Annotated in this window: 88 protein-coding genes and 3 pseudogenes; 43 read left to right on the top strand and 48 right to left on the bottom strand. The window is 75.3% G+C overall.

Features of this window, described 5'->3' with window-relative positions:
* Positions 1–310: 310 nt before the first annotated feature.
* The 3 genes from ACFV3R_RS22705 (at position 311) to ACFV3R_RS22695 (ending at position 3,775) form a co-directional block, all read left to right on the top strand.
* On the top strand, positions 311–1,096 hold the full coding sequence (locus tag ACFV3R_RS22705; protein WP_385585944.1) for an electron transfer flavoprotein subunit beta/FixA family protein: 786 nt from the start codon (positions 311–313) through the stop codon (positions 1,094–1,096).
* 185 nt (positions 1,097–1,281) lie between these two features.
* Positions 1,282–2,244 carry an electron transfer flavoprotein subunit alpha/FixB family protein gene (locus ACFV3R_RS22700; RefSeq protein WP_385585941.1) on the top strand — a complete coding sequence of 321 codons (963 nt, stop codon included), beginning with the start codon at positions 1,282–1,284 and terminating at the stop codon, positions 2,242–2,244.
* Positions 2,245–2,497: 253 nt separating this feature from the next.
* On the top strand, positions 2,498–3,775 hold the full coding sequence (locus ACFV3R_RS22695; protein ID WP_385585938.1) for a DUF6986 family protein: 1,278 nt from the start codon (positions 2,498–2,500) through the stop codon (positions 3,773–3,775).
* A gap of 91 nt (positions 3,776–3,866) precedes the next feature.
* Here the strand turns inward: ACFV3R_RS22695 and ACFV3R_RS22690 are convergent, their stop codons facing one another.
* Positions 3,867–4,229, bottom strand: coding sequence for a hypothetical protein (locus tag ACFV3R_RS22690; protein WP_385585933.1), 363 nt, complete (start codon positions 4,227–4,229; stop codon positions 3,867–3,869).
* Positions 4,230–4,455: 226 nt separating this feature from the next.
* Positions 4,456–5,496: a LacI family DNA-binding transcriptional regulator gene (locus tag ACFV3R_RS22685; RefSeq protein ID WP_385585931.1), complete on the bottom strand. Its 1,041-nt coding sequence runs from the start codon at positions 5,494–5,496 to the stop codon at positions 4,456–4,458.
* Between the two features lie 148 nt (positions 5,497–5,644).
* Between ACFV3R_RS22685 and ACFV3R_RS22680 the strand changes: the two genes are divergently transcribed.
* Positions 5,645–6,601: an ROK family protein gene (locus ACFV3R_RS22680; protein WP_385585928.1), complete on the top strand. Its 957-nt coding sequence runs from the start codon at positions 5,645–5,647 to the stop codon at positions 6,599–6,601.
* Positions 6,602–6,652: 51 nt separating this feature from the next.
* Here ACFV3R_RS22680 and ACFV3R_RS22675 read toward each other — a convergent pair.
* Positions 6,653–7,858, bottom strand: a pseudogene (locus tag ACFV3R_RS22675) (glycoside hydrolase family 27 protein); the annotation flags it as partial.
* Positions 7,859–8,685: 827 nt separating this feature from the next.
* Here ACFV3R_RS22675 and ACFV3R_RS22670 point away from each other — a divergent pair.
* A complete protein-coding gene (locus ACFV3R_RS22670) occupies positions 8,686–9,768 on the top strand; it encodes an NUDIX domain-containing protein (protein WP_385585925.1) in 1,083 nt (360 codons plus the stop codon).
* Positions 9,769–9,843: 75 nt separating this feature from the next.
* On the opposite strand, the gene ACFV3R_RS22665 is transcribed toward ACFV3R_RS22670, so the two are convergent.
* On the bottom strand, positions 9,844–11,199 hold the full coding sequence (locus ACFV3R_RS22665) for a dipeptidase (RefSeq protein WP_385585922.1): 1,356 nt from the start codon (positions 11,197–11,199) through the stop codon (positions 9,844–9,846).
* A gap of 256 nt (positions 11,200–11,455) precedes the next feature.
* On the opposite strand from ACFV3R_RS22665, the gene ACFV3R_RS22660 reads away from it, so the two are divergent.
* Positions 11,456–12,808: a geranylgeranyl reductase family protein gene (locus tag ACFV3R_RS22660; RefSeq protein ID WP_385585919.1), complete on the top strand. Its 1,353-nt coding sequence runs from the start codon at positions 11,456–11,458 to the stop codon at positions 12,806–12,808.
* Between the two features lie 173 nt (positions 12,809–12,981).
* Here ACFV3R_RS22660 and ACFV3R_RS22655 read toward each other — a convergent pair whose 3' ends face one another.
* Entirely contained in the window at positions 12,982–13,443 is a 462-nt protein-coding gene (locus tag ACFV3R_RS22655; RefSeq protein WP_385585916.1) for a nitroreductase family deazaflavin-dependent oxidoreductase, read from the bottom strand.
* Between the two features lie 145 nt (positions 13,444–13,588).
* On the opposite strand from ACFV3R_RS22655, the gene ACFV3R_RS22650 reads away from it, so the two are divergent.
* The 6 genes and pseudogenes from ACFV3R_RS22650 to ACFV3R_RS22625 all read left to right on the top strand — a co-directional run.
* Complete coding sequence (locus ACFV3R_RS22650; protein WP_385585913.1) at positions 13,589–14,302, top strand: TetR/AcrR family transcriptional regulator; 714 nt, start codon at positions 13,589–13,591, stop codon at positions 14,300–14,302.
* 115 nt (positions 14,303–14,417) lie between these two features.
* Entirely contained in the window at positions 14,418–15,788 is a 1,371-nt protein-coding gene (locus ACFV3R_RS22645) for a sensor histidine kinase (RefSeq protein WP_385585910.1), read from the top strand.
* The gene (locus tag ACFV3R_RS22640; protein ID WP_385585907.1) at positions 15,785–16,459 is read left to right on the top strand and encodes a response regulator; all 675 of its coding nucleotides are present in this window, start codon (positions 15,785–15,787) and stop codon (positions 16,457–16,459) included. The genes ACFV3R_RS22645 and ACFV3R_RS22640 overlap by 4 nt, the downstream gene beginning before the upstream one ends.
* A 279-nt stretch (positions 16,460–16,738) precedes the next feature.
* Complete coding sequence (locus ACFV3R_RS22635) at positions 16,739–17,512, top strand: IclR family transcriptional regulator (RefSeq protein ID WP_385585904.1); 774 nt, start codon at positions 16,739–16,741, stop codon at positions 17,510–17,512.
* A gap of 5 nt (positions 17,513–17,517) precedes the next feature.
* Positions 17,518–18,390 (top strand): SMP-30/gluconolactonase/LRE family protein, encoded by an 873-nt coding sequence (locus ACFV3R_RS22630; protein WP_385585986.1) that lies wholly within the window; start codon positions 17,518–17,520, stop codon positions 18,388–18,390.
* 156 nt (positions 18,391–18,546) lie between these two features.
* Positions 18,547–18,759: pseudogene (locus ACFV3R_RS22625) on the top strand (carboxymuconolactone decarboxylase family protein); the annotation flags it as partial.
* Positions 18,760–18,855: 96 nt separating this feature from the next.
* Here the strand turns inward: ACFV3R_RS22625 and mmsB are convergent.
* The 7 genes from mmsB to ACFV3R_RS22590 form a co-directional block, all read right to left on the bottom strand.
* Positions 18,856–20,094, bottom strand: coding sequence for a multiple monosaccharide ABC transporter permease (mmsB, locus tag ACFV3R_RS22620; RefSeq protein ID WP_385585902.1), 1,239 nt, complete (start codon positions 20,092–20,094; stop codon positions 18,856–18,858).
* A gap of 8 nt (positions 20,095–20,102) precedes the next feature.
* Positions 20,103–21,740, bottom strand: a complete 1,638-nt coding sequence (mmsA, locus tag ACFV3R_RS22615) for a multiple monosaccharide ABC transporter ATP-binding protein (RefSeq protein ID WP_385585983.1) — start codon at positions 21,738–21,740, stop codon at positions 20,103–20,105.
* A gap of 65 nt (positions 21,741–21,805) precedes the next feature.
* Positions 21,806–22,975 carry a multiple monosaccharide ABC transporter substrate-binding protein gene (gene chvE, locus ACFV3R_RS22610; protein ID WP_385585899.1) on the bottom strand — a complete coding sequence of 390 codons (1,170 nt, stop codon included), beginning with the start codon at positions 22,973–22,975 and terminating at the stop codon, positions 21,806–21,808.
* The gene (locus ACFV3R_RS22605) at positions 22,941–24,017 is read right to left on the bottom strand and encodes a hypothetical protein (RefSeq protein WP_385585896.1); all 1,077 of its coding nucleotides are present in this window, start codon (positions 24,015–24,017) and stop codon (positions 22,941–22,943) included. The genes chvE and ACFV3R_RS22605 overlap by 35 nt, the downstream gene beginning before the upstream one ends.
* 56 nt (positions 24,018–24,073) lie before the next feature.
* Complete coding sequence (locus tag ACFV3R_RS22600) at positions 24,074–25,129, bottom strand: zinc-binding dehydrogenase (protein WP_385585893.1); 1,056 nt, start codon at positions 25,127–25,129, stop codon at positions 24,074–24,076.
* Entirely contained in the window at positions 25,126–26,283 is a 1,158-nt protein-coding gene (locus ACFV3R_RS22595; RefSeq protein ID WP_385585890.1) for a mandelate racemase/muconate lactonizing enzyme family protein, read from the bottom strand. Before ACFV3R_RS22595 ends, ACFV3R_RS22600 begins: the two co-directional genes overlap by 4 nt.
* 229 nt (positions 26,284–26,512) lie before the next feature.
* Positions 26,513–27,757 carry an MFS transporter gene (locus ACFV3R_RS22590; protein WP_385585887.1) on the bottom strand — a complete coding sequence of 415 codons (1,245 nt, stop codon included), beginning with the start codon at positions 27,755–27,757 and terminating at the stop codon, positions 26,513–26,515.
* Positions 27,758–27,774: 17 nt separating this feature from the next.
* Here ACFV3R_RS22590 and ACFV3R_RS22585 point away from each other — a divergent pair, with 17 nt between their 5' ends.
* Positions 27,775–28,992 carry an ROK family protein gene (locus ACFV3R_RS22585; RefSeq protein ID WP_385585884.1) on the top strand — a complete coding sequence of 406 codons (1,218 nt, stop codon included), beginning with the start codon at positions 27,775–27,777 and terminating at the stop codon, positions 28,990–28,992.
* A gap of 119 nt (positions 28,993–29,111) precedes the next feature.
* On the opposite strand, the gene ACFV3R_RS22580 is transcribed toward ACFV3R_RS22585, so the two are convergent.
* The gene (locus ACFV3R_RS22580; RefSeq protein ID WP_385585980.1) at positions 29,112–29,711 is read right to left on the bottom strand and encodes a DUF4865 family protein; all 600 of its coding nucleotides are present in this window, start codon (positions 29,709–29,711) and stop codon (positions 29,112–29,114) included.
* Between the two features lie 316 nt (positions 29,712–30,027).
* Here ACFV3R_RS22580 and ACFV3R_RS22575 point away from each other — a divergent pair, with 316 nt between their 5' ends.
* Complete coding sequence (locus ACFV3R_RS22575) at positions 30,028–30,312, top strand: SHOCT domain-containing protein (protein ID WP_385585977.1); 285 nt, start codon at positions 30,028–30,030, stop codon at positions 30,310–30,312.
* Between the two features lie 17 nt (positions 30,313–30,329).
* Here ACFV3R_RS22575 and ACFV3R_RS22570 read toward each other — a convergent pair whose 3' ends face one another.
* Together ACFV3R_RS22570 and ACFV3R_RS22565 are read right to left on the bottom strand one after the other, a co-directional pair.
* Complete coding sequence (locus ACFV3R_RS22570; protein ID WP_385585880.1) at positions 30,330–30,842, bottom strand: ATP-binding protein; 513 nt, start codon at positions 30,840–30,842, stop codon at positions 30,330–30,332.
* 314 nt (positions 30,843–31,156) lie between these two features.
* Entirely contained in the window at positions 31,157–31,456 is a 300-nt protein-coding gene (locus ACFV3R_RS22565; protein WP_385585877.1) for a hypothetical protein, read from the bottom strand.
* A gap of 428 nt (positions 31,457–31,884) precedes the next feature.
* On the opposite strand from ACFV3R_RS22565, the gene ACFV3R_RS22560 reads away from it, so the two are divergent.
* On the top strand, positions 31,885–33,024 hold the full coding sequence (locus tag ACFV3R_RS22560; protein ID WP_385585974.1) for a PLP-dependent cysteine synthase family protein: 1,140 nt from the start codon (positions 31,885–31,887) through the stop codon (positions 33,022–33,024).
* Positions 33,025–33,094: 70 nt separating this feature from the next.
* On the opposite strand, the gene ACFV3R_RS22555 is transcribed toward ACFV3R_RS22560, so the two are convergent.
* Both ACFV3R_RS22555 and ACFV3R_RS22550 read right to left on the bottom strand, forming a co-directional pair.
* Entirely contained in the window at positions 33,095–33,595 is a 501-nt protein-coding gene (locus ACFV3R_RS22555) for an SRPBCC family protein (RefSeq protein WP_385585874.1), read from the bottom strand.
* Between the two features lie 97 nt (positions 33,596–33,692).
* The gene (locus ACFV3R_RS22550) at positions 33,693–34,577 is read right to left on the bottom strand and encodes a DeoR/GlpR family DNA-binding transcription regulator (RefSeq protein WP_385585871.1); all 885 of its coding nucleotides are present in this window, start codon (positions 34,575–34,577) and stop codon (positions 33,693–33,695) included.
* 553 nt (positions 34,578–35,130) lie between these two features.
* Between ACFV3R_RS22550 and ACFV3R_RS22545 the strand changes: the two genes are divergently transcribed.
* A complete protein-coding gene (locus ACFV3R_RS22545) occupies positions 35,131–37,497 on the top strand; it encodes a hypothetical protein (protein WP_385585971.1) in 2,367 nt (788 codons plus the stop codon).
* Here the strand turns inward: ACFV3R_RS22545 and ACFV3R_RS22540 are convergent.
* The 5 genes from ACFV3R_RS22540 to ACFV3R_RS22520 all read right to left on the bottom strand — a co-directional run bounded on the left by ACFV3R_RS22540 (position 37,467) and on the right by ACFV3R_RS22520 (position 43,803).
* On the bottom strand, positions 37,467–39,878 hold the full coding sequence (locus tag ACFV3R_RS22540) for a right-handed parallel beta-helix repeat-containing protein (protein ID WP_385585868.1): 2,412 nt from the start codon (positions 39,876–39,878) through the stop codon (positions 37,467–37,469). The two genes, ACFV3R_RS22545 and ACFV3R_RS22540, sit on opposite strands and share 31 nt — an antisense overlap.
* 295 nt (positions 39,879–40,173) lie before the next feature.
* A complete protein-coding gene (locus ACFV3R_RS22535) occupies positions 40,174–40,773 on the bottom strand; it encodes a hypothetical protein (RefSeq protein ID WP_385585865.1) in 600 nt (199 codons plus the stop codon).
* Between the two features lie 188 nt (positions 40,774–40,961).
* Positions 40,962–41,786, bottom strand: coding sequence for an MOSC domain-containing protein (locus tag ACFV3R_RS22530; RefSeq protein WP_385585862.1), 825 nt, complete (start codon positions 41,784–41,786; stop codon positions 40,962–40,964).
* A 51-nt stretch (positions 41,787–41,837) separates the two neighbouring features.
* Entirely contained in the window at positions 41,838–42,344 is a 507-nt protein-coding gene (locus ACFV3R_RS22525; RefSeq protein WP_385585859.1) for a DUF6643 family protein, read from the bottom strand.
* A 304-nt stretch (positions 42,345–42,648) separates the two neighbouring features.
* Entirely contained in the window at positions 42,649–43,803 is a 1,155-nt protein-coding gene (locus tag ACFV3R_RS22520; RefSeq protein ID WP_385585967.1) for a glycosyltransferase, read from the bottom strand.
* Between the two features lie 97 nt (positions 43,804–43,900).
* Between ACFV3R_RS22520 and ACFV3R_RS22515 the strand changes: the two genes are divergently transcribed.
* A complete protein-coding gene (locus tag ACFV3R_RS22515; protein ID WP_385585856.1) occupies positions 43,901–44,719 on the top strand; it encodes a glutamate racemase in 819 nt (272 codons plus the stop codon).
* Between the two features lie 124 nt (positions 44,720–44,843).
* Positions 44,844–45,437 (top strand): hypothetical protein, encoded by a 594-nt coding sequence (locus ACFV3R_RS22510; RefSeq protein WP_385585853.1) that lies wholly within the window; start codon positions 44,844–44,846, stop codon positions 45,435–45,437.
* A 151-nt stretch (positions 45,438–45,588) separates the two neighbouring features.
* Here the strand turns inward: ACFV3R_RS22510 and ACFV3R_RS22505 are convergent, their stop codons facing one another.
* Positions 45,589–46,074 carry an NUDIX domain-containing protein gene (locus ACFV3R_RS22505; RefSeq protein ID WP_385585850.1) on the bottom strand — a complete coding sequence of 162 codons (486 nt, stop codon included), beginning with the start codon at positions 46,072–46,074 and terminating at the stop codon, positions 45,589–45,591.
* A 79-nt stretch (positions 46,075–46,153) separates the two neighbouring features.
* Complete coding sequence (locus tag ACFV3R_RS22500) at positions 46,154–46,744, bottom strand: hypothetical protein (RefSeq protein ID WP_385585846.1); 591 nt, start codon at positions 46,742–46,744, stop codon at positions 46,154–46,156.
* Between the two features lie 985 nt (positions 46,745–47,729).
* Here ACFV3R_RS22500 and ACFV3R_RS22495 point away from each other — a divergent pair.
* Positions 47,730–48,209, top strand: a complete 480-nt coding sequence (locus ACFV3R_RS22495) for a DUF6314 family protein (RefSeq protein ID WP_385585843.1) — start codon at positions 47,730–47,732, stop codon at positions 48,207–48,209.
* A 117-nt stretch (positions 48,210–48,326) separates the two neighbouring features.
* On the opposite strand, the gene ACFV3R_RS22490 is transcribed toward ACFV3R_RS22495, so the two are convergent.
* The 5 genes from ACFV3R_RS22490 to ACFV3R_RS22470 form a co-directional block, all read right to left on the bottom strand.
* A complete protein-coding gene (locus ACFV3R_RS22490; RefSeq protein WP_385585840.1) occupies positions 48,327–50,261 on the bottom strand; it encodes a cellulase family glycosylhydrolase in 1,935 nt (644 codons plus the stop codon).
* Between the two features lie 59 nt (positions 50,262–50,320).
* Positions 50,321–51,325, bottom strand: coding sequence for a LacI family DNA-binding transcriptional regulator (locus ACFV3R_RS22485; protein WP_385585962.1), 1,005 nt, complete (start codon positions 51,323–51,325; stop codon positions 50,321–50,323).
* 89 nt (positions 51,326–51,414) lie between these two features.
* Positions 51,415–52,242: a carbohydrate ABC transporter permease gene (locus ACFV3R_RS22480; RefSeq protein ID WP_385585837.1), complete on the bottom strand. Its 828-nt coding sequence runs from the start codon at positions 52,240–52,242 to the stop codon at positions 51,415–51,417.
* Between the two features lie 58 nt (positions 52,243–52,300).
* Entirely contained in the window at positions 52,301–53,239 is a 939-nt protein-coding gene (locus ACFV3R_RS22475) for a carbohydrate ABC transporter permease (RefSeq protein WP_385585834.1), read from the bottom strand.
* Between the two features lie 31 nt (positions 53,240–53,270).
* Positions 53,271–54,563 (bottom strand): ABC transporter substrate-binding protein, encoded by a 1,293-nt coding sequence (locus ACFV3R_RS22470; protein WP_385585831.1) that lies wholly within the window; start codon positions 54,561–54,563, stop codon positions 53,271–53,273.
* A gap of 391 nt (positions 54,564–54,954) precedes the next feature.
* Between ACFV3R_RS22470 and ACFV3R_RS22465 the strand changes: the two genes are divergently transcribed.
* Complete coding sequence (locus tag ACFV3R_RS22465) at positions 54,955–55,353, top strand: DUF3662 domain-containing protein (protein WP_385585829.1); 399 nt, start codon at positions 54,955–54,957, stop codon at positions 55,351–55,353.
* A 246-nt stretch (positions 55,354–55,599) separates the two neighbouring features.
* Here the strand turns inward: ACFV3R_RS22465 and ACFV3R_RS22460 are convergent, their stop codons facing one another.
* Entirely contained in the window at positions 55,600–56,550 is a 951-nt protein-coding gene (locus ACFV3R_RS22460; RefSeq protein WP_385585826.1) for a 2-hydroxyacid dehydrogenase, read from the bottom strand.
* A 164-nt stretch (positions 56,551–56,714) separates the two neighbouring features.
* Here ACFV3R_RS22460 and ACFV3R_RS22455 point away from each other — a divergent pair, with 164 nt between their 5' ends.
* From ACFV3R_RS22455 to ACFV3R_RS22445, 3 genes and pseudogenes are all read left to right on the top strand, one after another.
* The gene (locus ACFV3R_RS22455; RefSeq protein WP_385585823.1) at positions 56,715–58,085 is read left to right on the top strand and encodes an MFS transporter; all 1,371 of its coding nucleotides are present in this window, start codon (positions 56,715–56,717) and stop codon (positions 58,083–58,085) included.
* Positions 58,086–58,140: 55 nt separating this feature from the next.
* Positions 58,141–58,824 (top strand): annotated as a pseudogene (locus ACFV3R_RS22450) (IclR family transcriptional regulator); the annotation flags it as partial.
* On the top strand, positions 58,772–59,689 hold the full coding sequence (locus tag ACFV3R_RS22445; RefSeq protein ID WP_385585820.1) for an alpha/beta hydrolase family protein: 918 nt from the start codon (positions 58,772–58,774) through the stop codon (positions 59,687–59,689). The pseudogene ACFV3R_RS22450 and the gene ACFV3R_RS22445, both read left to right, overlap by 53 nt.
* 49 nt (positions 59,690–59,738) lie before the next feature.
* Here the strand turns inward: ACFV3R_RS22445 and ACFV3R_RS22440 are convergent, their stop codons facing one another.
* The 6 genes from ACFV3R_RS22440 to dhaK all read right to left on the bottom strand — a co-directional run bounded on the left by ACFV3R_RS22440 (position 59,739) and on the right by dhaK (position 64,520).
* Positions 59,739–59,963: a ferredoxin gene (locus tag ACFV3R_RS22440; protein ID WP_385585816.1), complete on the bottom strand. Its 225-nt coding sequence runs from the start codon at positions 59,961–59,963 to the stop codon at positions 59,739–59,741.
* Positions 59,960–61,159, bottom strand: a complete 1,200-nt coding sequence (locus ACFV3R_RS22435) for a cytochrome P450 (RefSeq protein WP_385585812.1) — start codon at positions 61,157–61,159, stop codon at positions 59,960–59,962. Before ACFV3R_RS22435 ends, ACFV3R_RS22440 begins: the two co-directional genes overlap by 4 nt.
* Before the next feature lie 211 nt (positions 61,160–61,370).
* On the bottom strand, positions 61,371–62,348 hold the full coding sequence (locus ACFV3R_RS22430; RefSeq protein WP_385585809.1) for an acetylxylan esterase: 978 nt from the start codon (positions 62,346–62,348) through the stop codon (positions 61,371–61,373).
* Between the two features lie 78 nt (positions 62,349–62,426).
* Entirely contained in the window at positions 62,427–62,837 is a 411-nt protein-coding gene (locus tag ACFV3R_RS22425) for a PTS-dependent dihydroxyacetone kinase phosphotransferase subunit DhaM (protein WP_385585806.1), read from the bottom strand.
* On the bottom strand, positions 62,834–63,400 hold the full coding sequence (dhaL, locus tag ACFV3R_RS22420; protein WP_385585959.1) for a dihydroxyacetone kinase subunit DhaL: 567 nt from the start codon (positions 63,398–63,400) through the stop codon (positions 62,834–62,836). Before dhaL ends, ACFV3R_RS22425 begins: the two co-directional genes overlap by 4 nt.
* A 127-nt stretch (positions 63,401–63,527) precedes the next feature.
* A complete protein-coding gene (dhaK, locus tag ACFV3R_RS22415; protein ID WP_385585803.1) occupies positions 63,528–64,520 on the bottom strand; it encodes a dihydroxyacetone kinase subunit DhaK in 993 nt (330 codons plus the stop codon).
* A 295-nt stretch (positions 64,521–64,815) separates the two neighbouring features.
* On the opposite strand from dhaK, the gene ACFV3R_RS22410 reads away from it, so the two are divergent.
* The 6 genes from ACFV3R_RS22410 to ACFV3R_RS22385 all read left to right on the top strand — a co-directional run bounded on the left by ACFV3R_RS22410 (position 64,816) and on the right by ACFV3R_RS22385 (position 70,898).
* On the top strand, positions 64,816–65,688 hold the full coding sequence (locus ACFV3R_RS22410) for an oxygenase MpaB family protein (RefSeq protein ID WP_385585956.1): 873 nt from the start codon (positions 64,816–64,818) through the stop codon (positions 65,686–65,688).
* A gap of 84 nt (positions 65,689–65,772) precedes the next feature.
* A complete protein-coding gene (locus ACFV3R_RS22405) occupies positions 65,773–67,347 on the top strand; it encodes a phytoene desaturase family protein (RefSeq protein ID WP_385585800.1) in 1,575 nt (524 codons plus the stop codon).
* Between the two features lie 365 nt (positions 67,348–67,712).
* Positions 67,713–68,501 carry a VOC family protein gene (locus tag ACFV3R_RS22400; protein ID WP_385585953.1) on the top strand — a complete coding sequence of 263 codons (789 nt, stop codon included), beginning with the start codon at positions 67,713–67,715 and terminating at the stop codon, positions 68,499–68,501.
* A gap of 78 nt (positions 68,502–68,579) precedes the next feature.
* A complete protein-coding gene (locus tag ACFV3R_RS22395; protein WP_385585798.1) occupies positions 68,580–69,272 on the top strand; it encodes an alpha/beta fold hydrolase in 693 nt (230 codons plus the stop codon).
* Positions 69,273–69,328: 56 nt separating this feature from the next.
* Entirely contained in the window at positions 69,329–70,204 is an 876-nt protein-coding gene (aroQ, locus tag ACFV3R_RS22390) for a gamma subclass chorismate mutase AroQ (protein WP_385585795.1), read from the top strand.
* Between the two features lie 196 nt (positions 70,205–70,400).
* Complete coding sequence (locus tag ACFV3R_RS22385) at positions 70,401–70,898, top strand: hypothetical protein (RefSeq protein WP_385585792.1); 498 nt, start codon at positions 70,401–70,403, stop codon at positions 70,896–70,898.
* 246 nt (positions 70,899–71,144) lie between these two features.
* Here ACFV3R_RS22385 and ACFV3R_RS22380 read toward each other — a convergent pair whose 3' ends face one another.
* Together ACFV3R_RS22380 and ACFV3R_RS22375 are read right to left on the bottom strand one after the other, a co-directional pair.
* Positions 71,145–73,235: an N-acetylmuramoyl-L-alanine amidase gene (locus tag ACFV3R_RS22380; protein WP_385585789.1), complete on the bottom strand. Its 2,091-nt coding sequence runs from the start codon at positions 73,233–73,235 to the stop codon at positions 71,145–71,147.
* Between the two features lie 260 nt (positions 73,236–73,495).
* Positions 73,496–74,650, bottom strand: a complete 1,155-nt coding sequence (locus ACFV3R_RS22375; protein WP_385585786.1) for an aminoglycoside phosphotransferase family protein — start codon at positions 74,648–74,650, stop codon at positions 73,496–73,498.
* A gap of 409 nt (positions 74,651–75,059) precedes the next feature.
* Here ACFV3R_RS22375 and ACFV3R_RS22370 point away from each other — a divergent pair, with 409 nt between their 5' ends.
* Positions 75,060–76,538: a hypothetical protein gene (locus ACFV3R_RS22370; RefSeq protein WP_385585784.1), complete on the top strand. Its 1,479-nt coding sequence runs from the start codon at positions 75,060–75,062 to the stop codon at positions 76,536–76,538.
* 109 nt (positions 76,539–76,647) lie between these two features.
* On the opposite strand, the gene ACFV3R_RS22365 is transcribed toward ACFV3R_RS22370, so the two are convergent.
* On the bottom strand, positions 76,648–78,084 hold the full coding sequence (locus ACFV3R_RS22365) for a PP2C family protein-serine/threonine phosphatase (protein ID WP_385585781.1): 1,437 nt from the start codon (positions 78,082–78,084) through the stop codon (positions 76,648–76,650).
* Between the two features lie 355 nt (positions 78,085–78,439).
* Between ACFV3R_RS22365 and ACFV3R_RS22360 the strand changes: the two genes are divergently transcribed.
* A complete protein-coding gene (locus tag ACFV3R_RS22360) occupies positions 78,440–79,861 on the top strand; it encodes a HEAT repeat domain-containing protein (protein ID WP_385585778.1) in 1,422 nt (473 codons plus the stop codon).
* 52 nt (positions 79,862–79,913) lie between these two features.
* Here the strand turns inward: ACFV3R_RS22360 and ACFV3R_RS22355 are convergent, their stop codons facing one another.
* Genes ACFV3R_RS22355 through ACFV3R_RS22345 form a run of 3 tightly spaced genes read right to left on the bottom strand, consistent with a single transcriptional unit; the run spans position 79,914 to position 82,191 of the window.
* On the bottom strand, positions 79,914–80,798 hold the full coding sequence (locus ACFV3R_RS22355) for a biotin-dependent carboxyltransferase family protein (RefSeq protein ID WP_385585775.1): 885 nt from the start codon (positions 80,796–80,798) through the stop codon (positions 79,914–79,916).
* Positions 80,795–81,436: a 5-oxoprolinase subunit PxpB gene (gene pxpB / locus ACFV3R_RS22350; protein ID WP_385585950.1), complete on the bottom strand. Its 642-nt coding sequence runs from the start codon at positions 81,434–81,436 to the stop codon at positions 80,795–80,797. Before pxpB ends, ACFV3R_RS22355 begins: the two co-directional genes overlap by 4 nt.
* Before the next feature lie 2 nt (positions 81,437–81,438).
* A complete protein-coding gene (locus ACFV3R_RS22345; protein ID WP_385585947.1) occupies positions 81,439–82,191 on the bottom strand; it encodes a LamB/YcsF family protein in 753 nt (250 codons plus the stop codon).
* A gap of 354 nt (positions 82,192–82,545) precedes the next feature.
* Here ACFV3R_RS22345 and ACFV3R_RS22340 point away from each other — a divergent pair, with 354 nt between their 5' ends.
* From ACFV3R_RS22340 to ACFV3R_RS22310, 7 genes are all read left to right on the top strand, one after another.
* Positions 82,546–83,316, top strand: coding sequence for a GntR family transcriptional regulator (locus ACFV3R_RS22340; RefSeq protein ID WP_385585772.1), 771 nt, complete (start codon positions 82,546–82,548; stop codon positions 83,314–83,316).
* Between the two features lie 174 nt (positions 83,317–83,490).
* Positions 83,491–84,228 (top strand): DUF969 domain-containing protein, encoded by a 738-nt coding sequence (locus ACFV3R_RS22335; RefSeq protein ID WP_385585769.1) that lies wholly within the window; start codon positions 83,491–83,493, stop codon positions 84,226–84,228.
* Entirely contained in the window at positions 84,225–85,193 is a 969-nt protein-coding gene (locus ACFV3R_RS22330) for a DUF979 domain-containing protein (protein WP_385585766.1), read from the top strand. Before ACFV3R_RS22335 ends, ACFV3R_RS22330 begins: the two co-directional genes overlap by 4 nt.
* Before the next feature lie 82 nt (positions 85,194–85,275).
* Complete coding sequence (gene pcp, locus ACFV3R_RS22325) at positions 85,276–85,923, top strand: pyroglutamyl-peptidase I (protein ID WP_385585764.1); 648 nt, start codon at positions 85,276–85,278, stop codon at positions 85,921–85,923.
* Positions 85,924–86,043: 120 nt separating this feature from the next.
* A complete protein-coding gene (locus tag ACFV3R_RS22320) occupies positions 86,044–87,573 on the top strand; it encodes a hypothetical protein (protein ID WP_385585761.1) in 1,530 nt (509 codons plus the stop codon).
* A gap of 44 nt (positions 87,574–87,617) precedes the next feature.
* Positions 87,618–88,565, top strand: coding sequence for a hypothetical protein (locus ACFV3R_RS22315; RefSeq protein ID WP_385585758.1), 948 nt, complete (start codon positions 87,618–87,620; stop codon positions 88,563–88,565).
* Positions 88,566–88,614: 49 nt separating this feature from the next.
* Positions 88,615–93,402, top strand: a complete 4,788-nt coding sequence (locus ACFV3R_RS22310; protein ID WP_385585755.1) for a hypothetical protein — start codon at positions 88,615–88,617, stop codon at positions 93,400–93,402.
* 166 nt (positions 93,403–93,568) lie between these two features.
* Here ACFV3R_RS22310 and ACFV3R_RS22305 read toward each other — a convergent pair whose 3' ends face one another.
* On the bottom strand, positions 93,569–93,973 hold the full coding sequence (locus ACFV3R_RS22305; protein WP_385585753.1) for a hypothetical protein: 405 nt from the start codon (positions 93,971–93,973) through the stop codon (positions 93,569–93,571).
* A gap of 436 nt (positions 93,974–94,409) precedes the next feature.
* Between ACFV3R_RS22305 and ACFV3R_RS22300 the strand changes: the two genes are divergently transcribed.
* From ACFV3R_RS22300 to ACFV3R_RS22290, 3 genes are all read left to right on the top strand, one after another.
* A complete protein-coding gene (locus tag ACFV3R_RS22300; protein ID WP_385585750.1) occupies positions 94,410–96,833 on the top strand; it encodes a nitrate- and nitrite sensing domain-containing protein in 2,424 nt (807 codons plus the stop codon).
* Positions 96,830–97,252, top strand: a complete 423-nt coding sequence (locus ACFV3R_RS22295; protein ID WP_385585747.1) for a roadblock/LC7 domain-containing protein — start codon at positions 96,830–96,832, stop codon at positions 97,250–97,252. The genes ACFV3R_RS22300 and ACFV3R_RS22295 overlap by 4 nt, the downstream gene beginning before the upstream one ends.
* 161 nt (positions 97,253–97,413) lie before the next feature.
* Complete coding sequence (locus tag ACFV3R_RS22290; RefSeq protein WP_385585744.1) at positions 97,414–97,803, top strand: DUF742 domain-containing protein; 390 nt, start codon at positions 97,414–97,416, stop codon at positions 97,801–97,803.
* A 98-nt stretch (positions 97,804–97,901) separates the two neighbouring features.
* Here ACFV3R_RS22290 and ACFV3R_RS22285 read toward each other — a convergent pair whose 3' ends face one another.
* Genes ACFV3R_RS22285 through ACFV3R_RS22275 form a run of 3 tightly spaced genes read right to left on the bottom strand, consistent with a single transcriptional unit; the run spans position 97,902 to position 99,986 of the window.
* Positions 97,902–98,303: an Mpo1-like protein gene (locus tag ACFV3R_RS22285; protein WP_385585741.1), complete on the bottom strand. Its 402-nt coding sequence runs from the start codon at positions 98,301–98,303 to the stop codon at positions 97,902–97,904.
* Between the two features lie 31 nt (positions 98,304–98,334).
* Positions 98,335–99,219 (bottom strand): M15 family metallopeptidase, encoded by an 885-nt coding sequence (locus tag ACFV3R_RS22280; RefSeq protein WP_385585738.1) that lies wholly within the window; start codon positions 99,217–99,219, stop codon positions 98,335–98,337.
* 8 nt (positions 99,220–99,227) lie between these two features.
* Positions 99,228–99,986 (bottom strand): hypothetical protein, encoded by a 759-nt coding sequence (locus ACFV3R_RS22275; RefSeq protein WP_385585735.1) that lies wholly within the window; start codon positions 99,984–99,986, stop codon positions 99,228–99,230.
* A 478-nt stretch (positions 99,987–100,464) separates the two neighbouring features.
* On the opposite strand from ACFV3R_RS22275, the gene ACFV3R_RS22270 reads away from it, so the two are divergent.
* A complete protein-coding gene (locus tag ACFV3R_RS22270; RefSeq protein ID WP_385585732.1) occupies positions 100,465–102,474 on the top strand; it encodes an acetoacetate--CoA ligase in 2,010 nt (669 codons plus the stop codon).
* A gap of 109 nt (positions 102,475–102,583) precedes the next feature.
* Entirely contained in the window at positions 102,584–103,552 is a 969-nt protein-coding gene (locus tag ACFV3R_RS22265) for a hypothetical protein (RefSeq protein WP_385585729.1), read from the top strand.
* A 124-nt stretch (positions 103,553–103,676) separates the two neighbouring features.
* On the opposite strand, the gene ptsP is transcribed toward ACFV3R_RS22265, so the two are convergent.
* Positions 103,677–105,347, bottom strand: a complete 1,671-nt coding sequence (gene ptsP / locus ACFV3R_RS22260) for a phosphoenolpyruvate--protein phosphotransferase (RefSeq protein ID WP_385585727.1) — start codon at positions 105,345–105,347, stop codon at positions 103,677–103,679.
* 63 nt (positions 105,348–105,410) lie between these two features.
* Positions 105,411–105,860 carry a PTS glucose transporter subunit IIA gene (locus tag ACFV3R_RS22255; RefSeq protein ID WP_385585724.1) on the bottom strand — a complete coding sequence of 150 codons (450 nt, stop codon included), beginning with the start codon at positions 105,858–105,860 and terminating at the stop codon, positions 105,411–105,413.
* Between the last annotated feature and the right edge of the window lie 513 nt (positions 105,861–106,373).

The raw sequence follows: 106,373 nt of genomic DNA, 5'->3' as shown, positions 1-106,373 counted from the left end.
CGACGGGGCCCGCCCGCCGCGGCCGGACCCGGCCGCCCGCCGCCCGCCGCCCGCCGTCCGGCCGGGCGGCCCCGGCGGCCTCGCCCGGCCCCTGCGGACGGCGCGCTGAAGAGTGGTGCGGAAGTGCCCGCCGCCCGTTGGCAACGTCACAGTTCGTGGGGGTTGATTCCGGCGTGCAGCGTCGTTGTACTGACGAGTAATATCTCGCACGGCGCGGGGAAGGCGTCCTCCACCGAGGGGCGCCGCGCCCGGCGCCTATGCTGCCAGCACAAGGCAGTTCTGATCGGACGATGCAGGTAGGAGAGCCGGCGTGAGCTTGAGGATCGTTGTCTGTGTGAAGTACGTGCCCGACGCCACCGGCGACCGGCACTTCGCCGATGACCTGACCGTCGACCGCGACGACGTGGACGGCCTGCTCTCCGAGCTGGACGAGTACGCCGTCGAGCAGGCGCTGCAGATCAAGGAGGCCGAGGAGGACGCCGAGGTCACCGTGGTGACCGTGGGTGGCGAGGACGCCTCCGACGCGCTGCGCAAGGCGCTGTCGATGGGCGCCGACAAGGCGGTGCACGTCGAGGACGACGACCTGCACGGCACCGACGTCATGGGCACCTCGCTGGTCCTGGCCAAGGCGATCGAGAAGACCGGCTACGACCTCGTCGTCTGCGGCATGGCCTCCACCGACGGCACCATGGGCGTGCTGCCCGCGCTGCTGGCCGAGCGGCTGAACGTCCCGCAGGTGACCCTGCTGTCCGAGGTCTCCGTGGCCAACGGCACCGTCAACGGCCGCCGCGACGGCGACGCCGCGACCGAGCGCCTGGAGGCCGCCCTCCCGGCCGTCGTCTCCGTCACCGACCAGTCGGGCGAGGCGCGTTACCCCTCCTTCAAGGGCATCATGGCCGCCAAGAAGAAGCCGGTGGAGTCCTGGGACCTGGAGGACCTGGAGATCGAGGCGGAGGAGGTCGGCCTGGAGGGCGCCTGGACCGCCGTCGACGAGGCCACCGAGCGCCCGGCCCGCACCGCCGGCACGATCGTCAACGACGAGGGCGAGGGCGGCAAGCAGCTCGCGGCGTTCCTCGCCGAGCGCAAGTTCGTCTGACGGCCGCCGCGTTCCCCGCCGACCGGCCCCGGCCGTGCGGGTGAGCGCCCCGGTCCCTCCGTGCCCCGGCAGGGGAGCGGCCGCGCCTCACCCGCGCGCCGATCCGCCCCCACGTCCCGGCGGCTCACCCACCACCGCCTCCCGCGGCCCCTGGCGCCGCGGATTCCCGCAGGAGACTCCTCACCATGGCTGAAGTCCTCGTCTACGTCGACCACGTCGACGGTGCCGTCCGCAAGCCCACCCTCGAACTCCTCACCCTGGCCCGCCGCATCGGCGAGCCCGTCGCCGTCCACCTCGGCCCCGGTGCGGACACCGCCGCGCCGGTGCTGGCCGAGCACGGCGCCGTGAAGGTACTCGCCGCGGACGCCACCGAGTTCGCCGACTACCTCGTCGTGCCCAAGGTCGACGCGCTCCAGGCCGCCTGCGAGGTCGTCTCGCCGGCCGCCGTGCTGCTGCCCTCCTCCGCCGAGGCCAAGGAGATCGGCGCCCGCCTCGCCCTGCGCCTGGGCTCCGGCATCATCACCGACGCCGTGGACCTGGAGGCCGGTGACGAGGGCCCCGTCGCCACCCAGTCGGTCTTCGCCGCCTCCTACTCCACCAAGTCCCGTGTGTCCAAGGGCACTCCGGTCATCACGGTCAAGCCGAACTCGGCCGCCGTGGAGGCCGCCCCCGCCGCCGGCACGGTCGAGCAGCTCTCCGTGTCCGTCGGGGACGCCTCCAAGGGCACCAAGGTCGTCTCCCGCACCCCGCGTGAGAACACCGGCCGCCCGGAGCTGACCGAGGCCGCGATCGTGGTCTCCGGCGGCCGGGGCGTCGGCGGCGCCGACAACTTCCCCGTGATCGAGGCGCTGGCCGACTCCCTCGGTGCGGCCGTGGGCGCCTCGCGCGCCGCGGTGGACGCCGGCTGGTACCCGCACTCCCACCAGGTGGGCCAGACCGGCAAGTCGGTCTCGCCGCAGCTCTACATCGCCGCCGGCATCTCCGGTGCGATCCAGCACCGGGCGGGCATGCAGACCTCCAAGACCATCGTGGCCGTGAACAAGGACGCCGAGGCGCCGATCTTCGACCTCGTGGACTACGGCGTGGTCGGCGACCTCTTCGACGTCGTGCCCGCGCTGACCGAGGAGGTCAAGGCCCGCAAGGGCTGAGCCGAGGCCCCGCACCCCGCCGGCCGTCCCCGACTGCCGGGCGACGGCGGGGGAGCGGCCGGCCGTGGGGCCCGCCCCGGCGAGCGGACACCGGTGTACGCCGGCCGCTCCCGGGGCGGGCCCCTTCGCACGTCAGGCGGCCGACGCCCAGCCGGTAGGTGTTGACCATCGGGGAAAGCGCCGACTAACTTCGCTCTACGGATTGTTGATTCCACTGGGCGGAAGCTTGGTGGCGGTGAGCGGGAGGAAACGGATGGCGCAGGAGACGGTGACCACGAGCCTGTCGAGCGCGGTGCGCGAGGAGATCGGCGCCTCGCTCGCCGAGGTGGACGCCGACCTCGCCCGGAGGTTCCCCGGCGACCCCGGCACCCGCCAGCCCGTCCACACCGTCTACGTACCCGGCGACGTCTTCGCGGCCGACACCGTGCGCAGCTGGGGCGACCAGGCCCTCGCCGCCCTCGACGCGCACGCCCCCGACGCCGCCTCACTCGCCCGCGTCCTCGGCACGGACCCGGCGCTGGCCGAGGACGTGTACGGCCGGGTCCGCGCCAAGCTCACCGCGGAACCCGTCGAGGACCTGCGCATCGACTTCGAGGACGGCTACGGCCCGCGCCCCGACGCCGAGGAGGACGAGCACGCCGCCCGCGCCGCGACGATCGTGGCCGCCGCCCACCGGGACGGCACCGCACCCCCCTACACCGGCATCCGCATGAAGTGCATGGAGGCCGCCGTCCGCGACCGCGGCATCCGCACCCTGGACGTCTTCCTCACCACCCTGGTCAAGGCCGGACCGCTCCCGCAGGGACTGGTCCTCACCCTCCCCAAGGTCACCTACGCCGAGCAGGTCACGGCCATGGTGCGGCTCCTGGAGGCGTTCGAGAAGACGCACGGCCTGCCCGCCGGGCGGCTCGGCTTCGAGATCCAGATCGAGACCACGCAGTCCATCCTCGGACCCGACGGCCGGGCCACCGTCGCCCGCATGATCGACGCCGCCGAGGGCCGCGCCACCTCCCTGCACTACGGCACCTTCGACTACAGCGCCTCCTGCGGGGTGTCCGCCGCCCACCAGTCGCTGGACCACCCGGCCGCCGACCACGCCAAGGCCGTCATGCAGGTCGCCGCCGCCGGCACCGGGGTGCGCCTGTCCGACGGCTCCACCAACGTCCTGCCCGTCGGCCCGACCGAGCAGGTCCACGCCGCCTGGCGCCTCCACCACGACCTGGTCCGCCGCTCCCTGGCCCGTGCCTACTACCAGGGCTGGGACATGCACCCCGGCCACCTGCCCACCCGCTACGCCGCCGTCTACGCCTTCTACCGCGAGGGCCTGGAGCAGGCCGCGGCGCGGCTGGCGGCGTACGTGGCCAAGGCGGGCGGTGACGTGATGGACGAGCCCGCCACCGCCAAGGCCCTGAGCGGCTACCTCCTGCGGGGGCTGGACTGCGGGGCCGTCGACACGGCCGAGGCCGCCCGCCTCACCGGCCTGACCCGCGCCGATCTCGACACCCTCGCGGGGCGGACGCCGCGGGCCTGACCGACTCCGCCCCTGGCCGTGCCGCCGCGAACCGCGTGCGGTCCCTGTCCGCCCACCCCGAAAGCAGTGCGCGGGCAGGGGCCGCGGGTGCTCATCCCCGCGGTCGGGCCAGCAGCAGCTCGTCGCCGGCGCGGAAGCGTCCGGTGCCACCGTCCTCCCAGGTGACCACCACGAACAGGCTGCCCGTCGCGCCGATGTCCGTCCTGGCCGCCCTGACCGTGCGCCACCGCCCCCGGTGGCCGACCCGGTCCCCCGGGCCGACGAGCACGGCCACCCTGGTCGACGTCGCGACTTCGGCGCCCCGACCGGCCTGCCGCGCCCCGGGGGCGCGCCCCCGCTCGACGCCGCCACCCACCGGACGCACGGGAAGGACGCCCCCGGTCCCGGCCGACCTCGCACTGCGCGCCTTCGCCGCCGTGAGTGGGGCGATGTCCCGCTTCCTCATGGTCGCCATGGGCAGCACGCTAGGCCGAGCCGGCCGAGAAGCGAGGTGCGCGGCCTCGGCATTGCCCGACAGGTCAGGAACTTTGCCGGTGTTTCCGCTCGGTCCGCTCCGCGGCCACCACCGGCCGGCCGGGTTGCCGCCGGTGGGTGACTGCGCGCGAACCGGCTCCCCGAAGCGGGGTGGGGTGGCGGGGCTCAGGCCGGTAGGCAGGGGGACGGTGAGCGGGCCCGGCCGCTCAGCCCCCGGGCGGCAGCTCCCCGGAACCCCGGGTGATCAGCCGGGTGGGCACCTCCACACGCTGCGGGGGCTCCGCGACGCCCTCCAGGCGCCGGAAGAGGAGCCCGGCGGCGGTCCGGCCGAGCGAGGCGGGGTCCTGGGCGACCACGGTGACGGCCGGCGAGACCAGGTCGGCGAGCTCGAAGTCGTCGAACCCCACCAGCGCCGCCGAACCCCGCCGCTCGGCCAGCACCCGCACCGTGGTGACCGTGACGCGGTTGTTGCCGCAGAAGACCGCGGTGACCGGCTCCGGCCCGTCGAGCACCTCAAGGATCGCGGAGCGCACCCGCTCCGGTTCGGTGGGCCCCAGCGACACCCAGGAGGGGTGGACCGCGAGCCCGGCCTCCGCCATCGCGGTGCGGTAACCGCGCAGCCGCTCGGTCGCGGTGTGGATGCGCGGCTGGTCGCCCACGAAGGCGATCCGGCGGTGGCCGTGGGCGATCAGGTGCGCCACGGCGTCCCGTGCGCCGCCGTGGTTGTCGGAGAGGACGGTGTCCACGTCGATGCGTCCCGCCGGGCGGTCCACGAAGACGGTGGCCACACCGGCGGCTATCTCCGGCACCAGGTAGCGGTGGTCGTCCCCGGCCGGGATCACCACCAGTCCGTCCACCCGGCGCGCGCACAGTGCCAGCGCCAACTCCTGCTCCCGGGCCGGGTCCTCGGCGCTGGAACCGTTGATCAGCAGGGCGCCGTGAGCGCGGGCCACTTCCTCCACCGCGCGGCTCAGCGGCCCGTAGAAGGGGTCGGCCAGGTCCTCCAGCACCAGTCCGACGGTGGAGGTGCGGCCCTTGCGCAGCACCCGGGCGGAGTCGTTGCGGCGGAACCCCAGCGCGGTGATCGCCTCCTGCACCCGCCGCTCGGTGTCGGGGGTGACGCCACTCTCGCCGTTGACCACGCGGGACACCGTCTTGAGGCCGACCCCGGCGCGCGCTGCCACGTCCTTCATCGTCGGGCGACTGCCGTAACGTCGGGACGGACCGCCCCGGGTGGTGTCGGTCACGTGCGCGGTCCCTCCGATCGACGTCCTGTCGGCGTCGAGCATACTGGCTGGACAACGTTGTCAGATGTGGAGAAGACTGGCGGACATCAGGGTCCGCTGCACCCGGGCCACCCGGTGAATCCACGAGCCCGTCAGGAGAACCCCCACGATGCAGACCGACCTCAGTGCAGCGCTGGACATCGGCGGTACGAAGATCGCCGGTGCCCTGGTGGACGGCGACGGCCGGCTGCTGGTCCGGGCCGTCCGCCCCACGCCCCCCTACGGGGAGGCGTCGGCCGTGATGGACGCCGTGGCCCAGGTCGTCGGGGAGCTCACCGCCTCACCCGAATGGGCCCGCGTCAAGACGGTCGGCATCGGCAGCGCGGGCCCGGTGAACGCCGTCCAGGGCACGGTCAACCCGGTGAACATCCCGGGCTGGCGCGACTTCCCGCTGGTCGCCGAGGTGACGGCGCTGGTGGGCGGCCGGTCCGTGGTCCTCGTCGGCGACGGTGTGGCGATGGCGGCCGCCGAGCACTGGCAGGGCGCCGCCCGAGGCTACGAGAACGCGCTGTGCATGGTGGTCTCCACCGGTGTCGGCGGCGGCCTCGTCCTGGGCGGCGAACTGCGCGCCGGACCCACCGGCAACGCCGGCCACATCGGCCACATCAGCGTCGACATCGACGGTGACCTGTGCCCCTGCGGCGGCCGGGGTTGCGTCGAGCGCATCGCCAGCGGCCGCAACATCGCCAGCCGCGCCCTCGCCGACGGCTGGAGCCCGGCGGCGGGGCAGGAGCCGGACGCGGCGGCCGTCGCCGCCGCCGCGCGCGCCGGCGACCCGGTGGCCCGCCACTCCTACGAGCGGGCCGCCCAGGCGCTCGCGGCCGGCATCGCGGCCACCGCCACCCTGGTCGAACTGGACATCGTCGTCATCGGCGGCGGTGTCGCGGGCGCCGGCGAGGTGCTCTTCGACCCGCTGCGCCGGGCGCTGGGCAGTTACGCCACGCTCTCCTTCGTCCGCGACCTCACCGTGGTCCCGGCCCAGATGGGAACCGACGCCGGGGTCGTGGGCGCCGCCGCGGCAGCCGCCCGGCAGACCCGGCTGACGGACTTCGCGCGCACCGCCTGAGGACCGCCCCGGTGAGGCGGCCCGCCCCCGGCGCGGGCCGCCTCACCGCACGGCCGAGACCCGGTAGAGCGCGGTGCCGTGCGCCGGGACCAGGGCCGCCACCTCACCCGAGGTCCGGGTGTCCCGGTGGCTCCACAGGTCCCGCAGCCGGTACCGGCCGGCCCGGGGGAGGCCCAGCGCGGCGGCGTCGACCGCCATCCGCACGGGCCGTCCCGAGGCGTTGAAGAGGGCGAGGGCCCGGTCCCCGCCGGCCAGCTCCTTCACCACGGTGATGCGGTCCCCGTCGACTCCGCCGAGGGGTACGCCCTGCCGGCCCAGCCGGTCCTGGTCGAGCGCGACCACCTCGCGGTTGAGCAGGACGTCGTAGGTGGCCGGGGTGGCCCGGCGCAGGTCGGTGCCGATGAGCAGGGGGGCGGCCATCATCGCCCACAGGGAGAAGTGGGAGCGGTACTCGGTGGCGGTCATCCCGCCGTTGCCCACCTCCAGCATGTCCGGGTCGTTCCAGTGGCCGGGCCCGGCGTGGGCGGCCAGCGGGAGGTTGCGGCGGACGATGGCGAGCATGCGGCCGAAGGTGTCGCGGATGTCGTAGGTGGTGCGCCAGAGCTGGCCGTAGTCCGCGGCCCACTCCCAGGGGCGGTTCTCCCCCCACTCGCAGACGCTGAGGACGACGGGCCGGCCCGACGCGGCCAGCGCGTCCCGCATGGCTCCGTACCGCCGCCGGACGTCGACACCCTCGTGGTGGCAGTTGTCGTACTTGAGGTAGTCCACCCCCCAGGCCGCGAACTGCCGGGCGTCGGAGCGCTCGTGGCCCAGCGACCCGGGCATGCCCACCGGGTCGCAGGTGCGGGTCCCGGCGCTGCTGTACAGGCCGAAGCGCAGGCCGCGGGCGTGCACGTAGTCGGCCAGCGCCCGCAGGCCGTGGGGGAAGCGGACCGGGTCGGGCACGAGCCGGCCGGCGGCGTCCCGCTGCGGCGCCGCCCAGCAGTCGTCGAGGTTGACGTAGCGGTAGCCCACCGCCCGCAGCCCCCGCCGCACGAACAGGTCGGCGACCTCGCGGACCATGCGCTCGTCGAACTCGGGCCGGCAGGCCGTGGAGTTCCAGTTGTTGAAGCCCATCGGCGGGGTGGCCGCGAGCAGGCCGGCCGCCGGGCGGTCGCCGGCGGGCGCGGACGCCCGGGCCGGGGCGGCGGACGCGCCCCGCGAGGGTGCGGCGACCGGGCCCACCACGCAGAGCAGGGCCGCCACGGCGGCCGACAGGGACCGGCGGCTCCGGGCGGCGCGGGGCCGGCCACGGGACGGGACCGGCCGGGCCCCGTCCCGTGGCCGGTGACGGGCGCGGTGGTCGTGACGGATTCGGGGAAACGGGCGCACGCGTCGCTCCTGGGAGGGTGGGGCGAGGAGTCCTGCCGAAGGGCGCCACGGGCCGGACGCCCGCGTCGCAGCGACTCCCCGTGGGGCGAGGTGCACCGGTGCCCGGTCATTGTGGCGACCGCCCCGGCCCGGCGGCGGGCCGACGCGCCGAGCGGTCGGGGGCGGCGCGTCCGCTCCGCCGTGCTCCCACGCGCCCGGCATGCCTCCGCCTTCTGCGGGGGCACCGCCGATTCCGGGCCGCGAGGGGTTTCGCCCGTGCTGTGGCCGGGGAGCGCCAAGGAGTCATTGCTGAACGGCCGCCCGGCCCGCGACCTCCCCCGGACCTCCTCCGGGTGGTGCCCCCACGCCGCGTCGTCGGACGTCACCCGCGGACGTACGCGTCCCGGGCGGCGTCCCCCGCATCCGGCCGGGACCCACCCTGCGACGTACGGCAGCAGAGCCGCGGACCGGTCGCGACGCCCGCTGCGGGAGCGCTCCTCGCGCGCCCTCCCGCCACGGACGCCGCAGGCGGCCACGGGGAACGGTGCCGTGCCGGCGCGGGGCTCGAAGGTGCCCGAACGGGCCGGTGAGCGCAGTGGGGCCGGCGGCCGCGAGCCGGTCGCCGGGACGGCGGACCGGCCAGGCCGCCTTGACGTGCCGGCCCGGAGAGGGAACTCTGCGGCGGCAGGGCGGGCGCCGGCGCGTCACGCACCGGCCGAGGACGAGGGGGCGAAGTGATCGTCTGGTTGAACGGGGCGCCCGGCGCGGACAGGTCCACGGCGGCACGGGAGTTGCTCGCCCTGCTGCCGCAGAGCACGCTCTACGACCCCGAGCCGTTCACCGCGCCGCTGCGGGCCTCCCTGCCCGACGGCCCGGTGGGCACGCGCGTCGAGGACCACCTCTCCTGGCGCAGGCTCCTGGTCGACGCCGCCGCGGCGCTCCTGACCGAGGTGCCGGGCCCGCTGCTCACGGCCCAGCCGCTGCTCCGCCAGGACCACCGCGACGAGATCTTCGGCGGACTGGCGGCCCGCCGCATACCGGTCCACCACGTGTGGCTCGACACGGCGGAAACGATCCGGCACGGTGACCCGGACCCGGTGCCGCGCGCCGGGTGGGAGGTCGCCGCCCACCGGCTGGCGGGCGTGCCGGCCCGCTCGGGGGCGGCGGCGTCGGCCGCCCCGGTCAGCGCCTACGGCACCCTGACGCAGCGTCCGCTGCCGGCCGTGGCCGGACCGCCCGCCTGGGTGCGCGAGGACGCCCACGTCCTGGCGACCGCGGGGCTCACGCCCCGCCAGGTGGCTGAGCAGGTCGCCCAGATCGTGCTGGGCGGCGCCGACACCTGCGAGATCGTCCAGACCCCGGAGCCGCGCTCGCAGACGCTGGCGGCCGGCATCCTGCTCTTCGACGACCGGGACCGCGTCCTGCTCGTGGACCCCACCTACAAGCCGGGCTGGGAGTTCCCCGGCGGTGTGGTGGAGGAGGGCGAGGCGCCGCTGCGGGCGGGGCTGCGGGAGGTGGCGGAGGAGCTGGGCCTGAGCCTGAGCGGCGCCCCGCGCCTCCTCGTCGTCGACTGGGAGGTGCCCGCCCCGCCGGGCCTGGGCGGACTGCGTTTCCTCTTCGACGGGGGGCGCCTGGCGCAGGAGCAGATCGCCGCGGTCCTGCTGCCCGAGGACGAGCTGCGCCAGTGGCGGTTCGTCACCGAGGACGAGGCGGCCGACCTGCTGCCCCCGGTGCGCTTCAACCGGCTGTACTGGGCGCTGCGGGCCCGGGAGCGCGGCTGCCCGCTGCACCTGGAGGACGGCGCGCCCGTGGGCTGACCGGGCCCGCCCGGCGGTCGAGGGGGAGGGCCGGGCGGGCCCGGGCCGGCCCGCTGCCCGGCCGCCCGCCGCGGCTCAGCCCGCCGCGTAGGCGCGCAGGAAGAGCGCCTCGGTGAGGGAGAGCCGCTCCAGCTCCTGCGGCGACACGCTCTCGTTGACCGCGTGGATCTGTGCCTCCGGCTCACTCAGCCCGATGAGGAGGATCTCCGCCTCCGGGTACAGCGAGGCGAGGGTGTTGCACAGCGGGATGGAGCCGCCCTGTCCGGCGATCGCCATCTGCCGACCTTCGTACGCCTCCGCCATCGCGCCGGCCATGGCCGCGTAGGCCGGCGAGTCGCTGTCGGCGCGGAACGGCTGGCCCTGGCCGACCTGCTCGACGGCCACCTTCGCGCCCCACGGCGCCGCCTGCTCCAGGTGGGCCGTCAGCAGCCGCGTCGCCTCCGCCGCGTCGGTGCCCGGCGGGACGCGGAGGCTGACCAGGGCCCCCGCGCTCGCCTGGACCGAGGGGGTGGCGCCCACGACGGGCGGGCAGTCGATGCCGAGGACGGTGACCGCGGGGCGGGCCCAGATGCGGTCGGCGACCGAGCCGGAACCGATCAGCTCGACGCCGTCCAGCACCCTGGCGTCGGAGCGGAAGTCCTCCTCCGGGTAGGTCAGCCCCTCCCAGGAGGCGTCGGAGGTGAGCCCGGTGACCCGTGTGGAGCCGTCCTCCTCGCGCAGCGAGTCCAGGATGCGGATGAGGGCGGCCAGCGCGTCGGGGGCGGCGCCGCCGAACTGGCCGGAGTGCAGGTTGCCGGCGAGGGTGTCGACCTTCACCCGGACCAGCGTCATGCCGCGCAGCGTGGCGGTCACCGTGGGCAGGCCGACGCGGAAGTTGCCCGCGTCGCCGACGACGACGGCGTCCGCCCGCAGCAGTTCGGGGTGGGCCTCGGCGTAGCGCTCCAGGCCGCCGGTGCCCTGCTCCTCGGAGCCCTCCACGATCACCTTGACGCCCACGGGCACGCCGCCGTTCTCCCGCAGCGCCCGCAGCGCCGTCAGGTGCATGATGACGCCGCCCTTGCAGTCGGCGGCGCCCCGGCCGTACCACCGGCCGTCCCGCTCGGTCAGCTCGAAGGGCGGGGAGAGCCAGGCGGCCTCGTCCAGCGGCGGCTGGACGTCGTAGTGCGCGTAGAGCAGGACCGTGCGGGCGCCGGCCGGGCCCGGCAGGTAGCCGTAGACCGACTGCGTGCCGTCGGGGGTGTCCAGCAGGGCGACGTCCTCGAAGCCCTCGCCGCGCAGCGCGTCCGCCACCCACTCGGCCGCCGCCCGGCACTCCTGCGGCGGGTACTGCTCGGGGTCGGCGACCGAGCGGAAGGCCACGAGCTCCGCCAGTTCCTCCCGGGCCCGGGGCTGGAGTGCGGCTACGGATCGGGCGAGCTGGCTGTCGGGCATGGTGTTCCTCATGGCGTGGCCGGGCCCTGCGAACCACCGTGCACCGTCACGGGCTGGGTCGACCGGCCCACGGTCGTTTCGCACATACGGGCGATGTCCACCCGATCTTCCCACACGAAGGCCGCTCGGGGACGCGCCGTAGGATGCCTGAACAGCCAGGGACAGGGTGGGATTCTCCCCGCCGGATGATTCACGCACCGCCCCGCGTGTCACCCTCCCCACCGTCACACCCATTCGAACGGGAGCAGCAGCACAGGTGAGCAGCGACAGCGCAGCCCAGGACAACCGACCGGTGTGGGACGTCGTGGTGGTGGGCGCAGGCCCCGCCGGAGCCTCGGCCGCGTACGCGGCGGCCTGCACCGGCCGCCGCGTGCTGATCCTGGAGAAGGCCGAGCTCCCGCGCTACAAGACCTGCGGCGGCGGCATCATCGGGCCGTCCCGCGACGCCCTCCCGCCCGGCTTCGAACTGCCGCTGCTGGACCGCGTCCACGCGGTGACCTTCACGCTCGGCGGCCGGCTCGCGCGCACCCGGCGGGCCCGCAACATGCTCTTCGGCCTCGTCAACCGGGCCGAGTTCGACGCCCGCCTGGTGAAGGCGGCACAGGACGCCGGTGCCGAACTGCGCACCGGGGCGAGTGTCTCCCGCGTCGAGCAGCACGGCCCAGCCGTCCCGGACCGCCGCACGGCCGCCGTCGTGCTCTCCGACGGGGAGACGATCCTGGCCCGGGCGGTCGTCGGCGCCGACGGCAGCGCCAGCCGCATAGGGGCGCACGTCGGCGTCAAGATGGGCCAGGTCGACCTGGGGCTGGAGGCGGAGATCCCGGTGCCGCCCACGGTCGCCCAGGACTGGGCGGGCCGGGTGCTCATCGACTGGGGCCCGATGCCGGGCAGTTACGGCTGGGTCTTCCCCAAGGGCGACACCCTGACGGTGGGCGTGATCTCCGCCCGCGGTCAGGGCGCGGCCACCAAGAAGTACCTGGAGGACTTCGTGGGGCGGCTGGGCCTGGCGGGCTTCGAGCCGGAGGTCTCCTCCGGCCACCTGACTCGCTGCCGCACCGACGACTCCCCGCTCTCCCGCGGCCGGGTCCTGGTCTGCGGCGACGCGGCCGGCCTCCTGGAGCCCTGGACCCGCGAGGGCATCTCCTTCGCCCTGCGCTCCGGCCGGCTGGCGGGCGAGTGGGCGGTCCGGGTCAGCGAGGCGCACGACGCCGTGGACGCGCGGCGCCAGGCGCTCAACTACGCCTTCGCGGTGAAGGCGGGCCTCGGCGTCGAGATGGGCGTGGGCCGCCGCATGCTGGCCGTCTTCTCCCGCCGGCCCGGCCTCTTCCACACCGCCCTCACCGGCTTCCGCCCCGCCTGGAACGCCTTCGCCCGGATCACCCGTGGCCAGACCACGCTCGGCGAACTCGTCCGCACCCACCCGCTGGCCCGCCGCGCGCTGGATCTGGTGGACCGTACCCAGTCGGCCGCCGAGGACGCCGACCCGCAGGCGGCAGGGCAGGACCGTGCCGAGGACGGCGAGCCGGCCGGCGAGCGTGACACCGCCGCCGAGGGCTCCCGCACCGGCGGGGCGACCGGGCCGGCGGCACCGGGCGCCGCGGGGGAGTAAGGGGTCCTTGCCACGTGCCCGCCCGGGCCGCGTAGTCCGGTGCCGTGCATCGCAAGGCGCCGGACCACGCGACCTCATCGGACGCTCATATGGCAAGGACCCCTGAGCCGACGGGTGGGTGCCGGCCCCGGCGGGACCCACCCGCGCCGGCTGTCCCGGGACGGCGGGAGGCGTCAGCCCGCGATTGGGGTCAGCCGGAAGACGGGGTGGTCCGGCGCCGCGGCGAGGAGCTGCTCGTCGTCGGCGGTGGCGTCCAGGCCGCCGAAGAGGGGCTTGACCTCCCAGCCCCAGCGGGTCAGGTAGGCCCGCAGCAGCGGCACGGTCTCCTGCGGGGGCACCTCCTGCACCGTGAACCGCCGCACCCGCCGGCCGGTGCGCAGCTCCCCGCCGCCGGCCACCCGGATGTTGCGCACCCACTCCGTCTCGCCGCGGGCGGAGACCAGGTAGTGGACGCCTTCGTGCTCCATCGGGTTGACCGGCACCCGGCGGGGCTCCCCGCTGCGCCGCCCGAGGACGGTGAGTTCGGCGGCCCCCGCGAGGCCGAGGCCGTGGCGGGCGAGCCAGCCCATCGTGCGGTTCAGGCGGCGGGCGGCCGCACCAGGTCTGCGGTACGCCGGCTCCGAGGACTGCGTCATGGGTTCCTCCCGAGGCTTCCGAGAGCGGTGCTCTCGTTCTGTTCTCCAGCATGGCCGTGCCGGCATGTCCGGTCAAGAGCGGTGCTCTCTAAAAAGAGCGCTGATCTCTTCGTGGTGCGCTGCTCTCGTGCGGCAGACTGCCGGCATGACACCAGCCCGGGGGGTGCGCGAACGCGCCCGGCACGAGACGATCGCCGCCATCAAGCGCGAGGCGCGCCACCAGCTCGCCCTGGAGGGGGCGGCGAAGCTGTCGCTGCGCGCCGTCGCCCGGGAACTGGGGCTGGTCTCCTCCGCGCTCTACCGCTACTTCCCCAGCCGCGACGAGCTGCTCACCGCACTCATCGTCGACGCCTACGACGCGGTCGGCGAGGTCGCCGAGGCCCGGCTCGCGGCGACCGAGGGCGAGCACGTGAGCGCGCGCTGGCTGGCGGTGGCGCGGGGAGTGCGCCACTGGGCCGCGGCGCACCCGCACGAGTACGCGCTGCTCTACGGCACCCCGGTACCCGGCTACCGCGCCCCCCAGGAGACCACCCGGGCCGCCTCGCGCATCCCGCTCGCCCTGCTGGCCGTCGTGACGGAGGCCCACACGGCCGGCGTCCTGCGACTGCCGGGCCCGGTCTCCCCGGCCGCCGCCCGGGAGGGCGAGGCGGTCGCGGCCCGACTCGGCCTGGACCTCCCCGGGGACGCCATGGCCCGGGCGGCGCAGGCCTGGGGCCAGCTGTTCGGTCTGCTCAGCTTCGAGCTGTTCGGGCAGTACACCGGCTCGTTCGAGAGGTCCGACGCGTTCTTCGACGACGCCGCGGCGGAGCTCGGGCGCCTGGTCGGCCTGCCCGCGCCGGAGGGGGAGGGCCCGCGCTGAGCGCCCCCGGGGCCCGGCGGGCAGGGAAGGGGCGCCGGCGTACTCCCGGGGGAACAGTCGCGGGTACGGCCCCGGGAGGACGCGTGGGGACGGGCCGGCGTCTAGCGTGACGACCATGAGGCGCACACGGGGCAGGGGGTGGCCGGCTTCCCCGGACGGGCGGGGCCGCGGGCGGCGTCGAGGTCACCTCGGCCCGCCCCGCCTCCGCTCCGAACCAGACGACCCGGCCGGATGGCGCGCGGAACAGCCCGCACCGGCCGCCGAACCCGCCTGGCGGTCGAGGGCGGACCGCGGCGGCGGGCTGCCGCTGCGGTCCGCCCTGGTACTGACCGTGCTCGTCCAGGCAGCCAGCACCTGGGCCGTCCGCCAGCAGCCCGACCGGACCGGCCTGGGTGTGCAGGGGCGCCTGCTGCTGTTCGCCGTCACCGCCGTCCTGGTGCTGCGCCACCGCTACCCCCGGGCCGTGGTGTGGGCCAGTGCGGGACTCACCCTCGCCTACCTCGCCGCCGGTTACCCCTACGGGCCGGTCTTCGCCGGCCTCGCCTTCGCCTGCTTCGCCGCCGTGGTCGCCGGCCACCGGTGGCACGCCTGGGCGGCCGTGGGGACCGTCTGGGCGGGCCACGTCCTGATCTCCTACGCGCTCTACCCCTGGCTGCCGCCACCGGGTGACGGGGCCGCCGGCTGGACCGCGGAGCCGGTGGTCGCCGCCTGGGCGGCGGCCGTCCTCGCGGTCTCCGAGTTCGCCCGCGTCCGGCGGGAGCAGCGGGCCCAGAAGCGCGCCGAGCGGGCCGCCGCCGAGCGCCGCCGGGCCGACGAGGAGCGGCTGCGCATCGCCCGCGAGCTGCACGACGTCCTGGCGCACAGCATCTCGGTCATCAACGTCCAGGCCGGCGTGGGACTGGCGCTGCTGGACACCGACCCGGAGCAGACCCGCGCCGCCCTGACCACCATCCGCGACGCCGGCAAGGAGGCGCTGGGCGAGGTGCGCCAGGTGCTCGCGACGCTGCGGGCCCCCGGCAGCGCCCCGCGCGCCCCCGCGCCCGGCCTGGACCGGCTCTCGGAGCTGACCGAACAGGCCCGGGCCGCGGGCCTGACCGTGCACGTCACCGAGGAGGGCGGAGCGGGGAGCAGCGGCGGGCGCGGTGCGCTGCCCGCCGGGGTCGACCTCGCGGCCTTCCGGATCGTCCAGGAGGGCCTGACCAACGTCCTGCGCCACTCCGGGGCCCGCACCGCCGAGGTCCGCCTCACCCACCGGCCCGGCATACTGCTGGTCCGCGTCGACGACGACGGCCCGGCCACCTCCGGGGCGACGGGGGGCGGCGGCAACGGCGTCATCGGGATGCGGGAGCGGGCCACCGCACTCGGCGGCTCGCTGACAGCCGGACCGCGACCCGGCGGCGGCTTCCGCGTCGAGGCGAGGCTGCCGGTCCGCCGCCGCGGCGGCGCAGCCGGAGACGCGACCACCCCACCGAAGGAGGAAGCGTGATCAGGGTCGTACTGGCCGACGACCAGCTCCTGGTGCGCGCCGGGTTCCGGGCGCTGCTCGACGCCCAGCCCGACATCGAGGTGGCCGGCGAGGCGGCCGACGGGGAGCAGACCCTCGCGGCCGTCCGTGAACTCCGCCCCGACGTGGTGCTCATGGACATCCGGATGCCCGTGCTGGACGGACTGGCGGCCACCCGGCGCATCACCGGCGACCCGGCCCTGGCCGACGTCCGCGTCGTCATGCTGACCACGTTCGAGCTGGACGAGTACGTCTTCGAGGCGATCCGCTCCGGCGCCTCCGGATTCCTGGTCAAGGACACCGAGCCGGCGGAACTGCTGCGGGCGGTACGCGCGGTGGTCGCCGGCGACGCCCTCCTCTCACCCGGTGTGACCCGCCGCCTCATCGCCGAGTTCGCCGCCCGTTCCCGGGAGCCGGCCGGTGGCGCGGCCGGCGACCGCCTCGCCTCCCTCACCGAGCGCGAGCGCGAGGTGATGGCACTGGTCGGCCTGGGCCTGTCCAACGAGGAGATCGCCCGCCGGCTGGTCGTCAGCCCGCTCACCGCCAAGACGCACGTCAGCCGCACCATGGTCAAGCTGGGCGCCCGCGACCGGGCCCAACTGGTCGTGCACGCCTACGAGTCGGGCCTGGTGCGGCCCGGCTGGCTGGGGTGAGGGGACCGGGCCGGTGCTGGACGTGGACGAGCCGGCCCGCCGTTCCCCGGCGCCCCGGACGGCTCCTCGCGCAGGCCGGGAGCGCGGAGCCGTCGCTCGCCCTTGTCGGTGGCAGCCGCCCGTTCTAGGCTGGCGTTCGTCATACCGGTCAACGGCCGTCATCTCGAACAGGGCGTGGTGGTCCACCCGCAGCCGTCAGCACCACCGCGACCCGCACACCAGGACACGCGGCCCGGAGCCCGGCGCGCGGACCGGGACACCGGCGAGGAAGGACAGGCGATGGGACGACTGGTACCGGCGGTGACCCGTGCCCTGGACATACTGGAGCTCTTCCTCGACGGGGGCAGCACGCTCTCCGCGCCCGACATCACCCGGCGGCTCGGACTGCCCCGGACCAGCGTCCACGAACTGGTCACCACCCTCGCCGCACGCAACTACCTCGCCCCCGTCCCCGAACAGCCCGGCCACTACCGGCTCGGCGTGCGCACCCACCAACTGGGCAGCCGCTACGCCGAACAGCTCGACCTGGTGGCCGAGGGCCGCCGCATCGCCGAACTGACCGCCGCCACCTGCGACGAGACCGTCCACCTCGCGGTGCTGGAGGGCACCGACGTCATCTACATCGCCAAGGTGGACAGCACCCACGCCGTCCGCATGGTCTCCGCCGCCGGCCGGCGGCTGCCCGCCCACTGCACCGCGGTGGGCAAGATGCTCCTCGCCTCCCTGCCCGAGGCGGAGCGCGAGGCGCTCTTCCCCGACGGCGCGGAACTCCCCGGCATGACCCCGCACAGCATCACCGAACCGGCGCAGCTGCGCGCCCACCTCGCCCGCATCCGCGAACGCCAGGTCGCCCTGGAGGAGCAGGAGTCCAACCCGGACGTCTCCTGTGTGGCGGCACCGGTACGGGACGCCGCCGGCAAGGTGGTGGCGGCCCTCAGCATCGCCGTGCCCACCACCCGCTGGGACGAGAGGCGGGGCGGGGAGCTGGCCGAGCTGGCGACCGGCGGCGCCGCCCGTCTCTCCGAACTGCTCGGACACCGGAGGAGCATGTGAACCGCATCCGCGACGCCAGGACGGCTGCCGGGACCGAGGACTGGCAGGTGGCAGCCCCCGGCAGGGCGGGCCTGGGCGAGGGCCCGACCTGGGACGGCGCCGCCCAGCGCCTGGTCTGGGTGGACATCCTCGCCTCCCGGGTCCACACCCTCTCCCCGGCCGACGGCCGACGCACCGTCACCGACGTCGGTCAGCACGTCGGCGCAGCCAAGCCACGTGCCGGCGGCGGTCTGGTCCTCAACCTGCGGGACGGCGTGGGGCTCCTCGACGCCGGCGGCGCCTTCCGCTGGCTGCACCGCAAGCCCGTCCCCGGCCGGCGCGGCAACGACGCGGCGGTCGCGCCCGACGGCTCCCTGTGGGCCGGCAGCATGCGCTACGACGAGGCGCCCGGCGGTGGCGACCTCGTCCGCGTCACCCCCGACGGCACCGTGCACGGCGTCCTGCCGGAGGTCACCGTCAGCAACGGCATCGGCTGGAGCCCCGACGGGTCGCTGATGTACTACATCGACACCCCCACCGGCCGCGTCGACGTCCTCACCGTCACCGCGGACGGCCAGGTCACCGACCGGCGGCCGTTCGCCGAGGTCGAGGAGGGCGCCGGCCACCCCGACGGGATGACCGTCGACGCGGAGGGCGCCGTGTGGGTGGCGTTGTGGGACGGGGCGGCGCTGCGCCGCTACGCCCCCGACGGCACCCTCGACCGGGTGCTGCCGCTCCCCGTCGCCCGCCCCACCGCCTGCGCGTTCGGCGGGCCCCGCCTCACCGACCTCTACGTCACCTCGGCGCGGGGCGCCGACACCCCGCGGGCCCTGGACGGCGCGCTGCTGGTGCTGCCGGACGCCGGGCGGGGCCTGGCCCAGACGGCCTTCGCCGGCTGAGGAGGCGGGGCCGTCCCGGGGGAGGGACGGGCCGCCGCCGGGGCTGCCGGATCCCGGCCCCAGTGGCGGCCTCCGGGGGGCAGCGGCACAGGGCCGTCTCCTGCTCCGTGCGGGAGAGCTTCTCGGGGTTGCGCACGGCGTAGAGCCGGTGATGCGGCCGTCGTCGAGGAGGGCACCCGGCTCGCCGACGCCCACCGAGGCGTGTCCGAGGAGACCTGGGCCGGGCTGCGCAAGCACTACGACGAGGACCGGATCGCCGCGCTGGTCTGCCTGGTCGCCCTGGTCAACGCGGCCCACCGGCTCGCGGTGGTCGTGCACCAGCAGGGCGGCTCCTACCAGCCCGGCACGTTCGTCACCGCGTCCGGCTGACCGCTCCACACGGCCGGCCCGGCCCGGGACCCTCAAGTCCGGGCCGGGCCGGCGCACACGGGCGACTGCCGGACCGCGCGGCAGGGCGCGGGTGCCTCAGTGGCCGACCCGGCGCTTGTTCCACACGTCGAAGCCGACGGCGGCCAGCAGCACCAGCCCCTTGATCACCTGCTGGAAGTCGGTGCCCAGGCCCACCAGCGACATGCCGTTGTTCAGCACGCCCAGCACCAGGGCGCCGATCACCGCGCCCAGCACCGTGCCCACGCCGCCGCTCATCGACGCACCACCGATGAACGCCGCGGCGATCGCCTCCAGTTCGAAGTTGACGCCCGCCTGCGTCGTCCCGGCGTTCAGCCGCGCCGCGTAGACGCAGCCGGCCAGCGCCGCCAGCACCCCCATGGTGACGAACACGCCGAAGGTGACCCGCTTGTCCTTGACGCCGGAGAGCACGGCCGCCGCCTTGTTGCCGCCCAGCGCGTACACGTGGCGCCCCACCACGCTGTGCCGCATCACGAAGCCGAGGCCCAGCAGCAGGACGCACATCACCAGCAGCACCACCGGCACGCCGTGGTAGCTGGCCAGGGTCAGGGTGAAGGCGACGATCGCGGCGGTGACGGCCGCGGCCTTCAGCAGCCACAGGGAGGCGGGCAGCACCTGAAGCCCGTAGGCGAGCTGCCGCCGCCGCTCCCGCCACTGCTGGAACAGCACCAGGACCAGGACGGCCGCACCGATCACCAGCGTCGGGTTGTGGTACTGCGTGTAGGGGCCCGCCTCCGGCAGGAAGCCCTGGGCGAGGTCCTGGAAGCCGGTGGGGAACGGGGAGAGCGACTTGCCGCCCAGGACGATCTGCGTCGCCCCGCGGAACAGCAGCATCCCGGCCAGGGTCACGATGAAGGACGGTATGCCGACGTAGGCGATCCAGAAGCCCTGCCAGGCACCGGCGACCGCGCCGATCAGCAGGCTCACCACCAGCGCCAGGCCCCAGGGCACGTCATGACTGATCATCAGGACGGCGGCCACCGCGCCGACGAAGGCCGCGAGCGACCCCACCGACAGGTCGATGTGGCCGGCCACGATGACGATCATCATGCCCATCGCCAGCACCAGGATGTAGCTGTTCTGCTGGAGGATGTTGGAGACGTTGTTGGGCAGCAGCAGCGTCCCGCCCGTCAGGATCTCGAACAGCACCACGATCAGCGCCAGGGCGATGATCATGCCGTACTGCCGCATGTTGGCCCGCACCGCGTGCAGCAGCGCCTCCCCGGCCGAGGGCGCCGGGCGGCCCTCCCCGGCCGGCGCACCGCCGCCGGAGGTCTTCGATGTCACTGTGGTCATGACCTGCCTCAGCTCTCGTCCGTGGAGTCGGCGGCGGCCTCCGCGCCGCCTGCGGTGGGGTGGGGGCGTGTGCTCAGCCGGTCGTGGGCCAGGGTCTCCGGCTCGCCACCGGGCCGGCCCTCCACCGTCATGTGGCGCATCAGGACCTCCTGGTCGGCGTCGGCCCGGGCCACCTCGGCCGTCAGCCGCCCCGCCGCCATGGTGTAGACGCGGTCGCACAGCCCGAGGATCTCGGGGAGCTCGGAGGAGATGAGCAGCACCGCCCTGCCCTGCGCGGCCAGTGCGTCGATCACCGTGTAGATCTCGTACTTCGCCCCGACGTCGATGCCGCGGGTCGGCTCGTCCAGCACCAGCACCTCGGGGTCGGTCGAGAGCCACTTGCCGAGGACGACCTTCTGCTGGTTGCCGCCGCTGAGCCGCCCCACCTCGGTGAGGACGTGCGGCACCCGGATGTTCATCGCCTTCACGTGGCCGTCGGCCAGCCGCCGTTCCTCACGGCCGTCGACCACCCCCCGCCGGGCCAGCGACCGCAGGCTGGCCAGCGAGATGTTGCGGTGGACGGAGTCGATGAGGTTGAGCCCGTACTCCTTGCGGTCCTCGGTGACGTAGGCCAGGCCCGCCTCGATGGCCTCCGGCACGGTGCGGGTGGACACCTCCCGCCCGTGCGTCCGGACGGTGCCGGCCACGTACCTGCCGTAGGACCGGCCGAAGACGCTCATCGCCAGTTCGGTGCGGCCGGCCCCCATCAGCCCGGCCAGCCCCACGATCTCGCCCCGGCGCACCGTCAGGGACACGTCGTCGACCACCAGCCGGTCCGGGTCCACGGGGTGGCGCACCGTCCAGCCGGAGACCTCCAGCGCGGGGCTTGCGGCGTCCGGACCCTCGTAGCGGGTGCGGGGCGGGAAGCGGTGCGCCAGGTCGCGGCCGACCATGGCGCGGATGATGCGCTCCTCCGGCAGCTGCGGGGGCGCACCGGGGTGCTCGCGCACCGTCAGCGTCTCCACCGTCGCCCCGTCCCGCAGCACGGTGACGGTGTCGGCGATCCGGCGGATCTCGCCCAGCTTGTGGGAGATGACGATGCAGGCCACCCCGCTCTCCCGCAACTCCAGGACCAGGTCGAGCAGGTGGGAGCTGTCGGCGTCGTTGAGCGCGGCCGTCGGCTCGTCGAGGATGAGCAGCTTCACCTTCTTCGACAGCGCCTTGGCGATCTCCACCAGCTGCTGCTTGCCCACGCCGATGTCGGACACCCGGGTCTGCGGCTTCTCGCGCAGGCCCACGCGCGCCAGCAGCGCCGCCGCCTCGGTCTGCGTGTCGTGCCAGTTCACCACCCCGCGGCGGGCCCGCTCGTTGCCGAGGAAGATGTTCTCCGCGAGGGAGAGGTGCGGGATGAGCGCCAGCTCCTGGTGGATGATGACGATGCCGCGGCGCTCGCTGGCCCGCAGGTCGCGGAAGGCGCACGGCTCGCCGTCGAAGAGGATCTCGCCCTCGTAGCTGCCGTGCGGGTGGACGCCGCTGAGCACCTTCATCAGCGTGGACTTCCCCGCGCCGTTCTCCCCGCACAGCGCGTGGATCTCCCCGGGCCGCACGGTGAGTTCGACCTCGCGCAGTGCGGTGACGCCGGGGAAGGTCTTGGTGATCCCCCGCATCCGCAGGACCGGCGGCGGTCCCTCCCCCTCCGGCAGGTCCGCGGCGGGACGCGGCTCGGTGACGCTCACGAGAGGTCACTCGCCTTCAGGTAGCCCTCGTCCACCAGCAGCTGGGTGTTGGAGCGGTCCACGCTCACCGGGTCGAGCAGGTAGGCGGGCACCACCCGGGAGCCGTTGTCGTAGCTCTTGGTGTCGTTGACCTCCGGCTTGCGGTGGTGCAGCACGTCGTCGCCCATGCGCACCGCCTCCTTCGCCAGCTTCCTGGTGTCCTTGTAGACGGTCTGCGTCTGCTGCCCGGCCCGGATGGACTTGATCGACGCCACCTCCGCGTCCTGCCCCGTCACGACCGGGAAGGGGTTCGCCTTGCTGCCGTAACCGGCGCTCTTGAGAGCCGAGATGATGCCGATGGACATGCCGTCGTAGGGCGAGAGGACGGCGTCGAGGTGCTCGCTGCCGTACGCCTTGGAGAGCAGGTCGTCCATCCGCTTCTGCGCCGTGCCGCCGTCCCAGCGCAGCGTGTACGCCTGGTTCATGCGGGTCTGGTGGCTGCGGACGGTGAGCTGGCCGCTGTCGAAGTACGGCTTGAGGACGGCCATGGCACCGTTCCAGAAGTACCGGGTGTTGTTGTCGTCGGAGGAGCCGGCGAACAGCTCGATGGTGTGCTTGGCGTCCTTGTCCTTCTTCAGGCCCAGCTTGTCCACGATGTACTGGCCCTGGAGGCGCCCGACGCGTTCGTTGTCGAAGGAGGCGTAGTAGTCGACGTAGGGGCTGCCGACGAGGAGCCGGTCGTAGGAGATCACCGGTATCCCGGCGTTGTGGGCCTGGCGCAGGACGTCGGTGAGCGCGGAGCCGTCGATCGCGGCGATCACCAGCAGCCGGTCGCCCTCGGTGATCATGTTCTCGATCTGCGAGACCTGGTTCTCCACCTGGTCGTCGCCGTACTGCAGGTCCGCCTTGTAGCCCTTGGACTCGAAGAGCTTCGCCATGTTGCGGCCGTCGGCGATCCACCGCTCCGAGGACTTGGTGGGCATCGCGATACCGACGGTGCCGCCGCTCGTACCACCGGGGTGGTAGCGGCTGCCGCCGCGGGCCTCCTGCCCGCAGGCACTCAAGCCCAGGCAGACGGCGGCCGCCAGGGCGATCCAGGTCGCGGGCCGGGCCCGGCGGACGGCCCGGCGCGGGGCCGCCGCCGGGTACCGGTCAGTCCTGGCGGACCGGTTGGGGGACACGGGCATCACTCGTCAGCTCCTCGACGTCGTCGTCAGCGGATGCGGCCGGCGCGCCGGGGCGGGCGTCGGCGGTCTCGGGAAGGGGGAAGCGGCGCAGCTCGCCGGGGAGCCGGGCGCCCAGCGGCGACATGCCGTCGCGGGCCCCCAGCCGCTCCAGCAGGTCCAGCACGAGCCGGCCCCGGCGTACCCGCTCGCGGGCGCTGCTGAGCGCCACCTCCCGCAACTGGGCGCCGTAGGGGTAGATGCCGGGGGACCTGCTCAGTCCGAACTTCAGGTACAGCGGGGCGCCGCGGCGGATCAGCTCGGCGACGTCGTACATGCGCACGTACCCGCCGAGGTCGTCGGGTGCCTCGACGTAGAAGTCCAGCGGCGCCCGGGAGGCGCGGCGGATCTGGGTGAGGTGGTCCAGGGTGAGGTCGGAGGGGATGTTGAGGGAGTCCGCGCCCAGCCGCTCCCAGACCTCGAAGGAGGCCGGGTTGACCGGGCCCACCAGGGCCGACACCTTGAACGTCACGTCGGCCGGCAGGACGCCCTGCGCGCGCAGCCGGTGCAGCAGCCACAGCACGCCCTCGTCGGCCACCAGCAGGCAGCGCACGCCGAGTTCGACGGCGCGCAGGGCGTCCTCGACGCAGCCGGCGACCGACTCGGCGCCACGGGCCCGCAGCCCGCCGCCACCGGAGTCCGAACGGGTCGCGGCCCCGATGTCCCAGGTGCCGCGCGGCCCGGTGAACAGGCAGAGCTCCACCTGCCGCTGCGCGCACAGGCCGACCATCTCGGTGATCTCGGCGTCGGTGAGCATCCACACGCCGCTGCCCTGGCTGATGCGGTGGACGGGGACGTCCAGCCGTGCCGCCTCGGCCAGGACGGTGGCCAGCGCCTCGGGCCCCTCGACGGAGGGGACCTCGGTGCGCCAGGTGGAACCGTCGGGGAAGGAGTGGGGCGAGGCGTCGCCGGGCGCCGGCGCGGGCAGGGCGTGGCCGAGCCGGTCCAGGACGTGGGCGGCGGGACGGCGGGGGGAGTGCGGGACGGGGGTGGTGGTGCTGGACAAGGTGGCTCCTTGTGGTCGTACGGGCGGTGCGCAGGGGCTGGGGGTGCCGGCCGGCCTCACTCCTCGCCGGGCAGGAGGAGGACCTTGCCGACGCCGGGATCGCCGCTGCCGACGAGCGCCACCGCCTCCGCGTACCGCTCCAGGGGGAAGCTGTGGGTGACCAGCGGACCGGGCCGCAACAGGCCCTGGGCGAAGGCCCGCACGGCGTGGGTCCAGGCGCCGGAGGAGGCGCCGAAGACCCCGTGCACGGAGATCTGGCCGAGGGTGAGGGCGATCGGGTCGAGCCCGCGGGCCCCCTCGACGGGCAGCCCGACCAGCACCACCCGTCCGCCGCGGCGGGCCAGCCGCACGGCGGTGGCGGCGCTGTCCGGTGCGCCGGCGGTCTCCACGACGAGGTCGAAGCGGCCGGGTGCCGCCTGGCGGGGGCCGCACGCCGAGGTCGCACCCATGTCCTGCGCCGCGTCGGCGCGCGCCGTCCGCGGGTCGACGGCGACCAGCTCGGCGGGGGAGGCGGCGGCCAGGAGCTGGACGGTCAGCAGGCCCAGCGCGCCCGCCCCCACCACCGCGATCCGCTCGCCGGGGACGGGCCGGGCGGCCAGCGCCGCGGCGGCGGCCACGGCGGCGGGCTCCAGGAGGGCTGCGGCCCGCAGGTCCGCACCCTCCGGCAGGGTGTGCACCAGCCGTGCCGGCACCACCAGCGACTGGGCGAAGGCCCCCGGGCGGGTGAAGCCGGTCTCGTCGTACTCCGCCTCGCACAGCGAGGTCTCCCCGGACCGGCAGCGCGCGCAGACCTGGCAGTTGACGAACCCCTCGGCCACCACCGGCCGGCCGACCAGCCCGGGGTCGACGCCGCCGCCCACCGCCGCGACGGTGCCCGCCCACTCGTGGCCGGGGGTCAGGGGGTAGCGCACGTAGCCGGCGGGGCGGGTGCCGTCGTGGACCTCGCGGTCGCTGCCGCACACGCCCGCGGCGGCCACGTCCACCCGGACCTGGCCGGGGCCGGGCTCCGGCACCGGTACGCGGGCCACCCGGTGACGGCCGGGCCCGTCGACGACCACCGCCCGCTGCGTGGGGCGCCCGGCGGTGTCGCGGGCGGGCGCGTGGGCGCTCACTGCGAGCCCTTGGGCGCGCGCTTCTCCCAGCCCTCGGCCCACAGGTCGAACCGGGCCTGCTGCTGGGGGAACTCGGCGGCGGCCTCGGTGTCCAGCTCCACGCCCAGCCCCGGGGCCTCGGGCAGGGCGAAGTAGCCGTCGACGACCTGGGGCGCGCCCTTGACGACGCGCTTGATCTCGGCGTCGGCGAAGTCGTTGAAGTGCTCCAGGATCTTGAAGTTGGGCGTGCAGCCGGCCACTTGGAGAGAGGCGGCGGTCAGCACGGAGCCGCCGACGTTGTGCGGGGCCACCAGGGTGTAGTGGGTCTCCGCGGTCGCGGCGAGCTTGCGGGTCTCCAGGATGCCGCCGAGGTGGCCGACGTCCGGCTGGATGACGTCGGCCACCTGTGACTCGAACAGCTCGCGGAACTCGATGCGGTCGTGGATGCGCTCGCCGGTGGCGATCGGGAGGTCCACCTTCTGGGAGACCTTCCGCAGCGCCGCCAGGTTCTCCGGCGGGACCGGCTCCTCCAGCCACGCCGGGTGGAACGGTGCCATCTCGTGGGCCAGCCGGACCGCGGTGGACGGGCTGAAACGGCCGTGCATCTCCAGCATCAGCTCGCACTCGGGCCCGATGGCGTCCCGGACCGCCTCGATCAGGGAGACGGCGTAGACGGTCTGCTGGTGGTCGAGTTCGAAGTGCCCGGTCCCGAACGGGTCGATCTTCAAGGCCCGGTAGCCCCGCTCCACGACCGCGCTCGCCGCCTTGTGGTACGCCTCCGGGGTGCGTTCGGTGGTGTACCAGCCGTTGGCGTAGGCCTTGACGCGGTCGGTGACCCGGCCGCCGAGCAACTGCCAGACCGGGACGCCCAGGGCCTTGCCCTTGATGTCCCAACAGGCCATCTCCACACAGGCGATGCCCGACATGACGATCTCGCCGGCCCGGCCGTAGTCGCCGTACTTCATGCGCCGCACGAGGTCCTCGACGGCGAACGGGTCGGAGCCCTCGATGTGGTTGACGGCGGCTTCCCGGAGATAGCCGAGCAGGGCGTCGGTGTGGCCGAGCATCCGCGTCTCACCCACGCCGGTGAGGCCCTCGTCGGTGTGCACCTGTACGTAGGTGAGGTTGCGCCAGGGGGTGCCGACGACGTGGGTGCTGAGGCCGGTGATGCGCACGGGAGATGTCCTTCCCTCCGGTGAACGGACGCGTCCGCGGAATGCGTCGTTCGATATTTCGTCAAGCGTTCGAAATGCTGGCCAGAACGTAGTGACGTGACGGAGGGGTGTCAATGGTTTGGACACGGCGGGCCCGTGCCTGACGAGGAGTCGGGTACGGGAGGCCGGCCGACCCGGGCGCCGGTTGCGGTGGTGCGCTCCGAGAGGGGGTCCGGGAAGGCGAGGAGAGTCAGCAGGACGGGGCGGCGGCGCCCTCGGCATCCCGGACCAGGGGGGCCACCGCGCCCGCCGCGGCGGCGAGCAGGGCGAGCGAGGTCAGCGCCGCGGGCAGCGAGAGCGCCTCCGCGAGGAAACCGATCGCGGGCGGGCCGGCCAGCATCCCGCCGTAGCCCACCGTCGACGCCGTCGCCACCCCGCTCGGGCCGCCCAGCGCCCCCGCGCCCGCCACGGCCAGCGGGAAGATGTTCGCCAGGCCCGCGCCCGCCACCAGGAAGCCGAGATAGGCCAGGGGGACGTTCGGTGCGAGCGCGCCGAGCAGCAGCCCGGCTGCCGCCACCAGCCCGCCCCACAGCAGCGTCCGGGTGCGTCCCAGGCGCCGCACCGTCCAGGTCCCCGTCACCCGGCCCGCTGCCATCGCCAGCGCGAACGCCGAGTAGCCGGCGGCGGCGAGCCCCGCGGAGGCGTGCAGGTCCTGCGAGAGGTGCAGGGCGCCCCAGTCGGCCATGGCGCCCTCGCCGTAGGCGGTGCACAGGGCGATCAGCCCGAAGAGCAGCACCGGGCGGCGGACACCCCGGTGGACACCGCGGTCGGCGGTGCGCCGCGGGGCGGACGCGGTCGGCTGCCCGGGCCCGGCCGGGACGCCGCCGCGCAGCCCGTACCCGGCGACCGCCGTGACCAGCAGCCCGGCCACCGTGAGCAGCAGCAGGTGACGGGTGGGGGACAGGAAACCCGCCAGCAGGCCGCCGAGAGCGGACCCGGCCATGCCGCCCAGGCTGAACGCGGCGTGGAAGGAGGGCATCACGGGCCGCCGCAGTGCCGCGATGACGTCGACGGCCCCGCTGTTCATCGCCACGTTGAGCGCCCCGTAGGCGGCGCCGAAGGCCAGCAGCACCCCGCCCAGGGCGAGGGCGGAGTGGGTGAGCGGAGGCAGGGCCACGCTCAGCGAGAGCGCCGCACCCGTCAGGACGGTGACCCGGGAGGTGCCCCAGCGGCGGCACAGCCGGCCGGTCACCAGCATGCACGCGACCGCTCCCGCGGAGACGCCCAGCAGTGCGAGCCCCAGGCTCCCGGCCGAGGCGCCGGTCTGCGCCTTGACGGCCGGTATGCGGGTGAGCCAGCCCGCGAAGACGAAGCCGTCGAGGGCGAAGAAGGCCGTCAGGGCGGCCCGCGCCCGGCGTATTCGCAGCGGTGCGGGACGGCCGTCGCCCTGGGCTGACGCCGACACGGTCGTGCTGCTTTTGTTCAGGGCCGACACAAAGCCAGAATAGGGGCGTGACCCAGACTCGGACAACCAGGTTGGAGCGGGGCCGAGGCGCCCTCGGTCCGGCCCTGGAACTCGTACACACCGGCCGGGCGCCCACGCGCGCGGTGCTGACCAGCGCGCTCGGCGTCACCCGGGCCACCGCGGGCGCCGTGGCCTCCGAACTGGAGGCCCTCGGACTGATCACGGTCGACGCCCACCCCACCGCCTCCGCAGGTTCCCAGGGCAGGCCCTCCCACCGGCTGCACATCGATCCCGAGGGCCCCGTCGTCCTCGCAGCGCAGATCCACTCCGACGGTTACCGGGTCGCCCTGGTCGGCCTCGGCGGCGCCGTCGTCTCCACCGCCGTCGGCTGCGAGCCCGTGCCGGAGCCGGCGGCGGCCATGGCCGAGGTCGTCGCGGTCGGTGCCCGGTTGCTGGCCGAGACGGGCCGGCGCTGCCTGGGGGCCGGCCTCGCGGTGCCCTCCGCGATCGCCGAACCGGACGGGGAGGCGCTCAACCCGCTCCACCTGGACTGGCCGGTCGGTGCGCCGGTCCGCGCGTTGTTCCAGGGGGCGCTCAGGGCGGCAGGCGTCCCCGGAGTCACACCGGAGGTCGGGTTCACCGGAAACGACGTCAACCTCCAGGCGCTGGCCGAGCACCGGCACGGCGCGGGCCGCGACGCCCGGGACCTGCTCTGCGTCGCCTCCGGCCACCGTGGCGTCGGCGGGGCACTGGTCCTCGACGGCCGGCTGCACAGCGGAAGCGCGGGGCTCGCCCTGGAGGTCGGCCACCTGACGGTCAACCCCGAGGGCACGCCCTGCCACTGCGGCAGCCGCGGCTGCCTGGACGTGGAGGCCGACCCACTGGCACTGCTGACCGCTGCCGGGCGCACGCCCGGCCCGGAGGGCTCCCTGCTGCGGCAGGCCGAGGACCTGCTGCGCCACGAGTACCAGGACCCGGCGGTGCGCGCGGCGGCGGAGCTGCTCATCGACCGCCTCGGCCTGGGCATCGCCGGGCTGGTCAACATCCTCAACCCCGACCGGGTCGTCCTGGGCGGGCTGCACCGCGCACTCGTCGAGGTGGACGCCACGCGCCTGCGGGCAGTGGTCGCCGACCGGAGCCTGTGGGGCCGGTCCGGCGCCGTCCCCGTGCTGCCGTGCTCGCTCGCCCACAACAGCCTCGTCGGCGCCGCCGAGTTGGCCTGGCAGCCGGTGCTCGACGATCCGCTGGTGGCCGAGCGGACCTGACCGGGACCCGCCCCGGGCCAAGCCGTGGAGGAGCGGCCCGGGGCGGGCCCCTCCCGCACGGCCCCCAAAGCGAGCGGGCGCGCCACCGCATGCACCACCGTGCCCGGGCGGCGCAGGGCTCACCGCTCCGCCGTGGGCCGCTGCGCCAGGCCGGGGCGCGAGAAGTGCAGCACCCGGTACCACTGGTCGGGCGCACCGGCGGGGGCCGGGTCCGCCGTGGCCTCCTGAGCGCCCACTGTCCAGAGGGTGTAGTGCACCAGCTCCCAGGTGTACGGGTCCAGCCCGAGGGCCGTGCCGAACACCCCCGCGGCCCCGGCCAGCCGCTCCGCCCCGGCGCGCGCCTCGCCGATCGCCGCCCCCGGGTCGCGGTCGGCGGCCAGGCGCATGACACGGCGCCGGGCGGCGACCGGCTCTCCGTCGGCGCCGGGCCCCGGCAGGAAGCCCAGACCGGTCCAGTGGCGCACCTGCGGACGTCCGAAGTCCCGCACCACTTGGCCGAAGCCCGGCCCGGCGAGGAAGTCCCCCATCGCCCCCGGGTCGCTCCAGAGGTAGAAGGGCGCGTACGCGTTCACCGGTGAGGAGTCCCGGTCGCGTTCCCGGATGCCGTAGGCCTTCCACAACAGGCCCAGCAGTCCGTCGAGCAGGTGCCCCCTGGTCCGTACGCGTGCGCGGATCACGTCCATGTCGTAGTCGGCGGGCAGGGCGACGCTGTACTGCATGGCGTACACGGTCTCTCCTCGGGCGGAGGTGGGTGGGGCGGGGGCGCGACGGGCGCGCGGGTCCGGCCGTCCGCTCGGACCGTCACTGTACATACTAGTAGGTACAAGCATGTTCCGGGGTGTGTCTCCCGCTTCCGGGGTGTGTTCGAGGGCGCCGGTGCCCGGCGTACTTCCTCGGCCGTTCCGGCCCGTCCGGCTGCTCCCCGGGGGGTACGCCCGGTGCCCTCCTGCGTACGACGACGGGCGGGGGGTGCGCGGCGCAGGGTGGTGGTGTCGGATCGGACAAGGGCCGGAAGCGGCCTGGGAGATGGTGATGATGGACGTGCTCGCACAAGCGTGGACCGGCGGCCCCGGGCCGTGGGTGTTCCTGTTCCCGCTGTTCTGGGTGGTCGTGGTCGGCGGCGTGGTGTTCCTGCTGCGGACGGCCGGCCGTCGCCGCGGCGTCGGCCCCTTCCGCCGTGGCTGCGCCGGTGGCCCCGCCGCCGCGGACCACTCGCCGGTGACGGTGCTGGGCAGGAGGTTCGCCGCCGGCGAGATCGACGAGGACGAGTACTGGCGGCGCCTGTCGGTGCTGGAGGAGCGGTTCGGCGCCAAGGGCTGAGGAGGGAACCAGGGGTGTCAACCCACCCCGGCCCCGCCCGTCGGGACGCCCGCCCCCGCCACCTCCTCGACCAGTCGGTCGAGCGGGGTGCGGGTGTCGCCGGCGCCCGCGGCCACCCCCGCACCCCGGTGTGCGGGTGTCAGGGCGGGGAGGGCGAACCAGACGGTCTTGCCCTCCCCGCGCGGGCGCACGCCCCAGCTCTCGCTGAGCGCGGCGACGAGTGCCAGGCCCCGGCCGCCGGTGTCCTCGGGGCCCGCACCGCGCAGCAGCGGCTCGCGCGGATCGAGGTCGTGTACCGACACCGTCAACTGGTCCAGCAGGACGCTGAGTTCGACCGTGGCCTGCTTGCTCGGACGGGCGTGGTGGTGCACGTTGGCCAGCAGTTCCGTCACCCCCAGCGCGGCCGGGTCCACGAGGGGGTCGAGCCGCCAGTACCGGAGCTGAGCAGAAACGATTCTTCGCACCTGACCGAAGCGCGAGGGTGAGGCCTGGAGTGTCACCGTGCAGTGTCTGCTGGGCTGATTGATCACGACCGCGACTCCCTGGTGAGGCCGGGCGCCCCCGGGTCGGGCCAGGGGCGTGGAGCGGTCCCGGCGGCGTCCGTGCGTCACGGCGTCACCGCAGCTGGACCCTCTGTGATACGCATCCAGGGTCGGCCCGGCCGTCCTCGCCCGCAACCGTGCCTCACCCGGACGTGGCCCGCGGCGTCCGGGCGTACGAGGAGCCCGGGACGACGGCCACCCGGCTTGCGTCCCTCACTCCGGCAGCGGGCAGGGGCGTGGCGCGGCGGGGGCTCGGCGTGACGGTGCCCGTCGCCTGCCCTGCGCCGCCTGCGGGAGGCTCCTCAGCGGGCTGTGGTGCGCGCCGCCTCGACCGCGTCGACGAACCTCTCCGGGGCCTCGGGGCCGGCCCAGGTCAGCGAGTAGCGGTGGCCGTTGACCACGGCCTGCGCGCGCTCCCGCCCGAAGTCGAACCACGGCCGGCGCGTCTCCACGGCCCCCACCGGAGCACTGTCGATGACCGTGCCGCGGCTGTTGAGGAGGGCGAGCACGCCGTCCCGTATGACGACCTTTCCGGCCCGTGTCAGTGACCGCAACGAGCGCTCGATGCGCACGCCACTCGCGCTGAACTCCGAACCGGCCATGGCCCACCTCCGAGTTGCACGGGTGGGTGTTCTCCCCACCCCCGTCAGAAGTGTGCCCGCAACTCCGCCCCTCGCGCCAGTGCGCTCCGCCACACCCCGCGCCCCGTCCCGCGCGCCCGGTTCCCGCTCCCGCGCCCCCGGTCCGCAGGTGGGACGCGGGCACCGGCCCGCCGCGGTCGCCGGCGGCTGGCGCGGTGGGGCCGGGCGCCGTCCGGTCGCGGCTTCCCCCGCGACCGCACGGGCGCCTCCCCAAAGGGGTGCCGACAGCGTCCCAAAGTGATGTTTATGCAGGTGAGAGGCGGTTTTCGAGGTACTCTCGACGCGTGCCCGGCCGTCACGGCCGCGGGCCTGTTCCCTCGATCCCAGGAGCGTCGTCGGTGAGCGAGACCCCTGCACGTCCTTCCGCCCCCCGGCCGGACCCGGCGCCGGTGAGCGCCGCGCCGGCCGCCGCCGGCCGCGGGCCCGTCGTCCCCGGCACCCGGGACGTGGACCGCAGCGACCCCGAGTACCGCAACTGGCTCCGGGACGCCGTGCGCAAGGTCCAGGCAGACGCCAACCGCACGGCCGACACCCACCTCCTGCTCTTCCCGCTGCCCGTCCACTGGGGCGTCGACCTCTACCTGAAGGACGAGTCCACGCACCCCACCGGGAGCCTGAAGCACCGGCTGGCGCGGTCGCTGTTCCTCTACGGCCTGTGCAACGGCTGGATCCGTCCCGGCCGGCCGGTCATCGAGGCGTCCAGCGGCTCCACCGCCGTCTCCGAGGCGTACTTCGCCGGGCTGGTGGGTGTGCCGTTCATCGCCGTCATGCCGGCGACCACCAGCAGCGAGAAGACCCGCCTCATCGAGTTCCACGGCGGTACCTGCCACCTGGTGGAGGACCCCCGCACCGTCTACACCGTCGCCGCGCGGCTGGCCGAGGAGACCGGCGGCCACTACATGGACCAGTTCACCTACGCCGAGCGCGCCACCGACTGGCGCGGCAACAACAACATCGCCGAGTCGATCTACCAGCAACTGCGGCGCGAACGGCACCCCGAACCGGCCTGGATCGTGGCCACCGCCGGGACCGGCGGCACCTCCGCCACCATTGCCCGCTACGTCCACTACATGGGCTACGACACCCGCATCTGCGTACCCGACCCGGAGAACAGCTGCTTCTTCGACGGCTGGCTGACCGGCGACGCCCGCACCGACTGCACCACCGCCTCACGCATCGAGGGCATCGGCCGGCCCCGGATGGAACCGAGCTTCCTGCCCGCGGCCATCGACCGCATGATGAAGGTCCCGGACGCGGCCGGCCTCGCCGCGCTGCGCACCCTGGAGGCGGCGCTCGGCCGCAAGGCCGGCGGGTCGACGGGCACCGGGCTGTGGAGTTCCCTGCGCATCGTCGCGGAGATGGTGCGCGAGGGCCGCACCGGCTCGGTGGTGACCCTCCTGTGCGACCCCGGTGAACGCTACCTGGACAAGTACTACAGCGACGCCTGGCTCGCCTCCCAGGGACTCGACATCGAGCCCTACGGCGAGGTGCTGCGCACCTTCCTGGCCACGGGGGAGTGGCGGGAGTAGACGTCCGGCCCGCCCCGCCGCCGACCGCTCCGCCCGGCCGAATGCGGTGACAGCGGCCGGCGTTGGGCCCTCACGGCCCCCAGTCCCCGCGCAGCCGTGTCTGGAGGGTGCGCAGGGAGCGGCGGAAGAGGCTGCTCGCCGCCGGGCGGGCCAGGTGGAGGGCCAGACGGGTCGCCGGCCCGGCGTCCACGGCGACCGTCCAGCGCACCCGGGTGCCGGCGCCGGCCGGGGCCAGACGCCACTCCTCCAGCAGGGCCCGCACCCCCGGGGCGGTCATCTCGTCCACCCGGTAGAGGTAGCGCTGGCCCGGGTCGGCCGCCAGGACCGTCTCGGCGCACCGCACGCCACCCGCCAGCCAGACGTGACGGGTGGCCGGGCCCGAGACGCCGGCGGCGGGCACCGTCAGTACGCGGCGCACCCCGAGGAACCAGTCACCGTAGCTCTCCGCCTCCTCCACGAGCGCCGAGTAGACCGCGCGGGGTGACGCGGCGACCCGCCCCCCGAAGACCAGACGCAACGGAGCGGTGTCGACGAACTCCGCACTCACCGGCTCCAGTCGGCGCGCTCTCACCAGCTGCCCCCCACGTCAGGACCGGTGACCCGACCGGCCGTGCCGAGCCTGGCAGCGGCGGGGGCCGTTGCCGAGCGCCACGATAGTGCCGGCCGACTCAGCCCGCGGCCGTATCGGCAGGGTTCGCCCTACCGGGTGACGCCGTACCGTCCGCCCCCTCCTCGTCGCCCGCCACCACCAGCTCCGGCACCGCCTGCGACACCTCCGCCCGCAGCTCGGCGGTCAGGCCGCCGTCGGTGACCAGCACGTCGACGTCCGCCAACGCGGCGAAGGAACTGAACGCGCGGATACCCCACTTGGTGTGGTCGGCCAGCACCGCGACCTTCCGCGCCGAGCGCACGAAGTGGCGGTTGGTCTCGGCCTCCGCGAGGTTGGGGGTGGACAGGCCCGCCTCCACGGATATGCCGTGCACCCCGAGGAAGAGCACGTCGACGTGGAGCGAGCGGATGGCGGCGTCGGCCACCGGGCCCACCAGCGTGTCCGAGGGGGTGCGCACCCCGCCGGTCAGCACCACTGTGGCGGCGCCCACCCGCGGCCGGGCCACCGCCGCGGCGGCCCGTTGCGCCGTGTAGAACACCTCAGCCACCCGCACCGAGTTGGTGACCACCGTCAGGTCCGGGACGTCCAGCAGCTGCTGCGCCAGCGCGAACACCGTCGTACCGCCGGCCAGCGCCACCGTGCCGCCCGGCGCCACCAGGCCCGCCGCGGCCACCGCGATCTCCTCCTTGGCGGACGTCTCCAGCGCCGACTTGGCCTCGAAGCCCGGCTCGTGGGAGCTCGGCTCGCTCACCGGCACCGCCCCGCCGTGGACCTTCTCCACCATGCCCTGCCGGGCAAGGGCGTCCAGGTCGCGGCGGACGGTCATGTCCGAGACGCTGAGCCGGCGGGTGAGTTCGTTGACCCGTACGCCACCGCGCCGCCTCACCTCGTCGAGGATCAACGCCCTGCGCTGCTCCGCCAGGAGGTTCTGGTTGTCACTCACCCCGTCCGTCCCTTCTGCCCGGCCGACCACCCGCGGTCCGCCTCGGGTGCCGCCGGTTCAAGGTGACCGACCGTGCGCCTGACATCCTCCCACGAGCCGCCGGCACGCGGTCCGGGGCAGGAGCCGGAGGTGAGAGCCGCCCCCCGGGCGGGCAGTAAGCAGGTACGGCCCCACGCCGCGGGCACGGCGGGCAGGCCGGGCGGCACGGTGGCACCTCCAGAATTCCAGGCGACGGACACCGGGGGAAGACGTGGACCGGTTTGATGACGGGCAGGGCGGAGCAGCCACCCCGGTGGACGACCGGACCACCACGGCCGGAACCCACCCACCGGCCGGGGGGTGTGCGCAGGCGCAGACGCCGCCCGAGGTGCGGACAAGCGCCGACCAGCACGCGCCCACCCGCCCCCGCACCGCCGGCCCGCCCGGGGCGGGCCCCGCAGCCACCGCCCCGCCCCGCCCCCGGCCGGCTCCCGAGGCCGCGCAGGGCCGCAGCGGTTCGGGGCTGGCGCTCGAACTCCTCGTCCACGGGGTCGGCGGCACCACCCCGGAGAAGATGCTCGACGACCCGCGCACCGTCCGCGTCACCGGTGACGACACCGCCGCCTGCTACCGCCGGAGAGTCGACCGCCACGCCGAGGCCGACGCACGCGCCGGGACGGGACCCGCACCCGGGCCGCACCCCGGCGGCGAGGCCGCCGGAAACAAGTGGCAGCCGATCCGCGAGGCGTACTGCTGGTGCAACCTCACCTCCGGCAACGCCTCGCGCGCCCTGTGGCTGGTGCTGCTGCCCTTCATGATCGCCAACCTGGCGCACTGGATGCGTCCCGCCGCCTCCCCCCGCCACCCCGCCCAGCGCCTCTACGACCTGCTGGTGCGCCTGGTGGCCCTCAGCCTCACCGTCCTGCTCGTCGCCGCCGCCTGCGAGGTCGCCCTCGACCTGGTCGCCTGGCAGTGCGCCGCCGCCACCGCCTGCACCGCGGACGCCTCCTGGCTCGGCTTCCTCAGCCCGGCGCGCGGCGGCTGGTGGAGCGCCCCCGGCCGCCGGCTCGCGCTGGCCACCGCCGTCCCGCTCCTCCTCGTCGGCATCCTGTGGTGGCTCTCGCACCGCACCTGGAGCGCCTACGAGTCGGCCTCCCCGCCGCCCCGCCGGCCCGGCGCCTCGCAGGAGACCCCGCCGAGCGAACGCTCCCCGCTCCAGCAGGGCGGGTTCTGGTACGGCAGGCGCGTGGTGAGCCGGCTGCGGGCCGCCCACGTCGCGGCGGCGCTCCTCACCCCCGCCACCGCCCTGCTCGCCGCCACCACGCTCGGCGACGCCCCCGCCGGCGGCCCGCACCACACGGCCCTGACCGTCTGCGCGGTGGTGCTCGCCGCCGCCGTCGCGGTCCTCGGCGCCGCCGTCCTCCTCGTCGTCTGGCGCACCGCCCGCAGCGAGGCCCAGCCCGACGACGCCGCCGACTCGGCCTGGGTCCGGGCCCTGCCCCACGCCGCGCTCGCGGTGGTGGCCGCGACACTGGTCCACGCCGGCTGGGCACGGCCCGGCTGGAGCGGCGGCGGACGCCTCCCCACCGCCGGCGTCTTCCTCGTCCTCGCGGTGCTCCAGGGCGGCCTCGTGCTGGCCCTCGCCGTCACCGCGTGGGTGCTGCGCCGCGCCGCCCCCCGCGACGCGAAACCCCGTGCCGCCCTGCGCGGCCAGGCAGGACCGGCCGTGGCCCTGCTGGCCTGCGCCGTCGGCGGGTTGATGAGCGGGGGAGTGGCGCAGCGCTGCGCCGACTGGCTCGACGGCGACGCCAGCCCCGGCCACCCCGGCAGCCGGCTGGCGGGACCGCCGGTGCTGCTGTCCTGGCAGGCGTCGACGCTGCCGCTCCTCGGCCTGGTCCTGCTGGCCGGCGTGGCGGTCGCCGCGGTCCGCGTGGTAGTGGTCCGACGGGCGGTGGAGCCCGACATCGCCGGGCTCTACGACCCCTCGGAGACGCCCGACGCGCAGCGGACCCGGCAGATCGCCACCACCATCGCCCGCGCCGGCCTCACCGACGGCGCCCCCGTCCTGCTGAGCGCGGTGGCCGTGGCCACCCTGCTGACCGGGGCCGGCGCGGTGGTGGGGGCGTGGCTGACGGGGCTCGCCCCCGGCCCGGCCACCGCCCACGCACCGGCCTTCGTGCACGCCGCCGCGGAGACCGCGGAGTCGACGGGGTCCTGGCTGATGGGCGCCGGCGTCGTCCTGCTGCTCACCCTGGGCCGGCGCGCCTACCAGGACGCCGCTGCCCGCCGGACCGTGGGCGTGCTGTGGGACGTGGGGACGTTCTGGCCGCGCGCCGCCCACCCGTTCGCGCCGCCCTGCTACGCCGAGCGCGCCGTACCCGACCTCACCTGGCGCATGGCCACCTGGACCGAGACCTACGACGGGCGGCTGGTCATCTCCGGGCACTCGCAGGGCAGCGTGCTGGCCGCCGCCGCGGTCTGGCAACTCGACCCGGTCACCCGCAGCCGCGTCGCCCTGCTCACCTACGGCTCACCGCTGGAACGCCTCTACGGCCGCTGGTTCCCCGCCTTCTTCGGCCCGCCCTCACTGGAGGGGCTGCACCGGGAGACCGACGCCTGGCGCAACCTGTGGCGGCTCACCGACCCCATCGGCGGACCGGTACGGCTCTCCGGCGAGGACGGCCGGGCCGTGGACCGCGGGCCGCTGCGGGACCCGCTGGTCTACGGCCGCACCCTGCAGCACCCGCTGCCCGCGCCGATCCTCGGCCACAGCGACTACCAGGCCGACCCCGAGTTCACCGCCGTGCGGGCCGGACTCGTCGCGCGCCTGGGCGGCGGCCCGGCGCCCGCCACCGACCGGCCCGGTGCGCCCCCGCCGCCACCCCCTGACGGCACCGACGAGACGCCCGCTCAGGGGAGTTCGGGCAGGTCCTCGGCGTAGAGCAGGGTCAGGTCGGCGGTGCTCGGCTCGCTGAGCGTCGCCACCCGGCCGGCGTGCCGCTCCACCATCGCCTCGAACGTCTGCCGCGCCGTGCGCCCGTTGCCGAAGGAGGGCCCCTTGGGCAGCAGGGTGAAGTACTTCAGCAACGCCTCCTCCGCCCCCTCGGCGAGGCTGTACTGGTGCTCCTCGCCCTGCTGGCGGACGATGGACAGCAACTGCTCGGGGGCGTAGTCGCCGAAGGTGATGGTGCGCGAGAAGCGGGAGGCCACACCGGGGTTGACCGCGAGGAACCGCTCCATCTCGGCGGTGTACCCGGCCACGATCACCACGACCGCCTCCCGGTGGTCCTCCATCAGCTTCACCAGCGTGTCGATCGCCTCCCGGCCGAAGTCCCGGCCGGAGTCCTCCGGGGAGAGCGCGTAGGCCTCGTCGATGAAGAGGACGCCGCCACGGGCCCTCTCGAAGGCCTCCTGGGTGCGGATGGCGGTGGAACCGATGTGCTCGCCCACCAGGTCCACGCGGGAGACCTCCACCAGGTGGCCGCTCTCCAGCACCCCGAGGGAGGCCAGTATCTCGCCGTACAGCCGCGCCACCGTCGTCTTGCCGGTGCCGGGGGAGCCGGTGAAGACCAGGTGGCGGCGGACCGAGGCGGCCTTCAGGCCGGCCTCCCGGCGGCGCCGGCCCACCTCGATCATGTCGATGAGGCTGCGGACCTCCCGCTTGACGCTCTCCAGGCCCACCAGGGCGTCGAGTTCACCGAGCACCTCCTGCGAGGGCCGCCGGTCGAGGGCCGGTCCGGCTGCCGCGGGGGCCGGAGCCGGGCTGGCCGCCGGCCCGCCGCCCAGCAGTCCCGGCGACTGGGTCGCTCTCTGCACGGCGGGTGACGGGGCCGGCGGTTCGGTCGCCGCCGCGGCCCGGCTCTCGTCGCTCGTGCAGTCCTCGGCGACCGGGCCCTCCTCCGCGAACTCGTAGCCCCCGCGGGAGCACCGCTCGGTACGGCAGCGGCGCAGTACTGTCCGGCAGCCGTCGATGACGTGGAAGCCGTACCCGCCGCTGCCCGTGACCCGGCAGCCGTCGAAGGTGCCGCGGCCCTCGGCTGAGACGTAGAAGCCGGCCTCCGCGGGCCTGGTCACCGTGGAGCGCTCGATGGTGGGGTCCGCGCCCTTGGTGACGATGACGCCGGTCTGCGTGTCGTCGATCGTGCAGCCGGCGAGGGTGCCGCCGCTGCCGTGGTCGCGGAACCAGGCGCCGGTCCCCGCCTCCCGGATGCGGCAGTCGTCGAGCTGCACCACGGCGCCGTCGCTCACCGACACCGCGGTGGAGCGCACCCGTTCCAGGTCGCACTCGACGACGTCGGCCCGCGAACCGCGGTCCAGTACGAAGAGGGCGTCCGGCACGTCGTGCACGCGGGTGGACTCCAGCACCGCGCTGGCCCCGTCACTGATCCACACCGCGGGATAGTCGCCCGTACTGTCGTGGATCTCGCAGCTGTTGGCGTCCACCCGGGTGCCCGGGTCCCACACCGAGAGGCCGTTGCGGCCGAAGCCGCGCACCGAGGAGCGGGTCAGCGTCAGCACTGCGCGGGACCTGAGGTCCACCGCGTTCTCGGGTATGTCGTGGATGACGCAGTCAGCCATCGTCAGCACGGCGTCGCTGTCCAGCGTGACGCCGTCCGCGGAGGTGCGGTGCACCGTGCACTCGGTGAGGTGCCCCGTCGCACGGGAGGTGGCCTGCACCCCGGCGCCGCGTATCTCGTAGACCTCGCAGCCCACCGCCTCCACGGCGCTGCCCTCCCCGGTCAGCCACAGGCCGGCGCCCGCCGCGTGGTGCACCCGGCAGCGCTCCAGGCGGGGGTGCGCGCCGCCGCTGACCGAGACCCCGGCCTGACCGGCCGCCACGACCTCGCACTCCTCGAAGAGGCCGCCCGCCCCGTCCAGCACGCTGATGCCCACGCCACCGGGGTTGTCGACCGTGCAGCGGCGCACCGTCGGCCGGGCCCCGCCGCGCACCTCGACGCCGGCGGCCGAACGCGTCACCAGCCGCAGGTCCGCCAGCTCCGGCGCACCGTCCTCGACCAGCAGTGCGGGGGAGGTGGAGTCCTGTGCCTCCACCTGGAGGTCGGTGACCGTCGCCGAACCGCGGATGGTCACGGCCACCCCGTCCGCCGGGGCGATGCGCACCGCACCGCGCGAACCCTCCGGGCCGCGCAGCGTCACCGCCCGGCTCAGGACCAGGTTCTCGCGGTAAGTGCCCGCCGCCACCGTCAGCACGTCACCGTCGCCGGCGACCTCCAGTGCCGCGGCGAGCGAGGCGTACTCACCGGTGCGGCGCCGCCACCGCGACGTTCCGGAGTGCGTCACCTGGACCGTGCCGTGTGCCATGGCGCTGTCGTGCCCCCACCTTCGTGCGGCTGCCGATGACCCGGCGCGCGCATCCGCAGCGCCCCCACGCGGGCCGCAGCGACGGCGTCCGTGTGCGGCGTGCGTCGATCACGGCGCTGCCGAGCCCCAGCCGTGACGGCTGGCTGCACCACCGTAGCGCGCCCGGGACCTCGCCATGGACGCCGATCGCCATCCGGGCGCCGGCCGTGACCGGCCCCGCAGCCAAGACCGGACGGCGACGCGGCGGCACGCACGGTGGCGTGAGGCGGGGGAGCGGGCGGGACGCGCCGGCGCCTCAACTCCCCGCGCCGGCCCTGCCCCAGTCCTGGCCGGCCTGCTCCCACTCGCGGTCCCAGGCCCGCGAACGCCGGCGCAGCACCCGCCACATCACCAGCCGGCGGGCGGCCTCGACGCCGCCGGCCGTCAGCGCGCCGGCCCCGACTCCCGCGAGCACGGCGTGCGTTGCCGCGGTCGAGTCGTCCATCGGGCGGGGCACCGCCCGGCCCCGGTCGTCGGTCCAGACGTGGAACCGGTCCCTGGGCCCGACCGTCGCCGGCGCCTCCACCACACCGCTGCGCCAGGTGCCGTCCGGGGCCTGCCAGCGCGCCACCACGCGAGGCCGGTGGTCGCCGTCGGCGGCCGTCTCGGGGTCGGGGTCGTGACGACCGGGCGCGTGGCGGACGGCGGTGGCCGGCAGCAGGTGGCGGTGGAGCCGCTCCAGGCGGACCTGCTCGTGCAGGGCGTGGTGCACGGCGTCCCCCACCAGCCAGCCGACGCAGGGGCCCGACAGGACGGCCAGCAGCGTGGCCCCCACCGCCAGCCACCCCTCGACCAGGTCACTGGTGCGACGCAACGGATTGCGCCGCCACCGCCAGATCCCGAGCACCGACCGCACGAGCCGCCCCCTTCACACGTCCGCCGGGCGCGGGCCCGGTACGCACGGCGTCCGTGTGCCCCGCCTCGCCTCCGCGCACGGCGACGACCGTGACGTGGACCCGACTCTTCACAACCTCCGCGAGACACCTCCATGATGCCTCCTCGCCCCGCCCGCCGTGCGCTCCACCCCGAACTGCGGGCCCGCACTCAGGGAAGGACCTGCATCCGGTCCCCGACGCGCACGGTGCCGGACCCGTCCGGGATGAGGTTCTGGCCGAAGACCAGACGGTCCCCGAAGCGGCGGTGGCGGGCGAGGGAACGCAGCGGTTCCCTGCCGCGCTCGGCGGTGAGCTGGTCGACGGTGGTCACCACGCACCGCCCGGAGGGCTTCACCACGCGGAAGGTGACCTCCCCGACGCGGACCCGGCGCCAGCCGTCCTCGGCCCACGGCGGCGGGCCGTCGACGACCAGGTTCGGCCGGAACCGGGACATGGGCAGCGGGCCCTCGGCGGCGTCCTCGCCCTGTGCCACGAGGGAGTTCAGCGCGGTGAGGGAGGCCGCGCTGACCAGGAGCAGGGGGAAGCCGTCGGCGAAGGAGACCGTCTCCCCGGGGCGCGCGTGGCGCGGGTCGACGGGGCGGCTGGTGGCGGGATCGGCCATGTGCACCAGGCGGACCTCGGCGTCCAGGTACGTGCCGAACCAGCGGCCGGCGGCCTCGTCGGCCGTCAGCGCCTCGCAGGGGGTGCCGAAGACGGACACCTTGGTGACGGCCTCCGGTGCGGGGCGAGCGACACGCAGGGGTGGCATGCCGGGTGCCGCCACCCGCAGCGCGCCGTCCTCCTCCTGCTGGGCGCGCACCAACGCCAGCCGCGGGTGGGTGCGTTGGGTGACCTGCCGGCTCTCCGGGTCGACCAGCATCCACCGCCGGTCGCCCCGCAGGCCCCACGGCTCGACGCAGGCCTCGGTGACCTCGCGCCCCGCCAGGGACTTGACCGGGTACAGGTGGATCGCGCGCAGTCGTGGCTCGGACATGGCCACATCCTGCCAGCACCCACCGGCACGCCGGGCGGGATGCGGGAAGGGTCAGTAGCCGCCCCGCGGCGGGTACTGGCGGCCGTAGGGGTCGTCGTAGGGGCTGGGGGCCGGGCGCGGCGCCTGCTGGCGGGGCGGGACGGGAGCGGCGGGGCGCATGGCCTCGTAGCTCGCCGGGCCCGGCTGCTGCGGACGCTGCTGGTACTGCTGGGGCGGCGGGGTGTGGGCACCGCCGCGGGTCTGCTGCGGGATGTACGGCGCCGGGGTGTGCTGGAGCGGCGCGACGGTGGGCTGGGCCTGGTGGTTCTGCTGGCCCTGGTAACCCTGGTAGCCCTGCGAAGGCCCGGGGGAGGGGTGGGAGGGGGCTGCCGGGAGGGCCGGCAACGCCGACGGCAGCGCGGGAAGATAGGAGGAACCGGGATCGTAGGCCGAGGGGACCCTGATCGGCGCGATCTGCGGCGTGCCGCGCTCGGCCACGAGGCTGTCATAGATCGGGGTGTCCGCGAAGGCGGGCGAGGCGTAGTAGCCGCCGCCATAGCTGGAGCGGGGGGAGGTCATGCCTCTTAAGTTAAGCCAACCGGTTGGCGCCGGTCTAGAACGAGGACCTCATATCTCTGCGCTGACCTGCGTCTTCGCAGCTCAGGGGAGAAGTGTCCACTTGGGCGGCCATGGGCCTCTTTGACCGGGAAGGGCGGTGTGAAGGGCGTTATCCCGCCATCACAACGGTCCAAGCGGGGCATAATTGACCTGCCGTCACGGGTCGCCGCCCGGCAACTCGTCCGAGAGTGGCGCCCCTTGCCGGCCGGGGAGGCGGTCGCGGACGGCGCCGTGCTGCCGGCAGGCCCGGCCGGGCAGCCGCGCCTCACCGCGTCGGGGCGCCGTAGGTGCGTCCCTTCCACGCCGCTCCCCGGCCGCGGTGGTGCTGTACCGCGGAGTCCACCGTCATCAGCAGGTACAGCGTCGCGGTGAACGGCAGCAGCAGCGCCGCCCACACCGGCTGCCGGTAGTAGCGGAGCATCGGCACGAAGGTGCCCGTCATCACCGCCCAGGCGGCGCCGCCCAGCACCGCCGCCGGCGCACCGAGCCCGGCCGCTCCCGCCACCAGCGCGACCGGCGGGGCCAGGTAGACCAGGGCCAGGCCCACCACCGTCCCGGCCAGCAGCAGCGGCGAGTGGCGCAACTGCGCGTAGGCGCTGCGCGAGACCATCCGCCACAGCTCGGCCAGGCGCGGGTAGGGGCGCACGCTGTCCACGCCGTGCGCGAGCCCGAGCCAGATCCTGCCCCCGGTCCGCTTGACGGCACGGGCCAGCGAGACGTCGTCGATCACGGCCTGCCGGATGCTGTCCGGAAGCCCGGCCCGCTCCGCCGCCTCCCGCCGCAGCAGCACGCAGCCGCCGGCCGCAGCCGCCGTGCGGTTCCCCGCACGGTTGACCCACCGGAAGGGGTAGAGCTGCCCGAAGAGGTAGACGAACGCCGGGACGATCAGCCGCTCCCAGCCGGTGGCCACCCGCAACCGTGCCATCTGCGAGACCAGGTCGAGTCCGGTGGTGGTCGCCGCCGCCACCAGCTCCCGCAGGCTGTCCGGCTCGTGGGCGATGTCGGCGTCGGTCAGCAGCCAGAACTCGGCGCCGCCGCGCTCGGCCGCCGTCCGCATGCCGTGCCGCACCGCCCACAGCTTGCCCGTCCACCCGGGTTCCGGCTCGGGCGGCGAGAGGACCGTCAGCGGCAGGCCGCCGTGGTCCCGCGCCAGGGCCCGGGCGACCTCGCCGGTGCCGTCGCTGCTGGAGTCGTCCACCAGGAAGACCTCCGCCCGCCCCGGGTACTTCTGCGCCAGCAGCGAGGGCAGCGAGCGCGGCAGCACCTCCGCCTCGTCCCGGGCGGGCACCACCACCGCGACGGTCGGCCACCGCGCGGGGTCCACCCGCTCCGGCAGCGTCACGTCCGTGCGCCAGAAGAAGCCCTGCCCCAGCCACAACCACAGCCAGGCCACCAGCGACCCGGCACCGATCCACGCCATCACGTCCACGGGCGCAGTCTGCCGCAGCCGCCCCCGCCGCCGACGGCAACCCCGGCGCTCCCGGGGTGCCGCACGGCCCATCGACTAAGGTTGCGGCGTGAAGATCGCGCTCCTGGACTCCGGTATCGGACTGCTCGCCGCCGCCGCCGCGGTGCGGCGCCTGCGCCCGGACGCCGACCTCGTCCTCTCGTCCGACCCCGACAGCATGCCCTGGGGCCCCCGCACCCCCGAGGACGTCGTCGAGCGCTCCGTCCACCTGGCCAGGGCCGCGGCCCGGCACCGGCCCGACGCGCTGGTCGTCGCCTGCAACACCTCCTCCGTCAACGCCCTGCCCGCCCTGCGGCGCGAACTGGAGCCGGAGGTACCGGTGGTCGGCACCGTGCCGGCGGTGAAGCCGGCCGCGGCCGGTGGCGGCCCGGTCGCCGTCTGGGCCACCCCCGCCACCACCGGCAGCCCCTACCAGCGCGACCTGATCGCCCGCTTCGCCGCCGGCGTCGAGGTCACCGAGGTGCCCTGCCCCGGACTCGCCGACGCCGTGCAGTGGGCGGACGAGGCGGGGATCGACGCCGCCGTCGGGGCCGCCGCCGCGCTCACGCCGCCGGACGTGCGGGCCGTGGTGCTCGGCTGCACCCACTACGAACTGGTCGCCGACCGCATCGCCGCGGCGCTGCGCCGCCCCCGGACCCCCGCCGCGGCGGGCGACCTGGCGCTGCACGGTTCGGCGGAGGCGGTCGCCGCGCAGGCGCTGCGCAGGATCGGCGCCGAGCCGGCGCCCGCCGCCGACGCCACCGGCTCCCTCACCGTCCTGCTCGGCGGGCGCCCCGCCCAGCTGCCGCGGGAGGCCCTGGTCTACGCGGAGGGCCGGCTGCTGGCGGCGGGCGACCGCACCCCCGTGGGCGGCGCACGCCCCGTCTGAGGGGCCGCACCCCCCGGTGCGGGCCGCCCGGCGGCCGGGCGCTCACCCGAGTGGCGCACGGCGCCCGTCCCGGGTCCGGTGGGACGCGGTGCCGGCCCGGCGCGTTGGGCGTACGCTGCGAGACATGAGGGACAACCCCCACGGTGGGGCGACCGCCCCACGAGACGACAACGGCCCTCCCCGCATCCCCGGCCTCCCCGCCCTCCCCGGGCCGCAGGAGGTCTGGCAGGGGCGCGCCACCAACCGCGTCCAGTGGCTGCTCGCCGCAGTGGGAGCCGCCTGTCTGGCCCTCGGTATCGAACTCGCCGTCGACGACGCCTGGACGGCCGGCAGTACCGCGCTGGTGATGGCCGTGGTCGGCTGCGTCGCCGCCGGCGTCCTCGTCCTGTTCGGCACGATCGCGTTCGTGCACGTCGCGGTGCGGGTCGAGGACGACTACCTGGAGGTCCGCTGCGGGCACATGGGGCTGCCGCGTCGCCGCATTCCGCTGGCCCAGGTGGTGGGCGCGGACGTGGTGCCCCGTGTGACCCCGCGCCACTGGGGCGGCTGGGGCTACCGCTGGCGTCCCGACCAGGGGACGGCCGTGGTGGTGCGGCGCGGTGAGGGGGTGGCCCTGCGGCTCGGCGACGGGCGGGTCTTCACCGTCACCGTCGACGACGCAGAGGCGGCCGTGCGCTGCATCCGCGGTCGGCTCACCCGCGGGCGGAAGGCGACCTGAGGCCCGGCCCACCTCCCGTGGTGGGGTTGATCACAGAGTGTGGGACGAGGCGCCTGTGATGGTTTATCGTTCAATTTGAGCCAGGAGTCATCGCTCCCGAGCTCCCGTGGCCCCGGCCGGTTCCCCCCGTCCGGCCGGGGTCCGACGGTCCTCAGGCCGACTCGTCCGCCTCCCGGAACCAGGTCGGCGCCTCCTTCTCCGCCGCCCGCCGGATGCGCTCCAGGGCGAAGTCCTCCAGCTCCGGCAGCGCGTCCAGCGCGAACCAGCCCACCGCCAGCGCCTCGTCGTCGTTGACCCGCGCCTGGCCGGAGACCGCCCGGCAGCGCAGTGTGACGTCCATGAACTGACAGTGGTCGCCGTTGGGGTACCGGATCGGCTTCAGCGCCTCCACCAGCACCACGCGCTCCACGGCGCACCGCACCGCCGTCTCCTCGTACACCTCGCGCACCGCCGTGGTCGCGGGCTGCTCACCCGGCTCGGGGATGCCGCCCACGACGGACCAGCGGCCGGTGTCCACCCGCTGCATGAGCAGGACCTCGCCGGCGTCGTTGAAGACGACGGCGGTGACGCCGGGCAGCCACAGGAGCTGGTGGCCGGCCAGGGCACGGAGCTGGAGGATGAAGTCGGGAGTCGCCATGCCCGAACCCTAGCGGTCCCCTGGCGCCTCCCCCCGCGTGGTCCCGCAGGTCAGCCCCGGTCCGCAGGTGTCGGCCCGGTCAGGCTCCCGCCGGTGGGGAGGGGGTGCCGGAGGCAGCCGAGGGGCTGCCTCCGACGTCCTCGGCCGAGGGTCCGCCCGGTGGCGGCGAGGAGGCGTCCGGCTGCGGTGACTCCTCCGGGCCGCCGGACTGCGCACCGGTGCCGGAAGGCGCGGCGGAGGACTTCGGGAGCTCCGCGTGCATCCGCCAGGCGGCCTTGTGGCAGGTGCTGATCCAGTCGCCGCTCGGCCCGCTGCCGTACTCGCAGTTCCAGTCGCGCACGGCCAGGGACCCCCGGTCGCCGCCGGCCTCCTCGGGGGCGCGGGCGAAGAACTCCGTCATGACGTCCAGCGCCTCCGGGCACGGCACGGTGCCCTTGTCCCCGCCGTCCGCGTAGAGCCGGATGTCGCCCTTCCTGCCCGAGGCGTCCGGCACCTCCCCGCAGTAGGCCGAGGGCCGCCCGACGGGACCGGCCGACCCGGTGGCGGAGGCTCCGGCCGGCGGTGACAGGGGCGCCCGCCACTCGGCCGGAGCGGCGCCCCGCCCACCGGCGGCGCAGCCCGAGGCGACGAGGGTGAACAGCACGGCGGTGGCGGCTGCGGGCCTGCGCATGGTGCCTCCCTGGCGTCGGTGCACGGTCGGCGCTGCGGGCTCGGCCCGCAGGTCCTTCGGACGCTAGAAGGCCGGTGCCGGGGCGGCCATCCGGGAGGCGGAGAACGGGTGACGGGCCGGTCACCCCCCGGGGCCGCGGCCGGACGGGCCGGGTTCCCGGTCAGCCGCGCCGCGGATGCAGTCCGCGACCTGGTGGGGCAGCGTTAAGGGGTCCTTGCCATATGAGCGTCCGATGAGGTCGCGTGGTTGCGTGGTCTGGTGCCGTGCATCGCAAGGCGCCGGAGGGTCCTCGTAGCGGAGCTACTAGGGCTTTTCGGCAACGCCGCGAGGTGCGGTGCCAGACCACGCGGCCCGGGCGGGCATATGGCAAGGACCCCTGAGACCCCAGCCTCCCCACGGAGCCCACCATGGCCGGTACCGCGACGCAGCACAGGGCCGGGCAGCCGGCGGACCGGACCTCCCACGCCTGCCGCAGTCCGCTTCCGGCCCCGGCCGCGGGGTGCCCGGCGCGCGGGCGGGACACCGCGGCCCCGGGGAGCGGACGCAGCGGTCGCACCGCCCCACGCGGCGCGAAGGACCGCTGACGCCGACGGGCCGGACGGGTCCCGTCCGGCCGTGGACCGGCCCTCCCCGCCCGGGTGGTGACCTCCTCCCCGCCCGGCCGGGTCGACCCGGTCCGTACCGGCCCCGGGAACGTGCCCCCACGTACCCGGGGCCGTCGCCGTGGGCCGCGCCGGCTCCGGGCCACGGCGCGGCCCGCACGTCACCTTCCGGGCACCACCCCTGCGGCCTCCGGCTCCGGCCGGGAGCCGCCCGGGTGCTTGCCGCGCCACGGGATGCGCCCCTCCGCGTGCGGTGCCCCGCTACGGCCGGGCACCGCTGCCCGGGGCGGGTCACGCGGCTGGCCGGGCACTGCCTACGCTGGTTCCCGCGCCCCGCACCCGGGGGAGCGCAGTCACCGACGAGGCGCGGGAGGAGCGGCACGATGGCGACCAGTCCGCGGCACTGGCCGGTTCCGGACGCGCTGGCCTACCTGGCCGGGTCCGGCGGGGTCTGGCACGTCGAGCGGGACGTGAGCGACCACCTGGCGCGGCAGGAGGGGCGGTTCACCGGCGAGACCAGGTTCACGGCGCGCGAGGACGGCCCGGGGCTGACCCAGCACGAGTCGGGACGGTTCACCTGGCTGGGCCGGACCGGCCCGGCCGAGCGGACGCTCCAGTTCCTGCCGGGTGAGCAGGCCGGCACGGTCGACGTGCGGTTCGGCGACGGCCGCCCCTTCCACGACCTCGACCTGCGCCACGGCCACCACCTGGCCGGCCACCCCTGCGCCGCCGACCACTACCGGGGCGAGTTCGAGGTCCTGGGCCCGCACCGATGGCGGACGGTGTGGCGGGTCTCGGGCCCTGCCAAGGACCTCCGCCTCGTCACCGAGTACCTGCGGCGGACCGACCGTTTCCCGGGCTGAGGGCGTACCGGTCCTCCGTCCCGCTGCCTGACGCCCGCGGTTCACCCACCCGCCCCGTCACCGGCCGCCGGCCCGGGCGCGGGCCCGGCCGGCGTCACCTCCGGGCCCCGCCGCACCTCAGCGCAGCTCCAGCACCCGCACCCCGTACGGCGCGAGGACCGGGGACGGCACAGGCTCGCCCGTGGCCAGGTCGACCGGTTCGCCGGCTGCCTGCGGGGTGACCCTGACCTCCTGCTCGCTCTGGCTCACCAGCCACAGGAACCGCCGGCCGTCCTCGTGTTCCAGCAGGTCCGCGCTGACCTGGGGCGAGTCCACCGTGACCGGGCGCGAGGCCCCGGCGAGCGCGGCCAGTGCCCGGTAGAGCCGGTGCGTGGCCTCCGGGTTGGCGCGGGGGGTGGCCGCCGCCATGTGCTCCAGCGGGTAGGTGGCCAGCACCGTGCGGCCCGCGCCCGTCCCGTGCAGCAGCAGCGCCGGCCGGCCGTGCGCGTCCTCGGCGACCACCTCGGCGCCGGCCGGGACCACCGGCAGGAACGCCCGGCTGTCCTCGTTGCCCGCGACCGGGAAGCGCAGCGTCTCGCCCGCGGCGATGTCGCCGAAGTCGGCCGTGAACCTCATCTCCAGCACGTCGTCCGTGATCGGTTCGGCCACCCCGTAGGAGAGCTGGTGCTCGACGCCGAACCACTCGTCCAGGCCGTCGAACCACGGGCCGCGGGTGGCGGGGTGGGTGCCGGAGCAGAACGACAGGTAGACGGTGGCACCCTCCCGGGCCCGGCGGACCAGGTGGCGGCGGGCCCGGGTCGTCAACTGCCGGGTGGCGGGCAGCAGGTAGAGCTTCGCGTCCTTGGCGACGCCGTCCGCCTCCCGGGTCAGGGCGGTGGGCAGGTCCGCGGCCCGGGCCGCGACGTAGGCCTGGTGGAGGGAGCTGAAGATCAGGGGCCGGTCGGCAGGGCGGCTGTAGGGGTAGCCGCGTTCCAGGAAGGCGGGCACCACCAGGGCGGTGTCGGCGTCGGCGCGGCGGCAGCGGGGGAAGTCGACGGCGCGCAGCACCTCGGCGAAGTCGGCGATCTCCCGCAGCGGCGCCTTCGGTGCCCCGGTGCGGTCGGTGATGCCGAAGTGCATCTCGAAGGGGTGGTGGTCGTAGGGGGACTGGTCCCACAGGTCGTCGTAGTCGGTGTTGTTCCACGCCATCCAGCCGGTGGCGCCGCCCAGCAGCGAGTTGTGGAGGGTCTGGCGGTAGTACGTCGCGGCGTTGGCGGCCGAGACGGTGTCGGTGGACACGCCGAACTCCTCCAGGACGACGGGTGCCCCCGTCACCGCGGCCAGTTCGCACTCGAAGGCCGCCCGGTAGTGCTGCCGGGTGCGGTCGGTGTCGGAGCGGTAGACGTGCGGGCCGACGAAGTCGACGTACTCCGCGGTCTCCCGCAGGGAGAAGCCGTTGTCGCGGCCGGTGACCTCCAGGCCCCACGCGCCGTCGCCGAGCGAGACCGGCTGGGTTCCGCCGCCGACCCGCACGGCGTTGCACAGGAACTGGGCCCAGGCGGTCACCACGTCCGCGGAGGGCGGGTCGACCTGGTAGATCCGGCCGTAGCCCGGCATCTCGTTGGTGAGCAGCCAGCCGCTGACGGCCGGGTGGTCGTGGAACCGGCGGGTCATCTGGGTGACGAACCAGGCCTGCCGGCCCACCATCCACACGTCCTCGTACAGGTCACGCCCGCCCCGCCAGACCGGGTCCCAGTTCTCGCCGGACATGTGGCCGACGATGAAGGTGGGCACCGTCGCCATGCCCGCCTCGCGGTGCGCGTCCAGGAAGTCGCGGAACCGGTCGCACATCTCCTCGTCGATCCGGTGCGGCTCCGGATGGAAGTCGGGCCAGTAGAAGAACGACCGCGTCATCGTCAGGCCGTGTTCGCGCAGGACGGCCAGCTCCTCACGGACCACGCGCGGGTCGTAGGAGCGCCACATGAGCGGGCCGCCGGTGCGGGACCAGAAGTTGGCGCCGAGCCAGGGCAGGACGGCGGGGTCGTGGGTGAGGTGGGCGCTGTGGCGTCGCATGGTGCTTGAGGTCCTTCGTGCAGTGTCGTCTGTGGTGCGGGTCGGGCGCGTGGCGCCGGTCAGCAGGGGCCGGTGGAGTCGCGGACCAGCAGGCGGGGGCGGCCGGTGGGTGGGGCGGGCACCACGCCGGCCTCCCCCAGACGGGCGAGCAGGGCGCGGGCCGCGGCGGCACCGACCTCGCGCACCTGCTGGTCCACCGTGGTCAGGCGGGGGTGGAGCCACCGGCCCAGCGGCAGGTCGTCGTAACCGACCACCGAGAGGTCGGCCGGGACCCGCAGGCCCGCCCGCAGCGCCGCCCCCACCCCGCACACCGCCATCGAGTCGTTGGCGAAGACCAGCGCGGTCGGCCGGTCCGCTCCGGCCAGGGTCTCGTGGGTTGCGGTCACGGCCGCGGCCTCCGAGAAGTCGGTGTGGACCACCGCAGCCGGCCGCAGTCCCGCCTCGCCCAGCGCCGCCTCGAACGCGGCCTGGCGGGAGCGGGTGTGCAGCAGCTCCGCCGGGCCCGCCACGTACCCGATGCGCCGGTGCCCCAGCGACAGCAGGTGGGCGACGGCCTCGCGGACCCCCGCCCCCTGCCCGCCCAGGCCGACGCGCGGCACCGGGCCCGCCTCGTCCGGATCGCCGCCGAGCAGGACGGCCGGCAGCCCCAGGGAGTGCAGCAGCGGCGGGCGCGGGTCGTCCACCCGGGCGTCGGTGAGCACGGCGCCGTCCACCCGCCCCTCGGCCACCAGCCGTTCGTACAGCGTGCTCTCCTCGGCGACGTCTGCCACCAGGTGGAGCAGCAGGCCGTAGCCGCGTGGCGACAACTCGCTCTCCAGGCCGGTGATGAGTTCGCCGAAGTGCGGGTCGGCGCCGAGGACGTCGGTGGGGCGGCGCACCACCAGCGCCAGGGTGCGGGTGCGGGCGCTGCGCAGCGCGGTGGCGGCGGCGCTCGGTGACCAGCCCAGTTCTCCGGCCGCGGCCACCACCCGGCGGCGGGTGGCCGCGGAGATCCGCCCGGTGCCGTTGAGGGCCTGCGAGACCGCCGAGGTGGAGACGCCGGCGGCGGCGGCGACCGCCCGGATGGTGGGGCGGGCCGGCCGGCCCCCGGGCGCCGTGGTGCGCTGCGGCGCCGCGCCGGGCGGTTCGGGCGGGTGCGGGGTGCCGTTCCCGGTCACATCTTCACCGCCCCGCTGACCAGGGCCTGCTGCATCCGCTTCTGCAGGACCGTGTACACCGCGGCGACGGGCACCAGGGTCAGGAGGGTGCCGGCGGTCAGGACGCCGTAGTCGGTGCCCGTCAGGGACCTGAGGGTGGGCAGGGCCACCTGCACGGTGCGCTGTTCCGGGTCCGGACCGATGATCACCATCGAGTACAGGTACTCGTTCCAGAAGGTCAGGAAGTTCAGCAGCAGGACGGTGGCGATGCCGGGCAGGCACATCGGTGTGTACACGTGGCGCAGCACCGCGAAGGTCGAGGCGCCGTCCAGCCGCGCGGCCTCCTCCATCTCCGCCGGGATGGTGCGCATGAACTGGATCAGGATCACCACCGACAACGGCATGGCCGTCGCGGGCAGGAAGAGCACCATGAAGGTGCGGGTGTGGAACAGGCCGGTGGCCGCGGCCAGCAGGAAGGTCGGGAAGAGCGCGGCGAAGGTGGGGACGAGGAAGCCCAGCGAGAAGACCCGCTCCACCGCTGCGGCCGCCCGCCCGGTGGTGCGGGCCAGTGCGAACGCCGCGGGCAGCGCCAGCAGCAGGGTCACCGCCAGGGAACCGACCGTCACCAGCGCGGAGTTGACCACCGCCGTCGCCAGGTCGGCCGAGTGCAGCGCGGTGGCGAAGTTGTGCGGGGACAGCGAGTGGGGCAGCGAGAAGGGGGCGCCGAAGATCTGGTCGTTGGACTTGAAGGCCGAGGTGAACAGGTAGTACAGCGGGAGGACCAGCAGCGCCGCGTACCCCCAGGCGAGGAGGTGGGCGGGCAGCCAGGACCGGCCGTGTTTCACGTCAGGTTCCCTTCGGTCGGGGCCGGGGCGGGCACGGTGGTGGGAGGGAGGGGCCGTCTCAGCAGGCCGGGCGGAAGACCCGCCGGATGGTGAGCAGCCCCACCAGGCCCACCAGGAACAGCAGTACGCCCACGGTCTGGCTGTAGCCGAGATCGGCGGCGACGAACGCCTTCTGGTAGACGAGGAAGGACAGCGTGGTCGAGGACGTCCCCGGCCCGCCCTGGGTGAGCAGCAGCACCTGCTGAGCCGAGCCGAAGAGGTTCCACAGGAACTGCAGCATCGTCACCACCCCCGCGTAGTCACGCACCACCGGGAAGTGGACGCGCCACATCGACCGCCAGTGGCCGGCCCCGTCCAGTTGCGCGGCCTCACCTATCTCCTCGGGCACACTGCTCAGCCGGGCCGCGAACAGCACGGCGGTGAACCCGATCCCGCTCCACAGGTCCAGCACGATCAGCGACAGCAGCGCGGTCGAGGGCGAGGCCAGCCAGGCGTCGGTCACCGAGTCCAGCCCCACGGCCCGCAGCGCCCCGTTGACCAACCCGTCGGGGGAGAGGGCGGCGTAGAAGACCATCGCCTTGGCCGGGGTGGAGATCAGCCCCGGCACGAACAGCAGGTAGCGGATGACGCGGTGTCCCCGCGGTCGCTGGGAGACGTAGTAACCGAGCATGTACGCGCAGGCGATCATCACCGGCAGGGTGACGGCGAGTTGGACGGCGGTGTTGCGGACCGCCGCCCAGAAGACGGGGTCGCCCGCCACGTCGGCCACGTTGTCGAGACCGGCGAAGGAGACGGGCTGGAGCATCCCCGGCCAGTGCAGCGCGGCCACCACGAAGATGGCCACCAGCGGCCCCACCATGAACACCAGGTACCAGACGAGGGCCGGGACCGCGAGCACGGTGCCGCCCTGCTGGCGCCGGCCGCGGGGTGCGTCCGGGCGGGTGCGGGCGGGGCCGCGCAGCGCCGTGCCGCCCGGGGTGGGGGAGAGCGTCGTCAAAGCAATCACTTCCGGTCAGGGGCTCGGGCGGTCAGACGCCGCGGTAGGCGGCCTCCAGGGCGGAGCGCACCTCGGCGGCGCTCGTACCCCTGGTGAAGGCGGTGCTGGTGGCCGTGATCAACGGCTGGTTGGCGACCGGCGGGACCCAGACGTCGGGCACCTCCACCTGGCTCACCGAGTCACCGAGACGCTGGGCGGCGGCGACGAGGGGGAAGCGGGTGCTGACGGTGCCGGTGTGCAGGGCCATGTCGCGCCCGGACTCGGTCACGAACCGCGAGACGACCTCGGGCCGGTAGAGGAACCGCACGAACCGCTCCACCGCCGCCTTCTTGCGGGCGCCGTTCGGCGAGATCCACAACCCCGTCAGCGTGTAGGTGCGCATGATCGTGGGTCTGCGGTGCGCCGCGTGCGGCGCCAGCGGCCAGCCACCCACCGTGGTGTGGCGCGCCACCCGGCCGGGCACCTGCGCCAGGGCGGAGGACATGGCCGACTCGACGGCTGCCTGCTCGGTGTGGAACTGCGTCATCATCGAGTCCGAGGTCAGGCCCTGCGCCTTGTCGGCGAAGACGCCGGCGTCGCGCAGCTCCACGAAGTAGTCGATGCCCTCGCGGACGGCCCGGCTGCCGCTGAAGTCACCGGTGCGGTACAGGTGCGCGGTCTCCTCGGCGGAGAGGAAGGTCTGGATGATCTGGGAGAGCAGCTTCTGCCCGGTCCAGTCGTTCCCGCCGATCGTGACGGGGGCCGTGCCGGCCCTGCGCAACCGGCGGGCGGCGGTGATGAGTTCCTCGCCGGTGGTGGGAACGGCGTCCACCCCGGCCCGCTGGAGCAGTTCCGTGTTCCAGGCCACGGGCCAGTTGGCGGCGAAGTAGGGGAACGCGCGCAGCCTGCCCTGCCCGTCGGTCCAGGTGCGCAGCGCGTCGGGCAGTACCCGCTCCCGCAGCCCCCAGGCGTCCAGGCGGGAGCGGACGTCGACCGTCGCGCCGACGCCCGTCCAGGCCAGCGTCTTGTCGTAGAGGTTGACCATCACGACGTCGGCCTCCTTGCGGGCCAGTCGTGAGGTCTCGTAGACCTGCGCGAGGTCGTCACCGCTCAGCAGGCTCTTGACCGTGAGGCCCGGGTTCTCCCGGCGGAAGTCGTCGAGCACGGCGAGGTAGGTGGCCGAGCCGGGGGCGGTGGTGCCGAGCTGGGTGTGGATCACCAGCGTCTCCGGGTCCGCCTCCGCACCGGCCCACGGTCCGCATCCGGTCAGCGTGGGCAGCGCCGCGGCGGCGGCGAGCCCCGCGCCGGAGGTGAGGAGGCGTCGCCGGGTGAGGGGGGAGCGCACAGCGGGGTCTCCAACCGGGGGGTCCGAGGGCCGGAAGGCACGGGGAGGCGACCCGGGCGGACAGCCCGAGCCGGGGCGGGGGGATCCGTTGATGTAACGATGTACCAACGGGTGGGCAGGACTGTAGGAGTGGGTCCGGGACGGGTCAACCCCCCGTTGCACGCTGTGCGTCGACGTGTGGGGGTGCGGGGAGAGCACCGGGCGGGACGAGGCCCGCGCCCCTCACCGGCGCACCGCCGTGAGGCCGGCCGGCTGGGGACGCGACCTTTCCGGAGGGTGGTGGCCGCGCCGCGCCGCCAAGCGGACGTGCCCCAGCGGGCGCCGACCGGCCCCTCGCGGCCGGCGGCCCTCCCGTCCGCATGGCGGTGTGCCGGGCGGGCACCCGCCTGTCATGGGATTGCTGACGCGAATGGAAGAGGCCGTGGAGCACTTCGAGACCGCACTGGTGGACAAGGTGTTCCGCCACGAACCCGTGGAGGTCCTGGACGCCCTGCGCCGTGAGTGCGACGACCACGTCCTCGTCGTCAGCGAGGAGCGACGGCTGGCGCCCAACGCCTACCTGGTCGAGCTGGCCGGCCCGGTGCACGACCGGCTCGACTCCCAGGAGGCCGGGGTCTGCCAGGAGTTGACCGACGAGCTGGTACGGCATGCCGCCGAGCGCGGGTACGACTTCCCCGGGCCCGTCGCCGTCCACCTCACCCGCACCGACACCCTGCCCAACGGGCGCTACCGCATCTCCAGCGCGGCCTCGGAGAACCTGCCCGCCGCACTCTTCACCGCCGGCACCTGAGCACCTGACCGTCCCGGGTCAGGGGACCGCGCCGCGGCACCGGACCACCCGGACGGCGCCGGTGCGCCGCTCGCGGGGGCAGGCGGGGAAGGAGCCCGCCGGCCTTCGCCCCCGCTCCGGCCGGAGCCCCGGCACAGCAGTCGGTACGGCCGCGCGGACCACCACGGACACCCCCCGGCCCGCAGCGGCCCCCCGCAACCGTCCTCACCCGCGTCCACCCGACGCGTGGCCGCCCCCGGCGCCTCCTCAGGCCCCGAACGCGTTGAGCAGCGGCTCCTTACGTGCGAACCGGCGCACCTGCTCGACCACCAACCGCTCCGCGCGCGGCCGGAACGAGGCGGACCCGCCCGCCACGTGCGGGGTGACCAGGACGCCGGGCGCGGTGCGCAACGGGTGGTCCGCGGGCAGCGGTTCGGGGTCGGTCACGTCCAGCGCGGCCCGCAGCCGTCCGGCGCGGACCTCCGCCAGCAGGGCCTCGGTGTCCAGCGTGCGACCCCGGCCCACGTTCACCACCAGGGCGTCGTCCGGCAGCGCCGCCAGCAGCCCGGCGTCCAGCAGGCCGGCGGTCGACGGGCTCTCGGGGAGCACGAGGACGACGACGTCCACCGTCGGCAGCAGCGCGGGCAGTTCCGTCACCGCGTGCACGTCCTGCTCCGGCCGGGCCCGGCGCGCCACCCGCACCACCTCCGCCTCGCACGCCACCAGCCGCCGCTCCAGCGCCTGACCGATGGAGCCGTAACCCACCACCGCCACGCGGCAGTCGGCGAGCGAACGGGTGAAGTGCGGCTCCCAGCGCCCGGCCGCCTGGTCGGCGACCCAGCGGGGCAGGTCACGCTGCGCGGCCAGGACCAGGCCCAGCGCGTGCTCGGCGGTGCTGGCGTCGTGCAGCCCCCGGCCGTTGTGCAGCGACACGCCCTGCGGCACCACCGGCAGCAGCTTCTCCACCCCGGCGCTGAGCGACTGCACCGCCCGCAGCCCCGTCAGACGCGGCAGGAGCCGCTCGGTGCCCGGCACGGCGTACGGCATCACCCAGAGCCCGACCTTGCACAGCACCTCCTCGGGCAGCTGCGGTTCCGGCGTGGTGCCGTCCCAGACGTGGACGCGGACGCCCGCCGGCCACGGCCCGTGGCGGTCGGCCAACCCGGCCCACGGGAGGAGGACGTCGACGCCCTCGGGGGCGGGGGTGCTCTCGGTCATCGGATGCTCACCTTCCGTCTCGATGGGGCCGGAGCCCGTGCGCCGGCCGCGGGGCGTCAGCGGAGGCGATACCGGCCGGCCATTGACGGCCCGGTTTCCTGCTCGTAACGTCCTTCCCGCCAAGTGAAACACTTTCCACACCACGGAAAAGAGGGGGTGTGGGGATGACGACGACGTCACCCACCCGTCCCGGGACCGGATTCTGGTCCTCCGCCCGGGCCCGCCACCTGATGCCGATCGCCTTCGTGACGTACTCCCTGGCGTACCTGGACAAGTCCAACTACGCGATCGCCTCGGCCGGCGGCATGGCCGAGGAACTGCACCTGTCGGCGGCCGGGGACTCGCTCATCGCCGCGTCCTTCTTCCTCGGCTACTTCCTCTTCCAGATACCGGGCACCATCTACGCCGAGCAGCGCAGCGCCCGGCGTCTGGTGGCCTGGTGCACCGTGGTGTGGGGCCTGCTCGCCGTCCTCCAGGGGCTGCTGCACAGCCCCGGGCAGCTCGTCGCCGTGCGGTTCGCCCTCGGTGTCGTCGAAGGCGCCGTCCTGCCGTCGATGGTCATGCTGCTGGGCCGCTGGTTCACCAAGGGCGAGCGCGGCCGGGCCAACACACTGCTCATCCTCGGCAACCCGGTCACCGTCATGTGGCTGTCGGTGGTCTCCGGCTGGCTGATCTCGGTCGCCGACTGGCGCGTCATGTTCGTCGCGGAGGGCGTCCCCTCGATCGTCTGGGGCCTGTTCTGCCTGCGGCTGGTCAAGGACCGCCCCGCCGACGCCGGCTGGCTCCCCGACGGCGAACGCGCCGGGCTGGACCGGGCCCTGACCGCCGAGCGGCAGGCGGGTGCGCCCGCAGCCACCGCGTCCGGCGCCCGCGGCTACGCCCGGGTGCTGCGGTCCCGGCCGGTGCTGCTGATGGCCGCCCAGTACTTCTTCTGGTCCTTCGGCATGTACGGCTTCATCTTCTGGCTGCCGGCCATCGTCAAGGACGGCTCCGGAGCGGGCATCGGGGCGACCGGCGCGCTCACGGCCGTGCCCTACCTCTTCGCCGCCGCCGCGATGCTCCTCAACTCCCGGCTGAGCGACCGGTCCGGGCGGCGCCGGATCGCCGTCTGGCCCTGGCTCGCCGTCGGGGCGGTGGCACTCCTCGGCAGTTACGGGGCGGGCTCGAACTTCCCCCTCGCCCTCGCCCTGCTGGTCGTCGCCGGGCTGTGCCTCTACGCCCCCTACGGCCCGTACTTCGCGCTGGTCTCCGAGCTCGCCCCGCCCGGTGTCTCCGGCGCGGCCGTGGCACTGGTCAACTCCCTCGGCGCCCTGGGGTCGTTCGCCGGCACCTACCTGGTCGGCTGGGTGCGGGGCACCTCCCTCGGCAACGCCGGCGCCTTCGGCTTCATGGCGGTGTGCACCCTGGTGTCCGCGGCCCTCACCCTCACCGTCCGCGAACCCCGGGTGCCCGCCTCGGCCGCGGTCGTCCCCGGAGCCCCGGCTACGGTGGCCCCGCGCACCGAACCGGCGGGGGTCGAGGGCGGGAGCGACTGAGGGCCGGTGACCGGCCGGCTGTGAGAACGGGTGACGTGAGGAGAGGGCGGCGGCGATGAGTGCACCACCGGGCGACGACATGCTGGGCCGCGGGCTGCGGCTGCTGACGGTCCTGGCCGACCTGCCCGCCGGGGCCGGCGTCAGCGCCGTCGCCCGCGCCGCGGGCCTCCCGGTCAGCAGCGCCCACCGGCTCCTGGGCCGCCTCGCCCAGGAGGGCTTCGTCTCCTACGCCGAGGACACCCGCCGCTACGCCCTGGGAGTGCGCGTCCTCGAACTCGCCCGCGGCTTCCAGCGGTCCGCCGCCGGCTGGGCCGAGGCCGCAGCCCCCATGCGCCGTCTGGCCGCCCGCACCGGCCTGCCGGTACTCGCCGGAGTGCTGACCGGGACGGAGGTCCTGCTCGTCCTGACCGTCGAGGGCACCCAGCACCTCCAGCTGCGCAGTGCCGAAGGCACCCGCAACCCCTGGCACGCCACCTCGCTGGGCAAGGCGCTGGCCGCCGAACTGCCCGAGGCCGAACGCGAGGCGCTGCTCGCGGAGCCGCTGGCCGCCGTCACCCCGCGCACCCGCACCGAGGCCGCCGCCCTCCGGGTCGAGTTGCGCAGCACCGGCGAGCGGGGATGGGCGGAGGTCGACGAGGAGAACGAGGCGGGGGTGCGCTCGGTGGCGGTCACCGTGCCCGACACCGGTGACCCGAGCCGTCCCCGGCTGGCCGTCTCCGTGGCCGGCACGGTCGTGCTCACACCGGCGGACGAACTCCGCAGCCACCTCCCGGCGTTGCGCGGTTGCGCCGCCGACATGGCCGCCCGGCTGGGCTGAGGCCGGACCTTCCGGGGGGCCGGGCCCGCACGCCGCGGAGCGGTGGGTTCCGGGCCGGCGGTGCTCCGCTGCGCCGGGGCGGCCGGCTTCTCGTGGCCGCGACGGCCGGTCTCGTGTGCCCCGGGGGTCGGTCTCGTGTGCCCTCTGGCGTTCCCGCGCCGAGGACATGAGCCACCTCCTGGACCGGCTCGACGTGATCGAGGCCGCCGTGCCGCAGCTCGCCGGGCGGATCGACCACTCCGGCGTCGCGGTCGCCGGACACTCCTTCGGCGGCTTCACCGCCGGCCTGCTGCTCGGTGCCGGGGTCACCGACCCCGGCAGCGGGGAGGAGGTGGACCTCACCGAGCCCAGGATCAGGGCGGGCGTGCTGCTCGCCGCACCCGGCAGGGGGGACGTCCTCAACGGCCCCATGGCCGACGCGCTTCCGGTCCTGCGCACCGTCGACTTCTCCACGATGACCACACCCGCGCTGGTCGTCGCCGGCGACGAGGACGACTCCCGGCACTTCACGGACGCGGGGCCGGGCTGGCACGCCGACCCCTACACCCTCAGCCCCGGCCCCAAGGCCCTGCTCACCCTGTTCGGCGCGGGGCACGGACTCGGCGGAATCTCCGGGTACGACGCCGCCGAGACCACCGACGAGAGCCCCGCACGGGTCGCCGCCGTCGCACGGATCACCTCGGCCTACCTCCGCACCGCGCTCCACCCCGGCGACCACGCCTGGCGCAGGGCACGCGAGGAACTGGCGGCCGACCCCGCCCCGGCCGGACGGATCGACGTCAAGTAGACCGTCCGCCGGGGCGGGTGCGGCGGCCTCGGCGAGCGGCGCGGCGGCCTCAGTCGCGGGGAGCCAGCGTCCGCTCGCCGTCCCGTACGGTGATCGCCATGGCCGGGCAGGAGTCCGCCGCGTCCAGGGCCCGCTCGTCCGGTTCGATGGCTCCCTGCCGGGGGCGGGCCCGCACACCCTCCAGGGTGAAGAGGTCGGGGGCGATGCCCGCGCAGATGCCCGAGCCCATACAGCTGCGGCCGTCCACCTCCGCCGTCCACGTCACGGTGCTCACCACCCCACCGGCATCTCGCGCGGCCCGCGCACCAGCATCTGCTGCTTCCACACCACGTCCCCCGCCAGACGCAGCCCCGGGAACCTGGCCAGCAGCCCGGCCAGCGCCTCCTGGAGCTCCATCCTCGCCAACGGCGCGCCCAGGCAGTGGTGGACGCCGTGTCCGAAGCCCAGGTGCTGCACCTCCTGCCGGCCGACGTCCAGCCGGCCCGGCTCCGCGAAGCGCAGGGCGTCCCGGTTGGCGGCGCCGACAGCGACCAGCACCGGTTCCCCCGCCCGTACCAGGGTGCCGCCCACCTCCACGTCGGCCGTGGCGTACCGCGGGAAGGACGCCCCCGCGCCCAGCGGCACGAAGCGCATCAGCTCCTCGACGGCGCCGTTCACGAGAGCGGGATCGGCCTGGAGCCGCGCCCACTGGTCCGGGTGGTCCAGCAGTGCGTACACGAAGTTGGGGATCTGGCTGGCGGTGGTCTCGTGGCCGGCGACCAGGATCGCGATGCACAGGTCCACCAGTTCCTGCTCGCTGAGCCGGTCCCCGACGTCCCTCGCCTCGATGAGAGCGGTCATCAGGTCCTCGCGCGGCCGGACGCGCCGCTCGGCGATGAGGCCGGACAGGTAGGCGATCAGCTCCTCCCGGTTCGCCTGCATCTCCTCCTGCGTCAGCGAACTGGTCGACAGGGCCGCGTCACTCCACACCCGGAACCGCGGGCGGTCCTCCTCCGGCACCCCCAGCAGCCGGCAGATGACGGCGACGGGCAGCGGCAGCGCGAACGTCTCGACCAGATCGGCCGGCGGGCCCGCCTCCTCCATCGCGTCCAGCAGCTCCCTGACCAGCTCCCGCACCGCCGGCCGCATCCGCTCGACCTGGCGGACCGTGAACGCCTTGGTGACCAGCGTGCGCAGCCGCGTGTGGTCGGGCGGGTCCATGCTCAGGATGCCGCTGTCGATCCGGCCCTCGTTGTGGCGGGGCTCGTCCCGGCGGGAGGCCTCGGCACGGCTGAACCGCTGGTCGCCCAGGACCAGTCGGGCGTCGGCCCACCGGGTCGCCAGCCAGGCCGGCTCCCCGTGCGGCATCTGCACGCGCAGCAGGCCCGGCGCCTGAAGTGCCGCGGTGTACGCCTCGGCGAGGTCGAGCCCGCCGGACTCGTTGAACGGGTAGGCCGCAGGGGCCAGGGGGTTCTCCTCGAGCGCGGTCACGAGCTCTCCCTCCGGGTGGTCGGACGCCCGCTCACCGTAGGTTCGCCCCCCGCCCCGCACAACGGCGCCCACCCGCCGCCGCCCGCCGACCGACGCGGTTCGGCCACCGGCCTGCGGTGCGGCCGCGCCCGTCCGGACCGTCGGACGTGGCGTGGCCGGTGTCCGCAGGGCCGGCGAGGCCCGGCGGAAGGGGGCCGAAACCACCCGGTGTTCAGGCGCCGGGACCGAACGCCGCGTGCAGGAAGGCGAGCTGCTTGACGAGGTGGTCGCTCTCCCCGCCCTCGTGGCCGTTGAACGGATAGACCTCGATGCGCTTCTCTGCGGCGTAGGAGTGGTACGCGGCGTAGACCGTAGAGGGCGGACAGGTGGTGTCCATGAGACCCACCCCGAACAGGGCGGGAGCGGTGGCCCGCGCCGCGTGGTGGACCGCGTCGAAGTACGACAGGGTCTCGAACGCGATTCCGGTCAGCGCCCGGTTCACCTTCAGGTAGCCCGCGACCTCCAGGTACGGGCCGGTGGTGGCGATCTCGGCGCCGCGTCGCATGTGGCACAGGAAGGGCACGGACGGCGCCACCGCCACCAGGTCCGGCACCAGCCCCGCCACCGCCAGCGCCAGCCCACCGCCCTGACTGGTCCCCGCCACCGCCACCCGGGAGGCGTCCACGGCCGGGTGCGCCCGGGCCGCCTCCACCGCCCGCACCGCGTCGGCGAAGACCCGCCGGTAGTAGGCGGTCCGCGGGGAACGGATGCCCCGGGTCAGGAAACCGGGGTGGTGCGGGCCGTCCTCGCACCACTCGTCGCCGGTCGAGGAGGAGCGCCACCCGCCGCCCTGCCCCCGGACGTCGACGCCGAGGTGGGCGAAACCGGCGCAGGCGTACAGGAGCTGGTCCACCGGGAGGCCGCGTCCGCCGCCGTAACCGGGGAACTCCACCACGCACGGCAGGGGTCCGGACGCACCGGCGGGCAGCGCCAGCCAGGCGTGGACGCGGGTCCCGGCGAAACCGGTGAACTCCACGTCCTCGTGGACGACCTGGGTCAGTGGTGTCCCGACGGGAGCGAAACGCGGAGCCAGGTCGTGGGCCCGGGCCTCCGCGAGCGTCGCCGCCCAGAAGTCGTCGAAGTCCGCGGGCTCGGGCAGGGACGGCCGGTAGGCCTCAAGTGCGTCGAGCCTCATGTCGCTCAGGGGCACGCTGCCTCCTCGGTGGGCGGGACGGGACGGGCACCGACGAGCATGGCGCGCCGGTGCCGTCCCGTGCGACCCTCCGCACTACTCCTTGCGGTAGCCGTACGCCTCGCCGGCCGCGGTCGCCACCGCGTCCAGGTCCGCGCCCGTCGAGGCGGTGACCACCGCTGCCACCGCACCCTCCAGGAACGGCGCGTCCACCAGCCGCGCCCCCTCGGGCAGTTCGTCGCCCTCGGCGAGCAGCGACTTCACCGTGAGCACCGCGCTGCCGAGGTCCACCAGAACCGCCACCCCCGCCCCGCCGTCGACCTGCCGGGCGGCCTGCGTGATCAGTTCGGAGCTGGTGCCCACCGAACCGTCCTCGGTGCCGCCGGCCGCCGCCACCGGCACCGTGGTGGAGCCGCCGGCCAGCGTCCTGGCCAGCTCGGCCACCGACTCGGCGACGGAGGCGCTGTGCGAGACCAGGACCACGCCGACCAGCGCGCCGCCGCTCATCCGGCCACCTCCGCGAGCGCGGCGAACAGCAGCGCCGAGGAGGCCGCCCCCGGATCGCGGTGGCCGATGCTGCGCTCCCCGAGGTAGCTGGCGCGTCCCTTGCGGGCCTGGAGCGGCTCCGTGGCCGCCGCGCCGCCCTCCGCCGCCTCGGCCGCGGCGGCGTAGGAGGTCCGCAGCCCCTCCACCGCCGGGTAGAGGGCGTCCAGCATCGTCGCGTCGCCCTGCCGGGCACCGCCGAGCTGCGCGACGGCGTCCACCGCGGTGGCCAGCGCCTCGGCCAGCTCCTCCCGCGAGACCTGCGGTGTGTCGCCCAGCGCCTTGCCGGTACGCCGCAGCAGCGTGCCGTACAGGGGGCCCGAGGCACCCCCCACCTTGGACACCAGTCGGCGGCCCGCGCCGGTCAGCACCTCACCGGGCGTGGCGGGTTGCTCGGCCGCCAGGGCCTCGGTGACGGCGGCGAAGCCGCGGCGCAGGTTGCCGCCGTGGTCCGCGTCGCCGATCGGCGAGTCCAGCTCGGTGAGGCGGTCCTCCTCCCGTTCGACGTACGCGGCGCAGGCCGTCATCCAGCGGACGAGGGCTGCGGTGTCCAGGGCCGTCTCCGGCACGGTCACACTCCTTCTCGATCGAGGTCGGTGCGGCCCGCGGGCCGCGGATGGCGGCGGGGCCCGCCCGCAGGGGCCCCGCCGGGGTTCAGCGCCCCCAGCGCAGGCCCGGCGTCGCCACCGGTGCGTCCCACAGCCGTAGCATCTCCTCGTCCGCCTGGCACAGCGTCACCGAGCAGCCGGCCATGTCGAGCGAGGTGACGTAGTTGCCCACCAGCGTGCGCGCCACCGGTACCTCCCGCTCGGTCAGGCGGCGCTGCACCTCCGCGCTGAAGCCGTACAGCTCCAGCAACGGGGTGCCGCCGGTGCCGTTGACCAGCAGCAGTACCGGCCCCTCGGGCGAGAGGTCGTCCAGCACCGCGTCCACCGCGTAGTCGGCGATCTCCCGTGAGGTCATCATGGCCCGGCGCTCCCGGCCCGGCTCGCCGTGGATGCCGATGCCCAGCTCCAGCTCGTCGGCGGGCAGGTCGAAGGTGGGGGAGCCCTTGGCGGGCGTGGTGCAGGCGGTCAGCGCGACCCCGAAGCTGCGGGAGGCGGCGACCACCCGGCGGGCCACCGCCTCGACCTCCGCCAGGTCCCGCCCCTCGTCCGCGGCGGCCCCGGCGATCTTCTCCACGAACAGCGTCGCCCCGGTGCCGCGCCGCCCCGCGGTGAAGGTGGAGTCGGTCACCGCCACGTCGTCGTCGACGAGCACCGAGGCGACCCGCACCCCGTCCTCCTCGGCCAGTTCCGCCGCCATCTGGAAGTTCAGCACGTCACCGGTGTAGTTCTTCACCAGGAACAGCACGCCGCTGCCGCTGTCCACCAGGGTGGCGGCGCGCACCATCTGGTCGGGGACCGGGGAGGTGAAGACCTCACCCGGGCAGGCCGCGTCGAGCATGCCGGGACCGACGAAGCCCCCGTGCAGCGGCTCGTGTCCGCTGCCGCCGCCCGAGACCAGCGCGACCTTCCCGGCCACCGGCGCGTCGCGGCGCGCCACCACCCGGTTCTCCACCTCCACCAGAAGCTCCGGGTGGGCCGCCGCCATCCCCCGCAGCGCGTCGTCGACCACCGTCTCGGCAACGTTCATCAGCGTCTTCACGGGTTCCTCCGAGGGTTGGCTGCCCGGCCGCGGGGCGGGCCCCTTCGCGCCGCCACCACCGTGCGTACCAGTATCAACGTACAAGCGGCGCCGGTCACGCCGGAGGCGGCCACCCCGCCGCGGGGGACGCACACTGGGCGGGTGGGCCCGCACCCGTCCGGGCCGGCGGCCCGGCCCGCCGAGGCGGCACGGACGCCGCCGGAGCAGGCCCACAGCGACCCGACGCGACGTCAGGGAGGACCAGGTGACGCAGGACGAGGAACGGCAGCGCCCGCCGGAGCCGGTGCCGGAGCCGGTGCGGTGGCGGGGACGGGACGCCGGCTGGTTCGGCCCCGGCTCGGTGACCTGGCAGCTGCACAGCGATCCCGTGATGTGGATCGCCGGCGTCCGCGCGCTCTACCTCCAGGCGCTGCACCCCGGCGCCGTGCAGGGGGTGCTCCAGAACTCCGACTTCCGCCGGGACGCCTGGGGCCGGCTGCTGCGCACCGCGCGGTTCGTCGCCGCGCTCACCTACGGCCGCACCGAGGACGCCGAGGAGGCGGCGGCCCGGGTCCGCCGGGTCCACCGCCATCTGTCCTTCACCGACCCCGTCGACGGCCGGCGCCGCGGCGTCGACGAGCCCGAGCTGCTGCTGTGGGTGCACTGCGCGGAGGTCGACTCCTACCTCGCGGTCGTGCGCCGCTCCGGGCTCCCCCTCAACGACGCGCAGGCCGACGCCTACGTCCGGGAGCAGCGGGCGTCGGCCGCGCTGGTCGGCCTGGACCCCACCCTGGTGCCCGGCGACACCGCGTCCCTGGACGCCTACCTGCAGGGCGCCCTGCCCGGGTTGTCGGTCGCGGCGGGGGCGCGCGAGGTGGAGGCGTTCCTGCGGCGGCCCCCCGTCCCCCTGCCGCTGCTGCCCCTGCGCGCGACGCTGTGGCGCCACCTGTCGGGGCTGGCCTACGACACGCTGCCGCCGTTCGCCCGGGACCTCTACGGCCGCCCCTCGCCGCCGCCCGAGGTGGTGACCCGCCGCCTGCGCAGGACCGGTGCGGCCCTGCGGGCGCTTCCCGCCCGGCTCCGCTGGAGTCTGCCGCCCCGCCACATCCTGCGGGCCGTCGCACGTCTCGGCCCCGGCAGCCGCCCGGCCCCGGGGGCGGTGCCGGCCGTGCCGGTGCGGCACCCGTAGGGACTGAGAGCCGCCGTCGGGCGGGCCGGTCGAGCAGCTTCCTCGCCCTCTGGCCAGAGGTCTCACGGCGTGCTACCAAGAAACATGTCGAAGCGGACCAGCTATGACGTCGTGATCGTCGGCGGCGGACACAACGGCCTGGTGGCCGCGGCCTACCTGGCGCGCGCCGGCCGCAGCGTCCTCGTCCTGGAACGGCTCGGCCACACCGGAGGGGCCGCGGTGTCCGCCCGCGTCTTCCCGGGCGTGGACGCCCGTCTCTCCCGCTACTCCTACCTCGTCAGCCTCCTGCCCCGGAAGATCGTCGACGACCTCGGACTGCGGTTCGCGGTACGGCGACGGGCCGTCCACTCCTACAGCGCCGCCTCCCGCGAGGCCGGGACGGGCCTCCTCGTCAGCCGGGACCCCGCCCGCACCAGGGAGTCCTTCCACCGGCTGACCGGCGACGACCGCGAGTACGAGGCCTGGAAACGGTTCTCGGCCATGACCGGGCGGGTGGCCGAACGGGTCTTCCCCACCCTCACCGAACCGCTGCCCGACCGCGAAGCACTGCGCACCCGCATCGACGACGAGGACACCTGGCAGGCCCTGTTCGAACGACCGCTGGGAGAGGTGCTGGAGCAGACCTTCTCCGACGACCTGGTCCGCGGCACCGTCCTCACCGACGCCCTCATCGGCACCTTCAGCCACGCCCACGACCCCTCGCTGGCCCAGAACCGGTGCTTCCTCTACCACGTCATCGGCGGCGGCACCGGCGACTGGGACGTCCCGCTGGGCGGCATGGGAGCCCTCACCGAGGCACTCACCACCGCCGCCCGTGCCGCCGGGGCGCACCTGACCACCCGGGCCGAGGTGACCGGGGTGGCCACCGACGGCACGACCGCCGAGGTCACCTGCGCCGACGGCACCGTCGTGGCGGCCCGCACGGTGCTCCTGAACGCCGCCCCGCAGACCCTGTCCGGGCCGGCGGCGGCAGACCGGACACCCGCTCCCGAAGGCGCCCAGCTCAAGGTCAACATGGTGCTGACCCGCCTGCCGCGGCTGCGGGACCCGCACGTCGACCCGCGCGAGGCCTTCGGCGGGACCTTCCACCTCGCCGAGGGGTACGCGGAGTTGGAGGCCGCCTACCGCGAGGCCACGGCCGGCCGGACGCCGGCCGTCCCACCGGCCGAGCTGTACTGCCACTCCCTCACCGACCCCTCCGTCCTCGGCCCCGGTCTGGTGCGCGCCGGCTACCAGACGCTCACCCTCTTCGGCCTGCACGCCCCCGCCAGGCTCTTCACCGACGACCCCGACGCCACCCGGGAACACCTGCTGACCGCCGTCACCGCACAGCTCGAACGCCACCTGGCGGAACCGCTCGCCGACGTCCTCGCCACCGACCGCGAGGGCCGCCCCTGCCTGGAGGCGGCCGGCCCGCACGACCTGGAGCGGGACCTGCGCCTGCCCGGCGGCCACATCTTCCACGGCCCGCTGGCCTTCCCCCACCTGTCCCCCGGGCAGCCGGCGGACGACGAGGGGGCCACGGCCGCCGCACGCCGCTGGGGCGTGGCCACCGACCACCCGAACGTGTTGCTGTGCGGGGCCGCGGCGGTGCGCGGCGGCGGCGTCAGCGGCATCGGCGGCCACAACGCCGCCATGGCGGTGCTGGAGACCCCCTGACGGGCCCTCAGGAGTCCGGCCGGGACCTTGAGGCCGGGCGCGTCCGGGACACGCAGGCGTGGCCGGACGAGCGGCGGCGGATGCCCGGACGCCCGACCGGGACGCCGGGAGCGGTGGATCGACCGGGACGCCGGGAGTGGTGGGCCGACCGGGACGCGGGAGTGGTGGGGCGACCGGGACGCCGGGAGCGGTGGGCCGACCGGAGCCTCGGGAGCGGCAGGTCGTCAGGAACGCCGGGCAGGGCGGTCCACCGGGTGCCGGCGCGGCAGCACCGTCCGTTGTCAGGGGTGCCTGCGATCCTGAGCAGCGCCGTCCGCCACCGGGGCCCGCCCGGCGGCGCCCGCACCGACACGCCCGGAGGACGAGTGCTCACCACCCCCTACGTATCCGGTTCGCCCAGCTGGGCCGACCTGTCAGCGCCCGACGTCGATGCCGCCGCGGCCTTCTACGGCACCGTCCTGGGCTGGGAGTTCCGCTCCGCCGGGCCGGGGGCGGGCGGCTACGGCTTCTTCGAACTCGGCGGCCGCATCGTCGCCGCGGTGGCACCCCTGACGGAGGAGGGCGCCCCCGCCGCCTGGACGCTCTACTTCCAGTGCGAGGACGCGGACGCCACCGCCGCGGCCGTCACCCGGGCCGGCGGCACGGTCCGCTCAGCCCCCAGGGACGTCTTCACCGCCGGGCGCACGGCCGCCCTCACCGACCCGACCGGCGCCCGCTTCGCCGTCTGGCAGCCGGGCGACCGCAAGGGCCTGGACGTCGTGGCGGAGCCCGGAGCGCTCACCTGGGTGGAGCTCTACACCACCGACGCCCCGGCCGCCCGCGACTTCTACCACGAGGTGTTCGCCTGGGAGGTCCGCCAGACGCCGGTCGGCGACTTCAGCGCCTACTTCGTGGCCTCGCCCGCCGGCAGCACCGCTGAGAAGGCCCACGCCGGACTGCTGCAACTCCAGCAGGAGCACCTCGACCACGGCTCACGCTCCGAGTGGCACCCCTACTTCGCCACCACCGACTGCGACGCCTCGGTCGGCAGGGCCACCCAGGCGGGGGCCACCGTCATCATTCCCCCGATGGAGGCCCCCGGCATCGGACGTCTGGCCATGCTCCTCGACCCCTCCCAGGCCACCTTCGCGCTCCTCACCCCGGCCGCCGGCTGACCGGCGTCCGGCCGAACCGGTGGCCCCACCCGGCCCGGCGACGCGTGCGCCGGGCCGCCGCCGGGTAGGCACCGCGCCATGAGCGACGTGCGGACGGTACGGATCGACGGCAGGGAACTGGCCTACCGGACATGGGGGGAGGCGGGCGCCCCGCCCCTGGTCCTCGCCCACTGCCTGGGCGAGGACGGCGAGGACTGGCGCGGCGTCGCCGGCCGGCTCGCCACCACCCACCAGGTCTTCGCCCCGGACCTCAGCGGCCACGGCGCCAGCACGTTCCACGGCTCCTACTCCTTCGAAGGCTGGCGGGACGACCTGGCCGGTTTCGTCGCGGCCCTCGACCTCGCCCCGGTCGCCCTCGTCGGCCACTCGCTCGGCGCCCTCGCCGCCCTGCTGCTCGCCGCCGACGCCCCCGAGACCGTCTCCCGCCTCGTCCTGGAGGAGTCGCCCTCGCCGCTGCCCGCGGACCCGCCCCAACAGGTGCCGCAGAAACCCTCCGGGCCGCTCCCCTTCGACTGGCGGGCCAAGGAGGCCGTCGTCGCCGAGCGCAACGCCCCCGACCCGCGCTGGTGGGACGCCGTCAAGGGCGTCACCGCCCCCACCCTCGTCATCGCGGGCGGGGAGGGCAGCCACCTGCCCCAGGACCGGATGGCCGAACTCGCCGCACGCATCCCGGACGGCAGGCTGGCCACCGTCGAGGGCGCAGGCCACCTCGTCCACGAGGAGCGGCCCGGCGAGTACCTCGACCTCGTGTGCGCGTTCCTCACCGGATGAGGACGGACGGGCCGGTACCCGGCAAGGCCCCGACACCCCGGGAGAACGGAGCGACTGTGGCACCGAGGACCAGTCGGGAGGACCGGCTCAAGGCCGGGCGGCGGTCCGGCCGAGACCTCGGGCAGCAGGCCCGAGGACAGGTACGGCAGCAGGCCGCGCGACAGGGTCGCGCGCACGGCCCGGGCCCGGTGGCCCGCCGTCACCGCCCGGCCCGCACGCTGGGTGTGGCCCTCACGGCGGCGCTCTGGCTCGCCGTGACCGCCCCCGGCCCGGCACCCGCAGCAGCCGCGGCGATCCCGGGGCGGCCCCCGTCGCCCGCTCCTGCCACCGCGGGCCGGGCGCACTCCGCAGCCCCGGCCGCCGCCGTCACCACGGCCGGCACGGCCGGCGTCCGCCGCGAACCCGGGCAGGCGCTGGGGGCGGTGACGCGGTGGTCGGCCGACCGCCTGGCGGTGGGCGACCTGGTGGCCGCAGCCAAGTGGCACACCGGCCGCCCCGTGGCCGACCCGGCCCGCGAGCGCGTGGTGCTGGACGCCGCCGCCGACCGGGCTGCGGCTGCCGGCCTCGACCCCGACCGGGCGCGGGCCGTCGCCCGCGACCAGATCGAGGCCGGGAAGAGCGTGCAGCGGGCCCTGCTGCGCCACTGGCGGCGCCACCCGTCGCACGCCCCCGCCGACCGACCCGACCTCGCCGTCCTCCGTACCCGCATCGACCGGGCCGACCGGGAGCTGACGCGGGCCCTGGCCGACTCGACACCGCTGCGGACGTCGGCCGCCTGCCGGCCGCTCCTCACCGCCGACCTCACCCGTACCCGGCTCGTGCGGCAGTGGGACGCCGTGCACTACCGGGCCCTCGTCCACGCCCTCGCCTCCGTCTGCGAACCACCGCCGCACCCCCCGGCGCCCGCGGGCTCCGGCGGAACCACGCGATAGCCGTCCCGGCCGGGGACCGACGGGCGGCGGGCCGTCTCCCGGGTGCCTCGGCGGCCACGCCAAAGCCTTCGCCCCGCACCGGCAGGAGGCCGACCGCGCCGTGCACCGCGGACGGCGGGGAGCGGGCGGGCGGCTCCGGCCTCCCCGGGCGGGCGGCCCCCGCCGGACACCGCCGGCGGCCACGTACGATGGCTGCATGTCCTTCCTCCGCCGTCGCCAAGCCGCCACCCCAGCCGGGCCCGACTTCGACGTCCTCGCCATGGACCCCGGGGACTGGCCGGGCAACCTGGGCGCCGGACTCCTGCCCGGGGAGGACGGCAGCTGCCAGGGCGTCTTCCTGCGGTACGACCTCTTCGGCGGTCGTGGTCCCGCCATGGTCATCGGCAACCTCCCCGAGGGGTCCCCGGCCCGGGAGCTGCCGGAGGGCCAGGTGCCGTTCGAGGTCGGGCAGCTCCTCGCGGCACTGGAGAACGACGAGCCGGTGAGCGTCGTCGAGGTCGAGGACGTCCCCGTCATGCACCAGGACAACCTCCTCATCGTGCGCCGCGTGAAGTGCTCCGAAGGCCGCATCTCCTGCGCGCAGTTCGACCGCAGTGACGGCGTGCAGGTCACCATCGCGAGCTGGGACCGGCCCATCACCGACGACCTGTACGCGCTGCTGAAGCCGCTGCCGGCGGAGATGTTCCAGACCTGATCCCCACCGCCGGCGTCCCCCGCGCCGACGGACGTCCGCCGGCCGGCCGCCCGCCCGGGGGCTCCCTGCGGATGCCGCGGCTCACCCCGGGCGGCTCCGCGCGACGGGCGGAAAACGGCCCCGGCGAACACGCCGGCGTCAGGTGCACACGGTGCCGGTCACGGCCGTGGTGAGCCGGTGGCGACGGCGGCGGGAGGGCACCACGCCGGCCCGGTCGACCCACCCGGACCGGCGCAGCCGAAGCGTTCAGCGACGTGAGGAGTGCAGTACCACGTCGGCCGCGCGCACGTAGGCCACCCGGTGCCCTAGCTGGACCTCGTAGTACGTGTCCTTGCCGTGCACCACGGTGTGCTGCGAGACGTCGAAGGTGGGCGCGTAGAGGTAGTCGGCGCTCACCCTGCCCCCCACCACGTAGCTCTGCCCCGGCAGGATGCGGTACGGCAGCGGGCTCACCGCCTGCACCGGGACGCCCTGCGGGTAGGCGGACGCCTCCGGGTAGGCGCGGCCGTACACCGGGACCTGGCTCAGCCCCGGCCTGGGGCTCAGCAGCCTCCCGGCGGTCGGTACGGCCGTGGGTGCGCTACGCGGGTTGTGGAACCACGCCTTCTGCCCCAGGTACCAGACGGCGGTCCAGTCCCCGCGCCGCTCGGCCACCGCGTACTGCTGACCGGTCGTGGCCCGGGCGCCCACGTCGTTGACGTCGCTCGTCGAGGGGGAGCCGTCCGGGTGCAGCCCCAGGTCCTGTACCAGCGGAGCGGACTCCCGGGGTTCCGTGCGGAGCATCACCGCCGCAGCGCCGTGCGGGGCACAAGGTTGGCCGGCCTTCTCACAGCCGGTGTACGCGGGCTTGTTCGCCGAGTAGTCGGGACGGATGGTGACCACCTGGGAGCGGGGCCCGGCCGAGGCGTGGAACGGCCTGCCCAGCAGGGTGAAGTAGTGCGCCCAGTCCCAGTACGGGCCCGGGTCGGTGTGCATCCCCGAGACCGTGGCGGCCGTGGTGCCCGGCACGTTGTCGTGGCCCAGGATGTGCCGGCGGTCCAGCGGGATGTCGTAGCGGTCCGCCAGGTAGCGGACCAGCCGGGCGGAGGCCCGGTACATCGACTCCGTGAACCAGGCGTCGGGGGCGGCGAGGAACCCCTCGTGCTCGATCCCGATTGAGTGCGCGTTGACGTACCAGTTTCCTGCGTGCCACGCCACGTCCTTCGTCGGCACGTGCTGCGCCACCAGGCCGTCGGCCGAACGGATCGTGTAGTTCCACGACACATAGGTTGGGTCCTTGATCAGTTTGAGCGTCGTCTCCCAGGAGCCCTCGGTGCTGTGGATGACGATGGAGTCGATGCTCTCGTCCTTCGGCCGGTCCGCCTTGTCGTGGTTGCCGTAGTCGCCGTCACCGAACTCCGCGTAGGGGGCGGGGACCGCCTCGCAGGTCAGGTGGCGGGGGCACTCCAGCGGCAGCTCCGCATCGGCGGCGGTGGCAGCGGTCGCGGCGGCCGGGCGGGCTCCTGCGGCAGTGCCGGCCCGTGCTGCGGGGGCGGTCGCCTGCGCGGGGTCCGGGGTGAGGCCCGGGGAGGCGGTGAGGCGCACCCGCTGCCCCGCGTCCGTCGTCCTGGCGGCCCCGGTGCGCAGGACCTCGTACACGTCGTCCGCGAAGCCCGTCGCGGCCTGGCCGCCGTCCGGGTCCGCGTAGTGGGCCACCGCGGCGTACCAGCGGGCCGGATCGGCACTCGCCGGCAGGCCGAGCCGGCGCTGTTCGGCGGCGAGCAGCGCCGCCCCGCCGCTGACGTTGGCCGACGGGTCGGTGCGGAGGGCCTGCGCGGGGAGGCCGGTGAGGGCGGCGGCGCGCGGCAGAGTGGTCAGCCTCGCCGGTAGTCGGGCGGGGGCGGCGGCGCGGGTGCGCGAGGCGGGCTGGACCGCCGGCCGCTGCGGCCGGGCGGCATCGCCCCGACCGGCCACCACGTCCTGAGCCAGGTCCCCGCCCGGCGCGACGGCGGTTGCCGCGTCGCGGACGAGTGCGGCGCGGGCGTCGGTGAGGTGGAGGGGGCCGTACCCGCCCGAGACGCTGGGGGCCCCACCGTGGTCGTCCCACCGCGACTCCAGGTAGGCGACGCCCAACAGGACGTCGACCGGCACGTGGTAACGGGCGGCGGCCGCGCTGAACGCCCGCTGGAGCGACCCGGAGTCGGGCTGCCCGGCCGTGGCGGACGGCACGGCCGCCACCAGCGAGCTGAGCAGTGCGGCTGCCGCGAGGGCCGTCACCGCCCGGCGGGGTGCTGCGGGGCGGGAATGGCGCGGAGGACGGTACGGGGCGGTGAAGGCGGAGCGTCGCGAGTTGGGCAAGGCAGCCTCCTCAGACCGGCGCGGCCCGGCAGCCCGACGTGCGCCACCGGCCGTACGGGGCGGAATCCGCCTATGGCTATCGCCTGGCCGACGATCCGTCAATGCTCCGCAACCGCCGCGTCGCCGACACCACCGGTCCGGCACACCGACCGCCGCCTCCGCGCCTCAGGGCCCTCCCCCGCAGGGAGCCCCTGACCGCACGCTGCCGCCGTGCCTGCCCGGGTCGCGGCCGGGTGCCGCGACCCGCCCGGGCAGCGGGGTCAGCGGGTGCCGACCGCTGCACGCACCGCACGGCGCGCGAGCTGGCAGTCGTCGTGCAGACGCCGGAGCAGCAGGCGCTGTTCCTCGCCGACCGTCGGCCCGGCCGGCTGCCCCCCGGCAGCCGGCGGGACCGCGTCCTGCTCCCGCATGGTCCGCTGTACGGCGCTCTCGTACCGGCGGATCTCCCGGGTGAGCACGAGCATGAGGTTGACGAGGAAGGCGTCGCGGGCGGCCTGCCCCTGAGCCTGGGCCAGCTGGCTGATCTGACGGCGGGCCCCCGGCGCCTCACCGAGCACCGACCAGAGCGTGGCCAGGTCGTAGCCCGGCAGGTACCAGCCGGCGTTGTCCCAGTCGAGCAGTACCGGACCCGCCGGGGAGAGCAGGAGGTTGTTGAGCAGCGCGTCGCCGTGGCAGAACTGGCCCTGTGCGCCGCCGAGTCCGCGCAGCAACTGGTGCAGGTCGTCCAGGTCGCGGTCGGTGAGCAGCCCGAGGTCGTGGTACCGGCTGATGCGGCCGGGGTAGTCCAGCGGTGCGTCGAAGAGGCCGGCCGGGGGACGCCACTGGTTGAGCTGGCCGAGCACCCCGAGCGCGGTGCGGACGTCCGTCTGCGAGGGCGCCGTGCTCGGGTGGCGCTGGACCGAGACCACTCTGCCCGGCACCCGCTCCACGACCAGCGTGCAGCTGTCCGGGTCGGCCGCCACCAGACGCGGCACCCGGACCGGCGGGCGGTGGCGCACGAAGGCACGGTAGGCGGCTATCTCCTGCCGGAAGCTCTCCTGCCAGGCCGGCGAGGTGTCCAGCAGGCACTTGGCCACCGCGGAGGCGCGCCCCGTGGTGCCCACCAGGAGCACCGCCACGCCGCCCCGCCGCAGCGCCTGCACCGGGTGGAACTCGGGGCAGACCCGCTGCACCGCGCCGATGGCGGCCCGCAGTTGGGCCCCGTGCGGTCCGGAGAGGTCGAGCTTGCCGCTCACGGGGTTTCCGCTCTGGGCCGGGCCCCGGCGTGGCCGACCGCCGAGGCCGGGAAGGGCGGCGCCCGGGGCGACGGCGGCGGCCGGCGAGCCGGGGGAGGGGGACAGGTACGGGCCGCTGCCGGGCCGGCGCGGACGGTACTGCCGGATCGGGGCGGCCACGGCGGGCGATGCTGCGTACATGAGTGAGACAGATCCCTTCGTGTGCCGACGGTCGGTGAGTGCTCCGAACCCCGGCCGGTGGCTGCCGGTACCGCGGGTGACGGGGGTGTGGCGCTCACCGGGACGCCGGGGTACGGAGGTTCCGTCCCCGGAGGTGCTGTCCGGCGGTCGCCACGCCCCGGCGGCCCGCCGCGCCCGCCGCACGGGGAGGGGTGTGCGGGGCGGCGGTCCGCGCCCTTGGTGGTGGTGTCACCGCTGAACACACCCTGGGGAGTGCGCTCGCGGCACCGGGTCGGGGGTCGCAGATCTACAGAACAGCGGTCCATGGGTGGCAGACCACGTGGCGCACCCTGGCGAACCCTGGCGAATGTCCCCAGCCCCTGTCAGCGGCGGTTACTGTCAACCCAGTCGAGGAACCTGGGGGCTTGACGTGGACAGAGAGCCGAACACCCGTCTCGCGGACCTCTTCGGCATGGCCGGGTGGTCCAAGGGGGAACTGGCGCGACTGGTCAACCGGCAGGCGGCGGCCATGGGCCACCCCCAGCTGGCGACCGACACCTCACGGGTGCGCCGCTGGATCGACCTCGGCGAGAGCCCCCGTGACCCCGTGCCACAGGTGTTGGCGACCTTGTTCACCGAGCGTCTCGGCCGTGTCGTAACCACCGAGGACCTGGGGTTCGCGGGTTCCGGGCGTGCAGGGAGAGCGCAGGCCGTCGGCGGTCTGCCGTGGGCGCCGGAGCGGACCGCAGCGGTCCTCACGGAATTCACGGGAATGGACCTCATGCTCAACCGACGCGGCGTGGTGGGTGCCGGAGCGGCACTCACCGCCGGCTCCGTGATCAGCGGCGCCCTCACCGACTGGCTGCACACCGACCCGTCCCCCCACGCGGACCTCGCGGCCCGCACCGGCCCCGCCGGCCTGCCGGGCGGCGCCGACCGCTACGAGGCCGCGCCGGTCGGCGCGGAGGAGATCGACGCGCTGGAGCACTCCGTCGAGGTCTTCCGCCGCTGGGACGCCTCCCGTGGCGGAGGCCTGCAACGCAAGGCGGTGGTCGGCCAGCTCAACGAGGTGGGGGGCATGCTCACCTACCACCACCCCGACCACCTCCAGCGCCGCCTGTGGGCCGTCGCCGCCAACCTCGCGGTGCTCGCCGGGTGGATGTCCCACGACGTGGGCCTGGAGCCCACCGCGCAGAAGTACTTCGTCATCGCCGTGCACGCCGCCCGGGAGAGCGGGGACCGGCCCCGCGCCGGCGAGGCGCTGTCCCGCGCCGCCCGCCAGATGGTCCACCTCGGCCGTCCCGACGAGGCCCTGGACCTCATGCGGCTCGCCCAGTCGGGCTCGGGGGAGACCACCCTGCCGCGGACCCGCGCGATGCTGCACACCGTCGAGGCCTGGGCCCAGGCGGCCAGGGGCGACGGGCGGGCGGTGCACCGCACCCTCGGCGAGGCCGAGGAGCTTTTCGTCGCCGACAGGGGCGACCTCGAACCGCCCGGCTGGATGCAGATGTTCGACGAGGCGGACCTCCACGGCATGCAGGCCCTGGCCTACCGCACCCTCGCCGACCACGACCCGCAGGCGGCGCCGCTCGCCCAGCGTCACGCCCGGCGGGCACTGGAGCTGCGCGCCCACGGCAGGCAGCGGTCGAAGATCTTCGACTACCTCTCCCTGGCCTCGGCCTGTTACCTCGCCGAGGACCCGGAACAGGCCGACTGCTACGCGCGGTTGGCGCTCGGGGCCATGGGAGAGACGTCCTCGCAGCGCACCTGGCACAGGCTGCGCCAGATGTACCGCCTCAGCGCCACCTACGCGGAGCACCCGTCGGTGCGGCAGCTACGGGAGGAGATCGCCGAGGTGCTCCCCGGCCCCGCCACCACCGCACGGGCGGCGCGTACCGCGGAGGTGTGAGACCGGCCCCCTCCCGGCGCCCGTACCGGACGGCTGGCAGGAGTGCTGGCAGGACAGCGCGTTGCCCGGCTCCCCTAGACGAGGCGACGAAGCGGCGGCCCGTGCCCCCTCAGGCCACCCGGGCGACCATCACGCAGGCGTCGTCCTCCCGGCCTGCCGCCCCGAACTCCTCCACCACCAGCCGCAGCGCGTCCTGGGCGTCCCGGCAGGAGGCGAAGCGCGGGGCCAGGGTGAGCAGGTGGTCCGCGTCGTCGAGCCCCGCACCGGGAGCCTGCGCGCGGCGTGGCACCAGACCGTCCGTGTGCAGGACCAACAGGTCCCCCGGGAGCAGGTGTTCGGTGGCCTCGTCGTAGGCGCTGCCGCCGGTCGCCCCCAGCAGGACCCCGGCCGGCGGTGTCAACACCCGGCCCGCGCCCCCACGGAAGAGGACAGGCGCCGGGTGGCCGGCCTGCGACCAGGTCAGTTCTCGGGTGGCGGGGGAGTAGAGGCAGCACAGTGCCGAGCCCAGCGCGGGCTGGGAGCCGGTCTCCAGGAGGTGGTTGAGGCAACCCAGGAGAGGACCGGGGCGTTGGCCCGCCACGGCCATGCCGCGCAGGGCGCCCAGCAGGGTCGCCATGGTCGAGGTGGCGGTGAGGCCGTGGCCCGTCAGGTCGCCGACGGTCAACAGGGCCTGTCCGTCCGGGAGGGGGAGGGCGTCGTACCAGTCGCCACCGATGAGGGCGCGGTTCTCGGCGGGGAGGTAGCGGGCGGCCACCTCCAGAGCCGTCGGGCCCGCGGCCGGAAGACGCAAGGAGCCGCGCCAGGGAGGCAGCACGCTCTCCTGCAACTCCACGGTGAGGCGGTGCCGGTCGCGGGCGCGGTCCTCCTCCCGCCGGAGGGACTCCCGGCTCTCCCGCAACGCCGACTGGCTGCGCCGCAGTGCGCTCACGTCCCGCAGGACCGCCCACATGCAGGCCGTGGAGCCGTCGTCGGCGAGCACCGGTTCGCCCGTCATGTGCACGGTGCGGACCTCGCCGCCGGGCCGCACCAGGCGGAACTCCCCGTCGATCGGCCTGCCGTCCACCAGGCAGTCGGTGACCATGGTGGCCAGCGGCGGCTGGTCCTCCACGTGGACGAGGGAGGGGAGTTCGTCGAGGGTGAGCGGGCCCTCGGCGGGATCGCGGCCCAGCACCTGGTACATCTCGGCGGACCACTGGACCTCGTCGGTGAGCAGGTTCCACTCACCGCTGCCCACGCGGCTGACCAGGGAGCCGTGGCTCACCGGTGCGGGGGTGGGCGGTGCGGGCTGCGGCTCCTGGGCCGGCTCCTCCAGGGGCAGGCCCTCGCGCAGCTGTCCGAGGTGGCCGTCGAGGTCGTCGAGCTGGTGTGCGGCGAGGTCGCACAGGGCCTGCTGCCAGCGCAGCCGCCGGTCGTCCTCGGTCTCGGCGTCGGGACGTACGGCGGCCAGCCCCCCACGCAGCCGGCGGGCCTGCGTGATGAGCGCCTCCACCGCGTCGCGCTCGGGCGGCTGGGGCGTGGATCGGTCCGCGGACACACGGGACGGCATGACGTACTCCGAAATCAGGCGGCGCCTGACCGCCGACGCGACCAGGTGGGCCAGGTCTGATGCAAAGGGCCGGGACAATGACTCTCGCACAGCTCGCTGCTGCACGGCAGGGCTTTGGCACTACCCGATACGGTGGTGACGCTGGCATATGCCATTGGCTGCGCCGGGCGTACCGGGAGGGACGCCGGAATGTATCGTTCCCCACCTACCCCCGGTTACTCCCCACGGGGCCGCCGCCACCGGCCCCGACCAGTGGGAAAGCCGCCCCGGCCGTTCCGGCCCCCCTGTACCCGGCAACAATGGGGAAGACGGAAATCCCGTTGCCAGCCCGCCCCCCGCACCGGATGCTGACCTCATGTTCGATCCAGACATAGCGCCCAGCGGCACCCTGCTCGGCCTCCTCCAGCGAGGCCGCGGCGACGGGACCCTGCACGCCCTCGCCGCCCCCCGCGGCGAGGCGCTGGCGGCTCTCGACTCCTGCGTGGCGCACGACCCGCGCCGCGACTGGCAGGTCGAGAACCGTTCCCTCTACTACGCCCGCCTCTACGTCGAGCTGGACGGCGGCCTTGAGGGAATCGAGCGCCACCTCTTCGACCCCGAGGACGCGACCGACACCCGCGAGGAGCGGACCGGTCTGGCCCTGTCGGTCCTCGGCCACCTCGCCTCCTACGGCAGGCGGTCCGCGGTGCTGCTGCTGCGCGCCTACACCGCCCGGGGCGCCAACTGGCGCTGGGCGCTGGACGAGCTGGCCCTGCACGACGACGACGCGGGACTGGCCTCGCTCGCCACCCCGGTCCTCGACCGGTTCCCCGTCACCCCCGAGGGCGACGCCGACCTCGCCGTCACCGTCCGTGACGCCTTCGAACCGCGCCCCTGGCAGCTCTGGGCGGAGGACCCGCGCCACGCGGGGCGGCTGCGGGCGGCACGCGAGCACGGCAGCTTCGACCGCTGGCAGCGCCAGCTCGGCCACCAGGGTCCGCGGCCGGGGTGGAACGTCGTCGACATCCTCCAGTGGTGCGAGGACGGCCTGCGGCGGTGCGGCGAATGGCGCTACGCGGCCGCGGCCCGCTGCCTGCTGGCGGTGGCGACGCCGCAGGACCGTCCGGTGCTGCTGGAGGCGGCCCGCAGCGGCCCGACGGGGGCCCGCGCCGCCGCCCTGCGCCACCTGGCCGACCGGAGTGACCCCGAAGCCCTCGACCTGCTCCACGCCGCCTGTGCCGACCCCGCCGCCGACAGTGAACTCCTCACCGCGGCCCTCCACACCTTCACGGGCATGCGCGGCCCCGGCGTCCTGCGGCAGGCCCGGGTCTGGGCCGCGCGCCCGGACCCGCTGGGGCTGGCGGCCTCGGCGATGCTGGCCCGCCACGGCACCCGCGGCGACGCCGTGGCGGTGCTCGCCGCCCTGCGGTGGACCGTGCGCCACCAGGGCGCGGACGCCGAGACGCTGGGCGATCTCGTGGACGGCGTCGGCCGGCTCGGCGTCCACTGCGCCGCGCCCGTCCTGCGCCACGTCTACCGCGAGACCGGCTCCTCCCGGCTGCGCGGTCGCGCCGCCGCGGCGCTCGCCGTCACCGACCCCGGCTTCCCCGCGGGCTTCGGGGTCGAGTGCCTGTGGGACTGCGAGGAGACCACCCGCGAACTCGCCGCCCGGCATGCCGCCACCGCGGACGACCGGGTCGTCGAGCAGCTCCGCCGGCTGGCGACCGACCCCGCCGAGGAGGCCGAGGTGCAGACGGCGGTGCGCAGCCGCTTCGAGCCGGACGCGACCACCGGCTGAGCCGCCCGCCGCGCCGCGCCCGGCCCGGCCCGGGCGGCGCGGCGCCGGCGCCTCACCGTGCGGGCCGGCGCCCCCGCACCTCGAAGCGGACCGGGGTGCCCGGGACCGCCTGCGCGGCAGCCGCGAGGTGCACCGCGGGGACCACGCCCACCACCGGGTAGCCGCCCGTCGTCGGGTGGTCGTTGAGGAAGAGCACCGGCGAACCGTCGGGCGGCACCTGGATAGCGCCCAACGCCATCCCCTCGCTGGGCAGTTCGCCCTCGCGGTCCCGCTCGACCCGGTCGCCCTCGGTACGCAGGCCGATCCGGTTGCTGCGGGAGGACACCGTGAACTCGCCGGCCGCCAGCGTCTGGAGGCCCTTCCGGCTGAACCAGTCCTCCCGGGGGCCGAGGAGCACCGGCAGCACCACCTCGCGGACGGGCAGCGCCGGCCCGCGCGGCGGCGCCCAGTCGACCGCGGGAGCCGCGGCGGACGGCGTTCCGAGCGGGAGTGCGTCCCCGTCGGCGAGCGGTTTGGGGCCCAGCCCCGAGAGCAGGTCGGTCGAGCGGCTGCCGAGCACCGGCTCGACCGCCACCCCGCCCCCCAGGGCCAGGTAGGAGCGCAGGCCGTGGGTGGCGGTGCCGACCTCCAGCACCGCGCCGGCCGGCACCCGCACCGCCGTGCCCCACGCCACGGGGCGGCCGTCCACCCGCACCGGGCACGGCGCTCCGGTGACCGCCGCGGTCACGGTGGCGGGGACGCGCACCGCGCACCCGTTCATGGTCGTCTCCAGCGTCGCGGCCCCGGCGGGGTTGCCGGTCAGGGCGTTGGCGAGGCGGTGGGCGGGCTCGTCGAGGGCGCCGGACGGCGGCACCCCCAGGTGGGCGTGGCCCGGCCGCCCCAGGTCCTGGACGGTGGTCAGCGCGCCGGCGCGGACCACCTGGAGCATCCCGGTCATCCGCGCACCTCCCCGCCGGTTGTGGGCACGGGGACGAACCGCACCCGGGTGCCCGGCGTCAGCAGCGCGGCCGGCTCCCGCCGCGGGTCCCACAGGACGACGTCGGTGGAGCCGATGAGCTGCCAGCCGCCGGGGGAGGAGCGTGGGTAGACGCCGGTGTACGGGCCGGCCAACGCCACCGAGCCGGCCGGCAGGCTGGTGCGCGGGGTGGCCCGTCTGGGCACGTGGCGCTCCTCGGGCAGTCCCGTCAGGTACCCGAAGCCGGGCGCGAAGCCGCAGAAGGCCACGTGGAACTCGGTTGCGGCGTGCACCTGGCCCACCTCGTGGGGGAGCACCCCCCACAGCGCGGCGACGTCGGCGATGTCCGGACCGTCGTAGCGGACCGGGATCTCGACGCTGCGCACCGCGCTCCCGGCGGGCGGGGCGAACTCCCACCCGGCCAGCTCGGCCCCCAGCGCCTGCGGTTCGGCCACGCCGTCCAGCAGCACGGTCCGCGCGGCCGGGACGACGTCACGCACCGGCGGACAGGCCCCCGAGGCGATCCGGCGGAGCAGCTCGGCGTGGAGCGCCGCGACCTCCGCCTCGTCCTCGCACTCCACCAGCAGCCCCCGGTCCCCTACCGGAAGCACCCGACCCACCCTCACGCGAAGCTCCGCACCGTGATGCCGGACTCCGCCAGCTCGCGGCGGACCCGTGCCGCGAGCCGCGCAGCCCCGGGGGTGTCGCCGTGGACGCACAGCGAACGGGCCCCGACCGGCACCCGCCGCCCGTCGCGGGAGACCACCCCGCGGCCGTGCGCCATGTCCAGTGCCCGTGCCACCACGGTGTCCGGGTCGTGGACCACCGCGTCCGCCTCCCGCCGGGGGACCAGCGTCCCCTCGTCGGTGTAGGCGCGGTCGGCGAAGGCCTCGGCCACCACCGGCAGCCCGGCCCCGGCGGCGAGCTCGTGCAGGCGCGACCCGGGCAGGCCGAGGACGGGCAGCTCCGCCCCGGCGGCGAGCACGCCGGCGACGACGGCCGCCGCCTGCTCCGCGTCGTGCACGCAGCGGTTGTACAGGGCGCCGTGCGGCTTGACGTAGGAGACGCGGGAACCCGCGGCGCGGGCGAAGACCTCCAGCGCGCCGATCTGGTAGGTGATCTCGTCCGCCAGCTCGCGGGCGGGTACGTCCATCGTGCGCCTGCCGAACCCGGCGAGGTCCCGGTAGGAGACCTGGGCGCCGATCGCCACACCGCGCTCGGCGGCGAGTTCGCAGACGCGGCGCATCGTGGAGGGGTCGCCCGCGTGGAAGCCGCACGCGACGTTGGCACTGGTGACGACCTCCAGCAGCGCCTCGTCGTCGGTGAGCTCCCAGCGCCCGAAGCCCTCGGCGAGGTCGGCGTTGAGGTCGATCACCCCCGGCGCCGGTCCGGTGCCGGGCGCGGCCGGGGTCGTGCCGGGAGCCGGGGGAGTCGTGTCGGTGGCCGGGGGCGGTGGCGTGGTGCTGGTCAATCCCTCTCCCGAGTGCGAGCGGCCGGCGCGTGCGGCGCGGCGGCCCCTCCAGGGGCACCGGGCCGGCCGGCGATGGGTCAACGGTAAGGATCGTTCAACAATCCGGCAAGATGTGACGTGGGTTGAGGGCGCCGGACGGTGACCGGCGTTGTCCTGCCCCGCCCGTCCGGGGTTGACTCGGTGCCGGTTCCGGCCCGGGGGTCTTCCGCCCCGGCAGACGGGCGCGCCGCGCCCACGAGCAGCAAGGTGAGCGCAGCCATGAAGAACGCCGCGGAGGTCTCGCCGGTCGCGGGCGCGGTGGGAGTGCCCGCCCCGGGCGCCCCGGGCGCAGGACTCGCCGCCGACCGCGCGGCGCTGGGTCGGGCCGGCACCGCGGAGCGGGTGGCCGACGTGCTGCGCGACCGGATCGCCACCGGCTCCTTCCCGCCCGGTTCGCGCCTGTCGGAGGAGAGCATCGGCGGTGCCCTCGGTGTCTCCCGCAACACCCTGCGTGAGGCCTTCCGCCTGCTCACCCGCGAACGTCTGCTGGTCCACCGCCTCAACCGCGGCGTCTTCGTGCGGCTGGTGACCACCGAGGACCTGGACGACATCTACCGGGTCCGCGCCTACGTGGAGTGCGCCGTGCTCCGGGAGCTGGGGGAGCCGCCCTTCGACCCCGCGGGACTCGCGGCGGTCGAGGCCGCGGTCCTCGCGGGCGAGGCCGCCAACCGGGACCAGGCCTGGCAGGACCTGTCCACCGCCAACATCCGCTTCCACCAGGCCGTCGTCTCCCTCGCGGGCAGCGTGCGCACCGAGGAGCTGATGCGCGCCGTCCTGGCCGAACTGCGCCTGGTCTTCCACGTCATGGCCGATCCCCGCCGCTTCCACGCGCCCTACCTGGTGCGCAACCGGCAGATCCTGGAGGCGCTGCAGAGCGGCGACGCCCCGGAGGCGGAGCGGTTGATGGCCTCCTACCTGGAGGACTCCCGGATACAGCTCTCCGCCGCCTACGGCCGCCGGGTGGGCGGTGCGGGGCGTCCGCGGCCCTGAGGCGGGCCGTGCGCCGGGGGACGTGACGAGGGCGACACCCACCAGATGTCGGACACCTATTGTGGGATTGTTCAACGATCTTTTAGCCTCCTCGCAACCTCGTACCGTCACGGCCGAGGTGTCACGACCCCCGGTTCCCTCCCGTGGAGCCGTGTACGCGAAAAGGCGGTCCCCATGATCGTGCTCCTCGGCGTACTGCTCGTCGTCCTCGGTTTCGCCACCCGGCGCAATCCGCTGCTCGTCGTCGCGGTCGCCGGCATCGCCACCGGGCTCCTCGGCCACCTCTCGCCCCGGGAGGTCCTCGCCGCCTTCGGTGAGGGGTTCGCCAGCAGCCGATCCGTGACGATCTTCGCCGTCACCCTCCCGGTGATCGGCCTGCTCGAACGCTACGGACTGCAGGAACAGGCGCGCACCCTGATCAGCCGGTTCGCCAAGCTCACCGCCGGGCGGTTCCTCGCGCTCTACCTCGGGATGCGCCAGATCGGTGCCGCGGTCGGCCTGACCAACGTCTTCGGCCACGCCCAGACCGTGCGCCCGCTCGCCGTCCCGATGGCCGAGGGCGCCGCCGAACGCAGCCACGGCAGCCTCCCGGCCCGTGCCCGCGAACGCATACGCGCCTACGCCGCCAGCGCCGACAACGTCGGACTGTTCTTCGGCGAGGACATCTTCCTCGCCGTCGGCTCGATCCTGCTGATCGCCTCCTTCGTCAACACCACCTACCACACCCACCTGGAGCCGCTCCAGCTCGCCGTGTGGGCCGTCCCCTCCGCGCTCTGCGCCTTCCTCCTGCACGGCTGGCGGATGCTGCGCATGGACCGGTACCTGGCCCGGGAGGCCGCGGCGGCCTCCGCCCGCCCCTCGACCGGCCCGGCCCCCGAGGGCCCGGCAGCCGACGGGGAGGTGGCCAAGTGATCAAGGCAGAGGCGTTCTACTGGCTCGTCGGCCTCATCTTCCTGGCGCTCGCCTGCCAGATGGCGGTCGACCGCACCAATCCCAAGCGCTACGGCTCCGCGGCCTTCTGGGGCCTCATCGGTGCCGGCTTCCTCTACAGCACCTTCGTCGCCGACGGGCGTGCCCCGGCCGAACCGCTGGGCGCCGTCGTACTCGTCCTCGCCGTCCTCGCCGGCTTCGGCTTCACCGGCCGCGGCACGCCCCGGACCACCAGCACCGAGGAACGCCGCGCACTGGCCCGCAGGTTCGGCAACAAGCTCTTCGTCCCCGCCCTCACCACCCCGGTCGTGGCGCTGCTCTGCGCGGTCGGCGCCAAGCACGTCCGCCTCGGCGGCCGGCCGCTGCTGGAGACCGGCAGCGAGACCATCCTCGGACTCGGCATCGGTGCGGTCGTCGCCCTCGCCGTCGGCATGGTCATGCTGCGCGAGCGGCGCCCCTCGGTGCCGCTGCAGTCCGCCCGCTCCATGCTGGAGGCGATGGGCTGGGCCATGCTGCTGCCCCAGATGCTCGCCACCCTGGGCACCATCTTCCAGCAGTCCGGCGTCGGCGACCAGGTCGGCCGCCTCACCGAGGCCCTTCTGCCCGACGGGTCCCGCCTGGCTGCCGTCGTCGTCTACTGCGTGGGCATGTTCGTCTTCACCACCGTCATGGGCAACGCCTTCGCGGCCTTCCCCGTCATGACGGCGGCGGTGGGCTGGCCGGTCCTCATCGGCCACTACCACGGCAACCCGCCGGCCGTCCTCGCCCTCGGTATGCTCGCCGGGTTCTGCGGAACCCTCGTGACGCCCATGGCGGCCAACTTCAACACCGTCCCCGCGGCGCTGCTGGAACTGAAGGACCCCTACGGGCCCATCAAGGCCCAGGCCCCCACCGCCGGCGCCCTGCTGGCCTGCAACGTCGTCATCATGGCCCTCTTCGCCTTCTGAGCAGGCCCCAGCCGGCGACAGCGCCCACCCCGCACCGGGCGACCGCCCGTCCCCGTACCGCCCCGCACGAAGTGAGTCCCACATGACCGCAACCGTCCTCCTCACCGGTTTCGAGCCCTTCGGGGGCGACGCACTCAACCCCTCCTGGGAGGCGGTCCGGGCCGCCGCTGCCGAGCCGCTGCCCGGCGCGGAGCTGCACGCCGTCCGACTGCCCTGCGTCCACGCCGAGGTGGGCGCCGCGCTGCGGCAGGCCGTCGAGGAGCACCGCCCCGACCTCGTCCTGTGCACCGGTCTCGCCGGCGGCCGCCCCGACGTCACCGTGGAACGGATCGCCGTCAACCTCGCCGACGCCCGTATACCGGACAACTCCGGCGCCCAACCCCTCGACGAACCCGTCGTCGCCGGCGGACCCGCCGCCTACTTCGCCCCACTCCCCGTCAAGGCCTGCGTGGCCGCGGCGCGCGCGGCCGGGGTGCCCGCCTCCGTCTCCCACACCGCCGGCACCTTCGTCTGCAACCACGCCTTCTACACACTGGCGCACCTCATCGCCACCGAGCGGCCCGCCCTGCGCGGCGGCTTCGTCCACGTCCCGTACGCCTCCGAGCAGGTCACCGGCACCGGGCAGCCCTCACTTCCGGTGGCCCTCGTCGCCGAGGGACTGCGGGCCATCGTGACCGCCGCCCTGACCACCACCGAGGACCTCCGGACCGTCGGCGGCGCCCTCCACTGAACCGGCCGCCCCGCCCCGCCGGGCACCGGCCCGCCCACCGCACGGCGGGCCGGTGCGCCCCGGCCCCGGCGACCCGCGCCGTTTCGTCCGTTGTCCGGGGTAGCGCCTACCCTGTGTGACGTGACTTCTCCCGCCCCCGGGGCCGCCGCGCCCCAGCTCACCGGGCCGAACCGGCCCGCCCCGGGCCCCGCAGCCGACGAGGGCCTGGCCCGCCGGCTGCGCGCCCTGGCCTGCACCGCGCCCCTGCACGACCTCGACGCGCGCAAGGCCAACCTCGCGGGGGAGTACGGCGGGTACGCCATGAGCGAGGTGGCGCTCGCCGCCATCGACCTCGTCACCCTCCACATGGACTTCGACACCGGCGCCGACCACGAGCAGATAGTGGCCCGGCTGCTGCCCCGCGTCGCCGCACAGGCCCCGCACCGCCCCGCAGCCGAGCACGAGCGCGTCGCCCGCTGGGTGCTGGAGAACCTCATCAACGTCGGCAGCGTCGACCGCGGATTCCGCGCCGTGTACGGCACCTTCGACGCCGACGGCTCCTACGTCCGCCGGGACTACGACTTCAAACTCATCGAGGAGGTCCCCGGCCCCGGCGGCGGCGTCTACCTGCGCACCACCGACGAGGCCGTCAACGTCCTGGTCGGCGCCCTGGACACCGACGTCACCAGCGCCCAGATCGCCGCCGAGGTCAAGCTCGAGGTGCTCATCAACCGAGGCCGCCTCGCCGACGCCCAGCTCGCCGCCGAACAGGCCCGCTACCGCACCGTCCAGTACGCCGAGTCGCTGCGCCGCACCCTGGAGGCCACCCGGCGCAACGTCCGCTCCGTGGACTGGCTCAAGGCCGTGCCCGACATGATCGCCGAGGCCCTGGAGCACGTCGCCGACCGGTACCGCCACGAGAACGCCATCCTCACCAACATCCGCCGCGTCCGCGACGAGGCGCCCTCCGACCGCAGCCCCGAGCACAAGCGCCGCGCGGCCGAACTCGTCGACATCGTCAAGGACTGCATCCGCCGCCACACCCAGCTCCAGTCCCGGCTGCTGGAGGCCGGCCCCCTCTTCCGCGCCGAACAGGACCGCCAGGCCTTCGCCGCACCCACCGCCCACTCCGGCATCGACCTGCACGGCCAGCTCCTCGCCCCCGTCCTGCCACTGCCCCTGGAGCAGGCCACCCGGGTCACCGACGCCTTCTTCACCCACGGCACCGGCCTGCGCACGCCCGTCGCGGTCCGCATGGCCGACCTCGTCGAGGTCCTGCTGACCCCGCCCGCCGAACGCGACCACCTCGGCGCCGAGATGCCCGAGCCCGACCTCGTCGCCACCCCGGACGACAGCCGCTTCAGCGAGCAGCAGCTGGAGGCCGCCACCGCCCTCCTCGACCTCCCCGCCGACGCGCCCCGCCGCCTCTCCGGCCTGCTCGCCGAAGCCCGCCGCAGCGACCCCGACCTGCCCTACCTGGTGGCGCTGCTGGCGGTGCACGCCGCCAGCCCGCCGGTGGGCACCGCACACCGGCAGGGGGAGCGGCGGCTGCTGTTCGCCGTCGACGACGGCACCGAACTGACCGACCACGAGTTCGGCGGTGCCGACCTCATCGTCGGGACGGCCCTCCTCGACACCGCAGCCGCCGCCCGCCCCGCCGAAGTCGGCTGACCGCGCCGCACCGCCCCGTCCGCACCCAGCAAGGAGCACCACCCGTGACCGACCATGCCGCAGCCGAGCCGTCCTGGGGCCCCACCCCGCCCGACGCGTTCGACCGGCACGCCGAGACCGGCGACGGCGAGGCCGGCGGCGGCGCCCACCCCACCCCGGAGCCCGCCGGCGCCGCCCTGCGCCCCGCCGACGCGGCCGACGCCGCCCGCCTGGTCTCCTTCGGCCTCCAGCCCAAACTGCTGCCGGCCCGCGACGCCGAGTACGCCGAACTGCTGCGCCGCTACCGCGAGGACCCGCCCTTCGCGCGCCTGGCCGACGCCGTGGCCACCGGGCTCGGCCTCGTCGTCCTGGAGGTCTCTGCCCGCTCCGGGATGGCGGTCACCGCGGCCGAGGACTCCGTCTTCGCCGTCCGCATGGGCGACTACGCCCGCCGCACCGCCACCGACTCCGCCGACCGCTTCCTGCACGGCCTGGCCCACCTGGCCGTCGCCGCCCTCGCCTTCCCGCGCCCCGAGGACCTCGCCGACGACGGCTACGTGGGCCGCATCACCGTCAACGGCGTGGACGCCTTCGTCCGCGCGGCCTGCCGCCGCCTGGAGGAACGGGCCGAGGAGGCCGGCGAGAACACCGACCCCGCCACCGGCGAACCCGGCCTGGAGGCCGCCTGGCGCGTCTACGCCCGCCGCGGCGCCACCGGCGCCACCAAGGACGCCCGCCGACTGGCCGGCTCCACCACCGGCATCATCGCCAAGGCCGTCACCTTCCTCGTCGACTCCGGCTTCCTCCAGCGCACCGGCGACGACGCCGGCGGCACCTACCGCACCACCGCCCGCTACCGCCTCCAGGTCCGCGACATGGCCGGCAGCGCCGCCATGGCCGAACTCCTCGAACTCGGCGTCGTCCCCGTCGGCGACGGCCGGGCCAGCCTCGTAGCCCCCGACGACAGCGACAACCTGGTCGCCGACGCCGGCCTGCCCTTCCACTCCGGCTGAGCGCCCCCGACCGCCGCCCACCCCTCACCCACACCCACCGGAAGACCCCATGTACGAGCTGTCCCGCATCCGCCTCTACTCCATCGGGCCCGCCGGTGCGCGCTACGCCGACACCCTGCTGGACCTGCGCGGGGTGGGCGCCGTCGTGCCCGAGCCGGCACCCGCGCAGGCGGACTTCTTCGAGGACGAGCCGGTGGGGCCGCCGCGCCGCCCCGCACCCGCCGGCGTGCTCTTCCTGGAGAACGGCGGCGGCAAGTCCGTCCTGCTCAAACTGATCTTCTCGGTGATGCTCCCCGGCCACCGCAACACCCTGGGCGGCGCCAGCTCCGGAGTGCTGCGCAAGTTCCTCCTCGCCGACGACTGCGGCCACGTCGCCCTGGAGTGGCAGCACACCCGCACCGGCGAGAGCGTCGTCGTCGGCAAGGTCAGCGAGTGGCGCGGCCGGCAGGTCTCCGGCGACCCCCGCAAGTTCGCCGAGGCCTGGTACTCCTTCCGCCCCGGCCCCGGCATGTCCCTGGACTCGCTGCCCGTGGCCGAGGCCAACGCGGTGCGCCCCCTGGTGGAGGGCGTCTCCCAGGCCCGGGGCCGGCGCCGCACCATGAAGGGGTTCCGCGACGCGCTCACCGAGGCGGGTCGCGCCTACCCCGGCCTCGACGTCACCTGGGTCGAGGTCCACGAACGCTGGAACGAACACCTCACCGAACTCGGCCTCGACCCCGAACTCTTCCGATACCAGCGGGAGATGAACGCCGACGAGGGCGAGGCCGCCGGCCTGTTCGCCGTCCGGCACGACTCCGACTTCACCGACCTGCTGCTGCGCGCCGTCACCGACACCCGCGACACCGACGGCCTCGCCGACCTCGTCCACGGCTTCGCGCACAAACTCGGCCGCCGCGCCGAACTCACCGCCGAACGCGACTTCACCGCCGGCTCCCTGGACCTCCTCACCCGCATCGCCGAGGCGGCCGACGCCCGGGCCCGCGCCCGCGACGTGCACGCCGCCGCAGCCCGCCGCACCCGCCTCCTCGGCCGCCGCCTGCACGCCCGCGCCACCGAGGAACGCGGCCGGGTCGCCGAACTGGCCGAGCAGACCGACGCCGCCGCCCGCGCCGTCGCCGACGCCGAGGCCGGCCGCAGCCGCTGCGCCCTCATCTCCGCCGAACTCGCCTACCGCCACGCCTCCCTGGCCCTCACCGCCGCCGAGAAGGCAGCCACCGCGCAGCGCCGCGAACTCAACGACGCCCGCACCCTGCACGCCGCCTGGCAGGCCGCCGAGATCGCCCTGCGCCACCGGGCCGCCGCCGACCGCAGCGCCCGCGTCGCCGCCGCCATCCGGGAGGCCGAACGCGACGCGGCGCCGGCCCTCGCCGCCCGCGCCGAGGCCGCCACCGCCCTGGTCCGCGCCCTGACCGCCGCCGCCCAGGACGGCGAACGCCTCGCCGGCGAGGAGGAGGAGCGGGTCACGGCGCTCCAGGAGACCAGCGACGCCGCCTACCGCGACGCCACCACCGCCGCCACCCAGGCCCAGCGCGCCCGCAGCGAGGTCGACCACCTCACCCAGCGGCTCGCCGAGGTCGAGCAGGAGACCGCCGAGGCCGTCTCGGCGGGCTGGCTCGACGACAGCGGCGACACCGACCCGGCCCGCGCCGCGCTCGCCGCCTCCGACGCCGACAAGGCCGCCACCGCCGTCCTGGACAGCGCCCGGGAGACCGCGACCCAGGCCGCCGACCGCGCCCGCGCCGCCGCCGAACGGCAAGCCACCGCCGACCTGGCCGCCGCCCGCGCCCAGGACGCCGCCGACGCCGCGGCCCGCGCCCACACGGGCGAACGCGGGACCGCGGAGGCGCTCGGCGCCGAGGAACGCCTGGCCGAGCTCCTCGGCCTGCCGCCCGCCGCCCGCACCGGCCACCTCCCCGGCCAACGCACCGGCGAGAGCGAGGAGCCGGCACCGACCGGAAGCCGGCTGACCGCCGAGGAACTCGACCGCAACGCCGAGGAGCTCCAGGAGATCCTCGACCAGCAGGTCGCCGCCACCGAACGCCACCTCTTCGACCTGCGGACCGCCGCCGCCGACGACTCCCGCATCCTCGGCGCCCTCGGCGACGGCGGGCTGCTGCCGCCCGGCCCCGACGTCCTGGCCACCGTCGAGTACCTGGGCGAACACGGTGTCCCGGCCCTCCCCGGCTGGCGCTACCTCGCCCAGTCCGTGGACCCCGCCGACCACGCCCGCGTCCTGGCCACCCGGCCCGAACTCGTCGACGGCGTGGTCATCACCGACCCCGACACCCACGCCCGGGCCCGCGAGGTCCTCGCCCAGGCCGCGCTGCTGCCCCGCTCCGCCGTGGCCGTCGGCACCGCCTCGGCCCTCCTCGCACCGGGCGAAGGAGGCGACGAGCGGCGCGACGGCGTCTTCCTCGTCCCGCCCAACCCCGCGATGCACGACGAGACGGCAGCCGACAGCGAGCGCCACGCCCTGCGCGCCCGCGCCACCGCCCGGGACGAGGAGATCCGCGCCATGGCCGCCCGGCTCTCCGCCGACCGCGCGCTCGCCGCCCGCCTCACCTCCTGGCGCACCCACTGCCCGCCCGGGCACCTCGCCGAACTCGCCGCCGAGGTCGAACGCACCCGTGCCGCCGCGGAGAGCGCCGCCCAGGCCCTCACCGAGGCCCGGTCCGCCCGCGCCGAGGCGGACGAGAGGGCCCGGGAGGCAGCCGCCATCCGCGACGAACGCCAGGAGGCCGCGCAACGCGCCCACCGGGTGGCCGACGCCCTCGCCGGACTCGCCCACCGCCTGCGCGAACGCTCCACCTGGCAGCAGCGCATCCGCGAACTGCGCGACACCTCGGCCGAACTGGAGGAGCGGGCAGAGGAGTTGCTGGTACGCGCCAGGACCGCTGACGAGGACCGGCGGGCGGCCCAGCGCGCCGCCGACGACGCCTGGCGCACCGCCCGCGCCCTGCGCGCCGAGCGCGCCGAGATCGCCGGCGTCCCCGACGGCGCGGAGGAGGAACCGGACGCCGCCGCGCAGGCCGACCGCGCCTCCCTCCCGGCCCTGCGCGAAGCCCACCGAGCCGCCTCCCAGCTCTACGAGAAGGTCGGAGTCGGAGCCGACCTGCGCGCCGAACAGGCCCACGCGGAGAGCGACGAGAGCGCCGCGCTCGCCGAACTCGACCGCCTCACCAACAAGGTCCGCACCCGCGCCGAGGCACTGCTGCAGAGCCCCGACGCCGCCGACGGCCCCTCCCGGCAGGCCGCGACCGCCCGCGCCGAGGCCCTGGTCGCCAAGCTGGAGGGCCGGGCCTCGACCGCCAGCGAACAACTGGGCCGCCTGCGCGGTGAGACCGAACGACTCGCGCCCGCCGACGGGGACGCCCACACCGAGCTGCCCGAGGCCATGACCCCGTCCGACGCCGACCGCGCCAAGGAGCTGCTGCGCGCGGCCAACGCCGAACTGGCGAGTGCCACCGAGGTGTTGGAGACCGCCCGGGCCACCGAGGCCGACCTGGTACGCGCCCACCGCGCCGCCGAGGACGCCGCCGGCGGGTTCGACGAGACCGCCGCCCTCCTCGGCGACCTGCTCCGCGACCACTCCGCCCGCGAGGCACCGGAGGACGGCGAGAGCCCCGAGCAGTACGACGGGACCCTCGCCGAGGCACGGCAGGCCGCCGCCGAGTCCCGCCGCTCGCTGCGCGGTTGCGCAGCCGACCTCTCGGCGGCCGAGGCGGCCGTCCGTGAAGCGAGCGACATCCTGGTCCGCCACGCCAACTCCACCCGCTACGAGCAGGTCCGCACCCCCGCACGCCAGCAGATCCGGGAGCTGCCGGCCGCCGCGCTGCCCGACCACGCCGTCCAGTGGGCCGAGGCGTTCGCCCCGCGCCTGCGGGTCCTCACCGACGAACTCGCCCAGCTGGAGCGGAACCGCGACAGCATCGTGGACCGGCTGCGCGGCCTGGTGGAGACCTCCCTGGCCACCCTCCGCTCCGCCCAGCGGCTCTCCCGCCTGCCCGAGGGCCTCGGCGAGTGGTCCGGCCAGGAGTTCCTGCGCATCCGCTTCGACGACCCGGACCAGGCCACCCTCACCGAACGCCTCGGCGAGGTGATCGACGAGGCGACGCGGGCCGCCGTCCGCAAGAACAGCGACCTGCGGCGGGACGGCATGTCACTGCTGCTGCGCGGGGTCAGCGCCGCCCTGCAACCCCGCGGAGTGGCCGTGGAGATCCTCAAGCCGGACGCCGTGCTCCGCGCCGAACGCGTCCCCGTCGGGCAGATGGGCGACGTCTTCTCCGGCGGCCAGCTGCTGACCGCGGCGATCGCCCTGTACTGCACCATGGCCGCGCTGCGCAGCAACGACCGGGGCCGCGACCGGCACGCCCACGCCGGGACGCTCTTCCTCGACAACCCGATCGGCCGGGCCAACGCCACCTACCTGCTGGAGTTGCAGCGCGCCGTGGCCGATGCGCTCGGCGTCCAGCTCCTCTACACCACCGGCCTCTTCGACACCACGGCACTCGCCGAGTTCCCCCTGGTCATCCGGTTGCGCAACGACGCCGACCTGCGAGCGGGCCTGAAGTACATCAGCGTCGAGGAACACCTGCGGCCCGGCCTGCCCGCACCGGAGTCGGGAGCGGAGGGCGTGCAGGGCGAGATCACCGCCACCCGCATGTTCCGCCGCCCCGAGGAGACCCCGCCGCAGCCGCCCGCCCCACGCCGCCCGGCCGGGGAGCCGGCGGGGACACCGGCTCTCCCCGCTCCGCCGAGCCGGGAGACGGCCGGGACAAAGCAGCCGGCAGCCGAGCCGGTCGCCGGCACCGAGAACCCCGCAGGCGGAGCTGCCTGAAGAACCTCGCCTGCCGGACAGCACCCGGTCGCCGTCTGCAGGACAGCGGAGTCGACGGGCCGGAGCCGACGGGCCGGAGCGAAGGGCCAGGGCCGAGCACGACCAGCGGCCCCACCCGCCCGGCAAGCCACCCGCCCGGCAGGACGTCCGCGTGCGGCGGCCTCCCTCAGGCCGCCGCCCGGTGCGGGGCCGCCGTGTCGTCAGCGGCCCCCCGGCGGCCGGCCGCCCGGTGGGAGCGCACCGCGCGCACCGGCTCCGCCACACTGCTCGGCTGCGACCGCACCCCGTGGCGCTGCACCCACACCTGCCGGGTGATCCAGACGTCCAGCACCGCCCAGGTCGTCACCACCACGCTCACGACGGTGCTGAGCACGACCGGGAACGCCCACCAGGAGCCCGCCACGGTGAACAGGAACGCCACCATCGCCTGAACCAGCGTCACCGCACAGACCAGCACCGCGCGGACCGAGGCGGCCCGCACCGAGTCCGGCACCACCCGGCGGGGCGGCGCCTCCTGCCACACCGACCGCTCGACCGCCGCGACCGCGGACACCCCCGAACGACTGCGCACGACCCACCTCCCGGAACGCCACGACGCCCGCGACCGCACACCACGCGGCGCCGCTGCGCAAGCTCTGCCCGATATCTGCCCCGCCACGCCGGCTTCATGCGGCGCGGTACCCTCCCGTGACCTGCGACGGACCGCCGGCGCGCGGCCCGCGCCGCCCGGGAGGACGAGTGGGCCACGCAGCCTCCCGGCAGGCAGTCGACACCCGCGACGGCGCCCCGCCTGCGACCGCGGCGCGCCCACACCGCACTGCCGCATCTCCCCGAACCGGCGGAAGACGGACCGCGCACCGGTGTCCGCCACACGCCCTCGGCTGATCCACCAGGGATTGCGGGACAACCCTCAGGCAGCCCCCGGGAGGCGGCCCACTGGAGTAGTCTCAACTCCCGTCGCGTCCCGTCAACTTCCGTCATCGGAAGGGTGAGCCGTGGGGGAGGCCATGCGATTACGCGGTAGACCACTGCGGCGCAGGTTCCTGATCCTGCTGCTCCTGCCCCTGCTGCCGCTCACGGCCATCTGGATGTACGCGACCTACCTCACCGGTTCGCAGGCATGGCGGCTGCTGGAGTCCGCCACCGCCGTCGACGTCGTCGCGCCGGCCACCGAGACCACTGTCCGGGCCCTCCAGAGCGAGCGGAAGGAGGCGCTGCGCTACCTCGCCGACCGGCGACGCGTCGACGCCGTCCCCGCCCTCCACGCCCGGACACGCGCCACCGACACCGCCGTCCGCCGGCTCCGCGAGGCCATCGCCCGCCCGGAGGCCGACGAGGCGCTGAGCGGGACGCTGGACACCCGGGTCGACACCCTGCTGCGCACCCTGCACGGCCTGCCCGGCCTGCGCACCCAGGTGGAAGGCGCCACCGTCAGCCACGACGAGGCCTTCACCACCTACACCGCGCTGCTCGCCCCCTGCTTCGACCTCCTCACCGGCCTCCGCTCCGCCGGCGACGCCCACCTCGCCGAGCAGTCCGACGCGGTCGTCGCACTCGCCCGCGCCCGCGAGGACCTCGCACAGGAGGACGCCCTCGCCTCCACGGCCCTCCTCACCGGTACCCTCACCGCCCCCGACCTGCGCACCTTCGCCGACGTCGTCGCAGTGCGACGCAGCCGCCTCACCGAGAGCCTGCCCCGCCTGCCCGCAGCCGACCGCAACGCACTGGACACCTACCGCTCCTCCGCCCCCGCGGCACTGCTGGCCGCCGACGAGCGACGGCTGACCGGCGCCCACCCCGGCCGCCTGCCCTCCACCCTCACCACCGACCGCTGGCGGACCGACGCCGACGGGGCGCTCGCCGCCCTGGCCCACCTCGCCTCGGAGGCGAGCACACACCAACGGGCCCGCCTGCAACCCGTCATCCGCGGCGCCGTGTTCGACGCCGGGATCTGCGGTGTCCTCGGCGTCGTCGCGCTGCTGCTCTCCGTCCTGGTCTCCTACCGGGTCGGCCGCCGCCACGTCCGCGCCCTGGTGAGCCTGCGCGACACCGCCCACGAGATGGCCGGGGTGCGCCTGCCCGGCGTCATGCGCCGCCTGGCGGCCGGCGAGAAGGTCGACGTGGCGGCCGAGGCCCCCTACCCGCAGTTCGGGCCCGACGAGACCGGACAGGTCGGCCACGCCCTGGGGACCCTGCACCGCGCCGCCGTCGAGGCCGCCGTCAAACAGGCCGAACTGCGGCACGGCGTCTCCGAGATGTTCGTCAACCTCGCCCGGCGCAACCAGGTCCTCCTCCACCGCCAGCTCCGCCTCCTGGACGCGATGGAGCGACGCACCGAGGACACCGGAGAACTCGCCGACCTCTTCCGCCTCGACCACCTCACCACCCGCATGCGCCGCCACGCCGAAGGCCTGGTCATCCTCTCCGGCGCCCCGCCCTCCCGCCAGTGGCGCCGCCCCATCCCGCTGCTGGACGTGGTACGCGCCGCCGTCGCCGAGGTCGAGGACTTCCTGCGCATAGAGGTGCGGCCGCTTCCCCGGCTCGCCGTCGACGGATCGGCGGTCGCCGACCTCACCCATCTGGTCGCCGAACTGCTGGAGAACGCCACGGCCTTCTCACCGCCCGACTCGCCGGTACGGGTGCAGGGCGAACTGGTCTCCAACGGCGTCGCCCTGGAAATACACGACCGCGGTCTGGGCATGAGTGCCGACGCCCTCCTCGACGCCAACCAACGCCTCGCCCAGACACCGGAGTTCACCCTCTCCGACACCGACCGCCTCGGCCTCTTCGTGGTCAGCCGCCTCGCCCGTCGCCAGAGCGCGCGGGTCACCCTCCAGACCTCCCCCTACGGCGGCGTCACCGCCGTGGTGCTGCTGCCCCCCGAGAGTCTGCGTGACGTACCGGCACCGGCCGGGGACCGGGACACCCCACCCGACCCGCAGCCGCCCGGGGAACGGACGCTCACCGCCGGCGACGGGGGCCCGGACGCCGCCCACGACACCGCCGGCCGGCCCGCCCTGCCCGCCCGCCCCCACCTGGCCGACACCCCCGAACCACCCGCCGCCCCGCAACCCTCCGCACCCGCCACGACCCGCAGCGGACTGCCGCGACGCGTCCCCCAGGCCGGCGCCGCCCCCCGCAGCCCGGGCCGGCGGAACCCCGCGGCCGCCGGTGACACCCGGGAACGCCCGGCCGACGCCCCCACCACGGGCCCCGAACCGGAGCAACCGGCCACCACCGCACACCACGACCGCGGACGGCCCGCCCCCGACCCGCAGCAGGCAGCGCGACCCACCACCGACGCGACCCGCGACGCCCTCGCCGTCCGCGCCCGCATGACCGCGCTCCAGCAGGGCTGGCAACGCGGCCGGAGTGAGGAACAGAGCAGCGCCGAGGACACCGACACGACCACCGGAGGGGAAGGCCCATGACGACACCACAGGCCACGGGCGCGGAGCCCGCACCACGCAGACCCGGAGGACTGGGCTGGCTGCTGGACGACTTCGCCACCCGCGTCGGCGGCGTACAGGCCGCCCTCGTGCTCTCCGGCGACGGACTGGCCACCGGCGCCACCGCCGACCTCGCACCCGAGGACGCCGAACAGCTCGCCGCCCTGGCCTCCGCCCTGCACAGCCTCGCCGACGGCGTCGGCCACCGCTTCGGTGCCGGAACGGTACGCCAGACCATGGTGGAACTGGACGGCGCCTACCTGTTCGTGAGCACCGCGGGGGAGGGCAGCCGCCTCGCCGTCCTCTCCGACACCGACACCGACGTGGGGCGGGTCGCCTACGAGATGACACTCCTCGTGCGGCGGGTCGGCACCCACCTGGCGACCGCCGCCCGCACGTAGTGACCCGGCAGGCGACATGCGCCCCCTCGCGGAGCCCGGCAGACCGAGGGCACACACCCGACGCCACGCCCGGACGCCGCCCGCCGGGGCACCGGTGAGGGCACCGAGAGGAACCACGGGACCCGCAGGACGACCACGAGGACGAACCGGGGGACGGTGCGATGCACGAGAGGGCAGGCACGAGCTGGTACGACGAGGACGCAGGCCCGGTGGTGCGGCCCTACGCGATGACCCGGGGCCGGACCGGACCCCCGCAGGGCCCGCGACTGGACCCGGTGGCCTTCGTCGTCGCCGAACAGCGCACCGGGCAGGAGGGCGCCGAACCGCCCCTGGGCCCCGAACACCTGGCGATCGTCTCGCTCTGCCGCGACCGCCCCGCCCCGCTCACCCGGCTCAGCAGCGAACTCGACCTGCCGGTGGCCGTGGTGCGCGTCCTGGTCGGCGACCTCCTCGACCAGGGACTGGTCCGCGTGCGTCGCCCGGTACCGGTGGCGGAGCCGCCCGACGTCCGCCTCATGCGGCAGGTCATCGCGGGCCTGCGGGCCCTGTGAACGACGCCGGGAGACCACCGGCCGCCCCCGGCCGACCGACGGCCGTGGGCTCCGGAGGACCGGCCTCACGGACACGGCCGGTGCGGCCCCGGAGGCCTTCAGCCGGCCCGCCCCTCCCGAGGGTGTTCGGCCAGCCAGCCGCGGGCCACGGCGGCCAGCTCCGCGTCCCGTCCCGCCAGCATCGTCGCGATCATGCGGACGTCCCCGCGCAGCGACCACAGCGGGTGCCCGAAGGTCGCCGGGTTGTTGCCCTCCACCAGGAAGTGCGCCGGCCAGGCCGTCCCGTAACCGATCACCGGCAGCCCCCACAGGTACCGGCGGCGGCGCCGGGCCGCCCCGTACGCCGTGACGGCCAGCCCGCTCAGCGTCCCCACCAGGTGGATCCAGCGTGTGGCGGCCTTCGAGTGCATCGCCACGTAGTAGGGCCAGAACTCCTCGTAGGACGCGAAGTGCTCCTTCTCGGCGGGGATGCCTCGCTGCGAGGCCGTCACGGAAGCCATGGCGGCACGCTAGTCGCGCGCCGCCCGGCTGTCAGCCCCGCCCCGGCGTCAACGACCGCCGGGAGACGGGGAAGTCGAAGTAGGTGTCCGGGTAGGTCTCCGGCGTGAAGGTGTAATGCCACCATTCGTACGGATAGTTCTCGAACCCGGCCTTCTCCAGTCCCTCCTTCAGCAGCAGCCGGTTGCGCAGCTGCTTGCCCCGGACCCGCGGGTCCAGGGTGTGCGCCAGGGTGTCGAAGCAGTCGTAGCCCGTGCCCATGTCCAGGGAGTTGTCGGGGAACCGGGCCGCCCTCGGTCCGTGGCAGGAGGTCAGGGGCTCACCGGGCACGTACGGCCGGGTGGGCGTGGCGGGCAGCCGCACCAGCGTCAGGTCGACCGTGCTGCCGCGGCTGTGCCCCGACTTCGCCGCGATGTACCCGTCGTCGAAGAGCGCCGACTTGTCGACGTCCGGGTAGAACTCGCCCTTCATCGGCTGGTCGTCCAGGTTCTTGGCCCACGCCACGAAGCTGTCCACCGCACGCTGAGGCCGGTAGCAGTCGTAGACCTTCAGCGTGTACCCGCGCCGCAGGAAGGACTGCTGCGCCCGGTGCAGCGCCCGCGCCGTCTCCCGCGTCACGATGCACATCGGCTGCCGGTAGCCCTCCACCGGACGCCCGGTGAAGTTGTGCGGCGTGGCGTAACGGATCTCCTGCAGGATCGTCGGGTCCACGTCGTGCAGGGCCACGAACCGGGCCGGCGCCTTCGGATCGGAAGACGGCCGGTGGCCGGGGGCGGGCCGTGCCGCGGCCGTCCCGGCGAGGGGCAGCAGTACCGCCAGCAGACCCGCGAACAGGGGGAGGAGGGCGCGCGGGAGACGGCTCCCGGCCCGGGAGCAGACGCGCCCGGGTGCTTCGGAGGATCGGTGGAAGGAGGTCATACCCCCTTCTACAGCCGTCCGGCCCCGCCGCGGAAGAGCGTCCCCGACGCGTCGTCACCGGCCTGCGTCACCCGTGGACCGACCAGCGCCGCCCACCCCGGCAGCACCCGCTCGGGCGCACCCACCAGCACCCAGTACCGCAGCGGACCGCCACCGACCCGCAGCTGGGCGCCGCCGGGCACGTCGTGCCCCGAGCCGCCGCCCTCGCGTCCCCGCCGGACCGCCAGCACCCCCTCGCCCGCCAGGTCGTACCAGACCAGATGGGTACCGGCCGAGGCCGTCACCACCAGCGCCGGCTGCGCCAGGGCCGGCGGCCGCCCACCACCGCGCCCCGACTCCCCGACCCGGTACGCGCCGTCGGGCAGCGACGGCTCACCCACCGGGCCGGCCGCCCGCAGGAACCGTGCGTCGGCGGCCACCTGCCCCCGCAGCACCCACCGCCCGGAGTCGTGCCCGGCCTCGGCTGTCTCCCACCACCTCGGCGGCTCGTCCCTGCGCAGCAGCGCACCGCCCGGTGTCCGGATCTCCACCGCGCCACGGGCCGAGACGCCCACCGTCACCCGCTCGGACACCACCCGCCACCCGCCCTGCGTGTCCGGCTCGAGCGCCGCACGCGGGTCGGCCTCGGGCATCGGAGCGCCGAGCTGCCGGGAGGGCGCGGCCTCCGCCCCGTCCCAGCCGCACAGCACCGCCCCACCCCGCGCCACCCGCACCGCGACCGCGGCCCGCGCGAACCGGACCACACCACCACCCGGCAGCTGTGTCACCCCGGCCCACGCCCCGGGCACCCGCGCCCGCTCCGGCCCCCGTCGGCGAGCGGCCCGCCGCAGCGCGCCCCACGCCCCCGATCGGCTCGCTCCGCCGTCCGCCTCCGCCGTCCCGTCGCCCGGGACCGCGCCCCGCCGGTGCGGCACCGGACCGGACAGCGGAACCCCCGCCGACCCTCCCGGCCCCACCAGATCACGCCCGTCCATGGGCTCACCCTGTCACCCACCCGACCGGGCGGCGGACGGGTTCAGCCGTCGTTCACCGGCCCGGCACCCACCGTCCCCCCGCACGCCACCCGGCGAAGGGTCGCCCCACCGCCCACCCATGTGGGCCGGCCACACACCACCGCCCGTCAAGACGTGATGTTCCCCCTGGTGCGAGAGTTGATCACATGGCATCGTCCTGCTTGCCGTGGACCGGCTCCCGCGGGCGCCGCCCGGCCCACAGGACGACGTGTCACCGCCCGGGAGGCGCCCCATGACCACCACCCCGCAGCCCTCCGCCACGCCCACGCCACTCTGGGCCCCCGGGCCGGACCGCATCGCGTCGGCGCAGGTCACGAGGTTCCACGACTGGGCGGCCGCCCACCACGGGGCGCCCGCCCGCGACACCGGCGACCCGGCGGCGGACTACGCCGCCCTCCAGCGGTGGTCCACCGGGCACCTCCCCGAGTTCTGGGCGGCCGTCACAGGCTGGTTCGACGTCCGGTTCAGCACCCCCTACGAGACCGTGCTCGCCGACGCCGCGATGCCCGGCGCCCGCTGGTTCCCCGGGGCCCGCCTCAACTACGCCGAACACGCCCTGCGCGCCGCGGAGGACCCCGCCAACGCCGACCGGCCCGCACTGCTCTGCGCCGACGAGAGTCTGGAGATCCGCCCCGTGACCTGGGCCGAGCTCCGCGCCCAGGTCGCCTCCGCCGCCGCCGTGCTGCGCCGGCTCGGAGTGCGCCCCGGCGACCGCGTCAGCGGCTACCTGCCCAACATCCCGCAGGCCGTCGTCGCCCTGCTGGCGACCGCCGCCGTCGGCGCCGTGTGGACCTCCTGCGCCCCCGACTTCGGCGCCCGCAGTGTCCTGGACCGGTTCCAGCAGGTCGAACCCGTCGTCCTGTTCGCCGTCGACGGCTACCGCTACGGCGGCAAGGTCCACGACCGCCGCGACACCGTCGCCGAACTCCGCCGGAACCTGCCCTCGCTGCGCGCCGTGGTCCACGTCCCGCTGCTGGGCACGGAGCCGCCCGAGTCCGCCCTGACCTGGGACGAGGTCACCTCCCACGACACCGCACCCGTCTTCGAGCAGGTCACCTTCGACCACCCGCTGTGGGTCCTGTACTCCTCGGGGACGACCGGCCTGCCGAAGGCCATCGTCCAGTCCCAGGGCGGCATCGTCCTCGAACACCTCAAGCAGGCAGGCCTGCACTGCGACCTCACCACCGGCGACCGCTTCTTCTGGTACACCTCCACCGGCTGGATGATGTGGAACTTCCTGGTCGGCGGCCTCCTGGTGGGCGCCACCCTGGTCCTGTACGACGGCAGCGCCGGCCACCCCGACGTCCAGGCGCAGTGGCGCGTCGCCGAACGCACCGCGCCCAAGCTCTTCGGCACCTCCGCCGCCTACGTCATGGCCTGCCGCAAGGCCGACGTGCACCCCGGCCGCGACCTGGACCTCTCCGCGGTCCGCTGCGTGGCCACCACCGGCTCCCCGCTGCCCCCGGACGGCTTCCGCTGGCTGCACGAGGAGATCGCCGAGGACCTCTGGATCGCCTCGGTCAGCGGGGGCACCGACGTGTGCACCTGCTTCGCCGGCGGCGTGCCCACCCTCCCCGTCCACGTCGGCGAACTCCAGGCCCCCTGCCTCGGCGTGGGCCTCCAGGCCTGGGACGCCCAGGGCAAGCCGCTCACCGACGAGGTCGGCGAACTGGTGGTCACCACCCCCATGCCCTCCATGCCCACCGGCTTCTGGAACGACCCGGACGGCTCCCGCTACCGGGACAGCTACTTCGACACCTACCCCGGCACCTGGCGCCACGGCGACTGGATCACCCTGACCCCGCACGGCGGCGTCGTCATCCACGGCCGCTCCGACTCCACCCTCAACCGCCAGGGCGTCCGCATGGGCTCCTCCGACATCTACGAGGTCGTCGAGCGGCTGCCCGAGATCCGCGAGTCCCTCGTCATCGGCCTGGAACTGCCCGACGGCGGCTACTGGATGCCGCTCTTCGTCCACCTGGCGCCCGGCGCGGTCCTCGACGACGCGCTGCGCGAGAAGATCCGCCGAGCCGTCCGGGAACAGCTCTCCCCGCGCCACGTCCCCGACGAGGTCATCGAGGCCCCGGGCGTCCCGCACACCCTGACCGGCAAGCGCATCGAGGTCCCCGTCAAGCGCCTGCTCCAGGGCACCCCGCTGGAGCGCGCGGTCAACCCCGGCTCGGTGGACGACCTGGAGGTGCTCCGCTTCTACCAGCGCGTCGCCGAGGACCGCCGGAGCTGACGACCCGCCCGGACGCACTCCACGGCCGTCACCGATGTCAGACCCTCCGGCTACCTTCGGTGACGGTGCGGAACCCCGCACCGCACACGCTCATGACACCGGGGGAGCCATGACACCGACACCACGCGACGCCCGAGACCACCGAGACCGCGCAGGCCGCCGGGCGGAGCGGGCCGCCCGCCGCAGGGGACCACGGGGCAGCACCCGGCCGGGGCCGCGCCGCGAGGTCCCGGGCACGGTCGCCGTCCTCGCCGGGGCGCGCGACTACGCCGCGATGCGCCGCTACCCGAGCTTCCAGCGGGCCTTCCCCTTCGAGGACCACGGGGCCTACCTCCGCGGCATGGACGAACTGCTGCGCCTGCTGGACGACGAAGGCCTCCACACCAGCCTCGCCCTCTTCGACCCACCCGAGTTCGCCTCCTTCTGCCGGGCCCACGGACTCGACCCCGACGCCCCCGCCAGCCGTACCCGCTACACCGCGGAGGTCGCCGGCGGCAGGCCGCTGCTGACCTACGAGGGCCAGGACCTGCGCGACCTGCTGCCGGTGCTGGCGGAGGAGAGCGAACACCAGACCGTCTGGCGCGCGGCGACGGACGTCCTCGCCCGCGCCGCCGCCTCCGACGCCACCGGCCGACTCGTCCACACGGCCATGGACACCGCCACCGGCATGCTGGCCGCCGTGCTGGCGGCGCTCGGGGAGGGCACCCACCACCTGGTCGTCAGCACGGCACACGAGGACACCTCGCTCACCGCGGCCCTGCACGCCGTGGCCGCGACGGACCGGCGGCCCCGGCTGGCGTCCACCAGGTCCGTCGTCTTCTGCACGGTCCTCGCCGCCGGCATCGTGCTCGGCGGCTCCACCGGCCTGGTCTCCCGCACCAGCAGTGCGGCCCGCGACACGGTCAGGGGCTGGTCGGTGCGGGAGGGACGGGCCCGCCCCCTGACGGCGGGCGAGGTCTTCGCCGCCTACTGCACGGACGCCGAGACCGGTGAGCCCCTCGCCCCCGAACCGGACGTCGACCACGCCCCCGGCCTCCCCCTCGAACCCCCCGGCCCACCCTGGCCAGGACGCCCCTGACCCCTTCCCCTCCGCACTCCGGGCCGTCCGGTCCCCCTACGACGAAGGCCGTCCCGTCCCGGCGCGCAGCCGGGGCGGGACGGCCCTCACCCTCCTGTTCCGCCCCTCGGCGGAGCGGCCGGACTCACTCGCCCGAGAGCACTCCCTGAGCCGCGGCCCGGGCCTCCTCGGCCGAGTCCGCGGAGCGCGCCGCCGCAGCGGCCCGCTCGCACTGCGCCAGCGTGTGCTTGGCCAGGGTCGCCCGCACGTACGGGATCGACGCGGCCCCCATGGACAGGCTGGTGACGCCAAGGCCGGTCAGCACACAGGCGAGCAGCGGGTCGGAGGCGGCCTCACCGCACACACCGCAGCTCTTGCCCTCGGCCCCGGCAGCCTCCGCGGCCAGGGCCACGAGGTCCAGCAGCGCGGGCTGCCACGGGTCCTGCAACCGCGAGACGGCCCCGACCTGCCGGTCCGCGGCGAAGGTGTACTGCGCCAGGTCGTTGGTGCCCAGCGACAGGAACTCCACCTCCTTCAGCACGGCCCGGGCCCGCAGCGCGGCCGAGGGGATCTCGACCATGGCTCCGTACTTCGCCTCCAGCCCCGCCTCCCGGCAGGCGTCGGCGAACTGCCGGGCGTCACGTCGGTCCGCCACCATGGGGGCCATGACCTCCAGGTGCACGGGCAGCCCCTGCGCAGCGGTGGCCAGCGCCACCAGCTGGTCGTGCAGCACCTCGGGGTGGTCCAGCAGCGTCCGCAGGCCCCGCACCCCCAGAGCCGGGTTCGGCTCGTCGCCGGGGGTGAGGAACTCCAGGGGCTTGTCGGCACCGGCGTCCAGGACGCGCACCACCACCCGGCCCTCGGGGAAGGCCTCCAGCACCTGCCGGTAGGCAGCCACCTGCTTCTCGCTGGAGGGGGCCTGCTTGCTGTCGTCGAGGAAGAGGAACTCCGTCCGGAACAACCCCACGCCCTCGGCCCCGGCCTCCAGCGCCGCGGCGACGTCCGCCGGTCCGCCGATGTTCGCCAGCAGCGGCACCTTGTGCCCGTCGGAGGTGGCGCCCGGCCCGGAGGAGGCGGCGAGCGCCGCCTTGCGCTCCTCGGCACCGCGCAGCAACTCGGCGCGGCGCTCCTCGCTCGGGTCGAGGAAGACCTCCCCGCTGCTGCCGTCGACGGCGACGACGGTGCCCTCCACGAGCTCACCCGCGCCCGGCAGCGCCACGACGGCGGGGACGCCCAGGGCACGGGCCAGGATCGCGCTGTGGCTGGTGGGCCCGCCCTCCTCCGTGACGAAGCCGAGGACCAGCGACGGGTCCAGCAGCGCGGTGTCCGCCGGCGCCAGGTCCCGGGCGATGAGCACGTACGGCTTGTCGCTGTCCGGCACCCCGGGCATCGGCACACCCAGCAGCCGCGCCACGATGCGGTTGCGGACGTCGTCCAGGTCGGCGACGCGGCCCGCGAGGTACTCGCCCGCGTTGGCCAGCAGCGCCCGGTAGGCGGCGAAGGCGTCGTAGACGGCACGCTCGGCGGAGCTGCCCACGGCGACCCGGCGGTCCACGTCCGCCATCAGCTCGGGGTCCTGCGCCATCATGGCCTGCGCCTCGAGCACGGCCTGGGCCTCACCGCCGGCGAGGTTGCCGCGAGCGATCAGGTCGGCCGCCACCGCCTCGACCGCCCGCCGGGCGCGGGCCTGCTCGCGCTCCGCCTCCTCGGCCGGGATCTGTTTGGCCGGCGGTTCCAGAACGGCGGTGCCCATGTGTCGGACCTCGCCGACGGCCACACCGTGGCTCACACCGACGCCGCGCAGCGTTGTTTCCATCTCTCTCCTTGGTGGGTGTCCCGTGCCGTACGGGGGAGTGCGCCGTGGGAGGCGAGTGGTGACTCAGTTCCAGCTGAACAGCTGGTCGCCGGCGACCAGGTCGCCGTCCTCGCGCACCTCGGCCAGCGAGTCGGCGGTCGCCTCCAGCGCCACCACGGGGCAGACGGCGGACTTGCCGGCCTCTTCGACCGCGGCGGGGTTCCACCGCACGACGGCCTGGCCGCGGGTCACGGTGTCGCCCTTGTTGACGAGGAGTTCGAAGCCCTCGCCGCCGAGCTGGACGGTGTCGATGCCGAGGTGCGTGAGCACACCGTGCCCGTCGGCGTCGACCACCACGAAGGCGTGCGGGTGGAGGGACACGATGACGCCGTCGACCGGAGACACGGCCTCCGAGGGCTCACGCACCGGGTCGACCGCGGTGCCGGGGCCCACCATCGCGCCGGAGAAGACGGGATCGGGGACGGCCGCCAGTCCGATGGCTCGTCCGGCGATCGGGGACGTCACGGTGGTCATGGGAAGCCTCCCGGAATGAAGATCAGAAGGCCGTCGCCACTACCTGTACGCGACGACGCGCCGGTCAGAAGCGTAAGTCATAAGAACTGACCGTTCCGCTCCATGGCTCCCGGCCCCCGCGCGCCGTCAGCCCCGCCCTCCTTCCCGCACGCGCGCCCGCCCGCGCGGGCGGGCCCCACTGCTTCAGGCCCCCGGAGGCGATTTGCCTCGCCCATAGGGGAGCTGTACTGTCGTATGCCTGCCCGCTCACCGGACGTGACTTCCACGTCTCGACGGCGGGGAGATCTACAGTCACTTGGCAGAAATCGCCTGGCACAGTCATGTCTGTTCATGAACGTCCGGCGAAACCACTGAAAAGTCTCTGATAGAGTTTGAAACGCCGAAAGGGAAAGCCCGGAAGGGCCGGACCGGAAAGCGAAACCCCGCTCCGACAGGGGGCCGGAACCGGAAAACGGATCTGGTAAGGTTGGAAACACCGAAGGGAAGCGCCCGGAGGGCCCGAAAGGGACCGAA

The sequence above is a fragment of the Streptomyces sp. NPDC059740 genome (genome assembly GCF_042733155.1).
Taxonomy (GTDB): Bacteria; Actinomycetota; Actinomycetes; order Streptomycetales; family Streptomycetaceae; genus Streptomyces.
The sequence above is the reverse complement of the archived record's forward strand: the minus strand, read 5'-3'. Positions and strand labels throughout refer to the sequence as shown.

Bases quoted from the DNA above. Each gene is read 5' to 3' on its own strand.
- pcp (WP_385585764.1), top strand. From the start codon at position 85,276: ATGACCGCAACCGTCCTCCTCACCGGTTTCGAGCCCTTCGGGGGCGAC.
- ACFV3R_RS22545 (WP_385585971.1), top strand. From the start codon at position 35,131: ATGCTCGACGACCCGCGCACCGTCCGCGTCACCGGTGACGACACCGCC.
- ACFV3R_RS22695 (WP_385585938.1), top strand. From the start codon at position 2,498: ATGGCGCAGGAGACGGTGACCACGAGCCTGTCGAGCGCGGTGCGCGAG.
- ACFV3R_RS22455 (WP_385585823.1), top strand. From the start codon at position 56,715: ATGACGACGACGTCACCCACCCGTCCCGGGACCGGATTCTGGTCCTCC.
- ACFV3R_RS22270 (WP_385585732.1), top strand. From the start codon at position 100,465: ATGACCACCACCCCGCAGCCCTCCGCCACGCCCACGCCACTCTGGGCC.
- ACFV3R_RS22300 (WP_385585750.1), top strand. From the start codon at position 94,410: ATGCGATTACGCGGTAGACCACTGCGGCGCAGGTTCCTGATCCTGCTG.
- ACFV3R_RS22405 (WP_385585800.1), top strand. From the start codon at position 65,773: ATGTCGAAGCGGACCAGCTATGACGTCGTGATCGTCGGCGGCGGACAC.
- mmsA (WP_385585983.1), bottom strand. From the start codon at position 21,740: ATGCGGGGGATCACCAAGACCTTCCCCGGCGTCACCGCACTGCGCGAG.
- ACFV3R_RS22680 (WP_385585928.1), top strand. From the start codon at position 5,645: ATGCAGACCGACCTCAGTGCAGCGCTGGACATCGGCGGTACGAAGATC.
- ACFV3R_RS22255 (WP_385585724.1), bottom strand. From the start codon at position 105,860: ATGACCACCGTGACGTCCCCGATCGCCGGACGAGCCATCGGACTGGCG.
- ACFV3R_RS22395 (WP_385585798.1), top strand. From the start codon at position 68,580: ATGAGCGACGTGCGGACGGTACGGATCGACGGCAGGGAACTGGCCTAC.
- ACFV3R_RS22375 (WP_385585786.1), bottom strand. From the start codon at position 74,650: ATGTACGCAGCATCGCCCGCCGTGGCCGCCCCGATCCGGCAGTACCGT.
- ACFV3R_RS22655 (WP_385585916.1), bottom strand. From the start codon at position 13,443: ATGACGCAGTCCTCGGAGCCGGCGTACCGCAGACCTGGTGCGGCCGCC.
- ACFV3R_RS22665 (WP_385585922.1), bottom strand. From the start codon at position 11,199: ATGCCCGACAGCCAGCTCGCCCGATCCGTAGCCGCACTCCAGCCCCGG.
- ACFV3R_RS22340 (WP_385585772.1), top strand. From the start codon at position 82,546: ATGAAGAACGCCGCGGAGGTCTCGCCGGTCGCGGGCGCGGTGGGAGTG.
- dhaL (WP_385585959.1), bottom strand. From the start codon at position 63,400: ATGACGGCCTGCGCCGCGTACGTCGAACGGGAGGAGGACCGCCTCACC.
- ACFV3R_RS22690 (WP_385585933.1), bottom strand. From the start codon at position 4,229: ATGGCGACCATGAGGAAGCGGGACATCGCCCCACTCACGGCGGCGAAG.
- ACFV3R_RS22565 (WP_385585877.1), bottom strand. From the start codon at position 31,456: ATGGCCGGTTCGGAGTTCAGCGCGAGTGGCGTGCGCATCGAGCGCTCG.
- ACFV3R_RS22360 (WP_385585778.1), top strand. From the start codon at position 78,440: ATGTTCGATCCAGACATAGCGCCCAGCGGCACCCTGCTCGGCCTCCTC.
- ACFV3R_RS22335 (WP_385585769.1), top strand. From the start codon at position 83,491: ATGATCGTGCTCCTCGGCGTACTGCTCGTCGTCCTCGGTTTCGCCACC.
- ACFV3R_RS22365 (WP_385585781.1), bottom strand. From the start codon at position 78,084: ATGCCGTCCCGTGTGTCCGCGGACCGATCCACGCCCCAGCCGCCCGAG.
- ACFV3R_RS22490 (WP_385585840.1), bottom strand. From the start codon at position 50,261: ATGCGACGCCACAGCGCCCACCTCACCCACGACCCCGCCGTCCTGCCC.
- chvE (WP_385585899.1), bottom strand. From the start codon at position 22,975: ATGCCCGTGTCCCCCAACCGGTCCGCCAGGACTGACCGGTACCCGGCG.
- ACFV3R_RS22355 (WP_385585775.1), bottom strand. From the start codon at position 80,798: ATGACCGGGATGCTCCAGGTGGTCCGCGCCGGCGCGCTGACCACCGTC.
- ptsP (WP_385585727.1), bottom strand. From the start codon at position 105,347: ATGGAAACAACGCTGCGCGGCGTCGGTGTGAGCCACGGTGTGGCCGTC.
- mmsB (WP_385585902.1), bottom strand. From the start codon at position 20,094: ATGACCACAGTGACATCGAAGACCTCCGGCGGCGGTGCGCCGGCCGGG.
- ACFV3R_RS22530 (WP_385585862.1), bottom strand. From the start codon at position 41,786: ATGTCCGAGCCACGACTGCGCGCGATCCACCTGTACCCGGTCAAGTCC.
- ACFV3R_RS22580 (WP_385585980.1), bottom strand. From the start codon at position 29,711: ATGCAGTACAGCGTCGCCCTGCCCGCCGACTACGACATGGACGTGATC.
- ACFV3R_RS22575 (WP_385585977.1), top strand. From the start codon at position 30,028: ATGGACGTGCTCGCACAAGCGTGGACCGGCGGCCCCGGGCCGTGGGTG.
- ACFV3R_RS22650 (WP_385585913.1), top strand. From the start codon at position 13,589: ATGACACCAGCCCGGGGGGTGCGCGAACGCGCCCGGCACGAGACGATC.
- ACFV3R_RS22285 (WP_385585741.1), bottom strand. From the start codon at position 98,303: ATGGCTTCCGTGACGGCCTCGCAGCGAGGCATCCCCGCCGAGAAGGAG.
- ACFV3R_RS22645 (WP_385585910.1), top strand. From the start codon at position 14,418: ATGAGGCGCACACGGGGCAGGGGGTGGCCGGCTTCCCCGGACGGGCGG.
- ACFV3R_RS22265 (WP_385585729.1), top strand. From the start codon at position 102,584: ATGACACCGACACCACGCGACGCCCGAGACCACCGAGACCGCGCAGGC.
- ACFV3R_RS22520 (WP_385585967.1), bottom strand. From the start codon at position 43,803: ATGGCGTGGATCGGTGCCGGGTCGCTGGTGGCCTGGCTGTGGTTGTGG.
- ACFV3R_RS22280 (WP_385585738.1), bottom strand. From the start codon at position 99,219: ATGACCTCCTTCCACCGATCCTCCGAAGCACCCGGGCGCGTCTGCTCC.
- ACFV3R_RS22700 (WP_385585941.1), top strand. From the start codon at position 1,282: ATGGCTGAAGTCCTCGTCTACGTCGACCACGTCGACGGTGCCGTCCGC.
- ACFV3R_RS22505 (WP_385585850.1), bottom strand. From the start codon at position 46,074: ATGGCGACTCCCGACTTCATCCTCCAGCTCCGTGCCCTGGCCGGCCAC.
- ACFV3R_RS22425 (WP_385585806.1), bottom strand. From the start codon at position 62,837: ATGAGCGGCGGCGCGCTGGTCGGCGTGGTCCTGGTCTCGCACAGCGCC.
- ACFV3R_RS22385 (WP_385585792.1), top strand. From the start codon at position 70,401: ATGTCCTTCCTCCGCCGTCGCCAAGCCGCCACCCCAGCCGGGCCCGAC.
- ACFV3R_RS22295 (WP_385585747.1), top strand. From the start codon at position 96,830: ATGACGACACCACAGGCCACGGGCGCGGAGCCCGCACCACGCAGACCC.
- ACFV3R_RS22310 (WP_385585755.1), top strand. From the start codon at position 88,615: ATGTACGAGCTGTCCCGCATCCGCCTCTACTCCATCGGGCCCGCCGGT.
- ACFV3R_RS22635 (WP_385585904.1), top strand. From the start codon at position 16,739: ATGGGACGACTGGTACCGGCGGTGACCCGTGCCCTGGACATACTGGAG.
- ACFV3R_RS22500 (WP_385585846.1), bottom strand. From the start codon at position 46,744: ATGCGCAGGCCCGCAGCCGCCACCGCCGTGCTGTTCACCCTCGTCGCC.
- ACFV3R_RS22290 (WP_385585744.1), top strand. From the start codon at position 97,414: ATGCACGAGAGGGCAGGCACGAGCTGGTACGACGAGGACGCAGGCCCG.
- ACFV3R_RS22510 (WP_385585853.1), top strand. From the start codon at position 44,844: ATGAGGGACAACCCCCACGGTGGGGCGACCGCCCCACGAGACGACAAC.
- ACFV3R_RS22495 (WP_385585843.1), top strand. From the start codon at position 47,730: ATGGCGACCAGTCCGCGGCACTGGCCGGTTCCGGACGCGCTGGCCTAC.
- ACFV3R_RS22460 (WP_385585826.1), bottom strand. From the start codon at position 56,550: ATGACCGAGAGCACCCCCGCCCCCGAGGGCGTCGACGTCCTCCTCCCG.
- ACFV3R_RS22525 (WP_385585859.1), bottom strand. From the start codon at position 42,344: ATGACCTCCCCCCGCTCCAGCTATGGCGGCGGCTACTACGCCTCGCCC.
- ACFV3R_RS22540 (WP_385585868.1), bottom strand. From the start codon at position 39,878: ATGGCACACGGCACGGTCCAGGTGACGCACTCCGGAACGTCGCGGTGG.
- ACFV3R_RS22465 (WP_385585829.1), top strand. From the start codon at position 54,955: ATGGGATTGCTGACGCGAATGGAAGAGGCCGTGGAGCACTTCGAGACC.